Here is a 115,343-nt window from a genome sequence, read left to right as displayed (position 1 = left end):
ACTGCAATTAATAGAAATCGCAAATATTAGAAACGAAGTGAGAGGCAAGTCAGCCCACCATCCATTTTTTTAAATTCACTGGTATCAAGTTGAATAATTGGCATCCCCAGCTTTTCAATTTGCGCCAACGTATAAGGATAACCTTGTGGTGTAATCAACGTATCATTGATCCACAACGTATTACCGGCGTAAGACTCATCTTCAGGAATAACAATGGTATTAAACGTAGAAAACGCAGGATGGTGCTGATAATCCTCTGTCAGCAACAAAGTGTTACGCCCTACATAGTTAACAATCGACTTCAAGTGTAACCCTGCACTCACTGCTATTGGCGTTACCCGATAGCCATAGCGCTCGACGGCTGCGGTAAATTCGCTAATCCCTACTTCATCAGTGCGTGAGGTCAGGCCGATAAAAAATTGTTTGTCCACCAACAGCACATCGCCGCCATCAAGATGGCCTTGGTTGCTCATCCGAAAGACTGGACGGTCGGTAAATAGCGGCTCGATAGTCTCCACTTCGCCTTGGCGGCTGGGTGCCCCAGGATGGGTTATCACCGCCAGTTCCGGCATGACGACAGCGGTATCCTCAACAAAATGCGCATCGGGGAATGCCGGTGCTGCCGGTAAAATAGTCACTTTCAGACCCAGACGAAGCAAGGTATCAACATAGGCCAAAAACTGGTGACCCGTCACTGTAATATCTGGGGCACCCAATTGGGACGTGGTCTGGCCGCTACCGCAGGTAGCTGCTGGGAGTCTGGCAATGGCTTGAGTAAAGTGCATAGGCAAGTCTCTTGATTGAGTGTTACAAAAGTGTTGATCTGATTATTAAACAGATACCGTTACCAATCAGGTTGAATCAGTTATCACTGCCATACATTTACGCTGTATATGACTCCCTGCGCGACTTATTCAGTCGTCAGATGAAAAGCATAATGACCATTCGCTGTGTTGAGTGCCCATTATCTACGCCCATCGTATAAATATGTGTATGCCCCGATTTTCTATGATAGTTTTTGCGAGGATAATTCCACCCCCCATTTTTCTTGCAAGGATCGCCCCATGGCCCCTATTTTTGCCCAAGTTGTCGTACTGAGTGCGATGCTCGGTCTATTGACAGCGTGTAATGATGTACAGACGCGGCCGCAGATTAATATCGAAGGTAAAACCATGGGGACCTTCTATAGCGTCAAAATCAGTGGAGAAATCGCACAAAGCCCGCAACAACTCCAGCAAGAGGTAGATGCACTGCTGGAACAGGCCAATGATGATATTTCTACCTATCGTAAAACGTCCGTACTTTCCCGGTTTAACCAATATCGGGGTACACAACCGCAGCCCATTCCCCAGGGGATGGCCGATATTATCTTACAGGCCCAACGTATTGGTCGTGATACTCAGGGCGCGATGAATATTACTGTCGGCCCGTTAGTTAATTTATGGGGGTTTGGCCCGGAAAAACAGCCGATTAACATACCCAGCCAAGCTCAGATAGACGGCGCGCTTAAGCAGGTAGGGTTACAACATCTGAAACTGATCAGTGATAACCACGGCGAATGGCTACAAAAAGATCTGCCTGATTTATATGTCGACTTGTCCACCATGGGGGAAGGCTATGGCGTTGATCAATTGGTTAATCTGATGATGCGAAAAGGGATTACTAACTATCTGGTCTCGGTTGGCGGTGCCGTTTCCACCCGTGGTGTTAACGGTCAGGGCCAACCCTGGCGGGTCGCGATTCAGCAACCAACGGATAAAGAAAATGCCGTGCAAGCGCTGGTTGATCTGCAAGGTTACAGTATCAGTACCTCTGGCAGTTATCGTAACTATTTTGAACTAAAGGGTCAGCGTTATTCTCATGTTTTAGACCCTGTAACCGGCAGACCAATAAACCATAAGTTGGTTTCGGCCACGGTGATTGCAACCAGTGCCCTGGAAGCCGATGGCTGGGATACCGGGCTGATGGTGCTGGGGACCGAAAAGGCGTTAAAACTGGCGGAAGAAAAAGGGCTGGCAGTGTATCTGATCACCAAAACTGACAAGGGTTTCAGTGCGGTGATGACGCCACAATTCAAGGCATTCTTGTTACCCAATCAGCATTAATTAATAACAGCGGCGGCTGTAGCCAAACTCAGTGCTAAACCGAGAGAACCCGCAGCCTCAACCCGTTTTAGCTATATACTATTTGATATAACTTATTGGGCAGTATCAGAGACAGGCAAGTTACCCTTCCTGTATCTGCGCGCATAGCGTGCTAGCGAACCGGAGGAAACTGAATGAAAAAGTTAATCATTGTGATGATTACACTCTTGCTGATTGCTTGTGCAAATACCGGTCATGTCGGCGTGAGTGGCGGGTCGGGCGGAGTATCCAGTATCAGCATTGGTACCGGTATTCGCCGATAAGACAGGTGTTTTCAGCCCCCTGCCTTATCGGTATTGGCTGTAAAATTGGCGGTCAGCTATCTGTTTTTCATGACAGGGGCGTCGTCGGCAAATCGCGCCGAAATAGCATCTCGTTCATAACCTTGCCGCTCGGTCAAAATGGTGTATAACTCTGGGCGGCGGCCATAGATCCAGCGCCGCCCAGTACTGAGTGGGATCAAAGAGAGATCCAGCTCGGCGCACACCATCATGTCGGCGGCTTCCCAGGTTTCATTAATGATGCGGCCATACGGGTCCAGTATCATCGCATTACCGGTGCGCACTTCATCATCATCTGCCCCAATACCATTACTGAACAGAATAAATAAACCATTATCATGTGCCCTGGCAGGTAACCAACGCATCAACCATTCCCGACCATTGATGCCACGAATCGCTGCCGTCATTTCTTCTTTTCGTTCAACACGTTGTTCCCATAGCTCCAGTGGAATGGGCTTCATGCCATAAGGGCTGCGGGAGTGAGTTCCACCGGTTTGATGTGGTGCCAATAATATATCCGCACCCAGTAAGGTGGTGGCGCGAACATTCTCCACCAAATTGTTATCCCAGCAGATAAGGATGCCCACTTTGACACCCCACGGTGTGTCAAAAACCGTGTAACAATCGCCGCTGCTAATGGCTGGATGCTCAAAAGCATGGAGTTTGCGATGAGTGTGAAAAGAGCCATCAGGCATGCAGGCAACATAAGCGTTATAGAGTCGCCCGTCATCTGCCCGTTCAATCAGGCCGACACCAATAAGCATTTGATATTTGATTGCTAGCGCACGAACCAAGGCGATTGATGGGCTATTTTCTATCGATTCCGCCAGCGCATTGACTTGCACCGCTGTCAACTTAGGGACATGCCAATATCCAGAGATACACATTTCTGGAAAGGCTAATATTTTAATGTTTTGCAGAGCTGCCTGCTCGATAAACTTCTCAATAACCAACAGATTATATTGTTTGTTATTGGCTTGATGCTGAAACTGCACTGTTGCTACTGTTATCAATTGTGATTCAGTCACATGATGCTCCAAGAGTTATCCGCCGCTGATTTTTATCATTGGCATTACAGCAGCCGTATTGATAACTTTATAATGAATTATTTTCCTTTATTGATTACCAATTGGAATGAAACGTGAATATTAAGTTGCTAAAGGCCTTTGTTATGCTGGCACAAAAAGGCAATTACAATGAAGCAGCGCAGGCGCTTTGTATCACGCAACCGGCTCTGTCCAAGCAGATTAACTTATTGGAATCAATGCTAAATATTCATCTGTTCTCACGCGGGCGGCATGGTGCGCAACTGACACCTTCCGGCCAACAGTTGCTGGCAGAGGCTGAGAAAGTGATTAATCAGGCTGATTTTTTTCTACAACATGCCGCCAGAGTGGCTAAAGGCATCGAAGGGTTTATATCGATAGGTTTTGGATTGTCGACTTTCTATACTGCCCCACACTGTATCGCGAGATTCAGGGAGCAGTTTCCTGCCGTTGCCATTACGTTGGAGGATATCCCCTCGGCCCAGCAATATGCGTTACTAACCCACGGTGAGCTGCAAATAGGATTTGTTCGAGTGCCGCCCAAAGCACCACTACATTTTCATCCCTTATTTGAAGATCGCCTGGTGCTGGTAACGCCGCAAGATAAGGCGCTAACACTCGACGCATGGTTAAAAAATCTGCCGTTACTGCGTTTATATACCGAACGTGGGCGCGGGCTAAATGCACAAATTGACCTGTTCTTACAGTCAAACCAACTCTACGCGCCAGCGATGCAAGAAGTTGAGGATATCCAGACCATACTCGCACTGGTGATTGCCGGTATCGGAGTGGCATTACTGCCGCAGAGTGTGGTGCATATCGCGCCCCCGACGATGAATGTTATCGCGCTCAGCGGCAATAACCTTAGTTGGCAAGTGGGTATCGCCTGGAATAATACTATTCCTGATTTGGTGCGGGATAATTTTATTAAAATGGTCATCGAACATAACCGGCAAAATATCGATTGATACTTTGCCGGTTTATTGCGTGATGAGATTAGCGGAACGGCGGCTCGTTAAAAGTACGCAGTTTGCGCGAATGCAGTTGATCACCCTCTGCGCGCAATAAATCTATTGCCCGAATACCAATCTGCAAATGCTCAGAAATAGCACCTTCATAGAAATGGTTAGCTTGCCCCGGCAACTTGATTTCGCCATGCAACGGTTTATCTGAAACACAGAGTAAGGTGCCATAAGGCACTCGGAAGCGATAACCTTGAGCCGCAATGGTGGCACTTTCCATATCAACGGCAACTGCACGGCTTAAGCTAAAACGCAGTGCTGAGGCAGAAAAACGCAGTTCCCAGTTGCGATCATCAGAGGTGACAACCGTCCCGGTGCGCAGCCGCTGTTTGACTTCAACGCCGGGCATACCACTCACCGCTTTGGTCGCGTCGTACAATGCCCGCTGAACCTCAGCGATACTTGGGATCGGGATATCGGGTGGCAGTACCGCATCCAGCACATGGTCATCACGCAGATAGGCATGCGCCAGCACATAATCGCCGATCGCCTGACTTTCACGCAACCCACCACAATGCCCAATCATCAACCATGCATGGGGCCGCAGCACCGCCAGATGGTCACAAATCGTTTTAGCATTGGATGGGCCGACGCCAATATTCACTAAAGTAATGCCATGACCCCCTTCTGCAATTAAGTGATATGCCGGCATCTGATGTTTTTTCCACGCTAGATCTGAGGTGGTCTTTTCAGGATCAGCATGTTCCGCCGTTATATAGCTACCTCCGGCGCAGGATAAGGCTTTATAAGGGCTGGCAGGATCGAGGATCTGCTCACAAGCCCAACTGACAAATTCATCAACATAGCGGCTGTAATTAGTAAAAAGGATATAAGGCTGAATATGTTCTGCGGGCGTGCCGGTGTAATGTTTTAGCCGCGCCAGTGAAAAATCAGTCCGCAAGGCATCGAAATGCGATAAAGGGAAGTCAGCCGTCGCCGTATCGATACCATCCGTAATGCCATCACCTATTTTTGCCAAATCCGTTGTTGGGAAGTGTTGAGCAAGGCCCGCCGTCATCGACCGATCAAGAATGAGGTCAGAACCGTCGATCACAAAAGGATATGGCATTTCTTGTTGTGACGGTGTCACTTCAAACACCGCGCCGTACTCACTTTCAAGCAAGGTCAGTTGCTCTGTTAGATAGTCGCGAAACAGTGTGGGTCTTGTAACAGTAGTACTGTATTGCCCGGTCCGGGAAAAACGCCCATAAGCGCGGGTACGTTGGCGGTCACGGAATCTTCCGTCCCAACTGACGCTGAGCTGCGGATATGAAAACAAGCCCTTAGCCCTTTCACCAACATCCGGCAGAGCGCCATCGCGAATAAAAGCGCTAATGGCATCACGCAATGCCGCAAGTGCTGACTCGTATAGCGTCTCAAGTCTATCAATCGCTTCGCTGGCTGATAGGTGAAGAGTATTTTGTGATTGATTCAAGAGATCTCCTTTCATTACGCATAAGGGCGATGCTTAGCTTACTCAATTAACCGGTGCAGAAATATAACAAAAGTACGGTTTTACTGCCCATCGACGTAATCTGCCTTGTAATGGACCAGGGCAAATAACCAAACACACATTTAGCCAAAACTGTTGTTCATCGAAAACAAGAGGACATTTTGCCACTTATTCCGGCGTTTGATTCCCCCTCACCAACACTAAAGTATAGGTTGTCGCAGATAACACATTATTTTCTGCCTTGGGTAACACTACAAAGGTCTCTTTTGCGTGGCAAAATCATTTTTACGCAGTGGCAGTTTGGACGATATTCTGGCGTTAGGCGAAAACGGGCAACCGGTTTATGCCTCTGCACGGCAGATAAGAGAGGCATTACGCCTTAAAAGACAACAACATATTGCTGACTGTCTGGCTATTCCTCAACTTAATGAGCGCGGCGACCGCATAGATTGGTATGCCCCCATTGAAGGTAAAGTGACCTCATGGCTGGCTGCCAGTACTGCTGAGCGTAAAGCCGCCGTCAAACAGTTGTCGGCGTGCCTGGCAAGTGCCAATGATTTGTGTCAGCGAGCGCAAAAATCAGATAACGCCGCACAGCGGCTATTTGGCGTGCTGTTGGCCAAAACGATGCAATTCCCTGATCAAAATCACGTTTATTTAGTCGCAGGCAAACCCGTACTGACCTTTTGGGGGTTCGTCAGCCCGGATAGCAAAACACGAACTGATCCACTCGATTGTCTGCGCCAGACTACTGAAGCTTACGAACCTATTGAACCGATTATCGCTACCATTGTGGCCCCAACGCCGCCGCCACCTGCTGCCGCTGTCGTTGAATTACCGCCTCAGAGCGAAACTACGTTAGCGCCCCCCCCGCCAGAGCCCGTTGCAGAGGTCACTCTGCCGCCAAAACCAATAAAAAAACCAGCACGTTGGCTACGATTTAGCTGGATGTTACCGGTGTTGGCGCTAATCATCGCCTTGATAGTGCAATTCAGTGGTGGAATGCCAGAAAATGCCGTAGCCACCCCGGATGTAAAGCCCACTGTCCTTGAAGATAAATCGGTCATTGAAGATAGAACTTTGTCAGTTAAAGAAGCGGCACCGGTCACCACTGCGCCTGTCGCTCAGATTACGCCGCCCGCCGCCGTGCCACAACTGCCGTTGAATCATGCCACCTTCGCCCCTGTATCCGCTATCGCTGAACCGACCGCCGTTACAGCACCGCCGACAGTTGAGAGTAAAAGTGCACTGATACTCCCTTCTGATGCCGTCAAAGTAGGGTCAACGGCGTTCCTTAATGGCAACTGGCGTGTCAGCCCGGAGATCAAAGCGGCCCAAACCGGTAAAGCACCTAGCCTGAAGTATCAAATTAAAAACGGTAAAGGTACGGTAAAAATCACCCATGGGGATAACGTTACTTGCCGCGCAAATATCACCGCTGGCGTAATGAAGTCAGGCAATTTGGTAATCAATAGCCGCTATAGGGCGCAGTGCAGTGATGGTTCAAAATATCAAATGCCTGAGATCGTCTGCAAACAAGGCGTGAGCGGGGTTGCAGATTGTAAAGGCCGTTACGATGCCAATACGACCCTTCCAATGACGATGAAGCGTGAGACTAAATAATATTATGCTGGCAACGATCACGGATTTAAAACAGAAAATTACGCTTATTCAGGACAGTGGCATCCAGTTTCTGGACTTCGCTTTAAAGCCACAATTCGATACCGAGCTGCCAAATAAATTTGTTCGCAAAAGCGCTAATGGCCCACTACTACGCCTGAATTACCATCCACATAATGGTAAATATTCGCTAATGGTACCCGGCTCAGCCCCAGAGATTGTTAAACCTGAATTTAGCATCCCATTGGAACAATCGCTGAAACTGCTGAACAAAATTTGGTTGCCACTGCCCTTCTTGCGTTTTAATCCGCCACGCACCTTTGTTAATGGGCCTGATAATTGGGCCAGAGTACAGATTTTAGTGTTAGATACGCCAGATCAAGATGGCAATACCTTACGTGTCACCATGGCATTTGATACCAAAGTCTATCCTGAAGGCCATGCTAATGAATATTTGGCACCTAATGAAAATGATGTCAAAACCGGATTAAGTTTCGCACTGGCCTACCATAATGAAGAATTGGCAGAATTCCTTGATTTAACCTGGGTTGATGGCTGGTTGCGGGAGGTTTTTGTCCAACAAGCATCAGAGCAGGAAGAACGCACCGAAAGGCATATCAGTGTGTCGCTGCGCGAATTCGAATATCAGGCGCACTATCTTAATTTACTGGAATTACTTGGCAGCCAAATTGGGGTGCCAGAAATCAAAATCAATACCAGCACCCTACAAGAACCTACCGTTAATGTTGATTTGATCCTCGATGTAGGCAACTCACATACCTGCGGTATCTTAGTAGAAGATCATGCTGATGAAAGTAATGGTCTGAAACAGACGTACGAATTACAAATTCGTGATTTGAGCGAGCCTCACTATCTGTATAACGAACTGTTTGAAAGCCGGATTGAATTTGCACAAGTTAAATTTGGTAAACAGAACTTTTCGGTAGAAAGTGGCCGTGATGATGCCTTTATCTGGCCCGCAGTTATCCGCGTTGGGCGTGAAGCCAGTCGCATGGCATTGCACCGTTTGGGCACCGAAGGCTCTACTGGCATTTCCAGCCCACGCCGCTATCTGTGGGATGAAGAGACCTATGCTGCGGGCTGGCGCTTCAATGAAACACAAACCACACTGGCACATGAACCGCTGGCTACTGCGTTGCCGTTGACCAATCTGGTCAATGATGACGGTCAACCGCTCTATACGGTGCCAGTAGATGAACGGCTCCCGGTATTTTCACCACATTATAGCCGCAGTTCATTGATGACATTTATGTTGTCGGAGCTATTGGCGCAAGCGCTGATGCAAATCAACAGCGCGGCACAACGTTTGAAAATGACCCATGCCAATGCCCCACGGCAATTACGCGCCATTATCCTAACGCTGCCTTCCGCCATGCCAAAACCGGAACGCGAGATATTCCGCCGCCGGATGAATGAAGCCATTGCCTTAGTTTGGAAATCCATGGGTTGGCATCCGGCTGATGATAACTTTGTGTCTGCGCAAGACCGGGCCAAAAGCCAGGTACCCGTACCAGAAGTACAGATGGAGTGGGATGAAGCGACCTGCGGTCAGATGGTTTATCTGTATAACGAGACACAAGTTAACTTTGGTGGCCGTACCGCAGCTTTCTTTGCCAGTATGGCGCGGCCCGATAAACAGCCTGAAGCGGGCGAAATTGCAGGGAAAACCTTACGTATCGCCTCTATCGATATTGGCGGTGGCACTACCGACCTGGCAATTACGCAATATTGGCTTGATGACGGTATTGGCAATAATGTCAAAATCAGTCCACGCCTGTTATTCCGTGAAGGGTTTAAAGTGGCTGGTGATGATATTTTGCTGGATGTTATTCAGCTCTATCTTTTACCTGCCCTTCAGGCTCGCCTTAAAAAAGCGGGTGTTACCAATACTGATGTCTTGATGGATAAATTATTCGGTAATGATGGCCGCATGGATGGGCAGTCAGCCCTACGCCAGCAAGCTACATTACAGATATTTATGCCCGCCGGCCGCGCTATTTTGGAAGCCTACGAAAACTTTGATCCCCTAGATGCCAGTGCTGAGATAGAAGCCAGTTTCGGTGAGTTATTACCCCAACTACCGACCCAGAAAATTCTTGATTACATTAACAGTGAAGTCCAGCGTGAACTGCCAGCGGATGCCGAATCATTTGATATTTTGCATGTCCCGTTGGTTTTAAAGCTGAGCAAATTGCACGGTGAGTTTTTATCTAACCGGATGAGTATTACGCAAAATCTGCGCTCACTGTCGGAAGTGGTTTCACTCTATTCTTGTGACGTGCTGTTATTGACGGGGCGCCCTTCGCGCTTCCCTGGGATTCAAGCGCTATTTCGCCATCTGCAACCTCTGCCTAACAATCGTATTCTCTCGCTGGATGGATATCACACCAGCGATTGGTATCCCTTTAACAAGCATGGTCGCATTGATAACCCCAAATCAACTGCCGCAGTGGGTGCGATGCTGTGTTTGCTGGCTCTCGACTTACGGCTGGCCGGTTTTTACTTTAAAGCGGGTGATTTCCAACCTTATTCGACCATTCGCTATCTCGGAATGTTAGACAGTAGCGATGCCCTGACTGATGAGAATGTCTACTATCGCGACATCGACTTAGATAGCAGCAATTTTGCTTTACCATCCGATGCTCATTTTCAGGTTAGAGGGTCGTTATGTCTTGGCTTTCGTCAGCTCGATAATGACCGTTGGCCTGCCTCGCCGCTTTATACCTTATCCATTGTGGATCAGGAACTGGCACGCAAAGTCGCGGGTGACAGCGTATTGCATGTCAGACTGAAATTAGCAAAAGGTGACAAGCAGAATGACGATGGTCAGGAACGGTTTGAGATAGCAGATGCCGTGTTGCAAGATGGTAGCCGTGTGCCATCCCATCACTTACGCCTCAAGCTGAACACATTAGCCAGCAATGGCTCAGGATCAACCCATTATTGGATTGATAGTGGGAGTGTATTTAGAAAATGAAATCATTAATCACCCAACCGCTTAACCGCCAGCTTCAGCAAGTCACGCAAGGCATTGATCAAACAATTGATTGGATTAGCAATGTGCGCCAACACGCCATTCGATTGGATATTGAGGCCGACCTTCTGGCTATCAAACTACGGCGCAATCGCAATAAAGCACGTCAATTAGCGGAAACGGCCCTAACGGGCATTAGCATCGGTTTTTTTGGGCAGTCATCTGCCGGGAAACAGCATCTGATATCAGCGCTGGCGGCTAATGAAAATGGCCGTTTGGAAACCACGCTAGGAGGGAAAACCCTCGATTTTTGGCAGCAAATAAAGCCGGGCTATCAGGCCAGCGGGCTGGTAACACGCTTTAGTCATCAAGCAGTTACCAATCATGAAAACCATCCGGTGCAGCTTTCTCTGCTCAGTGAAGTGGATATTGCTAAAATAGTTGCGGGTGCTTTCCTGCTTGATAATCATCAGGATACCCACCGCCAGGACACGCGTGAACACTCACTGGATGAACAGCATATTACTGATCACCTACAACAGCTTGTGATGCGCAAACAACCGCTCGCCATCGCAGGTATCAACAGTGATGATGTTATTGGGCTTTGGGATTATCTGGCTCGTCATGATGCACCGCGCCAAAGAAAGCTGGAAACCCATTTCTGGCCAGTGGCTATTGAACTGGCCCCCTACCTGAGCATCGAAGATCGCGCCCTCTTATTCTCATTGCTGTGGGCAGAGTTACGCCCGTTGACCGATGCTTACCGCCATTTCGCTTATACCTTGCAACATGTGGGCGGCGCGACTCAGGTGCTGTCACCACTGAGCGTATTAGTGGACGATACTCTGCTGCCCGCCAATGGCATTATGAATGTTGCAACACTCAATTCTCTGAACACGCCCGCAGATAGTCACATTCAAGTTATGCCATTAGTAGATGATAATGCGGGTGATTCAGTGACGTTGTCACTTGCCGAGTTAACATTCTTGGCGGTTGAGTTACATATCCCGTTGACCACTTCTGCGCGTAAAACTGCATTTGAATCCATCGATTTACTGGATTTTCCTGATTTTAATGAGCCATTCGACGCGCCAGAATGCCTTGAACACCCCCCATATCCGCAGGCCATTTTGCTATCTCAAGCTAAAAATGCCTATTTACTTGACCGCTACACGGATAAACAGCAGATAAACCTGCTGTTAGTCTGCAATGCGGCAGGTAAACGTTCAGAGGTCAAAACTGTTGGTAAGGCACTGGATTATTGGGTTAAACAAACACAGGGCGAAAATGCGCAGATCCGTTCCCGGCGGAATCCGGGGTTAATCTGGGCATTAACACCCTTTGATCAACGCGTCGTCTCAACACCTCAGTTGGTTGGTGCGAAAAATCACGACGAAGCAGTGCAACGCTATGTGGGTAATCCAGGTGATAGCTGGGGTTCCATGCTGGCATTGGATAAACGTGGCGTTGAACGGATGGTCACTTATCTGAGCCAGGAAATTTGTCGTGATATCAAAACAGAGCGGATAACCGAACAACTTCATGAGTTACAACGAGAATTGACCGATAATCTGCTTGCCGGTTGGTATCAGCCAGCAAACGGAGAATTACCGCAGAAACAGCGGATTGCTGAAACCTTGCTCAAAGCCCTACAAACCCGAACCGGTTTACACGGCGAGTTACTAGAGCGATTGCTCCCCTCCCGTGATGAGTTACGCTGCTTGTATCTACAGCAGCAAAGTCGTGCAACTGAATTGATCACCCCCGCAACCAATAACGAGCCTTTCAGTATTGGTATCGATATCGACTTATTCAGTGATCAACCCGCCTCACCAGTATTTCAAGCCACAGCAATGCCTGCGGCAAGCCATGATTATGAGACAGCCTATGCCGCTAGTGTGCAGCGTTACTGGATAAATCACCTGCGACTTCTGCCAGATAACGGCCCATTGATTGAATTGCTCGGTATCACCAAACCGACTATTGAGTTGTTGGTCGCAGAGCTTATTACCGCTAGCATCCGGCTGGATATTGCTGGGCAGTTAGTCACAATACTGGCAGACAGTGAGCAAGTTGGCCTGCACCGTGAAACAAAAGCCGACCGTCAGGTATCGCGCGCGTTGACCGTATTGGGCGATTTCGTTGCCTGGCTTGGTTTCTTACAAATCGAGGAAAGTCAGCGCCCTGATAGCCGAATTAATCGGGGATATAAAATTTTTGCCCAACCCCCTACATCAGCTTCGCCGTTGGGGGCATCGCAGCGATTAACTAAATTGGCACTGACCCCGACTAATAATACAGCATTTTATATTTATGATTGGTTAGTTGGCTTAGGTGAAATGATTATTCACAACGAGGGCTATTCTGCCGGCAGTGAAATAAACTTGCAGCATCGTGAACAGTTAGCGGCAATATTTTCGCTGATTAACCCGCAATTCCGGCCGTAAACCATCAATATCAGTGGCTGCTATTCCCCTTTAAATCAGCGGAATAGCAACCACCGCCATATTAAATTCAACCCATTGATTTTGAATCACTATCACTGACAGGTAATGCCCTAAGTACCACAATGCCGGGGGTTTTCTTCACATATTCCAAAAAAGGTGAGTCAACGACTTTATTATTCCCTCTCATTGATGATGCATTACGGAACATCGCGCCTTTCACGGTTCGGATAAATATCCCAGTATGAGTGACATCTAAACCTGAAATTGGGGTATAAATACCGATATAATCGCCATTTTTTAACCCTGCCACCACCGTAGCATCAATAAACTCTGCCGGAATATAAACAACATTACGTTCAATAACACTCAACTCGGGGATAAACTCGCCCCCCTCTTTTTTCTGGTTCAGATTCTTGAGAACAGTGCGGGCATGAGTACTTATTTGTGCAGTAACATCTTGTGCGTTTAAAGGGGTTCGCTGTGACCAGTCAGTAAAAAAATGTTTTCTGTGCAGGTAGCTGACATCCGCATCAGCATATCTTGTTCTGATAACTTGCTGCACAAACTCCGCCTTGCTTCCTGATTTTCGCAAGGCTTCAACATAATCCAGGTAGGTGAAACAGTCCAATCCACGGAAATCGATCACTAGCTGTTCTGGTTGCGTTGGCGAACCAATGAGTACATTTGCCTCATAAGGTGTACCTAAAAACTCAGCAGATATATTCGCAATAGCATCATTCACATTACTATAAGATCCTGTTTCTACCTTACTTTCTATAATACGGGTAATACGATTTGCGGTGTAATTATCGATACTAACCGTTTCATAAGGGGTTTGTTTCGCACCACATCCCGCGATAACTGCAATGAGAACTAAAGATAACGATTTATGCATAAGTCCCTTCTATGCCTTATCAAGCGGCTATTCCATACACACCCAAGATTTGTTACTTTAATGTTTAAATTTTAAACAAGGTATCAACAAGAGCAGATTAGCTTGTGCTGATTGGTATTCTGCGTGCTGGCAACCCAGGCGATATGATAAAAACCTCACCTTGCTAAAATGCCATCTACACTTTTAACAATTACCTTATTTTTCAAAATTTTAAACAAGAAAAGATTTGGTTACAGCTCATCTGCATGCCAATAGCACTGTGATCAATCTCAGATTTTTGCATTCTTATCATTCTGTTATCTTGTGCCTTTTGGCAAATCGTGTTTATCTTTTAAGGCTTATTACACTTATTGATGAGATACCTCGTGAACTATTCCACTGCCACTTTCAGTCTACAAAACACTGCGTATGTTAACGCAGTCGTAGTCGTTCGCGTGCTAGTGGTGGTGGTGGTCGGCAGCGCGCCGTAACGGGTACCGAATCCAAAAAGATTCCCAAACCCCGCCGGCGCCAGCCGAGCGGGGTTTCTTTTTTGCCCCACTCTGTTACCGCCGGCCCTGATGAAGGATATAACCATGCGTTATACAGGCGCCCAATTAATAGTTCGTTTGCTGGAGCAGCAAGGCATTACCACGATCGCAGGCATTCCCGGTGGCGCAGCGTTACCGCTGTATGATGCTCTGGGGCAAAGTGACATTATTCGCCATGTACTGGCGCGACACGAGCAAGGTGCTGGCTTTATGGCCCAAGGCATGGCCCGTGCCACAGGCCAAACCGCAGTCTGCTTAGCGTCCAGCGGCCCAGGGGCAACCAACCTGGTCACGGCAATTGCCGATGCCAAACTTGACTCAATTCCACTGGTTTGTATTACAGGTCAGGTTTCCTCCTCAATGATTGGCACCGATGCTTTTCAAGAGGTTGATACCTATGGCATGTCGATTCCTATCACCAAACATAATTATTTGGTTCGTGATATCAGCGAATTGCCTCGGGTGATCCCTGCGGCCTTTCGCATTGCCCAGTCTGGCCGGCCTGGGCCGGTATGGATTGATATTCCTAAAGATGTACAAACAGCAGAGATTGAGCTTGAGAGCTTGCCACTACCGGGCGTTGCCGATGAACCTTGCCCAATAGACCCACAGGCTATCGCGCAAGCAGCACAAATGATCAACAGTGCAGTACGGCCAGTACTCTACCTGGGTGGCGGCATCATCAGTTCACAGGCGCATCAGCAGGCAATACAACTGGCTGAACAGGCAGGTCTGCCAACCACCATGACATTAATGGCACTGGGTGCCATGCCCGTTGACCATCCATTATCCTTAGGGATGTTGGGAATGCATGCGGCACGCTCAACCAATTTGATCATGCAACAAGCCGACTTATTGATCGTACTTGGGGCGAGATTTGATGATCGTGCTATCGGAAAAGCAGAACAATTCTGCCCTGACGCCAGCATCATTCATATCGATATTGACCCTGCTGAATTAGGCAAAATTCGCCGCCCACACTTGGCGATGAATGCCGATATTAAGCAGGTATTAACCCACCTGTTGCCTTTAGTTGAAACACGTTCACGCAGCGAATGGCGCTCAACTGTCAGTGATATGCAGCGTGAGTTTCCGTTCAATCAACCCAATAGCACCAACCCGCTATGCCACTATGGTTTGATTCGCGCCGCGGCCGAAGCACTGGATGATGACACCATCATTACCACTGATGTGGGCCAACACCAGATGTGGGTTGCGCAGGCTTATCCATTGCATCGCCCGCGACAGTGGCTAACATCTGGCGGGCTGGGCACCATGGGATTTGGCCTGCCCGCAGCCATTGGGGCCGCACTGGCGAAGCCAGAGGCAAAAGTAGTGTGCTTTTCTGGCGATGGCAGCCTGATGATGAATATTCAGGAAATGGCGACGGCAGCTGAAGAACAACTGAACGTTAAGATTATTTTGATGAATAACCAATCATTAGGTTTAGTCCATCAGCAGCAGGAACTGTTCTTTGGTAAACGTATTTTTGCCGCCGACTACCCCTATCGCACGAACTTCATTCATATCGCGGAAGGATTTGGTTTCTCCACATGTGATCTGAACACGGCCAGCGACCCTTATGCGGCCTTGCATAAAGCCTTAAACCAACCAGGCCCAGTATTGATTCACGCACTGATTGATGTGGATGAAAAAGTGTATCCCATGGTGCCACCGGGCGCGGCAAATATCGATATGATTGGAGGGGAGTAATATGACGACTCAACAAATGGCAGTACAACCAGCATCAAACCTATCGGCTTCTGCGCAGGTGACTCTATTGCTAACGGTGCGCAACCACCCAGGCGTGATGTCCCATATCTGCGGGCTATTTGCCAGGCGCGCATTTAACGTCGAGGGAATTTTGTGTATGCCGTTGGCTGGCGGTGACGAAAGTCGCATTTGGCTGCAAGTCTTAGATGATCAGCGGCTGCTCCAAATGATAAGCCAATTGGAGAAACTGGAGGATGTGCTTCAAGTGCGCCGCTTCGGGCCTGAAATGCCTATCTTTAGCCAGGTAGAAGACTTGGTTGCCAATCAACGCTGACAGTCGTTGTAAACCCGTACTTCCGCTAACCGGCGGCAGTGCGGGCTAGCTGCATTTTAGGCTGGATTAACAGCAAATAAGGTTTCAATCTCAATATTTATCTCAGGTGAGAATAAACTTTTAACTTCAACCAAAGAGCTGGCTGGTAAGTTTTCACCATAAAATTGATACATCACATCACGTAAGGTACTTAGTTGGGAAATATCTGTCACAAAAAGCGTTATCTTAATAAGATCAGCGAAACTGCTATTTTCAGCCTGTGCAATATTAGCGATTTGATGAAAAATCTCCGTAGCCTGCTCGGCCATGCTTTTTCCTTGGGCTGCAGTACCGAACGCCGTCATACCTGAAATATAGAGTAATCCATTGTGTTGCACGCTGTGAACGTAAGCCCCCACTGGGTTAGCAATATGAGAATAGTTTTTACGAAGTAACGTCATATTTTAAATTCCTCTATAAAATTATTGAAAATAAAATCTTGCCCCACCCCGATGTCACCAGTATTCCATTAAAACTAAAACAATCAAGCATTGTAACTAATATAGAAGCATAAGTAACAGGCTGTTATCAATAATATATTGTTAACGGCCTTTTAAAATAAGATAGAGGGTTAATTACGCCAATAGTAATTTCTGTAATTCTGCCAGCGAACTGACTTGGTAGCGAGGCGCAATATTATCATCCGGCACACTGCCGTGCATATTAAGCCAGCAAGTATCGATACCTGCATTAATGCCGCCCTGAATATCTGAATGCAGATTGTCACCAACCATTAGAATATGTTCTTTGGCCGGGTTATTCATTAAATTGAAAGCATGCTCAAATATGGCAACATCCGGTTTAGCCACCCCGACTTGTTCAGAAATGATCAGCGGAGAAAAGACATTTTTCAGGCCGGTACGTTCCAAACGTATCGTTTGTAGCTCAGTAAAACCATTGGTAATAATGCCCATATTCACTTTACCACTCAAGGCATCAACCAACTCACGGGCACCCGGTAGTAGTGAACAGATATCCGCCATGGCGACTAAAAACTCACTGTTCAACCGGCTAGCTGCCACACCCAGTTTCTCTGCCCACATCTCAAAACGGGTGTTTTGTAATTCGCTGGCGGATATTTTCCCATCTTGATAATCAACCCACAATGGTTTATTAACCAATTGATAATAGTCGAAATCCTGCACGGAAAAATCCACGTTAAAGCGAGAAAACATCAGCTTTAATCCCTGATACGCATCAAAGTGAAATAATGTCTCATCCGCATCGAACAGTATCCATTGGTATTTCATTACTGATATCTCTCTGACATTTTTAGGCGCGCTATGGTAGCGACTATTCGCGTTCAGCTCAAGTTACACCGCGCCTATGCTTGGCTAATCATATTAGTAGTGCTGCTGATATATCACGGTTTATTGCAATAATTTCTTCGCCGGTGATCAACGGTGCATCAAACGCCGATAATACCTTGCGGTTTATTTCAATCAGCGCATCTTCAATTTTGATTTCCATATCTAACGCTATTTCGGTTAACTTCACCTTTTCCCAAGCATCACGTGAAATCAATAACTTCAAGAAGGTTGCGATACTATCAGGCAAACTGGCCGTAATTGCCGCCATTGATTGCGGATTAATCTCTTCCTGAACCGCCGCATCGACGGTTTCAGTAACAAACAGATTCTCAAGCAACGCCACTAATCTCTGGCTTTCATTTTTTAACAGATTAATGCGGTCAGTATCATTAATAACTTCAGCGGTCTGAGACGGCAGACTCAGCGTCATAGGTGTTGCCCGACTATCAAGATCGCTATAAACCAATTTGCTGTCTAAGGCAAAACGCTTATATACCCGTTCAAGAAATTTCACTTCTGGCGGTGTAATGGTTCCCTCCACTTGAATCAAATGTGCCAAGAAGCGAGCAATAGCCCGCCGATTATCCAGCGAGAGCGGTTCAAGGTTATTTTTCAATGCCAGCAGGGTATTGCTTTTCCTGATACCGGGTTGGAGATAGGCTTTCAGCCGCATACGTTGACCGGGGCTAAGATAACCCCAGGCATCAATATGCCGGGTCAATATCATGGATTCTGGCTCACCAATACGCCCATCGATCATCACCGCTGCACAAGCCAACTCCACCGCAAGCATAGTCACGCGGTACTCAGCAAAAGTTGCAGATTCAGCAACCATTGATTCAATAGGGAACAGTGCTACGGTATCTTGCAACACCGGTGTGCGGTTATCAGCACTGACATCAGGTTCAATACCCACTTGCAGAGAGGCGAGTGCAAAAGTTAATGCCATAACATGACTGCGAGATAAACGCTCTAACGGCTTGGTGCCACAGGCCGTGCTCAGCCGGAGAAAAAGTTCATCCAGCGTGACCATCAGCAACCCATAACCGACCCTCGTTTTAATACTCTCTAACTCGGTTTTTAATGCCTCTGACCACAACGGCGACGGCAGCAAGAGTTGTCCTTCCAGTGACATTTTTTTCTTTGGATTGACACTGGCAAAACGGTTATAGATGTCTAGATCATGCTGGCAAGATTCAAATATTGGTCTCAGTTTATCCCGGTGCGCTTTACACACAGCGACATTTGGCAGGTCTCCCATCTGCTGAAAGAACTCCTGCCCCATTAGGCCCGCAGAAGCAGGACGATAAAATATCAATAACTTGGTTCTATTGACGGGTAATAAAAATCCGTTTCCATACTGTTCACGATAACGCTGTTGAAAAAGTGAGGCGAAGATATCAGCACAATGCGCCATCGAAATATTCTGATTTATCGCCGGGTCAGCCTCGCCCCAGGCAAGCGCCCAGGCGGCGGGTAAAGGCTGCTGGTCAACAGCTAATTGCCCTAAACCAACCAGTAGCGCCAGTGGTAGCTCTGTCGATGCCTCGCGCGTTAAGGGCGGTGGAGAGAGATAGAGTTTCTCTTCTATATTCACTCGGGATATATAAACCAACAAATTCTGCGCATAATGATTAAATGCGTTATTTTTCCCATAAATATTTAGTAGGCGATTAATTTCTTCTTCAAGAATAGGAAGTTCTTTTTTCGCTACCGGGTCGATAGCGGCATCGATCAAAATCCGATGTTCCAAACCGTAAAAGAATAAGAAAACATAACCAATATGCACAAGAGGTGATTTACGTCCATCAGCGAGCCACTGTAAATAGGCCCTTCTCGCTTGTGGCGAACATGTCGAGTAATCAGGCGCATTATCAATCAGTGGCAGGGAGATATCTATTTCTTGTTCAGCAACATCCATCGATGGGTTAATAAATGCAGGTTCCGCACCGGTACGATTACTTTTGTATTTATTACCAATGTAAACCATGCCGTCGGGTAAATTTATTCCAGCCACAACCGCCAGCTCACCAGGACGTAACCAGGATGCGCGGGCCAAAGATCCTCGGGAGGTTTCGGTTTTTTTGGCTTTATCAACCGATGGGGGCTGATTCACACTGCTACCTTCAGGGGTATGTTCGGGTTCGAGCTGCGACGGGGTAATAGGATAATCGCCAAGATCAGGTATCGCTGCGGTTTTCTGCATATCGGCGTTAATAGGTAAAGAGACATGGCGCTTCGCCCCTTTAAGATTTTGCCATACAAAATACATGCATAAAATAGCCGCACTCAGTGCAATCCACACTTCTCTTGGGATACCTGTCATCAGCCCTAAAACGACTATCAGTAGGATAACCCAGCCGGTACCGGTAGATTTTCTCTTCGCCACGATGGTTTATCTGCCTCTATCTTAAAATAGTAATTTTTATTCTGCCCTTAATGGCAACTTTTAATAATTAATTCTTTTTTTACGCGTTTTTCACACAAATAAACCACGATAAAAAACTGTATAGAAAACCTACAAATTAAACTTAAGTGCAATTTATAGGTGAAATAATAAGTCAGTATTTTAATTTAATGCATCTGCCCAGTATAAAAACAGGCCAAAATGCGCAATAAATCAATTATGCCAGTTGATTATGCATTCAGCTAGCAAAGACTATGCAACCATTGGATAAACTCCACCGCTTTAGGTTTGTCCAGGGTTCGCTTGGGGTAAATTAAATAATAGGGTTTGGTAACGGGTAATTTATGTTCAGATAATTGAATTAAACTCCCCTCATCTAATTCTTTTTTAATCAAATGTTGTTGGCCCAGTAAAATACCGTTCCCCGCAACTGCCGAATCAATCGCCATGGAGGTTAAATTGTAGGTTGGCCCCCGATTAGGGAGACACTCATCCAGCTTTGCCGACAGCAACCATTCATGCCAATCCGGTAAGAACTGCCCTTCTTTGCCCCAATCAACATGTATCATCGGGTAGATAATGTTGTGCTTACCATCCAACCACGGGGCGGTTAATAAGTGTGGACTCGCAACCGGAAAAACCCAATCCTGAAATAGTATTTCTTTCTCTTGCTGGGGATAATGTTCATCACCAAAAGCCAGATAGAAATCTGCCGCAGTACGATTGAAATCAACCACCCCGTGAGTAGCATGAATCCGAATATCCACATCAGGATATTGGGCTAACCACTGCTTGAGATGTGGATTAAGCCATCGGCTAGCCAAGGCGGGCAGTGCTGAGATATTTAATGATATATTGTCTTTATCCCGCGCCATACTCTGTTGTGCCATGCGTAATGTTTCAAATGCCTGCTGTACATAAGCTAAATAGGCACTACCTTGCGGGGTCAGTTCAACGCCTGACTTCGAGCGGGCAAATAATTGAATCCCCAGATGTTGTTCTAACTGACGTATTTGCTGGCTAACAGCCGCTGGGGTTAACGATAGTCGCGCAGCCGCGCTGGCCAGACTGCCAGTATTTGCGGCTGTTTCAAATGCGAGAATGGCTGTTAACGTTGGCAAACGGACAGCCTTTAAACTATTCATAACAACCTCCCTTATCCATAACACATTATCTTGATACCGATAGCCAAACTTAACCTAACAGTAACGTTTTATTGTTATTCCAGTTACAAGTAATCCTATACAGTTAGGAATAGAAACCAAGCAACATTTAGCACTACTGGGAGGATACATGCAGAAGCTCGCCGAAATTATTAATATGGAAGCCAATCCAATCAACGATGCCATGTTCATAGCACAGTGCAAGAATACGTTAGAAACATGCGGTGCCTTGGTGCTATCAAACTTCTTGCAGCCCCATGCCCTGAGAAGTATCAAACAAGAAGGCGTCAGTCATCAACATCGCGCTTACTATGCGGCTAATCAGCATAACGTTTACCTGACCAAAGCAGATTCTGCCTTTTCTACCGATCACCCTCGCAACCGCTTGGTTACTTCTTCAAAGGGTTGTATTACCGACGAAGAAATCCCCACTGATTCAGCACTGCGAACCTTGTATAACGCGCAAAATTTCCAAGATTTCTTGTGTGCTGTATTGGATGAAGAACAACTCTACCCCTACGCCGATTCACTCTCTTCAATTAACTTACACTATGCCAGTCAAGGCCAAGAGTTAGGTTGGCATTTTGATAACTCGTCATTCGCCATCACCTTATTAGTACAAAAACCACACGCTGGCGGCGTTTTTGAATATATCGAAGAGATGCGCGATGCCGATAAAGGTGAGATGAATTACTCTGGCGTGGAACGGCTATTAAACCAGCAGATCACACCCAAAACATTGCAAATTGAACCTGGGGATTTAGTGTTATTTCGTGGAAGAAATGCTATTCACCGTGTCACGCCGACACAGGGGGATATTACGCGAATGCTAGTGGTATTAGCCTATAACGCCCAGCCCGATATTGCGTTATCCGAAACAGCCAGAATGACTTTTTATGGCCGTATTTAGTTTTCAGTAATTTTGTTTTTACTTAACTGCCCTGCGGGCGTCCTTGCCCGCCAATAACATACTAATTCCCTGCCAGCATACAGTATTAAACCACCCCAGTGGTTACGCTAAAATGGCGACTCTCTCCAGGAGATAACATCAGTAAAGTGCCCTTCTCTTTTGCTGCCAAATACCCTTCCGGGCGGCAAGTTGCGGGTAAAATAAATGCAGCCACTTTCTGATCACCATTATGTAAAATCCAGCGAGTAGCATAATTAAACTGTGCAGTGGAAAATCGAGTCACAAAACGATGCCCTTGTGGTGACAACATAAAGAACTCCGCATTATCAACATATTGCGCAAGATTATCGGCAAAGAATACAATCTCCGGATCGTAAAACTCCGCTTCATTTAAATCGGTTAACCCTTGGGTTCTTTCCCGTAATTGCTGGGTGTAGTGCAGCCATTGCGGTGTAGGGTGAACATGCGCCGGAACTGTCTCACGCAATTTCAGCGCGGACCCTGGCAAGTTTTGACGGAAAGTGGCTCCAGGGATATAGGTGTAATTCATATGGCACATATACTGCAAAGGCATCGGCATACTGGATAAGTTAGTCACATTCATCTCAATATCGAACTGTGCACTAGCGGCCCTGAGCCTGACCAGCGGTTGCGCGCAATAATGATCACCAAACCCTTTTACATATTCCACACTGCCTGTGACGGCAAGTGTCTCACCATCAATAAGGAGCCAAGCGTGGTCCATTTCAGCACAAGGCATTTCACCGTGTAATACATGGTCGTCCTCAGGTGATGGGCAACCATTACGGCGTAAACCTGAGTGGAAAGCAAAACAACCGTAGGTATCGACAATGTTTTCGCCACGCTTAGGCTGAGAAAACATGTTCTCCATTTTCAGGTTGTGCCCATCAAATTCCGCATCCCAAATCATTTGGCCGTAATAAGGTAAAACGGTCACATACCCACGGGAGTTAACAATTTTCAGCGCTTCAATACCTGAGGCATATTTAAAACTGATGACAGTAAAATCACTGCTGCTGTAAATTTCTTGCTCTTGACGACTAAACTGTTCACGGATTAGCGTTATTTTGGCGGTCATTTATTGTTTCTCCCGGTTCAATTAGGACTCATTATTTGCCAATGTTGCCGCACTTGTTCGTTGTTTATTGCGCAGTTCACCCCAAAAATAGAAACCAACATAGGCAAAGCACAATAATGAGACAACGAAAGCATGTTGCATTGATCCAAGATGATCAGACACAAACCCTTGTAATGCCGGAACCACTGCGGCCCCTACTATCGACATCACAATAATGGCCCCAGCCACTTCGGTATATTTGTTGTCCACTGTATCCAGGGTGCCAGCATAGATAGTCGCCCAGCATGGTCCAAATAAGACGCTGACAAATACCGCTGCATATACCGCAGTAAAATTGGGCACGGTTACGACATAAAAAAGCGTTAGTGCACCTAAAATAGAATAGGCAATTAACACTTTTTCAGCTTTAAATCGTGTCATCAGGAAGTTGGCCACAAACTTACCAATAAAGAAGCAAATAAAACTGTAAATCATGAAGTTCGATGCATCTCGCTCATTAGATGCGCCCAGGTTTAAGGCCAGACGGATCGTAAAAGACCATACTGCGACTTGCATACCCACATAGAGGAACTGCGCCGCAATTCCTTTTTTAAAACGACTGTTCCCTGCCAAATATTTCAAGGTTTCTTTTAATGACGGTGAAACTACTTTTTTACCGCTATCACCTTGTGGTTTGCAATGAGGGTAACGAGTAATAACAAATAACAGCATCACCAGCAGCAGAACAAAAATCAGATACTTATAAGGCTCCAATGTATGTTCTAACATCGTAAGACGAAAAGCATGAATCTGCTCTGGCGTCATCGAGGCCATTTGATTGTGTAAACTATCACCTTCCTGAAACACCAGGTACTTGCCGAGGACTATCCCCATCAATGCGCCGATCGGGTAGAAAGTTTGGCTGATATTAAGCCGTAAAGTAGCATAGTCTTTATGACCGATCATGGAGCTGTAAGTGTTAGCCGCAGTTTCAAGAAAACTTAAACCAATGGCAATGGCAAAAATAGCGGCCAGAAACATAGTATATGTTGCCATATGAGATGCTGGATAAAACAACATACATCCGACAATATAAAGTGTTAACCCGATTAATATAGCAACTTTGTAGCTGCTTTTTTTGATAACCAAAGAGGCTGGAATAGCAATCAGAAAATAACCGCCGTAAAAGGCGCTTTGTACTAATGCGCTGGCAAAATCACTAAGCGCAAATACGCTTTTGAATTGAGTAATTAAAATATCATTCAGACTGGCTGCACATCCCCAAAGCGGGAATAAGCAGGAAAGCAAAATAAATTGGAATAATGGTGTTTTATTTAAATAGCCATCTGGCAGTTGAACGGTATTAATACGCATTTTATTTTCCTTGGTGTAGGGTCTTTAAAAAATCAATAAATTGCGGCGCATCAGGATAAGAACGTTGAGTTCCTTTTCCGGTGACACTATAGGCTGCAAAAGCAGAAGCCATTTTCATCGCTTTTAATATATTACCGTGCTGGACATATTCATGAGCAAAACAGCCAATGAAAGCATCACCTGCGCCGCTGGTGTCAATGGCATGTACGCTAACCGGCGGTACATGATCAATGTGCTCACCGTGCATCCATAATGAGCCGCGATGCCCCAACGTAATAATCAGGTTATGTAAGCCTTTATCCAATAAGCTGCGCCCCGCACGGTAAATGTTATCCAAACTATCAACCGGCATCCCAGTCAGAATCGCCAACTCAGTTTCATTCGGCATAAAAAACTCGCACTGACATGCATAACCGATATCCAGAGCTTTAGATGCGGGCGCTGGATTAAGAATGACTTTAATCTGGTGCTGGCGGGCAAAGTCGATGGCGGCATAGACAGTTTCCAGCGGGATTTCGAGTTGCAGAATAATCAATTGGCAAGCTTTGAGAGCATCAGCAGCAGCTTCTACATCAGCAGGTAGTAAATGATTGTTAGCACCCTTGATAATCAGAATTCGGTTTTGTGATGATTTATCTACGAAAATCGGGGCCACACCGCTCGAGGACCCCGCAACAGATTTTACGTATTGAGTATCAACCCCCGCTTTTTGCAGATTTCTTATGGTATTTTCGGCAAAAAGATCATCACCGACCCGAGTAACCATCATCACATTGGCACCTAACTTAGCTGCGGCAACAGCTTGATTGGCCCCCTTACCCCCACAACCAATTTCAAAGTTTGGCGCTTCTAACGTTTCCCCGATTTGCGGCATTTCATCAATATAAGTGATCAAATCAACCATGTTGGAACCAATCACAGCAATATCCATTATTAACTCCTTTATTCTAATTTTTACCACTCAATGTTATTGCAATAACATTATCAGGTGACAAATGTTATGTGTGTGACAAAGATCTCAGCAATGAAAGTGTGCCGCGCTTGAAACAGGCAGTTTATTACGATCAATGAATGTTATTATTATAACAATTGGTAAGCAGTGATAATGTGAATCAGTCATATTTGAAGAAGGGAAATAATCGCGAGGGGAGCAGAAACTAAAAATCCCAGCCATCACGGCACCGGGATTATTCAGTAAATTGTGGTGTAACAAGTGTGTCGTAGCAAACCTTAACTTATTTAATCGCCATCGCATCACGCATGGTAAAGAACAAATCAGTTTGGTCTGTTAGACCAACCACATTTGCCGCATGTGGTCCGTAAGCTGCTATACGCAATTGCGAGCCAGTGTGCCCCTGAGAATCATCCTCAGAGTTGCCGTAGCTTATAGCCATAACAGCACCATCTTTCGTGGTTAACGCTTGTGTTAAACCTGGCGCTTTAGCATCTGCTTCAATAATTTGACTGGAATGCGCGTGGTCTGCTGTCACAATAACCAAGGTATTACCGTCTGCTCGAGCAAACTCGAGTGCTTTTTGTACTGCCTCATCCAAATCGACAGTTTCACCGAACTGACCACAAGGGTTCGCCGCATGATCTTGTTTATCAATGGATGCGCCTTCAACCTGTAAGAAGAAGCCTTTTTCGTTATTTTTCAGTAAATCAATCGCTTTTTCGGTCATCACTGCCAAGGTCGGAATATCTTTAGTACGCTCGGCATTATTTTCACAGACTACTGGCGGCTTATCCAAATTGCCATGATAAGACGCTTTCGGCCCCTGCCAACGTACTGGCATGTTACCTGGGCTAAATAACCCTAATAGCGGTTTTTGTTGGTCAGCCTGCTTTATTGCATTCAGATCATCAAGATTTTCGACAATAACATAGCCTCGCGCCAGGGCTTGTTCACGCAGAGATCTGTCTTTCCATTCACCAGCTTTAGCCACCTGGCTAAATGATTTAGCGCCACCACCCAATGTGACATCCGCCCGCCCAGTAATCATTTGCTCGGTAATGGATCCGCGCCCACCATTTTCCAGCGCATTGCTGCCACATTTCTCGCTGGTTTCCTCTGGCCCATAGCATTTTCGCCCAGTAACATGAGCAAACTGTGCCGCAGGAGTGGCATCTTGTAGTTCAGCCGTTGAGACGTTACCTGTTGCTTTACCGGCTTTTTTCGCCAATTCCAACAAGGTGACGTGATCTTTTCCGAACACATCAACACCCAGTGCGCCATTATACGTTTTTACACCTGAAGACCAGGCTGTTGCGGAGGCTGCTGAGTCAGTCACGTAATCCGGTTTTTGTGTTTTCTTATCTAATGAATAGTGCGTGTATTGCCCTGTCAGTGGCAAAGCATCAATTCCTTTAAAGAAACCACCGGCTCCCATGGCATAGTTACGTGCTGAGGTGATTTCTGAGTCCCCCATACCATCGCCAATCAGTAAAATGACATTTTTTACTGTTTTGTTGGACAGCGAGTCACGAAGAGCCTGTGTCTGATCATTAGTCAAACGCCGTGCCCCACCAAATTGAGTGATATCACCTTGGGCGCTACGGTCATAGAGACCAGTGGCGGCGGCGATAGCATTCGGTGTAAACCATGAGCTGGTGAGTATCAGGGTGGATAACGCTATGCCGGACAAAGTGGATACGCGGTTTTGCATCGGTATAATTCCTTGTTGTAAAACAGTAATACAATTTGTATTGATTGGTTACAACGGATACTAGAACAGGCGAATGACGCTTTTATGACAAGCGCGATTAATTATTATTTCTGCCGATGCAGGTGCTCCCCGACGTTTCCACGCGATCGCCTTTGGGCTAAATCAGGCCACCATTGGCGCGTAAAACTTGACCATTAATCCAGCCACCATCTTTGCCAACCAGAAAAGCGACGGCGGCTGCTATATCCTCCGGTGTTCCTAATCTTTCTAGTGGTGCCATTTTCGCCATTCGTTCAATTAATTCGGGTGATTTACCATCAAGGAAGAGAGAGGTTGCCGTCGGCCCAGGAGCAACAGCATTAACGGTGATATTACGCCCCCGCAACTCTTTCGCCAGAATTGCAGTCATGGTTTCAACCGCGGCTTTGGTTGCAGCATAAACACCGTATTTTTCCAGTTTCAGCCCGACGACACTGGTTGAAAAGTTTACAATGCGGCCACCGTCTTTCAACCGTTTTGCCGCTTCACGCATCCCGTTAAAGCTCCCTTTCAGATTAATAGCAATCTGGCGGTCAAAGTGTTCATCATCACTGTCAGCAATAGCGCTGAGAGATAAAATTCCAGCATTGTTAACCAAGACATCAACCCCGCCAAACGCAGCTTCTGCTTGAGAAAATAACTGTGCTACCGCGGCAGCATCACTGATATCCCCCTTCGCACTCACTGCATTTCCGCCAGCTTGTTGAATTTTGCGCACCAGTGTTTCGGCCTCAATGTCACTCCGCGCATAATTGATTAGGACGGTATAACCCTCCTGTGCCAAACGTTCAGCAATGGCTGCGCCAATACCCCTTGATGCCCCTGTTACAATGGCAACCTGCCCCGTTGTATTCACCATGATATTCTCCTAAACGTGTAGTTATCGTTTGCGATCATGTATTGATCGCTATTCAGCCAGTGGCGCAGGTTATGTTCAACAGCCCACAAACAGAGAATGCCACTTTTACCATTTCGGATAATCATCTATTATTCGTTTATACTATCCGAATAAAGCGAACAATAAAGTGGACAGAATTGATGCAATGCGAGTATTTATCAGGGTAGCGGAACAGCGCAGTTTTACCCAAACCGCCCAAGATTTAAATCTACCGCGATCTACAGTGACAGATGCCATAAAACAACTCGAAAAGCGTTTAAATGTGCGTTTATTGCAGCGAACTACCCGACATGTTAGCCCTACATTGGATGGTGAAGCATACTACCAGCGCTGTTTACGCATTATTGCTGATATTGAAGATGCTGAAATGGCTTTTGCCAATGCCAAGCCTCGTGGCTTGCTACGAATTGATGTACAAGGCACGTTAGCCCGCCATTTTGTCTTACCACAACTACCTAATTTTATTGATCAATACCCTGATATTGAGCTATTTATCAGTGAAGGTGACCGCTTGGTCGACCTTATTCGAGAAGGTATTGACGGGGTGCTACGTGTAGGCAATTTACAAGACAGCGATATGGTCGCCCGCCGAGTAGCGCTGTTACCACAAGTCACCTGTGCTGCACCGCAATACTTACAACGACAGGGTATCCCCCTTGAGTTGGACCAGTTATCGGGGCACCAAATGGTGGGTTTTCGTTCTAGCGCAACCGGCAGCTTAATGCCATTGGAATTTGGTACTGACACCCCATTTAATACCAATAAAATATGGCGAACTAACGAAACGCCTAGCGCCGAGGTGACAATCGAAAAGTCATATCCGCCATCAACCGCGTATTCACATACTAAAACTCAGCAAGTAAAATTACCGACTGTTCTGTCAGTCAGTGGCGCTGAAAGTTTTGTAGCCGCCGCCCGCCTTGGATTAGGTATTATCCAAGTGCCTCGTTATCATATCGAGTCTGACTTAACCGCTGGCACGTTGATTGAGATACTGCCGAAATATGCACCGCCGCCGATGCCAGTCTCTTTCCTGTATCCCCATAACCGCCAGCTTTCCCCACGAGTGCGTATTTTCAGTGACTGGTTAAGCCAATTATTTCTTGCCAGCACAATAAAGTGATAATACGCAGGGACGCTGAATCAGTGTTGCCAAGGTAGGCAGCCGCGCCAACCAGCACGGCCGCCACCTATTATTGTGCTTTTTCCACCGACTGATAGATATCGATATCAAAGTAGCCATCAGTCATGCCGTCATTAAGGTAAACCTCATAGCACGCACCTTCTGCTGGACGATAACCACTTTGTGGCAGATGCTGGTTATACAATTCGCTCCAGGCTTTCGCGTAATCATCATCTGTTACTCTAGTGTGATACACCGCATACAAACCGCCGGGAATCACTTGCAGTTGTAGTTGATCACTGAGTTCTACGGGCAATACATAATCGTCTGCGACAGACAAGGAGACGTCAGCCCGTAACTCCGCAGGAGGATTGGTTTCTGGATTGTCCCAGTAAAGAGCTAACCACTCTTTTCCAGGGATTTGGTGCTGGGCATAGAGTGAAGAAAGTTGGTTAAAGCCTTGCGGGATAGTCTCATGATAAGGGCCGACGACCCGAATACTGATTAATTGCTGCGGTTGCTTTTCTACAATCTTAAATGTCATATCGCTACCTCGACTTTATGGTTTCAAGAAAGATGAAGTGACCAAAAATACGATCTTACGCCACAACTGTACATTTATACAGTATATCGAGATTTTATGACATTCGGTTAATTTTCAACCTTGATTTGTGAAGAGCTTCGCAAAAAATCATCCGCTTGATCAAGTTGATGATGGCTGAAAACGGTTATTCCATGTCGGCGTAATAACGCAGTAGTGACTCCCTGCCCCGTGCGCTGGGTGCCGCTAAAATGGCCATCATAGATGCGGCTGCTACCGCAAGAGGGACTCCCTTCGGTCAAAATTGCCACTGTGCAACAGTGCTTTTGCGCCAACTCCAGCGCCTGATAAGCCCCTTGCAGAAACTCCCGGCTAACATCATTACCCCACTGCTCCATCACCCGCGCCTGCCCTTGCAACACTGCCTCGCCGTTACCTTGCTGGATTTCGGCTGGCGGACGCGGTACCGGCATACCTGCAGATAATTCAGGGCAAACAAGGACCAGTCTCCCCTCATCCTGCCAGCGTTGAATAATTTCATCGCTAACAGACAGGGCACTGCCGTTATAACGCACCGGTTTCCCCATTAAACAGGCACTGATCAGAATGCGCGCAGGTTTTGATTCCACGTAATTATCAACCTTAATATTATCAGTGAATAAAAAATGATGATTATGTTGATAATAACTAATTAATAGTTGTAGGTCATGAAGCTGCATTGATAATTGGTGCAGAGCACATAGTTTTCATGCAAATAGATGCCATCACAACTTACTTTGAATAATTCAATGTTTCTAATACCTGCGGCAACAGTCGCGCCAGGCGGCTTGCCCATAGCGCCTGCCCCGTTTGATGTGTAATAAGATCCTGACGAATCTCGATGCCCACATAAGGTAATTGCCGCTGTTCTGCGTGGAAGGGTAACGTGAAATCAGTTGCATCCGTCATGGCATAAGGTTCGTTAATCCCGACGTGCAGGTCGCCTTCTTGCTGTAAAAACGAAACCAGTTGCAAGGCAAATTCAGGATTACGATGAAACAAGGTACCAATTTGCCAAGGGCGCGCGATGTTTTTAAATGACGGTGTAAAACTGTGCATGGAGATGATTACACTGATCTGACCGTTATCACGGCGTTGATTTAAGGTTTGGGTAATCAAATCATGATACGGCTGGAATATCTCACCTCGGCGCGCTTCAGCTTCTGCTACGGTGACACCAATATTGCGCGGGATCCGCGTATGTTCCGAAATTTCAGGGATAGAACTGGCAATTCCCGGTGTCCGGTTACAATCAATCACCAATCGCGAATACTGCTGATGGATCAAGGTCGCATCCAGATATTGGCTAAGTAACCGTGCCGTTGCCAATGAGCCAATATCCCAACCAATATGGCGGTCAATTTCTCCTGGAGCTAACCCCAAATCACCGAGTTGACTCGGTATACGTTGACCCGCATGGTCAGCCAATAAGATAAATGGTGATTGGCTGTGTGGGCGCTCGATAGCGGCCGAAGGAGGGTCGTCATCACGTAATAAAGGATACAAGGCGATATTTGACATGAATTTAGTCCCTGGCATGAAGTGGTTATCGTAAGTATCAGTCGTCACAACAGTTAATACTCACAATCAAGAGCTTTCGTAATCAATAAGCTATCATCGTAGCCGCTAATCTCTGGCTCGCCCACCCCGAATTTATACCTAAATTTTCTGGGTTATGCGATTATCGCCTCAATAGGTATCTTTTGATGTCATATTCCATGCAATAATTATCGGCGGAACTGTTTACAGCCAACGGCAGCAACATAGCGGAGACTTATGGAAACGTTTTTTATTGATCGGATGGCAACCCCACAAGGTGAACTGTTACTGATTGCAGACGAAGAAAACCGGCTACGTGCCATTGATTGGACCGACCATTACGCGCGTCTGATGAAGTTGCTACGCAACCATTATGGCGCGGATGCATTTACATTGGTTGAAAAAAATAATCCTGGTGGGCTGAGTGACACCATGCAACGCTATTTTGCGGGTGATCTGAGCATTATTGATAATTTACCCGTTAAAACTGCTGGGACTGATTTTCAGTGTCAAGTCTGGCAAGAACTGCGTAAAATCCCTTGTGGTGAAACGATTACCTATGGTGAGTTAGCAAAACGAATCAACCGCCCTACCGCGTCGCGGGCTGTGGGGATGGCGAATGGACTGAACCCAATATCTATTGTTGTCCCCTGCCATCGCGTTATTGGACAACAAGGTGCACTGACCGGATATGCCGGTGGAGTGGAGCGAAAACGCTGGTTATTAATACATGAGGGCTATCTTTTAGCACGCTAACTATTCTTGCTCTTATCAGACGCAAGAAAAGATGTTAAAATTGACGCATATCAATATTAATGGGAATACCCTATGATCCCGGAAAAACGCGTAATCCGACGTATCCAGTCTGGTGGTTGTGCAATTCACTGTCAGGATTGCAGTATCAGCCAGCTCTGTATTCCTTTTACCTTAAATGAAAACGAGCTGGATCAGCTCGACAATATCATTGAAAGGAAAAAACCTATTCAGAAAGGACAGGCGCTGTTTAAAGCAGGTGATGAGCTCAAATCCCTGTATGCCATCCGTTCCGGGACCATTAAAAGTTACACCATTACTGAAGAGGGTGATGAGCAAATCACCGGTTTCCATCTGGCGGGCGACTTGGTCGGTTTTGACGCTATCAGTAATTTACAACATCCGAGTTTCGCACAAGCTCTGGAAACCTCCATGGTTTGTGAAATACCATTTGATACACTGGATGATTTATCAGGAAAAATGCCAAACCTGCGCCAGCAGATGATGCGCCTGATGAGTGGTGAGATCAAAGGCGATCAAGACATGATTTTGCTACTGTCGAAGAAGAATGCAGAAGAGCGCCTGGCCGCCTTCATCTATAATCTGTCTCGTCGTTTTGCTCAGCGTGGTTTCTCTCCACGGGAGTTCCGCCTGACGATGACCCGTGGTGACATTGGCAACTATTTAGGTCTGACAGTTGAAACCATTAGCCGTTTGCTAGGCCGTTTTCAGAAAAGCGATATTCTGAGTGTGAAAGGTAAGTACATCACTATTGAGAATACCGAGGCGCTAGGTCAACTCGCTGGTAATCCAAGACCAAGCCTGTAATCTAATCCAAAATACCCGGCGACTTGAAAGTTGGCGGGTATATTTATTGGTCTCGCCCTCTCTCCCACCTATCCTGTTTTCCTTTCATGGTTTACTCTTTAACTAACATACTGTTAATTCACGGTTGTAAGGAGACTCTATGGCAAAGTATCAGAATATTCTGGTTGCTATTGACCCCAATCAGGATGATCAACCTGCATTAAGGCGTGCAGTTTACCTTGTGCAGCGCAATGGCGGCACAATCAAAGCATTTTTGGCTATTTATGATCTGTCATATGATATGACTACCCTGCTGTCGCCCGATGAGCGCACCGCAATGCGTAAAGGGGTTATCAGCCAACGGTCCGCATGGATAAGCGAGCAGTGCCGGTTTTACCTTGATGCGGGTATCCCAATTGAAATCAAAGTGGTGTGGCATAATCGGCCTTATGAAGCCATCATTCAGGAAGTCCTGAACGCCAAGCACGATTTGTTATTAAAGATGGCACATCAGCATGATCGTCTTGAGTCCATTATCTTTACGCCAACGGACTGGCATTTATTGCGTAAATGCCCGTGCCCGGTCTGGATGGTTAAAGACCAACCCTGGCCAGAAGGTGCCACAGCGCTGGTGGCAGTTAACCTTTCAAGTGAAGACCCACTTCATGACCCACTCAATCTGCGACTGGTCAAAGAGACCAGAGAGTTAGCTGAGAATGTTAATCAAACTCCGGTACATCTGATCAGCGCCTATCCGGTAACACCGATTAATATCGCCATTGAATTGCCTGATTTTGACCCGAGTGTCTATAACGATGCCATTCGTGGTCAGCACTTGGTTGCGATGAAAGCATTGCGCCAACAGTTTGGCATTGATGAAAAATTCACCCATGTTGAAAAGGGCCTACCTGAAGAGGTTATTCCTGATTTGGCTGAACACTTGCGGGCTGGGGTGGTTGTTCTGGGTACTTTGGGGCGTACTGGGCTATCTGCCGCCTTTATTGGTAACACCACAGAACATGTGATCGACCATCTTAAATGTGACTTACTGGCCATTAAACCAGAAGGATTTACCTGTCCGATAGAAGGCAATGAAGATCTGGAAGAAATTGGATAACCCCTCCGGCGGCATCCATTGATTAAACCAAAAAGAAGGGCCACCGCATAGGTGGCCCTTGATCTGATTCGTTATAACAAATTACAACGCGCGTAAAATTGCTTCTACGCTGTCTTTGGCATCCCCAAACAACATTTGGGTATTTTCTTTAAAGAACAATGGGTTTTGCACGCCAGCATAGCCGGTATTCATTGAACGTTTAAAGGCAATAACACTTTGCGCTTTCCACACTTCCAACACCGGCATACCTGCAATCGGACTACGCGGGTCTTCAAGTGCGGCTGGGTTAACCGTATCATTGGCACCAATCACCAACACGACATCAGTGCTTGGGAAATCATCATTGATCTCATCCATTTCCAACACTACGTCATAAGGAACTTTGGCTTCAGCCAATAACACGTTCATATGGCCTGGCAAACGCCCTGCAACCGGGTGAATACCAAAGCGCACTTTGATGCCCCGCGCTTGCAGTTTGGCAGTAATCTCAGCGACTGGATATTGTGCCTGTGCTACCGCCATACCATAGCCTGGAGTGATGATAACTGAGCTGGAGTTTTTTAACAGATCAGCCACTTCTTCTGCTGTAGTTTCACGGTATTCGCCCATTTCTTCCGCATTACCGGTAGAAGAACCATCAGTACCAAAACCACCGGCGATCACACTGATAAACGAGCGGTTCATCGCTTTACACATGATGTAAGACAGAATAGCACCGGAAGAACCAACCAAGGCACCCGTTACAATCAGCAGGTCATTGCTCAACATGAAGCCTGCGGCGGCAGCGGCCCAACCAGAGTAGGAGTTCAGCATTGAGACCACAACCGGCATGTCAGCACCACCGATTGACGCGACCAAGTGCCAGCCAAAGCCCAGAGCAATCACTGTCATCAATAACAACGCGACCACTTGTAAACCAACGCTATCTGTTTTGACGAACATTATCATCAGCAGGAATGATACAACCAGCGCCACCAGATTCAACTTATGGCGTTGTGGCAACATCAGTGGCTTGGATGAGATAATCCCGCGTAATTTACCAAAGGCAACGATAGAACCAGTGAATGTTACTGCCCCGATAAAGATACCCAAGAATACTTCGGTCAGATGGATATTCACCATCACCGCGTCCATCACCACCGGGCCGTGGTCCAGATAGCTGTTAAAGCCAACCAGAACGGCTGCCAGGCCGACGAAACTGTGCAAGATAGCGACCAGTTCTGGCATTTCAGTCATTTCGACTTTTTTCGCCAGATAGATACCAATAGCACCACCAATTACCATGGCAATGATAATCCAGGCAACATTACCTGAATCCGGCCCAAGGATGGTGGCGATAAGCGCGATGGCCATACCGGTCACACCGAAAGTGTTACCTTGTTTGGATGTTTCGTGGCGCGACAGCCCAGCCAAACTGAAAATAAATAAAATCGCAGCAACTATGTACGCAGCTGTAACGAGACCACTAGACATCAGTTACCCCTATATTTTTGTGTGACATTATTTTTATACCCGCCGAGTTTTTATACCACTCAGTTTTTACGGAACATTTTCAACATGCGTTGGGTGACCGTGAAGCCGCCAAAAATGTTGATACTGGCAATCAGTACGGCAATAAAGGATAAGAAACTCACCCAACCGCCATGACCAATCTGCAATAATGCGCCGACAACGATAATGCCTGAAATTGCGTTAGTGACTGACATTAAAGGTGTATGTAGCGCATGGCTGACGTTCCACACCACGTAGTAACCCACCACGCACGCCAGTGCAAAAACCGTAAAGTGAGATAAAAACTCTTTCGGAGCAACATTTGCCAACCAGCCAAACAACACAATAGCCAGAGCCATAATGATGTATTTTGGCCATGGTGAACTAGGCTTAGCATCTTCTTTCACAATAGGTTCAGCTTTAGCCGCCTGAGGTTGTGCTGATACCTGAATCGGCGGCGCTGGCCACGTTATTTCACCGGTTTTGACCACGGTAACACCGCGAATCACGGTATCTTCGAAATCAATATCTATCTCACCATTTTTCTCTTTGCAGAGTAATTTCAGTAAGTTAACCAGGTTAGTTCCGTAAAGCTGGGATGACTGGGTCGGCAAACGGCTTGGTAGGTCGGTATAACCGATGATTTTTACGCCATTCTCTGTCACGGTCACTTGATCGGCAACGGTCAGTTCACAGTTACCACCGGTCTGCGCGGCCAGGTCAACAATCACACTGCCTGACTTCATTGATGCCACCATCTCTTTGGTGATCAGCCGTGGAGCAGGTTTACCCGGAATCAGTGCCGTCGTAACAATGATGTCCACTTCAGCGGCTTGAGCGGCAAACAACGCCATTTCAGCTTTGATAAAAGCTTCGGACATCACTTTGGCGTAGCCGTCACCACTGCCTGCTTCTTCCTCAAAATCCAACTCGAGGAACTCAGCACCCATACTCTGGACCTGTTCTTTTACTTCTGGGCGGGTGTCGAAAGCACGCACGATAGCACCCATACTCCCTGCCGCCCCAATGGCTGCCAAACCTGCAACCCCGGCCCCGATAATCACAACCTTCGCCGGTGGAACTTTACCCGCAGCCGTAATTTGCCCAGTGAAGAAGCGACCAAATTCATGGGCAGCTTCAACAATGGCACGATAACCGGCAATATTTGCCATTGAACTGAGAGCATCCATAGATTGTGCACGGGATATACGCGGCACTGAATCCATGGCCAATACTGTTACCTGACGCTCAGCTAACTTTTGTAGCAATTCAGGGTTCTGTGCTGGCCAGATAAAGCTGGCCAACGTACTCCCGGCACGCATCAGGGGGATTTCTTCCTCAAGGGGCGCATTCACTTTGAGGATAAGATCGGATTGCCACACATCGGTGGTATCCGTAATAGTGGCACCCGCTTCTTGGTACGCCGCATCATCGAAACTGGCTAAGTGGCCAGCTCCGCTTTCAATCGCCACGGTGAAGCCTAATTTCAGCAGTTGTTCCACCGTTTTCGGCGTTGCTGCAACACGGGCTTCATTGGCCAACCGCTCTTTTGGTACACCAATACGCATAATGTTCCCTTTTACCTGTCTTTGATGATGAGTATTGCCATATCCATCTTATTCGGTGTTGTTGGAGCGTTAGCGACTCACATTCACCCGAATTAGGGATGTGGGATTCGTTTCCTTGCTGCTTACCTGCAACACCCATTAATTTGGGCATGCTTCAGTTCTCTTTGGTCACTGACAAACCTGCTTTGCTACAGCTCCTTATAACCTACTGAAAATGTGACTGATGATCCATATCTGTGTGCGCTTCTGGTGCAGTTTTTGCACTAAAACTGGCAGGCGGAAAGAACTCTGTATAATTCACTACAAAAATAATATTTACCAGAGGCTTGTCCTGCAACTTTGCACCAAAATAACAAGTCGAGCAATAATGAGACAGCCCAGCAATGGCGCGGCATCAGGTTAGCAAAATGTAAATAATCAGCACTTATGACGTTAAAGCAATTATTCGTAAAGCTTATCCCTATTATTGCTGTAAAGTGGCGACGGGCTAATCTTCAGAATTGATATACTAAGACATATAAATTGCTGAGACACCCACCATTATTACATGTAATAATCATCTGCCATTCTGTTACACATCAATTGTTCCGCACGTATCAACGTTAATGCGCAAGGCGAAAGGATTTTTTATGAAGCTGAAATACACGATCATCGCATCGGCATTGCTATCACTCACCGCGCTTTCTGCTGCACAAGCGGCAAAAGAACTCGCACCAGAGCAAGCAGCAGCCATTAAGCCATTTGATCGCATTACTATTACTGGCCGATTTAATGCAATCAATGAGGCAGCGGATGCGGTATCGCGCCGAGCTGACAAATTGGGCGCAGACTCTTTCTATATTCAGGATATCAACAGCAACAATAATGGCGGCAACTGGCGTGTAACGGCCGATGTTTATCATAAAGATGCACCGGAAGTGAGCAAAGAAACCCAGTATCGCGTCTTTAATGATGTTAAAGAATTGCCAAAAGCAGAAGCCTATGCGCTTCAACCTTATGATACCGTTTCTGTTAGTGGCTTCTTCCGTAGCCAGCCTGATATCAACGATGCCATTTCAAAGGCAGCAAAAGAGAAAGGGGCTTACTCCTTCTTTATCGTGCGTCAGGTTGATGCAAACCAAGGTGGCAACCAGTTTGTGACGGCATATGTTTATAAAGCAGATGCGGCAAAACGTGTTGTTCAAAGCCCGGATGTTATTCCAGCCGATTCTGACGCTGGCCGTGCAGCACTGGCTGCCGGTGGCGCTGCTGCTGCCAACGTCGAAATCCCAGGAGTTGCCTCTTCAGGTACGCCAAGTGCTGATGTGGGCCGTTTCTTCGAAACGCAATCATCAACCGGTAAACGTTACACTGTCACCCTGAATGATGGTACTCAAATTCAGGAACTGAACAACACGACTGCCGCACAGATGGTGCCGTTTGATTCTATTACCTTTAGCGGTCACTACAACAGCATGACTGACGTATCTCATGAAGTCGCTAAACGTGCTGCGGCAAAAGGTGCGAAGTATTACCATGTGACTCGCCAGTGGCAGAACCAAAGTGGTGGTAACCTGAGTGTTAGCGCTGACTTGTTCAAATAAGTTTGCGTGAATTTTGTTACTGTAAGGGCAGCTACATGCTGCCTTTTTTATGTGTCTGCTGTTGTCCTACTTCTTATTGATACGGATTGAATAATTTTTTGTCCAAATCGCATAACCAATCATTGCATGATCGCGCCCCACTCCGTAAAATCTCCCGAAAATTTTGGGGCTATTATCTGTCAGCTATCGATAAGTTTGCCTCATATAATGCTGCTTACAAGTCAGTAACCATTCATTAATACTATCAAAACCAGGATCCATAATTGGAAAAAAAACTCGGCCTGACTGCGCTAACCGCGCTGGTCCTTAGCTCAATGCTGGGAGCGGGTGTGTTCAGCCTGCCGCAAAACATGGCGGAAGTTGCCAGCCCTGCGGCACTGCTTATCGGCTGGAGTATTACCGGCGTGGGGATCATCTTCCTGGCGTTTGCCATGCTGTTACTGACGCGCTTGCGCCCTGATCTCGATGGTGGAATATTCACCTATGCCAAAGAAGGCTTTGGTGATCTTATCGGTTTTTTCTCAGCCTGGGGTTACTGGCTGTGCGCCGTTATAGCTAATGTCTCTTACTTAGTAATTGTTTTTGCTGCATTAAGCTTCTTTACTGATAAATCAGGTCACATTATCTTCGGTGAAGGTAATACCTGGCAGGCATTGCTGGGAGCCACCCTCCTGCTGTGGTTGGTGCATGCACTGGTTCTGCGTGGCGTTCAAACCGCCGCCAGTATTAACCTGGCCGCCACGTTAGCAAAACTGTTACCTATCGGTGGCTTTATTGTGTTAGCCGGTCTGGCATTTAGCCTTGATACTTTCAGTTTTGATTTTAGTGGCGTAGCGCTGCATACCCCGGTTTGGCAGCAAGTTAAAGACACCATGCTGATAACGCTCTGGGTCTTTATTGGTGTCGAAGGTGCCGTAGTTGTGTCGGCCCGTGCACGCAATAAAAAAGATGTGGGTCGGGCAACGATGTTAGCCGTGCTGTCTGCTCTGTGCGTTTATTTGTTAATTACCCTATTGTCTCTTGGCGTAGTGCCCCGTGCCGAGTTAGCCGGTATGCGTAATCCGTCGATGGCTGGAATTATGGTCGAGATGATTGGCCCTTGGGGTGAAGTCATCATTGCCACGGGGCTTATTATTTCGGTGTGTGGTGCTTATCTTAGCTGGACCATTATGGCTGCTGAAGTGCCGATGGTTGCAGCCAGGCACGGAGCATTCCCCAAAATATTCCGCCATCAGAATAAAAATAATGCGCCAGCACAATCACTATGGTTAACCAATTGTGCGGTTCAAGTGGCTCTGATTCTGATTTGGCTGACGGGCAGTAACTACAATACCTTGCTGACAATCGCATCAGAAATGATTCTGGTACCCTACTTTCTGGTGGGAGCCTTCTTATTTAAAATTGCCTTAAAACGTCACGATTGGCGTTTGATTATTGCTGCCAGTGGCGCGTGTTTGTATGGTTTGTGGCTAATTTATGCCGCCGGGCTGGTGTATTTACTGTTATCTGTTTTGTTATATGCCCCTGGACTATTGGTGTTTATTTATGCACGTAAAGGGCATGAGGGACTGAAATTACTGAATACAGTGGAACGGTCAGCTATCTGCTTGGTACTGATTGCAACCATTCCGGCCACCTGGATTGCTATGCACTAAACCCGAGTTTGGCTAAATGAAAGGTACAGCAAAGTGAAGGTCTCAAATGGGCTGGCTGCCTTAGCTCAGTTTGCCCGTTTGAGTATGACCTAAAGAAAGTTATGGCGTAGAGATAACTATTTACTTGCCGTTTCCGCCAAATCCACGGATAGACACTCCCCTTGCTGGCTTAATTTTATTGATTCCGGCAATTTTTGCTTAATCTCGCCGAGTTGACTGGTTTCCAAAGGGTAAGGCAACTGGATATCCAATAGGGCAATGCCCTGTTGTTCTGCTAGCCGAATCAAGCGAACGATATTGGTTTGATCGCTAAGCTGGGTAGATAGTACCTGTAAGGCCAATGCATTAAGCCGCTCTTGCGGCGTTTTTTCCATTTCCGTCTGCGATTTTACCACCATGCCAAATATGGGCATAACACCATAAATCGCCTCAATAAAACTCCAACGCTTTTTGCATGATGCGGCTAAAAATACCGTGTAATCGAAGCAGACCTTTTCACTGTGCGCTGGCACACCGATGTGTTCGCCACTCATCCCTCAGTCCTCAGCTGATCGATACAGCTATTCATTAATCGTAAGTATTGATATATAAACGATAGGCGCAACAAAATAGAGATGACGATATAATCACTTTTATTAATATAATGAAATGATTTGCCAGTTGTCTAGCAATCAGTCATCAGCATTTATGCTTAACAGACTAAGTAACATGCATAGTATTGCTGCCAACAGCGCGCTATGCTGAATTCCGGCACCTTTATAAACTGAAAAACATGACCAAAATTGTTTTTGTGGAAGACGACGCAGAAGTCGGAAAATTGATTGCTGCCTATCTGGGTAAGCATGATATCGATGTGTTGGTAGAACCTCGTGGCGATACAGCCCAAGCGGTTATTGAACAACAACAACCGGACTTGGTATTACTTGATATCATGTTGCCAGGAAAAGATGGTATGACACTGTGCCGTGATTTGCGCCCCGTTTATGAGGGGCCGATTGTACTGCTGACCTCGCTGGACAGTGATATGAACCATATTCTGTCGCTTGAAATGGGGGCAAACGACTATATCCTCAAAACCACGCCACCTGCTGTACTGTTGGCGCGCCTACGGTTACATCTGCGTCAGCATAATCTGCAACAAAACAAAGAGACCATTAGCCCGCCCCATACCGGCCATAATGCGATCCATTTCGGCTTGCTGTGTATTGATCCAGTAAACCGCCAAGTCAATCTTAGCGATGAAGAGATAACGTTATCCACGTCAGATTTTGATTTGTTATGGGAGTTAGCTACCCATGCAGGAATAATAATGGATCGTGAAGCGTTGCTGAAAAATTTACGTGGTGTCAGCTATGACGGCATGGACCGCAGTATAGATGTTGCCATATCGCGTTTACGCCGCAAACTCTATGACAATGCTATCGAACCATTTCGTATCAAAACCGTGCGTAATAAAGGCTATTTGTTCGCCCCAAATGCCTGGGAGTCAGTGCATCAATGAGGAAACTATTCATTCAATTTTTCTTATTACTGTTCGTCTGTTTTATGGTGATGGCCATGTTGGTCGGCTTAGTTTACAAAGTCACCGCAGAGCGTGCCGGTCGACAGTCATTAGATGACCTGATGAAAAGTTCGCTTTCATTGATGCGCAGTGAATTACGAGAAATCCCTCTGAAGGATTGGAATAAAACCATTGCCACACTGGATTTAAACCTTTCCTTTCAGTTGCATATAGAGCCTCTTGATAAACGTGATCTCGGTGAGCGTTTGAATAAACGCCTACGGGCGGGTGAAATTATTGCCTTAGATGATGAATATACTTTCCTGCAACGTATCCCTCGTAGTCACTACGCTCTTGCTGTCGGCCCAGTCCCCTATTTGTTTTATTTGCATCAAATGCGCCTGCTCGACTTGGCCTTATTAATCTTAATTGGTCTGTCTTTGGCGCTGCCAGTATTCTTGTGGATGCGCCCGCACTGGAAAGATCTATTAAAATTGGAGAATGCGGCTCAACGACTGGGGGCTGGCTACCTTGACGAGCGAACGCATTTTGATCCTACCTCCAGTTTGAACCGTTTAGGTGTGGCGTTTAATCAAATGGCTGACAATATCAATACGCTGATTGTTAGCAAGAAACTGCTCATAGATGGTATTGCGCATGAACTTCGCACCCCACTCGTGCGTTTACGATATCGTTTAGCGATGAGTGACAACCTGACAGAAAGTGAGCAATTAGCTTTAAATCATGATATTGGCCAGTTAGAAGCACTTATTGATGAGTTACTGACCTACGCTCGGCTGGATCGCCCGCAGGTTTCCCTTAATCTGGAACCTATCGACTTACCCGCCTGGCTAACAACAAAAGTCGCGGATATACGCTTAATTCATAGTGAACGGGAAATCGAACTGGATATCCCCCACCGTGGTGACTTTGGCGCTGTCGACCTGCGCCTGATGGAGCGAGTATTAGATAATCTGGTTAATAACGCGCTACGTTATTCCACTAAACGACTACGTATTGGATTATGGTTTGACGGTGACAACGCTTGCCTGCAAGTTGAAGATGATGGCCCTGGCATTCCTCTGGAAGAGCGTGCACGGGTTTTCGAGCCTTTTGTGCGCCTGGATCCCAGCCGCGATCGCGCAACGGGAGGCTGTGGCCTGGGTCTGGCGATTGTACACTCCATCGCTCTGGCTTATCAGGGCAATATTTCCGTTGATGCCAGTTCATTAGGCGGTGCCAGTTTCCGTTTCTGTTGGCCGGTACAAAATCCTTACTCACTGTCCGTTGATCAAGATTAAACACTAACTTTCACTCTGGAGTGTTTTATGTCCACCGCTTACCAGCACCTGCGTTCTACATTCACCCGCCTGGCTCGTTTCGAGCACCTGTCGGCTATCGCCGGATGGGATATGCAGACCATGATGCCAGCAAAAGGCAACCTTGCCCGCTCAGAAGCTATGGCGGAGCTAAATGTCTTACAACACCAGATATTAACGGCCAAACAGGTTGGCGAATGGCTGATGCTCGCCGAGCAAGAAACGTTAGATAGCGTTGAACAGGCAAACTTACGCGAAATGCGCCGTCATTATGACAATGCAGTCCTGCTGCCAGAAGCATTGGTTGAAGCCAAGTCGTTGGCTGGAGCCAAATGTGAGCATGCCTGGCGGCAACAGCGCATCGCTAATGATTGGCATGGCTTTGCAGAAAATCTGCGCGAAGTGGTCAAACTTAGTCGCGAAGAAGCGTCAATCCGCGCTCAGGCCGCAGGTACCTCTGGTTATGATGCATTGCTTAACCTCTACGAACCAGGGACTAATAGTGCTGATTTGGATCGGATATTTGGTGATCTTAAGCAATGGCTACCTGCACTATTACAAAAAGTGACTGCTAAACAAGCTAATGAAAACTGCCTGCTCCCACAGGGCCCTTTTGACGTGGAAAAACAGCGTCAGCTTGGATTACAAGTGATGAAAGTACTCGGTTTTGACTTTGACGGCGGGCGGGTTGATGTAAGTGTGCACCCATTTTGCGGCGGTGTTCCTCAAGATGTGCGAATTACTACCCGTTATAACGAGCAAGAGTTTCTCAGTTCATTAATGGGTATTGTGCATGAAACAGGCCATGCCCGTTATGAGCAAAACCTACCACGAGAATGGTTAGGGCAGCCCATATCCCATGCAAGATCAACTGCCATTCATGAGTCGCAAAGCTTACTATTTGAAATGCAATTAGCGCGCAGTGATGAATTTTTACAAGTGATCCGCCCACTGGTCGTACACCAATTTGGTGAACAACCTGCATTTGCAGAACACAATTTCATAGCTCTCAATCAGCGGGTTAAAACTGGCTTTATTCGAGTTGATGCCGATGAAGTGAGCTATCCTGCCCATGTTATATTGCGTTATGAAATCGAAAAAGCGTTAATCAGTGGTGAAATCGAAGTAGATGATATCCCTGCGTTGTGGAATGAGAAAATGCAGCAATACCTCGGTATTAACACCGAAGGCAATTACCGTAACGGATGTATGCAAGATATCCATTGGACCGATGGGGCTTTTGGCTATTTCCCAACGTATACCTTGGGTGCAATGTATGCAGCTCAACTGTTCCAAACTGCCCGTGATGTTATTCCAGACCTGGATAAGAGTATCGCAAATGGTGATCTCAGTACCCTCTTCACCTGGTTACAACAGAATATCTGGCAGCATGGTAGCCGTTACTCAACAGCAGAATTAATTACCAAAGCTACCGGTGAAACACTTAACCCACGCTACTTCCGCCAACATTTAGAACGCCGCTATTTGTAATTTGTGGCACTTGATTATTACCCGCGATGCTGGAACCTAATGGCGGTCACATGACTAATATAGGTTCTACTGCTACGCCTAACCTTTAATTAGGGTTGGGCGTAGCTCTCACTGGTTAACTCACATATCGCCTTACATTCAAACGACACTGGTGCTACATAATACGATGGTTTTATTAAAGACAACACACTGTATGTTGTAACTAAAATGTGCAAATTAGCATACTCGTCACACTAAATTATTGGTGTTGTACAATCGGTTACAAGCCGAAACCAATGACTCACGGAAGCCATTAAATATTTCCTCTACTCTCATTATAACGACCCAACGGGGCCGATATACAAACAGAACACTGAGGAATAAATTATGAAAACAGTATTAGCTCTGATTGTTGCTGCAACCTTGGGTATATCGTCTGTAGCAATGGCAGCAGATACCGTAGCGCCACCTGCAGCTCCAGCGGTTACAGCTCCGGCAGCGCATAGTGCACCGGCTAAAACCATGCACCATAAGAAAGCCAAAAAAACCGATTCGATGAAAAAAATGGATAAAACAGCCCCAGTGCAAAAAGCACAGGCCGCCAAAAAACATCATAAAAAAGCAGCACACAGTAAATCTGCACCAGCAGTAATGCCAGTGACCAAATAGCAGCAGCATTTAACTGGTGGAAGCTGAAGCTGGCTCTTCACGATTAACCTGCAACAGCGATTCACTCGACACCCGGTTTACCGGGTGTTTTCTATCAGGAGTGCTGATAATGCTGCGACGCTATTTATTTGAAGTCATTTTAACCATATTTGTTATTTGTGGTCTGATCACACTATTTTTTTATTTATAGTACCAACGGCCTATGCCGCTCTGAAATTATCGAAAAATCAATTACTGACAACACATGAAACAACTTATTATGTCTATAGTTAGCGATAGTGGAGCCATGATTAATAATTTAATCGATAGGCCTCAGGTGTGTTAATGGATGACCTTTGGTCAGTAAATAAAGGCAAGGCTAATCATTTATGCGTTTATCTTCATTACTATTATTGAGTCTGTTGCCGCTTTCTATTTCAGCAGCATTAGCCCTTCCCCCCACTGACAAACCGGATGATGAAATCAGCATTGCGGATCAAACCACGTTGTTTTTCGGGAAAGATGACCGCACAGCGCTGACAAATAGCACTGGCTGGCCATGGCAAGCTATTGGGCAAGTTGAAACAGCCAGTGGCAACCTTTGTACCGCAACGTTAATTTCCCCGCGACTGGCACTTACTGCTGGCCATTGTGTCCTTACTCCTCCGGGGAAGATTGATCGCGCTGTTGCCTTGCGATTTATTTCCCATGATAGCCATTGGAAGTACCAAATTACTCACTTGGAAACCCTGGTTGATGCAAAATTAGGTAAAAAACTCAAACCTGATGGCGATGGCTGGATTGTTCCGCCTGCCGCCGCCGCTTATGATTTTGCACTCATTCGATTAACTAACACAAAGCCTATTCCGATTAAGCCGTTACCCCTGTGGGATGGAACATCGAGTGAGTTGACGCAAGCGCTTAAGTCGGTTAATCGTAAAATAACTCAAGCAGGCTACCCGCTAGATCATCTTGAAACCCTATACAGCCATGAAGACTGTCTGGTTACAGGATGGGCACAGCAGGGCGTGCTCTCACACCAGTGCGATACCTTGCCAGGAGACAGTGGATCACCGCTGCTACTAAAGAATGGCGACGAGTGGTCTTTAATTGCGATTCAAAGTTCCGCCCCCGCCGCCAAAGACCGTTATCTTGCTGATAACCGCGCCTTAGCGGTAACAGCTATTAGAGAACGGTTAAAAGCGCTCGCTAAAAATGCGACAAAGTGATCATATTATTCAGTAATACTCTGGTTGAGGCCCAGAGATCGCTACTATTCCTTACTAACGCAATGAGGCTTTTGGTTAAATTTGAAAACAAAAGTCCCACCTAATGCTGCGGCGTAACGACTCAGCGTAGTGAGGTTGGGTGAAATGATGCCTTTCTCCATCCGGCAAATATTCTGTTTTTTCAACCCTGCCCGCTGCGCCACTTCCTCTTGTGTTAAATTGCATTGTTGGCGAGCAGCTTTCAGCTCAGTCATCATGGCGTCGCGAATTTGCAAGTCTGTGTAGGCTTCGTTGACCTGAGGATGATTTAAAGCACTCGCTTTAACCTCAGCGAAAGAAATAATATCGAAATCATCTTGTTTTTTCATGGCTGCAATCTCCGTTTGAGTTCCTTCATACGCTGATAAGCCAACATCAGTGTCCGTCTTGGGATTTTTTGTGTCTTCTTTTGTAAAATATGAATGATGTAAACCTGCTGACCTACGTGGTAAAAGAAAAAACCACGCCCGATCCCCTCTTTTGCACTAACCCGTAGCTCCTTTAGCCCGCGCCCGATATCTCGCACCTCTGGCTCCCGCAACTCATGACCATAAGCCTCTAACTCATCCATGGCTTTAATCAGAGCAGCCTGAATACCTACAGGTAATTTAAACAACTCGCGCTGTGCCAACCTCAACAAACTAATCTGATACATAAGCAATCCCTGCGCTGGAAAAACTCTATCAAACTCACCAAAAGTAATCAAATATGGTGACCCTAAATCAGACAAACTTTGACCAAGTAGCCTGATTTGTCAGTACAGATATAGCGGGAGTTCAAGATAGGAGGCAATAACACCGCAGCCGTGCAACCCAGTTAATTTGCAATCCTCGAGAGGCTTCGCATCAACATCAGCATGTTTCATCTATTACATAGTTAGCATGCCGATAAAAATAGATAAATCATAAAGATAATGAATTTATAGCGGTATATAAGAAGGGACAGAGTCAGTAAGAAACTCCGCAGCTAAATCAATAATATTTAGCGTGCGGAGGAATTTTAATCGCTAATCAGGCGGAAAGCTGTTCGATAGTTTGTAGGATACGCTTGTCAGAAATAGGGTAAGCCGTTCCCAATTGCTGGGCAAATAAGCTCACACGCAGCTCTTCAATCATCCAACGAACTTCTTTAACCTCTTCATCTTGCTGGCGTTTTGGCGGTAATTTATTCAGCCATTGCTGCCACATTTGCTGGACGTGTTCTATTCGGAGCATTTGTGCTCGATCACGATGAGGGTCTATCGCGAGTTTTTCCAATCGGCGCTCAATCGCTTGTAAATAACGTAAGGTATCAGGCAAACGTTTCCAACCATTATTGGTCACGAAACCGCGATATATGAGGCCGCCAAGCTGGGCTTTAATATCCGAAAGAGCTAATGCCATTGAGATATCTATTCGCCCTTTCAATCGCTTATTAATACTGAATACTGTCGTCAGGATTTGTTCAACTTGCTTGGCAATCTCAACCACCGTGTCATTTAGCTCAGCACGAACCTTTTCCTGTAGTTGGGCGAACGCCGTCTCTTGCCATGCGGGGCCGCCATACTGCGCAACCAGCTTATCCACACCACAAGCAATGCAGTCATCAATCAGGTCCAACACTTTGCCATAAGGATTGAAATAGAGCCCGAGCTTGGATTTGTTCGGCAATTTTTCATGTAAGTACTTTATAGGGGATGGGATATTCAATAATAATAAACGCCTTGTCCCCTGCCACATGGCTTGTTGTTGCTGAGATTCTGTATCGAACAAGCGGATCGCAACACTGTCTTTTTCATCCACCAGCGCCGGATATGCTTTGACTTCATAGCCACCACGACGTTGCTCATAGCACACCGGTAGATCACCGAAACTCCAGATATGTAAGTCAGTTTGTTCAATACCGTCGTCAGCAACAGCGGATAGCGTTTCCTGAACTTTCTCTTGTAGCTGTAGCTTCAAGGCGGCAAGGTCTTTACCTTCACGCAGAATGCGGTTTTTATCATCAAGCACGCGGAAGGTGATTTTAAGGTGATCAGGAACTTGATCCCATTGCCAACTATCACGTGACACTGTCACACCCGTCATGCGCCGCAGTTCACGCTCTAAGGCATCGAGCAGCCCCATCTCCATCGGGGTAACTCTGGCCAGAAACGCCTCGGCATAATTGGGCGCAGGGACAAAATTACGCCGCACCGGTTTAGGCAAAGACTTGATCAGTGCTATCACTAATTCACGCCGAATCCCCGGTATCTGCCAATCAAAACCCTGCTCTTGAATCTGATTAAGGATAGGTAATGGAATATGTACGGTCACGCCATCAGCATCAGTGCCAGGCTCAAATTGGTAAGAAAGCCGTAACTTAAGAGCCCCCTGATACCAAAAGTTGGGGTAGTCGAGTGGGTTAACTTTGTTAGCACCATCTTTGATAAGCATGGTTTTTTCAAAGTTCAGCAACTCTGGCTGTGTCTGGCTGGTTTTCTTCCACCAGTTATCAAAATGGCGCGCTGAGATAACATCACGACCAATTCGCTGGTCATAGAAATTAAACAGTGTCTCATCATCCACCAGAATATCGCGCCGACGTGACTTATGTTCCAGCTCTTCAACTTCAGCCAATAATTTGAGATTGGCGCGGAAAAAGGCGTGGCGCGTTTGCCAATCCCCCTCCACCAAGCCATGGCGAATAAATAGCTCACGGCATAGCGGCGGATCAATCGGGCCGTAATTGATTTTGCGCTCAGCAACTATGGGTAAACCGAATAGGGTGACTTTCTCGCTGGCCATCACCGCACCCTGCGCTTTCTCCCAATGCGGATCACTATAATGGTGTTTCACCAAATGCTGTGCCAAGGGTTCGATCCATTCCGGCTCGATGCGGGCAGCAATACGGCCCCATAAGCGGCTGGTTTCGACCAACTCAGCCACCATGCTCCATTTCGGCGGTTTTTTAAATAAGCCGGAACCGGGGAAGATAGCAAACCTTGCATTCCGCGCACCGGTATACTCTTGCTTTTCAACATCTTTTTGGCCGATATGAGATAACAAACCGGTCAATATCGCGGTATGCACGCTACGGTAGTCAGCTACAACACTATTTACCGGAATACCCAGTTCTTTTACCACCTGACGCAGTTGCGTGTAGATATCCTGCCATTCGCGCACGCGCAGATAGTTGAGAAAGTCACTGCGGCACAGTTTACGAAATTGTGCTGATGACAACTCTTTTTGCTGCTCTTTCAGATAATCCCATAAGTTAACAAACGCCAGGAAATCAGAGTCCTTATCTGCAAAACGGCGATGTTTTTCGTCGGAAGCCTGCTGCTTATCCATTGGACGTTCACGCGGGTCCTGAATCGACAACGCCGACGTAATGATCATCAGTTCGCGGACACTGCCACTTTTCTGTGCTTCCAGCACCATCCGTGCCAGCCGAGGATCAACGGGCAATTGCGCTAATTGCCGCCCCAGCGGAGTCAGTTGTTGATGACCATTCTCGGCGGTTTGTATCGCCCCCAACTCTTCCAGTAACCGAACACCATCTTGGATATTGCGTTTATCTGGTGCTTCCACAAACGGGAAAGCCGCAATATCACCCAGACCGAGTGAGGTCATTTGCAGAATGACGGAGGCCAGGTTGGTACGTAGAATTTCCGGGTCGGTAAACTCTGGGCGGGAGAGAAAGTCCTGTTCAGAATAAAGGCGGATACAGATACCATCTGACACGCGGCCACAACGGCCTTTACGCTGATTAGCTGACGCCTGAGACACCGGCTCGATCGGTAAGCGCTGCACCTTGGTACGAAAGCTATAACGGCTGATGCGAGCTGTGCCGGGATCAATCACATACTTAATGCCTGGCACTGTGAGCGAGGTTTCGGCCACGTTAGTTGCCAATACAATTCGCCGCCCATGATGCGACTGGAACACCCTATTCTGCTCACTGTTTGATAAGCGGGCATAGAGTGGTAGCACTTCCGTATGGGGCAAATTTTGCTTCATCAATGCATCAGCGGTGTCACGAATTTCACGCTCACCACTCATAAAGATCAGAATATCACCAGGGCTTTCTCGCCCTAACTCATCAACCGCATCAAAAATAGCCTGTAGCTGGTCACGGTCAACATCATCAGCATCATCCACAATTGGCCGATAGCGAACGTCCACCGGATAGGTACGGCCAGAAACCTCGATAATAGGGGCATTATTGAAATGCTGGGAGAAACGCTGCGGATCAATGGTTGCCGAGGTAATAATGACTTTCAGATCAGGGCGTTTTGGCAATAATTCACGTAAATAACCCAAGATGAAATCAATGTTCAGGCTACGTTCATGGGCTTCATCGATAATCAACGTGTCATATTGCATCAACAGCCGATCTTGCTGAATTTCAGCCAGCAAGATCCCATCGGTCATCAACTTAACCAGTGTGTTTTCACCCACTTGATCGTTAAAACGGACTTTATAGCCGACGCAACCGCCAAGAGAGGTATCCAGTTCATCCGCAATACGGTTTGCGACAGTGCGCGCAGCCAGACGACGCGGCTGGGTATGGCCGATCACCCCTTTCACGCCCCGCCCCAATTCCAGGCAAATTTTCGGTAACTGGGTGGTTTTACCGGAACCGGTTTCACCGGCGACGATCACCACCTGATGGTCACGAATAGCGTTGTAGATATCTTGCTTTTTCTGGCTGACCGGCAAGTTTTCAGGATAACTGATCGCCGGACAAGCGGCTCGACGGCGAATAACCCGCTGCATGGCGGTTGCTATGTCAGCCTCAAGCTCGTGGGTGATCGCTTCTATAGCCTCTGGATTATTAATTTTTCGTGCGCCTTGCAGCCGACGCCGCAGACGTTGTTGGTCACGGAGCATCAACTCACCGAGTTGGGTGGATAATGCTGCGAGCGAAGATTTCACGTTCTGTGTTCCTTGTTACGATGCGGCTGCAACCTACGGTGTCAGCCCAATGATTTTATGCTATGAATTTGATTGGCCGATATTTTTTATTAATCGATATCAATTTTTAACCTGCCAACACACCCATCTTCGACACCCAATAGATGAATGAGCCATAGCTTTTATTAGATAAACCCTTACCTGATATGGTAACACAGCCTCGGATTACGCAGTAACCCAGCGAAAATTTCCTATCTATTTATCATCGTTCAATTAAATCGAACAAAGAACGCAAAATATTGCGCTATCACTAATAGGAAAATATTAATAAAGTGTATCTCATTGAAAGGGCGAACCGCCTAAGTCTCTGTTACCTGTTAAGGAATTACGATGAGCAAAGTACTGGTCCTGAAATCAAGCATTCTGGCAACTTATTCACAGTCCAACCAATTAGCTGACTTTTTTGTCGAGCAATGGCAAGCAGCCCACGCTGGCGACGAAATCACCGTACGTGACTTGGCCGCTCAACCGGTTCCTGTGTTAGATGGTGAACTGGTGGGTGCTTTGCGCCCTTCAGACGCAGCGTTAACACCGCGCCAACAAGAGGCTTTGGCACTGTCTGACGAGCTGATTGCTGAACTGCAAGCCAATGACGTGATAGTTATGGCTGCACCAATGTACAACTTCAATATCCCGACTCAGTTAAAAAACTATTTTGACCTGATTGCCCGTGCTGGCGTGACTTTCCGCTACACAGAGAAAGGCCCGGAAGGTTTGGTAACCGGTAAACGTGCCATTATTCTGACCAGCCGTGGGGGCATTCATAAAGACACCCCAACGGATCTGGTGGTGCCTTACCTGCGTCTGTTCCTGGGCTTTATCGGCATTACCGATGTTGAATTCGTGTTTGCAGAAGGTATTGCTTATGGTCCTGAAGTGGCGACCAAAGCACAAGCTGATGCCAAAGAGTTACTGGCTCAGGTTGTTAGTGCTTAATTGATGATTTCGCGCTGACATGGGTGTCTCCGTCAATGTGCGACTTAAAATAACCTTGTATTACCCTCGTTTTACCCAGTAGTGTCATTAGTTACTTGCGCGCCTTTGGGCGCGCTTTTCTCTTTGTGATTGCGCCAGTAACACCACCGCCCTCCCTTCATCCGTACCAAACCATTACCACAACAATTAGCGCTGCATCCACTGGCCATTAATACCGCGCACATATTCACCGGCCGCCGCCCGGTTAACTAACTTCTGCCCTGCCAGTTTGGCAACATCCTCGGTTGAAATGTGGTTTTTCTGCGCCACTTCCTGATACTTCTCTGTTCTGGCGATATTGATTTGCTCTACCAACGCCAGCGTCTCAGGATCTTTTTTAACCGGAGCCAAATAACCACTGAGGGTTTCACCAACCCGCCCTTGCTGCTTTGCCTGCTCCAATGTCAGGGCAAAAGCCATGGAACTGAATAGCAAACTGCTGCTCAATATCGCCCACCCCAACATCGCTCGAATCAGCCTTAGCCTGCCACCAATCCAGCCTGAATTTTGCTTTTTCATCGTGGCTCCTTAGAATAGATTGGATTGATTTTTGAGCAAACTTTCCACATCTTTATCAACTTTTATCTGGATTTCATGCTCAATCTTGACGTTCATATTGATAGTGATCGGTTTTTCCGGTGTCGCTACCTCAAGGCGTAAACAGCCACTGAGCATCAAAATACCCAACGCTATTGCTACACGTTCCCCTGTCAAGATCTTCATTCCTTCGTCCTCGCCGGTATTACTGTTGGTTGTAGAGAAAGCGTCTGTTGTAGCCACTCTTGTAAGTTGTCACCAAAACGCAGGCTGCGCCAGAGTTGGAACACATTTTCCTGATGCTGATAATTCAATACTATCTCACGCTTTGAGTTTTTTTGCGTATTCACACCATGAATCTTCGAGTGTAATGTCAATTGGCCCAAATTATCCAAATCCACTTTGGCATAAGATTGATAAATCTCCATATAACGTAGCCAGTCAATCGCAGCACCAGCGGCAACATTACTATCGCCTATTGAATTGGCCAGATCTTGATCGAGGCGCAGCGTTACCTTGCCATCGTTAGCAATCCAACCATTACGTACCAACCACTGTGGGTTATTAAGATAGAGTGGTAATTCCCCGTTGACCTTCCCCGACATGGCAAACTGTTTCGGTTGTAGCACGGTAAATAGCTCACTCAAGTCGATAGCGGTTAACTTCAGCACGGCGGCATCGTGTTGCGGCAAGCGCAAAGCAGACAAACTCAGATGGCCGTTAAGAATGTCCATGCCAACGTTACTCAAGGTTAACGGTGCATCATCAGAATAGGGGTAAGTACCTTGTAAATCAGCGGTGATATTTTGCATTTCAAATAGGTTGCTTATTGAGGCAATACGCAACATCACCGGGTCTTTCGCACCCAACTGCCAGTGGTGATTCTGCAAGCGATACGACATGACGAAATCTAATCCGCTCATCTCTCCATCTTTGAGCCACATCCCGCCATTCTTCACCACCCAGTGACCGCCGGCAGTAAAGCCTTGCTCCCTGGCTGCCGAAAAGGCGGCCTGAGCATACAGCTCCCCGTCACGCAGTTTGATGCCTAACTCTGATGCGATAAGCGGTTGGAACACGGTTAACGATTGTTTCGGCCACCAGCCCTCACCCCGTAGCCGTTCGCCATCCCAGCGGCCGCCTAGCGAGATCGGCCCGATAGCCTGCGCCTGCAATTGCCCCTGCCACAGGAAGCTGTTCGGTTCCCGGCCATTGAGTTGCAAAGATAATTCAGCCGGAGGTAGATAACCGCCCCCGTCGCTGAACGATACTTTTTTCGCCCCCAGCGAAAAACCGGCAATAAAGGCTGGGTGATGGTTATCCCGCTGCCAGGTGAGTGGCTTCAACAATGTCAGTCTTGGTGCCTCAACCTTAACCAGGCCATATTGCAACCGATCAAAACCAGTCGAGAGCTGGTCAACGGTGATTAATGTATCGCGCCAACTCCCCTTACCCCCCATATCCCAGCGAGCAGCCAGTGGCGGCAGGTGGCCATTGCCCCAGTAGCGCCATTGCCAATAACCTTTGTCCGGCCAAAATTCTTGCGCCTGACCATCCAGATGCAGATTAACATTCCCCCAATAACTGTCTTGTGCATCAACGATGGCTTGTAGACGCCCGCTGACACCGGCAGCCGTTACTTTGACACCAGCCAATGGCCAACGGGCGTCTCTTATCCGCAATTCAGGCGTCACATTGCCATGCGCGCGCAGTAAAGCCCCTGGGTGCAATACCCAGGTAGGGTTCAACACTGAGCCACTGAGTACTCCTGGAATGGTAGCGTTGAGTATCATACTCTCCAGATTGGCCTGCCCACTGAGCTGGAACTTCAAATCGCTGTTTATCATGCTCAGATTACCCGGCCCGAGAGTCAATACCGCATTCCCCTTACCACTCTGCCCAGAGGTAAGCACGTTAATCCGCGCGTCAACCGAGGTCTGATCCAACCCTTGGTCCCAGTCATGTAACGTCAGGTTTATACCGCCACTTAATGGTTGCTGGCCGTACGGCCATTGCCATTGACCGTTAACTATCTGAACTTGGTTTATTGCGGCGCGCCATGGCAACCGCGCAAGAGGTGTTTCGTCATCACGCTCAGTGAGCGTCAACATCCCTTGCTGCTGTTGCCAGCTTAAGTTTAAAAGAAGTGGCTTAGACAGATAACCGGTGGTTAGCATCCCCTGTAATTCGCCCTGTTCCGGCCAATCATCTAGCGACAGAGGAATTTTGATTTTGCCACTGAGTTCAAAAGGCTGCGGCGCGCCCGGTACCGCGATAGAGAATTGATGCAAACTCAGTTGCTGGTCCTGATCAAGTGTCGCCGCAAAGCTCAGTTGCGGCCCCTGATAACGCAACTCTTGAATCAATTTATGTTGATCGGGCGAAGTAAGTGTCAGTTTACCGGCATATTGCTGCCAGGGCGTAATCTGCAAATTGCTGATATCCAAGTCCAGCACCGACATCTGCTGCTGCCAGTATGCTAAATTCGGTGGTGCGCTGTCGCCATTAGCCGGTAATTTGCTCAAACAGGCGGTATCCAACGCAACATTACTGGCCGCAACTTGCCAGCGCCCCTGATGATAGCCGACACTCAATTGACTCATATTGGCAAGCAGGCAGTCTTGCGCCAAATAGCGCAATTGCGTGATACGCAGTGCGCCGTCACGCCACACCGGTGGCGTAGCTAGCGTTATCTGGCTCCCCACAGGTAGCCAATACTGTGCCACTTTTGGTAACCACTGTGGCAGGGTTTTCCATAATGCCATCAGAGAGATTGCGCTGATTAATAACAACCAACCCACTATTTTTGCGCATTTAGCCATGACTCGCCTTGTTTTATCCCCAACCAGACTTACGGTGTGCTTTAATCAAATCACTGCAAGATACCATAATAGATAACGCGCCCTTGCAACACAGACCAAACTGCTGCCATTGAACGTTGGAATAAAAACCTTACCTCTTTGGCATTAGAAAGTGACAAGTGCTCTATTTAACTTATTACTGTGGCAAATTGTATGATTTATTCAAATCTGTTAGATTGATCACAATATTTTAGCGGAGATATCGCGATGAAATTAGCCGTTTACAGTACTAAACAGTATGACCGTAAATACCTCGAATTGGTCAACAAAGATTTTGGCTTTGAATTAGAGTTTTTCGATTTTCTGTTAACGCCAAAAACAGCAAAAATGGCTGCTGGCTGTGATGCGGTCTGTCTTTTCGTCAACGATGATGGTTGCCGTGCGACATTGGAAGAGCTGAAAAATGTCGGTGTCGAGATTCTGGCATTGCGTTGCGCTGGTTTTAATAATGTGGATCTGGAGGCGGCGAAAGAACTGGGCATTCAGGTCGTTCGTGTCCCCGCCTATTCACCTGAGGCTGTCGCTGAACATGCCGTAGGTATGATGATGAGCCTTAACCGCCGAATTCATCGTGCCTACCAGCGTACCCGTGATGCTAACTTCTCACTGGAAGGGCTGATTGGCTTCAACATGCATAACCGCACTGCGGGAATTATCGGTACCGGTAAAATTGGTGTAGCAACCATGCGCATTTTGAAAGGCTTTGGTATGCGTTTGCTCGCTTTTGACCCTTATCCAAGTGCGCAAGCTCTGGAACTGGGCGCTGAATATGTCGATCTTAAAACGCTGTATGCTGAATCTGATGTTATTTCGCTGCATTGCCCGATGACACCGGAAAATCATCACCTGCTTAATAAACAATCCTTTGATCAAATGAAGAATGGCGTAATGATCATCAATACCAGTCGTGGTGGTTTGATTGATTCTACTGCAGCTATTGATGCGCTAAAACAGCAAAAGATAGGTTCGCTCGGCATGGATGTTTACGAAAATGAACGTGACCTGTTCTTTGAAGACAAATCTAACGACGTGATTCAGGATGACGTTTTCCGCCGTTTATCTTCTTGTCATAACGTGTTATTTACCGGCCATCAGGCGTTTCTGACCGAAGAGGCGCTGACCAGTATTTCGGCCACCACCATGCAGAATATTGCCCAATTGAAAAAGGGTGAACCCTGCCCAAATATTATTACCGCCTAATTATTTATACGTGAGTAACAAGCGGCAGCATGAGATACCCAATAGATTTCGAGATGCAGGCAGGCGGCGAACAAGAGTAGCCAGACACACCTGCAAACTTGAAAGACGGCGGGTATCAGCGTGCCGGGCAAGCACCGCGCATCAACGCCCACTCTTCACAACGTTTGCCATCGGGCAACTGGCACATCCCCACACTGCCGCCATTAAGTTGCTTGGCAATAGTTAATACTCCGCCAGCATTGGCACAATTGACTGCCGCCGGATTGGCCATATTGAGATTATGATGGACACTGGCACTGGTGGCTTGTTGCACGGGTTCATAGGCATCAGCGTTATTTAAAGCTGTAGCTGTTGGGTCATTGCTGCTACAGGCGGCTAAAAAGAGCACAGCGCCACCTACAAATATTGATAATACTTTCATTCTTCTGCTCCGGTATGAGAAAGGCATAAATCTATTGTTTAATGCAATTCCGTCTACGCTAATTGGCTTATATAATATCTGTTATAATTAAAACACAACATAAATAAGCGCAAATGTGGTAATTAAATTTAGCCTGGTACAGGGTGAATAGCCGAATTATCAAGGTAGTTTGCTGTTAAAAATTTGACGAAATAACCAAACCTAGACTAATTAGATAGAGAATCAGATACCTACGATTTGGACAAAATAAAACGGGAATAACGATGATCACTGATTTACTGCTACGAATAGCCCTTGCCGGATTGCTGGGTGGGTTAATAGGTATTGAACGTCAATTGCGGTCAAAAGAAGCAGGATTGCGTACTCATATCTTGGTTGGCATTGGCAGCGCCATGTTTATGATTGTTTCAAAATACGGTTTCGAGGATTTACTGACGCTGGAGCACGTCAGTTTTGACCCCAGTCGAGTCGCGGCACAAGTTGTCAGCGGGATGGGGTTCCTGGGAGCCGGGACCATCATGATTCAAAAGCAGATGGTTAAAGGCCTGACAACCGCAGCCGGGATGTGGGTAACAGCGGCTATCGGTTTGGTGATAGGTAGCGGCCTGTATGAGATTGGCATCTATGGCACGCTGATGACATTGGTGGTGCTGGAGATCTTCCGCCAACTGAGTAACCGCCTGCTTGGTCAGCACCATTATGTCTCTATCAAGCTATTACCCGAGAGTGTACCGCTTATTCTGGTCGCGCTGCAAAAACTGCGACTGCGGCCAATTAACCTGTCAGTAGTACAAAAACGTGATGAGGCGGATACCGATTGTGAACTGACCATGGAAGTGACATTGTCACCGAGAAAAAACCTTGATCAGTTTTATGAAACATTATTGGCTATCGATGGCATACATCAATTAGACATTAAATAGCGCCAAAGAGCGCTAGCCTACGTTTCAGTGTGTTACCGACCATCCCCATTAGCGTGTTATCTCGCCCCACCACGATAACGCGCTAATAGGTGCGTTCTCCCTATACACATGATTAATGCATGGGTGTCTTGGACAGCAGATTAATCACCATAACACCCGCAATGATCAGCGTCATCCCGGCAATTGCCGCCCAATCAAGCTTTTGCTGATACATAAAAGTGGCGGCGACCGACACTAATACAATGCCCAACCCTGACCAGATGGCGTAAGCAATACCCAATGGCATAGTTTTAACAACCTGCGAAAGTCCCCAAAATGCAATACCGTAGCCAATCACCACCACAATCGAGGGTACCAATCGGGTAAACCCATCAGATGCTTTCAACATCGTGGTGGCAACCACTTCGGCAACAATTGCCATCATTAAATACATGAAACCGCTCATCATCATTTTCTCATTTCAGTATTGGGTCGACATTATGCCCGTCCCATATTAAATGTTCATTAAATCTAATTCAGTTTCACAATTATTTTACAAAAGCACAAATAGGTACTGCGTCGCCAAGCGATATCTGAGCAGCACAATAAATAGTTTTCTAATTGTAATAATTATTATCCAAATAGCATTTATATAGCGTTGCCTGCACTACTTTACTTATTTCCTGCATTTTAACTGAAAGCGCCCCCTCTCCAGCCACACAAATTCGATAACTGACAAAAATGCACTCTGCTAGAATTTCAGTATTAGTTCAAATAATTCGTTAACCGTCAGAGACACCCACTACTACTTTGGTCTCTGCGTGACAAGCAATGTGAAGGTATAAATTAATGATTACTACTGACGGTAACAGTGCAGTAGCTTCTGTGGCCTATCGCGCCAGTGAAGTTATCGCCATCTACCCTATTACGCCAAGTTCCACCATGGCAGAACTTGCTGATGCATGGTCTGGGGATGGTAAAGTTAATATTTGGGGAGATGTTCCTCGCGTGGTTGAAATGCAGTCAGAAGGCGGAGCCATTGCCACCGTCCATGGCGCACTGCAAACTGGCGCGCTGTCGACCTCCTTTACCTCTTCGCAGGGATTGCTGTTGATGATCCCCACGTTGTATAAGTTAGCGGGTGAACTGACCCCTTTCGTGCTACATGTTGCAGCCCGAACCATTGCGACTCATGCCTTATCCATCTTTGGCGATCACTCCGATGTTATGGCCGTGCGCCAGACCGGTTGTGCCATGCTCTGCGCCAGCAGTGTGCAAGAAGCACAAGATTTCGCCCTGATTTCACAAGTAGCGACACTCAATAGCCGCATTCCATTTATTCATTTCTTTGATGGTTTCCGCACCTCACATGAAATCAATAAAATTGTGCCACTCAGTGATGACACGCTACGCCAATTACTGCCGCAAAAAGGGATAGATGACCACCGCAGCCGGGCGCTCTCACCGGATCATCCGGTAGTACGCGGTACTTCAGCCAATCCTGATACTTACTTCCAGTCGCGTGAAGCCACCAACCCTTGGTATAACAATACTTATCAGCATGTTGCTGATGCTATGGCGGCTTTTGCCGTGGCTACGGGGCGCGAATATAAACCATTTGAATATTACGGTCATCCACAGGCAGAGCGTGTCATTGTCTTGATGGGTTCCGCTATCGGCACCTGCGAAGAAGTGATTGATACCTTATTAACGCGTGGCGAAAAAGTGGGTGTGTTGAAAGTGCGTTTATACCGTCCTTTCTCTGCGATGCATCTGTTGAGTGTCTTACCCCAATCAGTAACAAAAATAGCCGTGTTGGATCGCACCAAAGAACCGGGGGCGCTGGCTGAGCCACTCTATCTTGATGTAATGACCGCATTGGCAGAAGCCTATAGCCGTGGCGAGCGCGCCACATTGCCAAAAGTGATTGGTGGCCGCTATGGTTTATCTTCCAAGGAATTCAGCCCCGATTGCGCTCTGGCCATTTTCAAAGAGTTGACATTGGACCTGCCTCGCCCACGTTTCACTGTAGGGATTTTTGATGATGTCACCGGCCTGTCATTACCATTGACTGACGAGAAAATCGAGCAACGCGCCACTCTGGAGGCACTGTTCTATGGCCTGGGCAGTGATGGCTCAGTCTCTGCCACTAAAAACAACATCAAAATAATCGGCAACAGCACCTCGCTGTATGCACAGGGTTATTTTGTTTATGACTCGAAAAAAGCAGGCGGTCTAACCGTTTCACACTTGCGCATCAGTGAAACCCCGATCAATTCCGCCTATCTGGTTAGCCATGCCGATTTTGTCGGTTGCCACCAGTTGCAGTTTATTGATACCTACCAAATGGCCGAACGACTGAAACCCGGCGGTATTTTCCTGATTAATACCCCCTTCAGTGCAGATGAAATGTGGCCTCGCCTGCCACAGGAAGTGCAAGCCGTGCTGCATCAACGCCATGCACGGCTGTTTGTGATTAATGCGGCTAAAATCGCCCGTGAATGCAAACTTGGCGCCCGTATTAATACCGTAATGCAGATGGCGTTCTTCTATTTGACACAGATTTTACCTACCGCCATGGCGCAAGAGCAGTTGCGGGCAGCGATTGACCGCAGTTACAGCAATAAAGGGCCAGAAATTGTCACGCGCAACTGGCAGGCACTGGATGCAACTCTGGATGCATTGGTTGAAATCCCACTACAACCGATTAATGAAAGCAGCCCGATGCGCCCACCGATCGTCTCCGATCAAGCACCCGATTTTGTCAAAACTGTGACCGCAACCATGTTAGCTGGTTTGGGTGACGCGCTACCGGTGTCGGCCTTCCCGCCTGATGGAACCTGGCCTGTGGGTACAACCCAGTGGGAAAAACGCAATATTGCAGAAAATATTCCTATCTGGCAGCCTGACCTATGTACCCAGTGCAACCACTGTGTTGCGGCCTGCCCACACTCAGCAATCCGTGCCAAAGTGGTACAGCCAGAGGCGATGTCGGGTGCACCAGACAGCCTGCAATCGCTCGATGTCAAAGCCCGTGATATGCGTGGGCAGAAGTATGTGTTGCAAGTTGCGCCTGAAGATTGCACCGGATGCAACCTGTGCTATGAGGTCTGTCCGGCCAAAGATCGCCAGAATCCTGAAGTCAAAGCCATAAACATGCAACCACGGCTGGAACATCTGGTGGAAGAAAAAACGCACTATGACTTCTTCCTCAAATTACCGGAAATCGATAAAGCCCAAATGGAACGTATTGATATCCGTACGTCACAATTGATTTCCCCACTGTTTGAATACTCTGGAGCCTGTTCGGGTTGTGGTGAGACACCGTATATTAAATTATTGACCCAGTTATATGGCGATCGTCTGTTAATTGCCAACGCCACCGGATGCTCATCAATCTATGGCGGCAATCTGCCTACCACGCCTTATACCACCAACGCCGATGGCCGTGGGCCGGCGTGGGCTAACTCACTGTTCGAAGATAATGCCGAGTTCGGCCTGGGCTTTCGCCTGACTGTCGATCAGCATCGTCAGCGGGTGACCCGCTTAATCAACCAACTGGCACCACAGTTGCCGCAAGAGCTGGTTGAGCAGTTAATACATCAGGATGCCACGCCAGAAGTACGCCGTGAGCAAGTCACCCAATTGCGTCAGCTACTGCGTGACATTCCGGGTAATGATGCTCAACAATTGGCAACCGATGCAGATTATCTGGTCGACAAATCCATCTGGTTGATTGGTGGGGACGGCTGGGCATATGACATCGGTTTTGGTGGGCTTGACCATGTGCTGAGCCTGACAGAAAACATCAATGTGCTGGTGCTCGATACCCAGTGTTACTCCAACACCGGCGGCCAACAATCCAAAGCGACCCCGCTCGGAGCGGTGACTAAATTCGGTGAGCATGGCAAACGTAAGGCGCGCAAAGACTTAGGCGTCAGTATGATGATGTATGGCCATGTTTATGTCGCACAGATTTCGCTGGGTGCGCAGCTCAATCAAACGGTGAAGGCTATTCAAGAAGCGGAAGCTTATCCTGGCCCATCGTTGATTATCGCTTACAGCCCGTGTGAGGAGCACGGGTATGATTTGGCCTACAGCCATGATCAGATGAAACAATTAACCACCACCGGTTTCTGGCCACTATACCGCTTTGACCCGCGCCGTACAGACGAGGGAAAAGCGGCTTTGGCATTGGACTCCCGCCCGCCAAGCAGTGACCTGACCACCACGCTGCTCAATGAGCAACGCTTCCGTCGGCTCAATACCCAAGAGCCTGAAGTGGCTGCACAGTTATACGCAGCGGCAGAGAAAGACTTGAAAAAACGCTACGATTTCCTGAGCTTGCTGGCAGGGAAAACAGAAAAAACAGTGTCTGAGGAGTAAATTTACTCAGCATCGACATCGTTTATCCGCAGGATAACAACGCCTCAATCGGGGCGTTGTACTGCGGTTTTTTATTTTGGGAGTCCCTTATTCCATAATTTTCTCGCACGGCTATACCCCCATAAATCAATGGGGGAGTAGCCGAATAGGTTTAAGGTGATATTACCGCGTTAGCTTAATAGATAAATAAAATCAGAGATTGGTTACATCTATATACAGGGAGTTATCAATATTCGTCGAGGAAACCGTTGCTTCACTAAAAGCATACTCTTCCCTATCCCCTTCACGATCCAGGGGTAGATTGACGAAATCAAAAAGATTGCGATCCGCTAACTGGCTTGGGCTTACATTTTGCATTGATTTAAATACACTTTCCACCCGGCCTGGTTCTTTCTTATCCCATTCGCCTAACATTGCTTTAATTGCCTGGCGCTGCAAATTCTCCTGCGAACCACACAGATTACAGGGAATTATTGGAAAAGTTTTATACTCAGAATATTTAATCAGGTCTTTTTCACGGCAATACGCCAGCGGCCTGATAACGATATTACGCCCATCGTCAGAGCGTAATTTAGGCGGCATTGCTTTCATCCGCGCGCCATGGAAAATATTCAAAAATAACGTTTCAACAATGTCATCCATATGATGACCGAGAGCAATTTTTGTTGCACCAATCTTCTCGGCAAATGAATACAATGTTCCTCTACGTAACCGAGAACATAATCCGCAGGTTGTTTTACCCTCAGGTATTTTCTCTTTAACAACCGAATAAGTATCCTTATCCACAATGTAATAAGGGATATTCAGACTTTCAAGATACGCCGGCAGAATGTGTTCAGGAAAACCGGGTTGCTTTTGATCTAAATTTACCGCGATAACTTCAAACTTTATTGGTGCAACCTTCTGAAGGCCGAGTAGGATATCCAACATTGCAAACGAGTCTTTCCCACCACTCATACAGGCCATTACAACATCATTATCTTCAATCATGTTGTAATCAGTGATGGCGTTGCCAACATTTCTCCGAATGCGCTTCTGGAGTTTATTGAACTCAAGGGTTTCTTTTCTTGTATCTTCTTGATTCATAAATGCTTATCAGGTCTCTAATGGCGTTCAGAGCAACTAATTCCGAGTGACAAAGTAAAGCGTTATTATACGTAAGTTTATGCCGCCATGAAACAGTAGAAATGAAGCTGAGCCTGGGCACGTTTTGTGGGGGTTAAATACTTCACTAAAAAATGCATAAAAAAATGCCGATGTTGAGACAACATCGGCATCGTAACAATTATGTGCTATGCAGTAATTCAAAATAAAAGTATTACAAATATGGAGCGCAACGCCCATCGCTTGACGTTACATTCACCTGCAAAATAATAATGCCTGAGTCATTACCGTCAAATCTTGATATGGCTCAATTTTGCAGTGATTAACCCCATTTCTGGCACACTCTTTTACGCGTCTGCCAATTTGCCATTAGAGCCATTTACTGTGTTTTAACCACCAGGCAACACCTAACACCAAAGCCACTAACATCATACAGAATGTCGCAAAACCAAAAGAATAGGTATTACCAGGGATCCCTCCGAGGTTGACACCAAATAAACCGGTCAAAAAAGTGGTGGGTAAAAATACCATCGCCAGAAGCGACATGGTATAAGTCCGCCGGTTCATTGCATCAGCCATTAATGAACTAATTTCATCAGACAGCACCGCTGTACGTGCGATGCTTGAATCTAAATCCTCTAATCCACGGCCCAGGCGTTCTGAGATTTCCTGCATCCGACGCCGATCATCATCATTCATCCACGGCAAACGCTCGCTGGCCAATCGAGAGAATACATCGCGCTGCGGTGCCATATAGCGGCGTAACACAATTAACTGTTTGCGTAACAATGCCATTTGCCCGCGCTGAGGAATTTTCTGTTCCAGTAAATCATCTTCCAGATCGATAATTTTATCGTGTAAGTCCTCGATAAACTCATTGGTATGGTCGGTCAGACCATCGACAATCTCCACCAGCCAATTGCCACTGTCTGTCGGGCCAGTACCGCTTTGCAAATCATTAAGCACATCGTCAATGGAGTAAACTTTACGATGGCGAGTTGAGACGATCAATTTGTCTGTTATATAAACCCGAATTGTCACTAACTGATCTGGGCGGGCATTGTTGTTAAAGTTAATACCGCGCAGGGTTATCATCGTGCCATCACCCAACCGGGTCACCTTTGGTCTTACACTCTCCCCAGCCAGACCATCACGGACCACTTCAGGCAGTAATGGTGTATTTTGCAACCAGGCCGCACTTTGCGGATAGGTGTAATCCAAATGCAACCAGCAAGGCTGCTCCGCTGTGGCGACAGCATCAATACTTATTGACGTCACTCCGCCTTTGCCATCGAGCTGATAGGCATAAACTGCATCAGAAACTTGAAGTGCTTTTCCTTCGACGACATCCACAACAACACCCTCTATTTCGGAATTTATCATGCAATTTAGCTCAGTGTAGCGCTAGCAACCTGATCTTTAAAGGTGATGTACCAGGATAGCACCTGGCAAGCCATTACATAGCCACCTGCGACTCAGGAAACGTAAAATTAAAATGACCAAAACAGTTAAATATAAAGTTACCCAATAGATTTAGTTATCTCATTACTATTTGATTATGAAATAAAAAGCCGCCAATTAGCACTGGCGGCCCAACGGCCATAAATATACCCGTTTTAATGCTTGATGATATACATCGTCTGGCTGTATGCCACGTCCTCAGGGTTAGTGATTGGATAACCTTTCACCCACGGTTTAATTAATCGACCATTAGTAAATTGATATATAGGTGCAATAGGTACCTGCTCGGCAATAATCTGTTCAGCCTTATTATAGTCTTCACTCAGTGCTTTAGCATTGGTCTGCTTACCCGCTTCATTGAGTAAATTATCATAATCTACACTATTAAATTTCGCGATATTCCCGCTGTGCGTAGATGTCAGCAGTGACAGGAAGGTAGATGGTTCATTATAATCACCGACCCATGACGCACGAACCACATCAAAATTACCGGTGTTACGGCTGTCAATGTATGTTTTCCATTCCTGGTTAATCATTTTGACATCTACGCCCAATGTTTTCTTCCACATAGAAGCAATAGCAATGGCTAATTTCTGATTATTATCAGAGGTATTATACAAGAGTGATAATGTTAACGGCTTATCAGGCCCATAGCCCGCAGCATGAAGCAATGCTTTGGCTTGTGCGTTCAATTCATCTTGATCTTGCTGCTGCAATAAATTGGCAACCGGATGGTAGCCGGCAGTAACATCAGGGGTAAAGTGGTACGCTGGTTTCTCCCCAGTACCCAATACCTTTTCAGCAATTATTTTACGATCTATCGCATAAGATAATGCTTTACGTACGCGAATATCATTAGTTGGTGCGCGTTGCGTATTAAAAGCATAATAATAGGTACCTAGCTGATCGGGCGTATAAACTTGGTCAGGAATATCTTTTAACAACTTCTGATATAAATTCTTTGGAAAGGACTCGGTAATATCAATATCACCCGCTTGATAACGTTTAGTGGCATTTGCTTCCTGATTAATTGGAATAAACGTCACCTTAGTCAGCACCGTATGCGCATGGTCCCAATAATACTCATTAGGCACCAAGACCAATTTCTCATTAACGACTCTATCTTGTAATTTAAATGCGCCGTTGCCAACCAAATTACCGATTTTAGTCCAGTCATTGCCATATTTTTCAACAACAGATTGGGGAACCGGGAATAGACTAAAGTTCGCCGTTAAACTTGGGAAATAAGGTACGGGTTTACTGAGTTTGACTTTTAAGGTGTGATTATTAATAGCACTCACCCCTAGCATATCGGCTGGCATTTTCCCCGCAATAATCTGCTGTGCATTCTCCATCCCCGCTAATTCAGCGAACCAGGCAAAAGGAGATAAACTTTTAGGGTCAACCAATCGACGCCAACTGTAAACAAAGTCCTGCGCAGTGACCGGTGCGCCGTTAGACCATTTAGCGTCTTTACGTAAGGTAAATATATAGGTTTGGTTATCTGCTGTTTGCCAGCTTAGCGCAACACCCGGAATTATTTGGCCCCGAGCATCCTGATTGACTAACCCCTCAAACAGGTCACGCGCGACCTGAGCCTCGATTAGCCCCACGGCTTTCATCGGATCAAGGGAAGCAGGCTCATCTTTAATATGCCGAACGATTTCTTGTTTTTCAGCCAGTATGGTACCCGCAGGGACATCAGCGGCATTTGCCGCGCCCAGCGCAGTGCCAACTAATGCGGCACACAATGCATAACGGAAATAGCGCATAATCGATAACCTTATCGTTGTTGTCCATATTAGCGAAAGCAGACTCTGGCTGCTCATAACGTTAATGACCCGCAGCGCTTGCCGACATACGGTATGCAGGCAATATTCAGCCCTGACCTTGGGTTTATCGTGCTCATAAATTTAGCGCATCATTATTTCTAGATCTATTTATTTAAAGTAAATCAAACAGTAAAGCGTCAACATCAACTCAACATGTTGTAGATATAAACTAGCAGATTAAACCCTATACTGACGACGATAAAATATAGCTCACGGCGGCAGCATCAAAAGTAAACTGCATTCAACAATACAATCAACAACTGACGTTAGCTTTTATGGTTCGCTTAACCATTGCCACCGAATCAAAAATAACTTATTGATTCAAAGAAATAATATTAGATGTTATGTTGAGGGTATTATGAATATGTTCAGGATAACAGAGAACATTATGACTCAATATCGGCCTCGTTCAGCACGAGGGAACCTGCTCACCCCAGGCCAATGCTACGGTCAATCGCTGTTAGGTGCACCGCTGCTTTACTTCCCTGCCCCCACATCTTCGGTTAACACCGGGTTGATTATCGCCGGCACCCATGGCGATGAAAGTGCGGCCATTGTTGCCCTTTCCTGCGCGTTACGCACTATTGCCCCGGAACAACAGCGCCATCATGTGATATTGGCAGTGAACCCGGATGGTTGCCAATTAGGGTTACGTGCTAATGCCAATGGTGTTGACCTTAATCGCAATTTCCCGGCAAAAAACTGGCAGCCAGGCGAGACGGTTTATCGCTGGAACAGTGCCGCTGATGCGCGTGATGTACGGTTATTGACGGGCGAACACGCAGGCTCAGAGCCGGAAACGCAGGCTTTATGCGCCTTAATTGAGCAACTTGCTCCACGTTGGGTCGTCTCATTCCATGAGCCGCTGGCTTGCATTGAAGACCCCGATAACTCCGCACTAGGATCACGCCTGGCAGCCAATTTCGCCTTGCCACTCGTTAGCAGTGTCGGTTACGCCACACCGGGGTCATTTGGTAGCTGGTGCGCTGATCGCAACTTGCCGTGTATCACCGCAGAATTACCGCCAATTTCCGCCGATGCGGCCAGTGAATGTTATCTGGCTGCATTGGTGGATTTACTCACGTTGGCGGATTAAACCGATAAATCGATCGCCCCTGTTGAGAAGTGCAACCCACCCTCAATATCCTGTTCCAACCATGTCGGGCCATCGAGATCAACAAACCGTGCCCCCGGTGCCAGCGGCAATGCCGCACGTATTGCGCGGGAAGTACACAACATGCAACCGAGCATAATGGCGAATCCCAGTGATTTTGCCTGCTCGGCTAGCAACAGCGCTTCGGTTAACCCCCCACTCTTGTCCAGTTTAATGTTTACCATGTCATAGCGGCCAACCAGACCGGCTAAATCCGCCCGCGTATGGCAGCTCTCATCAGCACAAATCGGCAACGGATGAATAAAATTCTGCAAACTGTCATCCTCACCGGCGGGCAGTGGTTGTTCCAACATTGCCACCCCTAAATCAGCCAATAACTGGCAGCGGGCGACCAACCCTTCAGTTTGCCAGGACTCATTGGCATCAACGATTAAGGTCACTTCCGGTGCGGCACTGCGGATCGCGACCAATCGCTCAGCAATGAGATGGTCATCAAGTTTTATTTTCAACAACCTGGCGCCAAGATGTGCCAATGCACTGGCACTGTAGGCCATTGCTTCCGGGGTGCCAATACTGACCGTTTGGGCCATAGAAATAGAGGAAATAGCCGTTGTCTGGCTCATATGCCACAAACTTTGCTGGCTCTGTAAACATTCCAACTGCCACAGTGCGCAATCCACCGCATTCCTGGCGGCCCCAGCGGGTAATAGTGGCTGTAAATCCTGCCGTGAAATACCATTTTCTATGGCATTAACAACCGAGGCGAGCTGTGCCATCACCGATGCTTCACTTTCGCCATAATGTGGATATGGTGTACATTCACCGTAAGCAAGAGTGCCGTTTTCCTCAATCTCGACCACCACTACTTTGGCTTCTGTACGGCTACCACGGGAAATAACAAACGCGGAATGTAAAGGCCATGCCTCAGGGTAGAAACGCATTATTCTCAATTATGGCTCCTTGGCAGAATTCGGGCTTTGGCATCAGGCGTTAGAACCTAACGTAAGTAAAATCTCAATTATTTAGCAAATTTCTCATATCCAAGCCGCCATTGTTACCTTAAACTGAACTTCGTGTTACACATCTGTAAAAGGGATCAAATAATGACACAGACCGTACATTTTCAAGGCAATCCAGTCACTGTTGCAGGTCAACTGCCACAAGCTGGCGATAAAGCAAAAGACTTTACTTTGGTTGCGAAAGATTTATCTGATGTTGCCCTGAGCAACTTCGTTGGCAAACGTAAAGTCCTGAATATCTTCCCTAGTATTGATACCGGCGTTTGTGCCGCATCGGTACGTAAATTCAATCAACTGGCTGGCGAACTTGAGAACACTGTTGTTCTTTGTATCTCCTCTGACCTGCCATTTGCCCAATCACGCTTTTGCGGTGCTGAAGGCCTGAGCAACGTAATTACCTTATCAACGCTGCGTGGCGCTGATTTCAAACAAGCTTACGGTGTGGCCATTACTGAAGGCCCGTTGGCCGGTTTGACCGCGCGTGCGGTGGTGGTTCTGGATGGTAACGATAACGTTATCTACAGTGAGCTGGTTAATGAAATCACCACTGAACCAAACTATGATGCCGCGTTGGCAGCACTGAAGTAACCCGTTAAGTTTCGGTTAACTCAACCGGAGCATTAACTCAAAACGGCTGGCCCATTTGGGTACAGCCGTTTTTCATTACAAACCGTTTTATAGCAATGAATTGCTGTGTTGCTTACTCTTCTTCGCTTTCATCACTGACTGGCCGTTTGCTACTTAAACCATATTCGCGCAACTTGTTGGCAATCGCGGTGTGAGAGACACCAAGGCGCTTAGCCAATTTACGGGTACTGGGATAATTACGATAAAGGCGCGTCAACACTGAGCGCTCAAAGCGTTTGCTGATGTCATCAAGCGAACCATCAAGCACTTCATCACCTAGCACGGCTTCAACTTCAAACTCCGGCAGGATAATGTCCTGTGGCCGCAGTTCGAAACCATCCAATTGGGTCAGGGCGCGATAAATGGCATTTTTCAACTGTCGCACATTACCGGGCCACCCATAATTAGTCAGAAAACTGCTCAGCTCAGGTGCCAACTTCGGCCGAGGCACGCCTTGTTCGTCCGAGAAGCGGGCAACGAACAATTCGGTCAGTGGCATGATATCAGCCTGACGTTCACGCAATGGTGGCAAGGTGATAGTGAGCACATTAAGGCGATAATAGAGATCCTCGCGGAATTCGCCGCGCTGAACCAACTCCACCAGATTCTTTTGGGTGGCGCAAATAACCCGAACATCAACATGCACTTCATGTTCTTCCCCGACACGGCGGAAGGTGCCATCGTTTAGGAATCGCAACAGTTTGATTTGCATGCGCGGCGACATTTCGCCGATTTCATCCAGTAGCACCGAGCCACCATTCGCCTGCTCAAAGAAGCCTTTTTTACCTTCGATAGCATTCGGGTAAGCCCCGGCCGCATAGCCGAATAGCTCGCTTTCTACCACATCGTCCGGCATTGACGCACAATTAAGGCCAAGGAAAGGCATTTTCCCGCGCGGGCTACGCAAGTGACAGGCGTGTGCCAAGAGATCTTTACCGGTACCGGTATCACCGACCAATAGCAAGGGAGCATCCAGCATCGCCAACTTACGGGCTTGCTCAAGCACTTGGCGCATCTTAACGCTGGTGGCAACAATCTGTTTAAACTCAGTATCATCGTTGACCGACAAGATTTGCAGTTGTTTGCCCATGCGTGCTGTGGATTTTAACATCACCACCGCACCCACTGTTTGGTTCTGCTGATCTTCGTCTTCAAGTTCAATGGGGGTGACCTCCATCAGGTAATCCTGATTGTTGATCAACACCCGTTCGGTATGAGGTGCGGTTGCCCCCTCTTCAAACCAACGGGCAAAGTTGTATCCCCCGAGTAAACTGCCCGCAGTTTTGTGGCGAATACGCTCCTCATGAAGGGAGAAAAGCTCACGGGCCGCAGGGTTGGCTAACTCAAGATTACCTCTTAAATCAATGGAGAATACCGGTTCTGGCATGGATTCAAGTAGCGCCCGTAGCGAGCGGTGCTCACGCTCAGAAGGCATAAAGGAGACGGTACGAACATCAGTGACCCCCTCGATGCGCCGAATATCCATCATTAGGGCACTGAATACACTGAAATCCAGTTGGGAAAAGTTCAGGTAAATACGGCCTATTGGATCAATTTCGATCCCCCGTAAATCAATGCTGCGTAAAACCAAGAGATCAAGTAACTCTCTGGTGAGACCGATTCGGTCTTCACAAAAAACTTCCAAACGCATCAGTATCGACCTTATATATGGCAGGTGCGGAGTCTCTGCCTATGATAATACCCTGTCCCCCCTTACTGATGAAGCAGTCTGTCAGCAAAAGTTGACAGGAATCGGGTTTTTACTGATTTTTTTCCTGGCCGATGCCATCAAGATAAGATTTTCCGCGTCTGCACACCCAAGATATAGCGGGTTATTATTATTTTAATGAATAATTTAGAATAATATAACGACTAACAGTATCAGCCCCTCGTCAAGGTGAGGTGACACTTTGCATTACATCGGCCAAGTGGCTATAGTATAGGTAGCCACATGACCGAGGAGGTTACATGAGAGCTTATCAACCTACCCCCACAACGAAAGCAGGGGCACTCTGGCGAGAAATTGGTTTGCCAGCCAGCCGTGGCACGGTATTAGTCGACAGCATCAAGCTGGGTTTTTCTGTCGATGTCATCGACAGTATCCATCTTTGGGCCTCTATGCCTAAATCTGAAATATTGCGCGCTACCGGTATTCCCAGCCGTAGCCTGACCCGCCGACGTACCCATGATGGCCGTTTTACACCAGAAGAGAGTGAGCGAATCGCGCGCTTCGTGCGGGTAATGGATGCCGCAGTTGACCTCTTCGGTGGTGATAAAGGCAAAGCTATCGTCTGGATGTCGACACCCATTAAGGGGCTTGGGCACCGCAGTCCTGACTCACTGCTGGAGACCGAAACCGGCGCGTTAGAAATCTGCGATTTAATTGGGCGGCTGGAACACGGTGTATTTTCATAGCTGAGTGCCCGGAAGGATAAAAGTGATATAGGGAAGGTGACATGGATAAGTACTCAATCACGCGCAACCAGACAGGGCAATACTTATGATGCTTTATCGCATCGTGATGCGCCGCTACCTGGCTTCAACCTGGACCGGTTATGGCGCTGAAATCTATGGTGGGCGCTGGAATCATAAAGGCCACGCCGCCATCTATTTAGCCAGTAGTGTGTCACTGGCGATGCTGGAAACACTGGTACATATTCAAGACAGCTCAACACTCAGCGAGTTTGAGTTATTCCAGATTGAGATTGATGACAGCAATATCATGCTGTTACAACCACAGGATTGGCCACTGGACTGGCGCAATGACCCCGCGCCTGCGGCTACGATGGATATCGGCACAGAATGGCTGGAATCAGAATCATCAATTGGATTGCTGGTCCCATCCACACTGGTGCCTTCAGAACATAATATGCTGGTCAATCCGCGCCACAAAGATTTTCAGGCCTGCTTGAGTACCGCCAAAGCACTCTCCTTTGCCTTCGATCCCCGATTGAAATAGTGGGCCGGCACTGAAACTTAACCCGTTACGGATTGGCTTTGTCTTTTTTGGGCAACGCATTTTTCAGTTGGCTAATCAACTGACGGCGGAAGTCTCCCAGCTTAGGTTTATCACCATCCAACCACGGGAGCGGGCGGCATAGCTCCATAGCTTTGATACCCAGTCGCGCTGTCAGTAGCCCCGCCCCAATCCCTTGCGCCGCACGAGTGGATAAACGCGCGGCCAAGTCTTGTGATAGCCAGTCCATACCCACTTCGCGTACCAATTCGGAAGCTCCGGCAAAGGCAATGTTCAGTAACACTAAGCGGAATAACCGAATGCGGCTGAAATATCCCAACTCGATACCATACAGAGCGGCAATACGATTAATCAGACGAATATTACGCCAGGCGATAAAAGCCATATCCACCAGCGCCAGAGGGCTGACCGCAATCATTAATGCGGATTCGGCAGCGTAGCGGCTAATTTCTGCCCGTGCCTGGTTATCCAGTGCCGGCTGCACCAGTTTGGCATATAATTCAACTACTTCACGATCGTTATGCGTCTCATGCGAGGACGCCTGCCAACGTTGCAGTGCCGGATGCCCTTGATCCAGTCCGGCCTGACGCGCCAGTTTTTCACAAAAGGCGCGCCCTTGCCCGATACCGTGACTCACCAAGAGTTCACGTGCGATATCCCGCTCTTCGGCCCGCTGGCGTAAACGGTATAAGCGCCGCCACTCCGTCAACACCGAGCCAATACCGGCCACGACAATCAGCCCACCGGCGGTCGTTGCTCCCAACGCAATCCAATCCTGCTGCTGCCAAGCCTGATTAACCCATTGCACTGACTGAGCAATCACACTGGCGCCAAAGAGTGCCAGTCCGGCTGTCACCATTTTGCGCCACAGACTGCGTTTAGGTTTCAGCGCAGCATTCACCAGCCCTTCCACCCGCCCCTCTTCATCTTCAGCATCGAGTTCAGGTGCCGCAGGATAGAAGTTCTCTGCGGTTTGTTGATCAAAAGCCTGTGCTGCTTTTAATACTGGTTCATCAAGGGGCTGCAAAGGTTGTTCAAAATCTATCCGTGGTTTCAACGGCTCACTCATCGCAACTTATCTCCCAATAAGAACTCCATCACTGCATCCAGCCGAATATGGGGCAATGGGCTATCAACATTCACCGCTTGTGGACGAAATTCATCGAAATGAAAACCCTGCTGCTGCCAAAATGCCGGGCCAGGCAAACGCGCTGGGACATCCCCTGGGAATACCGTCAGCGGTACACCATCCAGCAAACGATGACCACGCAATGCCGGGATTTTTTGCCCCTGATGTTCAACCATGCCACTTTCTGTCGCCTGTACCGATGCCAACCCTACGCAATCCATGCTGATCCCTTCAAAAGCGGCATTTTGCCAGGCCTCCTGCACCAATTGCTGGAGTAACGACACCAGGTTTGCGTGTTGATCTGCCGTCACGTGATCCGCTTTAGTTGCCGCAAACATCAGCTTATCGATACACGGCGAGAATAAGCGGCGGAATAACGTGCGTTTCCCGTAATGAAAACTTTGCATTAATTGTGTCAAAGCCAGGCGCATATCATTAAATGCCTGCGGCCCGCTGTTCAAGGGTTGCAGGCAATCCACCAGCACAATTTGCCGATCAAATCGGACAAAATGCTCTTTATAAAAACCTTTCACAACCGAGTTACAGTAGTAGTTAAAACGGGTACGTAGCATGCCCAAATTGGAGTGTTTATCCGCCTGAGCCAGTCGCGATTCACTCAGTTCATTCACCTCCGGCCACGGGAAAAACTGTAATGCAGGTGCACCGGCCATATCCCCAGGCAGGACAAACCGCCCCGGTTGAATGAAATGCAAGCCTTCATTCTTACAGCGAATAAGATAATCGGTATAGGCCTGCGCGATAGCCGCTAGCTGGTTTTCGTCTGCGGGTGCCAACGGATCACACTGCTGACATAATGCCAGCCACGGTTTGGCCCACTGTGCGCGATCCCCTTGTAGCAAGCCAGCCATCTGGCGAGACCAGCTTAAATAGTCCTGTTCCAACATAGGCAGGTCCAGTAACCATTCACCGGGATAATCGACGATTTCCAAATAAAGTGTCGATGTCTCTTTAAAATGGCGCAAAAGCGAATCACCAGATCGAAAACGCAGTGCTAAGCGTATTTCACTGACACCACGGGTTGGGGTTGGCCAGTTTGGCGGAGTGCCATATAACGACGCCAGCCCTTCATCATAGGTAAAACGTTGAATACCCAAATCGCGCTGCGGTACCCGCTTTACGCCCAGTAGCCGATCTTCGCGCACAACAGAAAACAGCGGCATACGCGCACCGCTGTGGACATGAAGTAACTGATTCACTAACGAAGTGATAAAGGCGGTTTTCCCGCTGCGGCTCAAGCCGGTTACTGCTAAGCGGAGATGGCGATCCATCCCTCGATTAACCAAAGACGTGATCTCATTTTGCAGTCGTTTCATGCTTCTCCTTGGCAAATTGGCCCGCTGCTACCTGCATTGCACGTTTTAACATCGGTTCCAGTAGCATCAGCAGCAACCAACGCAGGGGCTTACGGCTCACACTCTTTACTATTAAGCCCGCAGCACCGGCCGGTCCATAGGTCAATGCGACAGTAAACATCATTTTAACCAGCGTTGTTAATACTACACCTGCGCGTGAACGGGTGGGATCATTGTTCATCTTTTGCCCTCTGGCAGGCCATATTGATAAATAACAACATCTCTTGATCTATGGGCAACCGCCCAGGGATCAATCATTGTCTGGTAGCACTATAACTGTCTGTTAACCCTACAACTGACGAAAACGGCTCTGGACACCGAAAGTCTCAGAGGTGACATAGCGCTCTACCTGACGCAAGCGCTGCTCACCAGCCCCCAACTCAAATTCTAGCTGATCCAGAAGCTGGCGGGGCGTGGCTTCATGCTGGTCACTAAAACTGGCTGCGGGTGCCGGTTCCAACATAAAAGTCAGTACGATATAAGCCGCGATAGTGAAAACAAACAAACCAAAGAACAGAGATAACACCACCATCACCCGAATCAATCGCACCGGAATATCAAAATAGTGGGCCAGACCGGCACATACGCCCTTAATCATGCCCTCTTCCGGTACCCGATACAGCTTTTTGCCACTCAACATCGTATTTTTAAAAACATCGCCCATTATGACTGTCTCCAGTTCGGATGTTGTGCATCAAGAATTTCTTCTAATGTCTGAATACGTTCGCGCATCCGGCGAGCATCATCAGTTAACTGTGATAAGCGCTGCATATCCTGATGGCTAAGCTGAGCGCCACTTTGCTGGCGATTGCTGTAATGCAGCCATAACCAGATAGGTGCGACAAACAGCACAAAAATGGTCAGTGGTATGGCAAGAAACAGGATACTCATTCGTTCCCCTTAATCATCTGGCGGGTATTCGCATTTTAATTATGGCAGGCCGCTTTATTCCCAACGGCCTGCCCGGTATATATTCGCTACTAACGCGATGAGTCAGCGTAAAAGTCATGGCTTACGGCCGTGGACCAACTCCCTTACTCGGCCGAATTCATTTTCGCTTTCAGCGCGGCCAACTGGTTACTGATTTCATCATCGGCTTTCAGTTCGGCAAATTGGCTTTCCAGCGACTTTTGTTTGCCGATCCCCACAGTTTCAGCCTCAGCTTCCATATGATCAATACGGCGCTCAAATTGCTCAAAACGCGCCATAGCTTCGTCGAGTTTTCCGCTATCGAGTTGGCGGCGCACATCACGAGATGACGCAGCCGCCTGATGGCGCAAGGTCAGCGCCTGCTGTCTGGCACGGGTTTCGGTTAACTTACTTTCCAACTCGCTAATTTCATGTTTCATACGGCTCAGTGTTTCTTCCACTGTGGCCACTTCGCGGGTCAGTGTATCAATCAATGCAGCAACTTTTTGTTTTTCAATCAGTGCCGCGCGGGCTAAATCTTCTTTATCTTTACGCAGAGCCAGCTCGGCTTTCTCCTGCCACTCTTGCTGCTGACTTTCGCTGTGATCGATACGGCGCAACAACTGTTTTTTCTCCGCTAATGCTCGAGCGGATGTTGAGCGAATCTCTACCAGAGTATCTTCCATTTCCTGAATCATCAGGCGCACTAATTTTTGCGGGTCTTCTGCTTTATCCAGCAATGTATTGATGTTGGCATTCACGATATCGGCAAAGCGTGAAAAAATACCCATAATTTATATCCTCTTTGACTTAATGGCTTTCTGAAATAGTGGCGTCTGATTGCACCCATTCGCCTAACTCTGTTGGAATAACTATTATCAAGAGTCGTGCCAACTTTTTATGCGTTTTAATAAGTTGAAAAGTAACAAAAAAATATTTTATGCTTAAATTAAGATAGAATGTAAAGTGAGTATTTTAACCAACTATTGGCGAATTTCATCATGAGCGAGCAATTAGAAAACCTGTTAGGCGAAGCAAACTCTTTTGTTGAAGTGCTGGAACAAGTTTCCGGGCTGGCAAAGTTGAATAAGCCGGTATTGGTGATTGGTGAACGGGGCACCGGTAAGGAGCTGATTGCGCACCGGTTACATTATTTATCAAACCGTTGGCAAGGGCCGTTCATCTCACTTAACTGTGCCGCGTTGAATGAAAACTTACTCGACTCAGAATTGTTTGGTCATGAAGCGGGGGCGTTTACCGGTGCGCAGAAGCGCCATTTAGGGCGTTTTGAACGCGCGGATGGGGGTACGCTCTTTTTGGATGAACTGGCAACAGCACCTATGTTAGTACAGGAAAAATTACTGCGTGTGATTGAGTATGGTCATCTGGAGCGCGTTGGCGGCAGTCAGCCGTTGCAAGTGGATGTCCGGCTGGTTTGTGCTACCAATGACAATTTACCCGCTTTAGCGCAGGCAGGTAAATTCCGCGCCGATCTGCTGGACAGGCTCGCCTTTGATGTAGTGCAACTACCACCGTTACGTGAACGTCAGCAAGATATCATGTTACTCGCTGAACACTTTGCCATCCAGATGTGCCGAGAGTTAGGTTTACCGCTGTTTCCGGGCTTCACCTCTGCAGCAAAAGCGCAATTACTGCAATACCGCTGGCCGGGCAATGTCCGTGAGTTAAAAAATGTGGTTGAGCGCTCAGTCTATCGCCATGGCAGCAGCAGTCAGCCACTGGATAATATTATTATTAATCCTTTTGCTACACGGCCAAGCACAGATAATCAGGTTTCCAATAACACCGATGCAACGACTGACGAATTATCTCCCCTGCTGCCAGCGTTACCCGTCGATCTTAAACTGTGGTTGCATAACAGTGAACATCAGATGCTCAAATTAGCCTTAGAACAAGCACGTTTTAATCAACGTAGGGCGGCGGGTTTATTAGGATTAACCTATCATCAGTTACGTGGCATGCTAAAAAAACATGCAATATTAACAAATGACAATGATCAGGAATAACTACCCTATTCAGGCCCGATCAGGTTTATATGAATATACAGACCTGATCGGCATTTAATTAACACCTTCCAATCCTCGTAGATATTTATCCTTTACACAAGCATTTATTGGCATGCCAATTAAATAAGCAGCTTGTGCAAAACTGGATAAACCCAGCGAAGAATTGCCATTAATTCTATCCTCAGCAATAGTGCCATACCACCCCCCCTCTATTTTTACGCCAATAGCATTAAACGTACTATTGGTTGATTCCGATGGCCGCCACATTATACTGGCATTGTAACCTTGTATTGACTTATTATATATCATAGTGCCACTGTCTTTTTCACACTGTTTTTTCATTTCAGTTTCCGAGAATGCAGCACTATGAAATAAAACAGAAAGCAAAAGCATCAATTTAATATACAGTCTCATTGTAGACATCCTATATTCAAAGAAGGATAACAAACTTAAACATTCCCTTTGTTTTGATATTATTCAAAGCCAGAGTCCGTTTAAACTCAGAGTGTTCCATTGCCAAGCCAAAACAGGCTCTGATCATCGGTCTAATACCTGATCTTAACATCCAAATACGTGCTAACCTTAAGGTCGGCCTGGTAAAGTAAGCGCTGTCATACGGTTGATTATTCGCAGTAGAACGCGTTTGTCTAAACCGCGGGTTAAGTAATGGTCCATTAGTGTGGACACTACCCCGAAATAGATAATATTGCGTTACTGTAGCTATTTGAGCAGGTTCTATTCTTCGATGCGCCATCCATTCTGATAAATGAGCGGTGTAACGAAGAATCCGCAGAATTTCACCATGAAGTTCAAACCCATGGCGTAATAATAAGTAATCCAGTGTTTGTTCAGCACTATACATATTATCTGTCGCCCTAATCTGATAAATATTGACTTGAGTATTGGTTTCTCCTCGTTCATCCATATGCTGTAGAACGCGCTCAGCATATTCGTAAGCAAATAGTCTATTGGATGTTGTAGAAATAAATGCACTATCGCCATAATCACTTTCAGCACTACGACAACTTCTACCACTCAGATGCTCAATAATATCATCATTAGTGCCAGATGAATAAAAACCGTTATCAAATATCTCACCATAATCTCGCGTATCAACACGCCAAAGGATATCTGGTGGTTTAGCCCAACCCTTGAAATTAATCACACAAAAAATAAAAAGTGAAATTATTACACTGAATTTGATCATAATATCCTCGGTAATAGATACAAATGTAATGCATTATTAATTCATCCATGAATGAATATAGCAATTATAATATTTAAGTCGTAGTCCAAAAAATCTGACTACATACATGATAAATATAATTACCACTTAGAATGGCATCATAATTGCTCTTCAATACTCAGAAGTTACGAGAGAAAATCAAAGACGACAGGCAAAAAAAAAGCCAGCACCCGAGCTGGCTTAAAAAACACTGGAAGCAATGTGAGCAATGTCGTGCTTTCCTGTCTAAAGCCAGAAGCTATTGGCCTTATCCTGAAGAGCAAAATGATGATAATGGTTCTCAATAGCACTTGCAAACACTTTGTTGAGAATTTTTCTCATTCCCATACTAATTCTGATGGAATTATGTTCACTTACCGAGTCAAATATGGCTACCACAGACAATTGCCCTCACAACTTCCTACCGTATAAACAACAATTTGCTGTTTATTCACCTCAATTGCTGCAACAACCAGCAGACGGTGCAGTTGTTTTGCTCAATGGATTGGGAGGCGTGTCAGATTACGGTACACTATGAGTATTGCTTACTTACTGCGAAGCGTTTATGCGTGTTTTACTTATTTGGTTGCTGTCGTTGTCTTGCCTTGCGACATCAGCGCTGGCGCAACCCGCCCCAGCGCCCCAGCCCGATCAACCGCTGCCGGATATCCGCCAACGCGGTTTCGTCTATTGTGTCAGCGGGATACTAAATACCTTTAACCCGCAAATGGCCAGTAGCGGGTTAACTATCGATACTCTGGCAGCACAACTTTATGATCGCCTGCTGGACGTTGACCCTTATACCTACCGTTTAATTCCTGAATTAGCTGAAAGTTGGCAAGTGCTGGATAACGGTGCCACGTATCGTTTTCATTTACGAAAAGACGTTCCCTTCCAGACCACCCATTGGTTTACCCCAACCCGGATGATGAACGCAGATGATGTGATATTCAGCTTTCAGCGGGTATTTGACTCACAGCACCCCTATCATAATGTTAATGGTGGCGAGTATCCCTACTTCGACAGTTTGCAATTTGCTGACTCAGTGCAAAGTGTCAAAAAACTGGATGACTATACAGTTGAGTTTAAGCTGAAAGCGCCCGATGCCTCATTCCTCTGGCATCTGGCTACCCATTATGCCCCGGTACTTTCTGCCGAATATGCCGATGTGCTGGCCCAAAAAGGCCGCCAGGAACAGATCGATCGGGAACCTGTCGGGACTGGTCCCTTCTTGTTGAACGAATATCGCTCTGGGCAATATATTCGTTTGTTCCGTAACAGTAACTATTGGAAAGGCTTACCACGCATGCCTCAGGTGGTCATTGACTTAGGCGTGGGGGGAACCGGGCGTTTATCCAAATTATTGACCGGCGAATGTGATGTGTTGGCCTATCCGGCTGCTAGCCAGTTATCTATCTTACGTGATGACCCGCGCCTGCGCCTGACACTGCGCCCAGGGATGAATGTGGCCTATCTGGCGTTCAATACCCGTAAACCGCCGCTCAACGATCAGCGGGTGCGGCAGGCGATTGCATTATCGATTAACAACCAACGATTGATGCAGTCAATCTATTACGGCACGGCTGAAACCGCAGCGTCTATTTTACCCCGCGCATCATGGGCTTATGACAATCAGGCTCAAGTAACCGAATATAATCCAGAAAAAGCTAAAGATATTTTAAAACAGCTTGGCCTGACTAAATTGCAACTCAATCTATGGGTACCAACTGCCTCGCAATCTTATAACCCCAGCCCATTAAAGACAGCAGAACTGATTCAGGCTGATTTGGCCCAGGTGGGGATTACGGTCAATATCGTGCCGGTCGAAGGCCGATTCCAAGAGGCACGGCTGATGGAGATGAACCATGATCTGACGCTGACGGGTTGGTCGACAGACAGTAATGACCCGGACAGTTTCTTCCGCCCACTATTAAGCTGTGCGGCAATCCGTTCGCAAACAAACTATGCTCATTGGTGTGATCCGGCGTTTGATGAACTGCTGCAAAAAGCATTACGTTCACAGCAATTATCCGCGCGTATTGAATATTATCAGCAAGCCCAGCGTATTTTAGAGCAACAATTGCCACTGTTGCCATTAGCATCTTCATTACGGTTGCAGGCATACCGTTATGACATTAAAGGTTTGGTATTAAGCCCGTTTGGCAATTCTTCTTTTGCTGGCGTGTTCCGCGAGAGCGATGAGGGCAAAAAACCATGATTATCTTTACGTTACGGCGCTTATTACTGTTAGTGATAACATTATTTATGTTGTCACTGGTCAGTTTTAGTCTGAGCTATTTTACCCCTCATGCACCGTTAAATGGTGCATCCTTGCCTGATGCTTACCGCTTCTATTTTAGTAGCTTACTTCAGTGGGATTTTGGGGTTTCTAGCATCAATGGTCAGCCAATTAGTGAGCAATTGCGTGAAGCCTTCCCTGCCACCATGGAATTATGTGTGCTGGCCTTTACACTGGCGTTATTTGTCGGCATTCCGTTGGGCATTATTGCCGGTGTAATGCGTGGTAAATGGGCTGATATCGCCATCAGTTCTATCGCATTACTCGGTTTCTCAATTCCTGTTTTCTGGTTGGCACTGTTGCTGATGCTGTTCTTTTCGCTGCATTTAGGTTGGTTGCCAGTTTCTGGTCGGTTTGACCTGTTATATCAGGTCAAACCGGTCACTGGTCTGGCTCTGGTCGATGCATGGCTATCCCCCTCACCGTATCGCAAAGAGATGATGCTCAGTGCTGTGCAGCATATGATCCTACCCATCACCGCACTGGCGGTGGCCCCAACGACCGAAGTCATTCGTCTGATGCGCACCAGTACCGATGATGTTATCGGGCAAAACTACATTAAAGCGGCGGCCACTCGCGGCTTATCGCGTTTTACCATTATTCGCCGTCATGTGTTGCATAATGCCTTGCCCCCGATCATTCCGAAACTGGGGCTACAGTTCTCCACCATGCTGACGTTAGCGATGATAACCGAAGTGGTATTTAACTGGCCGGGGTTGGGCCGTTGGCTGATTAACGCCATTCGCCAGCAAGATTACGCTGCGATTTCTGCAGGTGTGATGGTGGTTGGGTCGTTGGTTATCGTCATTAATGTCCTGTCAGATATTCTGGGCGCAATGATGACACCGTTAAAGCATAAGGAATGGTATGCCCTTCGATAATGTCTACCGTGAGAAGAAAATGCCCAGTCCGCTGCTGTATACCTGGCGGCTTTTCTATGGCGATGCCTTGGCAATGGTGGGCTTCTACGGCGTCCTCGCCCTATTAGTGCTTTGTGTGTTGGGCAATACACTTGCCCCCTATGCCCTTGACCAACAGTTTTTGGGCTACCAACTGCTCCCGCCCTCTTGGTCACGCTATGGCAACGTTTCGTTCTTCCTTGGCACTGATGATCTTGGCCGCGATATTTTAAGCCGATTATTGGCAGGAACCGCATCGACTTATGGTTCTGCGCTGTTGGTAACCCTTGCTGCGGCGCTGTGTGGCGTGGTGCTCGGTGTATTTGCCGGTATCACTCACGGCTTTCGTTCCGCTATTCTTAATCATGTGCTGGATACCCTGCTCTCTATCCCGTCTCTGCTGCTGGCCATCATTGTGGTCGCCTTTGTCGGGCCGAGTTTAGAACATGCCATGTTCGCCGTTTGGCTGGCACTGTTACCTCGAATGGTACGAACCATTTATAGCGCCGTACATGATGAGTTGGATAAAGAATATGTTATTGCCGCCCGTTTAGACGGCGCGTCCACCCCTCATATTCTGGCTTATGCTATTTTCCCCAATATTGCGGCTGTGCTGGTCACTGAATTTACCCGTGCGCTGTCAATGGCAATCCTGGATATTGCCGCATTGGGCTTTTTGGATTTAGGTGCGCAATTGCCCTCACCGGAGTGGGGTGCGATGTTGGGGGACTCACTTGATTTAGTCTATGTCGCCCCGTGGACCGTGATGTTGCCGGGTGGCGCAATTTTAGTCAGCGTACTGCTGGTTAACCTGTTGGGCGATGGCATGCGCCGGGCAATTAATTCGGGGGTGGAATAATGCCGTTACTTGATATTCGTAACCTCACCATTGAATTTATGACCTCTGAAGGGATGGTCAAAGCGGTTGATCGCATCAGTATTACCCTGACTGAGGGTGAAGTCCGTGGCCTGGTGGGTGAGTCAGGTTCTGGTAAGAGTTTAATCGCCAAAGCTATCTGTGGCGTCAGTAAAGATAACTGGCGTATTACCGCTGACCGTTTTCGCTTTGACGATATCGATCTGTTGCAATTGACGCCACGCGAACGACGTAAGGTGATCGGCCATAATATCTCGATGATTTTTCAGGAACCGCAGTCCTGTTTGGATCCCTCAGAAAGTATTGGTCAGCAATTGATACAAGCGATACCGGGCTGGACGTATAAAGGGCGCTGGTGGCAGCGTTTTCATTGGCGCAAACGGCGGGCAATAGAATTACTGCACCGTGTGGGGATTAAAGATCACTCAGATATTATGCGCAGTTATCCCTATGAACTGACCGAAGGCGAATGCCAAAAGGTGATGATTGCTATTGCACTGGCAAATCAACCTCGGTTGCTCATTGCCGATGAACCCACCAATGCCATGGAGCCCACGACTCAGGCACAAATTTTCCGTCTGCTGGCGCGACTTAATCAGAATAACAACACCACTATTTTGTTAATAAGCCATGACTTGCAGATGATGAGCAAATGGGCAAATCGGGTTAATGTGCTCTATTGCGGCCAAACAGTGGAAAGTGCCGTTTGCGAAGACCTGCTGGCCGCGCCCCACCACCCTTATACTCAGGCGCTGATCCGTGCAATGCCTGATTTTGGCCGCTCTCTGCCACATAAAAGTCGCTTAAATACGTTGCCTGGCGCTATTCCATCACTGGAGCACTTGCCCGTTGGCTGTCGCCTTGGGCCTCGCTGCCCTTATGCGCAGAAAACCTGTATTGAAACACCGCGCTTGCGGCTGGTAAAAAACCACGCCTTTGCCTGCCACTTCCCGTTAAATCTGGAGGAACAATAATGGCAGAGACTCTGCTCGAAGTCCGTAATCTGAGTAAAACCTTCCGCTACCGTACTGGGCTATTTCGCCGTCAGCATGTGGAAGCGGTTAAATCGGTCAGTTTTACTTTACGCGAAGGCCAGACACTGGCGGTTATTGGCGAGAACGGTTCAGGTAAATCCACCTTGGCAAAAATGCTATCGGGTATGATTGAACCAACTGATGGCGAATTGCTGATTGACGATCATCGCCTGTCCTACGGTGATTATGCTTATCGCAGCCAGCGTATTCGTATGATCTTTCAGGATCCGAGCACCTCGCTTAACCCTCGTCAACGCATCGGCCAACTGTTGGATGCACCACTGAAGTTGAACACGGATTTAGACGCAGTGGCTCGTGAGCAACGTATCTATCAGACGTTGCGGCAGGTGGGATTACTACCTGATCATGCTAACTATTATCCGCATATGTTGGCGTCCGGCCAAAAGCAGCGTATCGCACTGGCACGCGCACTTATCCTGCAACCTAAAGTGATTGTTGCCGATGAAGCCCTGGCGTCTTTAGATATGTCCATGCGCTCACAGATTATTAATCTGATGCTGGAATTACAGGAAAAGCATGGCATATCTTATATTTATGTCACCCAGCACTTAGGCATGATGAAACATATCAGCGATCAAGTGATTGTGATGCATGAAGGGGAAGTGGTGGAGCGTGGCAGCACGGCCGAGGTGTTGGCATCCCCGCTGCATGATCTGACTAAGCGCCTGATTTCTAGCCACTTTGGTGAGGCTTTAACTGCTGATGCCTGGCGGCGGGACTCAGGCCATTTCTAAGCGGATTTTCTGCCCGGTAATTTCCCTCACGATACCCCACTCCGCGCTCATTTCAGCGCGGATTTTCCTGCTTCTTTAGTCATTAATTCGCTAACGTAACAACATTTTTGTTATATATAATAATATGTTATTACTTTTTGTTATGGATTATGGTTTAACATTATTTTATCTCGCAAACTCAATCAGCAATGATATCCACTGTGTACATTCCATAAAACAACAGGATATCTTGCCGATGTTGATACCGACTACCTTGCCATGCTCCCGGTCCGATACCGCACTACCCACCCTTGTCGCTGATTCGCTCCCGGTTTATAGCCAAATGATGCTTAAAACCTCGTTATCGTTAACCTGGGCGCGTTGCTGCCCCTAACGGAGGTCATCATGGTGCAATTTCGACAACAGGATCATGCCCATTGGTATCATGAAACTCAACGCAGCGGTAACCCAGAGATCTATGCCGCCCCCGTCACCGACGAGCACTACAGTGCTAATGGTTGTAATAATGACAATCTGCTAAATAGAGATAACATTGTTGTACGGGATATATTTTTGCTCGGTTTAGCTGACACAATTCCCGCCGGATTAGATGGCCCCTTACGCCAGCATGCGGCTATTCTCTCCGCCTCAGATGCGATGTATCAGGCACTTTTCCCGCTCACTGTCGAGATAGACCGAGACAATACATTTTCGTTATATGACCGCTTAAGTAGTGCACTGACCGTGGCTCAGGTTACTGGCGTTCAGCGGTTATGTAGCCACTATGCCACCCGACTAACCCCTCTTTCCAGCCCGGACGCATCGCGGGAAAGTAATATGCGGCTGACACAAATAACCCAATATGCCCGTCAACTGGCCAGCCAACCGACATTAATTGATAAACATGCTTTGCAACAGTTAGCGGATGTGGGGTTAACCGATGCAGACATTATCGTTTTATCGCAGATTATTGGTTTTGTTGGTTATCAAGCCCGAGTGGTGGCGGCTCTTTCTGCGTTAGCAGGATATCCGACGGTAATACTGCCCGGTTTCCCGCGCATGGAAGATGCTCCCGCAGGCTTGATAGCGCCATCTGTGGCGCAATGGCGAGGTTGGTTACCCTCAAAGGCAACCAATGGGGCCATTTCATCTGAGCCATCGGCAGATGAAGCAGAGATAACCCTCAGTGCGTTGCTGCAACATCATCAACAAAGCCTGATCGCTTATAGCAGCATTATCACCCGGCAACATCGCCCTCAACAACCTGATTGGCTGGCATTGGTCGCGTTGGTGACGGCTCGCATCAATGGTAGCCGCTACTGTCTGGCCATCAACAAACACCAATTGCAACAAGTCAGCCATAATGCCTTGTTGATTGAGGCACTTGAGTTGGGGATTGAGAATGCTTTAGCGACTCAATCTGATGACCCAACTACTCACCCACTTATCTATGCTGTAGCCGAGCTGACCCGTGCACCGGAACGCTTTAGCCATCAACATATCAGCCCACTGCTGGCCTTGGGTGTCAGTAATCAGCAGATAGTGCGTATCATCTTCGACACCGCCGCAGCCGGATGGACCAACCGGTTAAGACAAACGCTGGGGCAAGCCGTTTGATACTCGTCAGCAACTGCGGATTGCAGCGTTTTAGTGGGTCGCCAACCACGTTTTAGCAACATCAAAAAAGTGCTGGGCCAGCGGTGTTACGCGCTCTGGTTCAGCCACTACGACAGCGGCATGCCGACTCATCTTCCCAATATCCACCGGCCGCCGTTGCAGGTCGGGTGACATATCCTCAAGTAGACTCCCTTGTGGGAACAAGCCACAGCCTAAACCGACAAAGATGCCTTGTAATAACTGAAAGATAGACGTGCTTTCCAGCCGCACATGCAGCGACAAACCGGCCTCACGAAAACTGTTATCCAGATAACGGCGGAAGTAACGGCTGGGTTCAGCCAGGCAGAGCGGCAGTTGTGCCACATGGGTCAGTGTCAGTGGCTCAGTCCCCGTCAAATTGGGGAAATGTTCGGGGTGAAACACCACGTCAATGCCCCCGTCAACCAGCGGTTGCACCTGAAAATGCAACTCACTCAAGGTGGTCAATTCAAAAAAACCAATGCCCACATCGACCGAGTGACCGGTTAAAGCCTCTAGCAATTGATCAGCACTTAACACTGAAACGCGGTAATCCAGATGAGGATAGCGTTCACTGGCACTTTTAAGTAAAAGCGCCAACGAGATACTGCATTGTGGTACGACACCAATACGCAGTGTGCCGTTTAAACCATGTTTAAGGGATTCAACCTCTAACTTTAGCCCTTGATAGACAGAGACAATCTCTCTGGCCCAGGCCAATACGCGCTCACCTTCGGCGGTAAATCCTTCGAAATTATTGCCCCGATTTATCAGTGCCACCCCCAGTTCTCGCTCCAGGTTTTTCAGGCGCATCGACAATGTTGGTTGGCTGACAAAGCTGGCTTCCGCCGCACGACCAAAATGACGCTCACGCTCCAGATTACAAAGATAGACCAGTTGTTTGATATCCATACAGATACTCAGATTTTCATGATTTTATCCAGTATATCATCGCCCCTCAGCGGCGTGTTTTGCCATGGAGGCCTTTTTCGAGCGAAAAATTTACACAGCTATCCGATCCAGATCTCATTTCATCTCTCAACCAAGGTATTTCACTGATTAACATTTGAGCGCATTTTGGATAGTTTCGGGTTATTCATAATAAGCACAATATTGACTTGGTTATTCATTAACAACCAATCAGATTAACTGCAAATGACAAAAATAGCAGAATATATCACTAAACAAAATCAGCTCAGCTTTTAATCAAAACAAAAGTTTGCCAAACAGCGAAAACATAAACGTTAATACTGCATAACATTTGCAACATGGTTGCATTGCCCTGCCAGAGATATATGTAACAGATTATTACAAAACCCTTGTCTCGTTGACAAAGATAGTGAACATTAACCGCCGCTAAACATCTTATAACAACGCAAAAGGATGCCAATTCGCGCATTCACTTTTGTCTCTCCCGCCATTTATGGTCGGTAGTGAAAAACAGAGGTCCCCGTGTCAACAGCAAACAACAGTCAACAACCACCCAATAGTGAGCAACCTGAAAGCATCAGTATGAATGCGTTCAAGCAACCGAAAGCGTTTTACCTGATCTTCTCTATAGAGCTTTGGGAGCGCTTTGGTTATTACGGCCTGCAAGGGATCATGGCCGTCTATCTGGTAAAAATGCTCGGAATGAGCGAAGCCGATTCCATCACCTTGTTCTCATCCTTCAGTGCACTGGTCTATGGCTTTGTGGCCATCGGTGGCTGGTTAGGCGATAAAGTGCTCGGTGCTAAACGTGTTATTGTGCTCGGCGCATTAACGCTGGCTGTCGGTTATGCCATGATTGCTTATTCCGGTCATGATATTTTCTGGGTCTATCTGGGTATGGCGACCATTGCGGTCGGTAATGGTTTGTTCAAAGCCAACCCATCTTCTCTGCTGTCAACATGCTATAACAAAGATGATCCGCGTTTGGACGGTGCATTCACCATGTACTATATGTCCGTCAATATCGGTTCATTCTTCTCTATGCTGGCAACCCCATGGTTAGCCGCGAAATATGGCTGGAGCGTCGCATTCTCACTGAGCGTAGTGGGTATGTTGATTACGCTGGTGAACTTCTGGTTCTGCCGTAAATGGGTGAAAAACCAAGGTTCTAAACCTGACTTTGCGCCACTACAAGTTAAAAAACTGCTGATGGTGCTGGTGGGTGTGGTTGCACTGGTCACGCTGTCGAGTTGGTTGCTGCATAACCAGATAGTTGCACGTTGGGCGTTGGCGTTGGTATCTCTGGGTATCATCTGTATCTTTGCCAAAGAGACCTTCTCTCTGCATGGCACTGCCCGCCGCCGAATGATTGTTGCATTCTTACTGATGCTGGAAGCGGTGGTGTTCTTTGTACTGTATAGCCAAATGCCAACGTCGCTGAACTTCTTTGCTATCCATAACGTGGAACATTCAATCTTTGGTATTACCTTCGAACCTGAACAATATCAGGCGCTGAACCCGTTCTGGATCATGGTAGCCAGCCCAATACTGGCGGCTATCTATAATAAGATGGGTGACCGCCTGCCAATGCCACACAAGTTTGCGTTCGGTATGGTGCTCTGCTCAGCGGCCTTCCTGGTGCTACCATGGGGTGCCAGCTTCGCCAACGAACATGGCATTGTGTCCGTTAACTGGTTGATCCTGAGCTACGCATTGCAAAGTATCGGTGAGTTGATGATTTCGGGCCTGGGTCTGGCGATGGTTGCGCAGTTGGTACCTCAGCGCTTGATGGGCTTCATCATGGGTTCATGGTTCCTGACGACGGCAGCGGCGGCCCTCATTGCCGGTAAAGTGGCAGCATTAACCGCTGTGCCAAGTGATATTACTGATGCCCATGCATCACTGGCAATCTATAGCCATGTATTTATGCAAATTGGCATTGTCACTGCCATTATCGCAGTATTGATGATGCTCACTGCACCAAAACTGTATCGCATGACTCTCGCGCCAACAGAGAGTAATAAAGCGACCCCAGTAACCGCCGCATAATTGCCCGGCAGGATAAAGCACGCGTTCTGGGCGCTTTATCCTGCCAACTCCCACGTAAAACTCAGGCAGCCTGTCGTTTGGATACAATAAGTCCTAAATTCAATACTTATTTATCAGACCATACAGCCAACTGATAACCATCCGGGTCGGTAAAGTGAAAACGTCGCCCACCAGGGAAAGCAAAGGTAGCCAGCACAATGGTAGCCCCTGCCTCTGTTAACCGTTTTTGCGTCTGTTCAAGATCATCAGCATACAGAATGATTAACGGCCCGCCATTGGGCTGAACGTCACTCAGGGTGGTGAAGCCGCCGGTCAGTCGGCCATCGGTAAACTCACAATATCCTGGGCCATAGTCAGTAAAGCGCCAATTGAATACCTTGCCATAGAAATCCTTCGAGCGAGCAATATCACTGACGGCAAATTCTATGTTGTCGATTCTACTATCATTTCCCTGAATACCCATAAACGGCTCCTGTTTAAAATACCTGATTAATTCACTGATTCATCTTAAACATTTACTGAGATGATGAATATCACTCGCCTTATCAGTGATAACTTCATCACATTATTTGTGAGCAAAAAATAAACTATACTGATAACAGACCGCACAGCGTTAACCCCATTTTGAGCGATATCAGAATGAAACCCGTCTGTTATTTGCGGTCAATAACCGGCAAGGAGGTGATTTATGATAAACCATGTCTGGGGGCTTCTGACCCACCCTAGTCAGGAATTGCAGCAAATTAAACGCGAGGGAGAAAGTGTCCGCCATCTGTATGCCCACCACGTTTTGTTAATGGCTGCTATTCCCGTGATTTGTGCGTTTATCGGCACTACGCAAGTGGGCTGGAACTTTGGCGATGGTCAGGTCATAAAGCTGGCTCCCCTTACCGCTATCTATTCTGCCATCATTTTCTATGTTCTGATTTTGGCCGCCGTCGCACTCATGGGCCGAGTAATTTATTGGATGGCCCGCCGCTATGAGAGCCGGCCCAGTTGGCAAAGTTGTACCCTGTTCGCCGGTTATGCCGCAACGCCAATGTTTTTAGCTGGCGTTGTCGCCCTCTACCCGATTATCTGGTTGTGCTTACTGGTTGGAATCATTGCACTCTGCTATGCCGGCTACCTGATGTATCTGGGGATCCCCACTTTCTTAAATATTGACCGACAAGAAGGTTTTATCTTCTCAGGTTCCACCTTTGCCATCGGCGTGTTGGTATTAGAATTACTCCTTGGTCTTACGGTACTGTTGTGGGGTTACGGTTCACGGCTATTGTGACTCCCAAACCGCCTCTTGTTTACACCGCTCGCTGTAGCAGTTACGCCGAGCGGTGGCTGTACTGCATTGGATCTCGCTTGACTAATGCCGCTATCAGGCTTTTATAGTGATTAATGTCGTCCAGATCGCAATCTCTTACATCCACACGCAGGATAAGGTTGTACACTGAGTAAGACTGATGCAAACAAGGCGAAAAAAATGAAAAGGCTGACATTAAAAGAAATGACCGAAAGTGAGCAACGTGACGTCAAAACGCAACTCGACAGAGCCAGAATAAATTTAGGAAGGGCTTTAACCAACTCAGAACAAAATAAAGTAAGAGAAGAAGCAATAGATAAAATCATGAACGCTCGGGAACAAGTCGCCAAGTTAACCCGCGTAGAAAGAAAAACCAAAAAAACCGCACCAAGCACCACCACTTTTAGCTGGTCCGCATCGATCAGCACTCGTCCACCACGGTAACTGATTTCCACTGCCTAGTAATAATTGGCAGGGATTACCTACAGCGGTGGATACTCACTGCTGTAGGACAACATTCTATTTCTATTTTTATTTTGTAACTGATTTTATTTCCCGCACAATTATATTACACCGCTAGCTGTATTTTTCCCTCGTCTGCCTTAGGATTAAGGAAGCTTTTTTCTTTCAGTGCTTGATTAAGGAGTTTGTGATGAAATTGTTCTATAAACCCGGTGCCTGCTCTCTGTCTCCACATATCGTATTACGTGAAGCGGGGTTAGACTTCAGTATTGAAAGTGTCGATCTGGCGACCAAGATAACTGAGACGGGTGAAGACTATTTAAGCATCAATCCAAAAGGACAGGTCCCCGCGTTGGTACTGGATGATGGCAGCCTGCTCACTGAGGGTGTTGCTATCGTGCAATATCTGGCTGATCTTGTGCCTGATCGCCACCTGATTGCCCCGGCAGGAACCCTTTCCCGCTATCATGCCATTGAATGGTTAAACTTCGTTGCGACTGAATTGCATAAGGGCTTCAGCCCACTGTTTAACCCAAAAACACCAGATGAATATAAAGTGATCGCCCGTGAGCGGTTGGATAAACAATTCAGTTATGTAGACAGCGTATTAGCACAACATGATTATCTATTAGGTAAGAAATTCAGCGTAGCTGATGCCTATTTATTTACTGTCACTCGCTGGGCTAATGCCCTGAAACTTGATATTACGCAGCGCAGTAATTTGGATAAATATATGGCACGCGTGGCTGAACGGCCAGCTGTTAAAGCCGCGTTAGCAGCAGAAGACGTTAAGAAATAAGCTAGTTGATTAATTAGAGTGCCCCTGCATTAAGGGGCACTGTATAGCAGGGGTTATAACTTGATGGCAGAGAATTTACTGACAGGGTTAACAATTCCATCCTGAGCGGCCACAACCTGAAGTTCATACTCCCCCATCGCCTGCGTTTTCAGCATCACTTCATAGACTGCGGCAGTAACATGTTCCAATGCCTTATCCAGTACTTCACCTTTCAGCAGGTTCACCAGCAATAAACCACTGGTTAAATCACCGACACCAACCGGTTGGCGGGTACCAAAGTCCACCAGCGGGCGGCTGATATGCCATGCTTCATCCGCCGTAACTAATAACATTTCAAAGCAGTCAGCATGATACCCGGCGCGGCTTAGGTGCTTCACTAACACAACTTTTGGCCCTTGCGCACAAAGCTCACGAGCAACCTTAACGGCCTGTTCGACATTTTCAACCCGCACACCACTAAGCTGCTCCAGTTCAAGCAGGTTCGGCGCAATGATATCGCTGGCAGGTAAGGCTTCTTTACAAAAGAACTCAGCGACCCCAGGAGCGACGATACAACCTTTCTCTGGATGCCCCATGACGGGATCACAAAAATACCAGGCATTAGGGTTAGCTTGTTTTACGCGCGCAACCGCCGCCAGAATATGGCTACCTTGCTCAGGTGAACCAATATAACCGCTTAATACCGCATCACAATCTTTCAACCGATCGATATCGGCAATGCCTTGTACAATCTCAGTCAAATGGTTGGCAGGCATCACACAACCGGTCCAGTGACCGTATTGCGTATGGTTCGAAAACTGGACAGTATTCAATGGCCAAACATTGACCCCCATTCGGCGCATAGGAAATTCAGCAGCACTATTACCCGCATGGCCAAAAACAACGTGAGACTGAATCGAAAGTATATTTTTCATTGGAACGGCCTAAAGTTAAGGGCACCCATGCCCACTTTGTAATACAGTGCTGACCGGAATAAAGCATCAGCTAACAAAACATTAGCCAAAAAATAAGGGACATTTCTGCCCCTTATTTTATTTCATTCTTACAACCAGCTAATCAGGCAATAATGTTTTTTGCCACGACGCAATAAGGTATAGCGCCCAAACAGACGATCAGCATCGGTAAAGGTGTATTCTGGGTCTGCTTGCTTTTCACCATTAATGGCGACAGCATTAGAACCAATCATAGTACGCGCCTGCCCACGAGAAGGAACCAGCTCAGCATTAACCAATGCCTGTTGTAAATCAGCATCGCGACTCAGTTCAATTGTTGGCATGCCATCTTGTGCCAACTGGGCAAAGTCAGCTTCGGTCATCTCATTTAGATCACCGGAGAATAAGCTGGCAGTAATACGTTTTGCAGCAGCAAGGCCTTCTGCACCATGTACCATCCCAGTGACATTTTCGGCCAGAACGTATTGCGCCCGTGGCGCTTTACCACTATTTTTATCTTCGTCTTCCAGCGCGTTAATCTCTTCCATGCTCATGAAAGTAAAGAATTTCAGGAAGCGATAAACATCGGCATCTGCGGTATTAATCCAGAACTGGTAGAATTTATAAGGGCTGGTTTTCTTCGGATCCAGCCATACCGCGCCACCTTCGGTTTTACCAAATTTAGTACCGTCGGCTTTGGTAATTAATGGCACGGTCAGGCCATAAACTTGCTGCTGATGGAGGCGACGTGTTAAATCAATACCCGAGGTAATATTACCCCATTGATCAGAGCCGCCGATTTGCAGAGCCACACCGTGAGCTTTATTCAGGCAAGCGAAGTCATAAGCCTGTAGCAGGTTATATGAAAACTCAGTAAACGAAATACCGCTGTCATCGCGATTGAGGCGCTGTTTAACGGCTTCTTTATTGATCATCTGATTAACAGAGAAGTGCTTGCCAATATCCCGCAGGAAGGTCAGCACATTCATACCACCAAACCAATCGTAGTTGTTGGCCGCAATAGCACTGTTTTCACCACAATCAAAATCAAGGAATGGCGAAACCTGCCGGCGGATTTTCTCAACCCATTCGTTCACCGTATCTTCAGTATTCAGCTTGCGTTCGCTGGCTTTGAAACTTGGATCACCAATCATACCGGTAGCGCCACCGACCAGCGCCACGGGGCGATGCCCTGCCAGTTGGAAACGCTTCAGGCATAACAACGGAACCAGATGACCCAAATGCAAGCTGTCTGCGGTAGGATCGAAACCGCAATACAGTGAAATTGGCCCTTGCGCCAGTCTCTCTGCTAACGCGTCTTCATCCGTAACCTGGGCAACGAGGCCCCGCTCTTGCAATTGTTTAATCAGGTTGCTGCTGGTCATCAACGACTCCATTGTTTTTCACAAAAATTGTCTTTTACAAAAAATTATCTTTTACGAGGAAAAGAGGATTTATACCCAAAGAACATGGCGTTTCAGCCAGGCAGCAAGCGAATAAATCCCGATGAGCTTATCAAATAAGAAATAAGCGATTCGGGTGAAAAATCTGCTTGCAGTGGCCTCGCAGATGCGAGGCTCAGGGGTGGGCTGAGTAGCGAAAATAGCAAACACCCCTGCGGCTTCAAGTACGAAGGGTATAGAATAAAGCGCCCGTCACACGAGCGCTAGGCTTAACCACAATTATTTCATCGTTCTCAAGGGGCTAAACGGTCAATTTTCCATGCATCTGCTTGCCGTTGATAAATAAAACGGTCATGCAAGCGATGCTCTCCGCCCTGCCAGAACTCAACAGAATCAAATTTAACGCGGAATCCCCCCCAGAAACTGGGCAATGGCACGTCACCATGCTGGAACTTTTGCTTTAACTCGAGGAACTTACTTTCTAACACACCACGGGCAGAAATACGCGATGATTGCTGGGAGACCCAGGCACCAATCTGGCTATCTTTCGGGCGGGAACTGAAATACTTCAGCACTTCAAGGGTTGAAAGCCGCTCTGCGGTACCGAGGAAGATGACTTGCCGGTCTAACATATGCCAGGGAAATAACAGGCTGATATGTGGATTTTCCGCCAGTTGCTGCGCTTTTCGGCTACCTAAATTGGTATAGAACACCATGCCCTGATCATCATAATGCTTCAGTAGCACAATGCGCTGATAAGGTTGACCGCTGGCATCCACCGTTGCCACACACATTGCCGTCGGGTCAGGCAACCGAGCCTCACAGGCTTGTTTTAACCAACGCTCAAATAAATCCAGCGGGTTCTCGGTTAAATCACTGCGACGCAAACCGCCGCGAATATATTCGCGACGCAAATCTGCAACATCAAATTCATTTTTGTCAGTCATATAAGCTCTGTAACGCGCAGGAAAGCAGTGATCATTATTCTGCCCTCGCAGCGCAAGAATCACAATCACTCAGAGCGGACAACAGCCTGATTACTTGATCAAAACACAGTCATTGATAATGACTTTTTCATCACGCTCAACAAAAGCACTATTTCCTTTCGACCAGAAGTTATAATGGCCGTCGCTATATTTAGTACCGGAAGCCGCACGCACCTGAGGTAAGGTCAACTGTTTGCCATCTAACACCAAATTGACTTTATCTTGTCGGTTGTCCTGCATAACCGTCAGACGGGTGGTACCACACTGATAATGCAGCGTTTCACTTTTGGGCTGAACCAGACTGCATCCTGCCAACATCAATACTGCTGTTACGCCAAATACTGAAGTTGCAACAAATAAATGTTTCATTGTGTCGTCCTCGTTGATGGAATAAGGCACCGTACCCTATGGCAGCTTAACACCCTCAGCGTGACGATACAGGATAGACTGCTCCTAAAATGGTTTCGCAACTGGCTCCGGTCACTGATGGCAAATTACCCGGTTTACCTGACAACGTCCGAAATGCCAGCCAGGCAAACGCCAGTGCTTCCATATCATCGCCACTCACGCCAAAATCATCAGTCACACACACCTCCGTCCCCGGTAACAAGGTTGACATCCGTGACATCACCAAAGGGTTACGCGCCCCGCCGCCACACACCAGCAGCCGCTCACAGCCCCCCGCTAACTGAACCTGCTCAGCGATTGATACCGCGGTTAACTCAGCCAACGTTGCCTGAATATCTTCCGCTTTCAGCCCCGGCACTTTAGCCAGTTGTTTATCCAACCACCCGGCATTGAAATATTCGCGCCCGGTACTTTTCGGCGCTGGCTTGGCGAAATAGGGATCACTGAACATCAGCTCAAGTAGCGGCTGATTAACCTGCCCCGACAATGCCCAGCACGCATCTTTATCATAAGGTAAGGCACGGTTACGCCAGATCCAGGCATCCATCAACATATTCCCCGGCCCGGTATCAAACCCCCGCACCGGCAAATCGGGTAACAGCATAGATAAATTAGCAATGCCACCAATGTTAAGAATCATGCGCCGTTCTGTAGCATGGGCTAACAATGCATGATGGAACGCAGGTACCAAAGGCGCACCCTGCCCGCCATAAGCCATATCACGGCGGCGGAAATCCCCAACAGTAGCAATTTTTGTCAGTGCAGCAATGCGGTTGTTATCACCTAATTGCATTGTAAACGCCGGTTCACCGAGCGGTTCATGCCACACAGTCTGCCCGTGGCAACCGATGGCAGTAATGTCCTGTGCGCTAAGGCCTTCTTTCGCCAGTAACCCCTGCACCGCTTGTGCAAACAAGATACCCAATTGGGCATCAAGCTTACCCACTGCGGACAAGGTCGTAGTCTGGCCCTGACACATGCCGAGGATATCTTTTTTCAACTGTAACGGCATTGGATGACTATAGCTGGCCTGCTGGGCCACCATGCGCTCATCAATGGCAGCTAATACGACATCAACCCCATCCAGGCTGGTTCCTGACATCACTCCAATAAAACGGCCTGATTTCATAGCAATGACCTTATTCCCCATTAAAGGACAACATAGCAATAAGACTTTCCGCGAGCCAAGTCAGAATAAAAAATTAACACCCTGAAAAGATATACTTTTTTAAGTGTATACCGCTATAGGAGCCTGTCCTAAACTCGGTTTTTTATTTGTAGGAAAGGTCACATAAAAGTCGCTACTACTTACATTTTAATTTATCGCAACGATAATTCTTACTTTAAGAAAATTAAACTGCCGTTTAATATTGGTTGAAGTATAAAACGCTAAGCTTCGTACCCATTGATGACGGTCGAAAAATTAAGCAGATAGTTAAAAATAAGTAAGTAGTGAAATAAACATTTGGGTAAGCCATACTTTGTACAAATACCGGCCCGGAGCAAATACGGGCCATCAATGGACTGGATTGGGATATCCCTGGCATACTGAACCGTAATGCGGTTGTGCATCTTTAATAGGAGTTTTTATGATCAAGCCACTAATCGCCGTTGCTATTGCTGCGGTTACTCTGACAGGTTGTGCCAATAATAGCACCCTGTCTGGTGATGTATTCAGCGCATCTGAAGCCCGACAAGTGCAAACCGTGACTTACGGTACCTTACTGTCAGTACGCCCAGTAACTATTCAGGGTGGCGATGAGAACAATGTTATGGGTGCCATTGGCGGGGCTGTCTTGGGTGGTTTCCTTGGGAATACTGTTGGCGGTGGTACCGGTCGTAGTCTGGCGACAGCCGCAGGTGCGGTTGCTGGTGGTATGGCGGGGCAAGGTGTTCAGGGCGCAATGAACCGTACCGACGGCGTACAACTTGAAGTCCGTAAAGATGACGGTACAACCATCCTGGTGGTGCAAAAACAAGGCCCAACCCGCTTTAGTGTCGGCCAGCGTGTAATGCTAGCCAGCAACGGCAGCACAGTGACTGTTAGCCCACGTTAATAACGCTGCACTTATTGTTTTTATGTAAAAGCCAGAGTTCGTAATGAACTCTGGCTTTTTATTACTACAAATGTCTTTCTGCTGTGAATAGAGTCGTAAATCTTTATTATTACTTGCTTTGTAATTGGATAATATTTCTCTCAAGCTTATCAATCAGACCCGACAGTAATTCAATCTCGTCTGTTGAAATCCCCCCAAGAATTTCTTTGCGGGTGGAACATATGACTCCATCAACCTGCTCTATTATCGGTGAAGACTGCTCCGTCAGTTTTATCCTCTTCGCACGGCGATCATTTGCGCAGGTATGCCGTGTGATTAACCCTTTCTCCTCCAGTTGATCTAAGGTTCTAACCAATGATGGTTGTTCGATACCAATCGCTTTTGCCAGTTGAATTTGTGACTGTTCTGGCGGTAGACGATTAATGTTATGCAAGGTAACCCAATGCGTTTGAGTCAACTCCAGCGGCTTCAACCGATGGTCGATAAGTGCGCGCCAAACGCGAACTAATCGTGCTAAATCAGATCCTAATGTCGATTCCAATTGCCCCTCCTTTTAATTAGCGTGCTAGCATAACTCCCAGAGTCCCGTCTATTTTGGGTAATTAACATTAAAAACACAAATGTATATATACCGTCGATGCTAGGGTAATAGCAATAAATACGGCGAATAGTTTAGAAAAAATGATGTTTTTGCTAAAAATACCTATAAAGGATTAACCTTATGTATGTATCAGTGTTACCCGTAAATACACCGCTTACAGACTTGGTTTTAGGTGCCTCAATCTATTTTCCACCGCTGTTTAAGGCCGTTATGCTAGGTTTGGTGTTTTGGCTATTGATCCATCATGTCCTACGGAATTGGATCTACTCTGGTGACATCTGGCATCCAATATTAATGGATCTATCAATTTTTGTCATTGCGGTCAGCGTTTCTTTATGGATATTAGCCAGTTGGTAAATTGATATGAATCATCAGTCTCTTAAATATTTCTCCTCTGTCATTATATTCGCTCTCGCACTTTGTGCTGGGTGGTGGATGTGGAACTATTACATGCAATCACCCTGGACCCGCGATGGTAAAGTTCGGGCTGAATTGGTCAGCATTACCCCAGAAGTGTCGGGCCGACTGGTTCAAATAGTAGTTCATGATAACCAGTTGGTAAGCTCGGGTAACTTATTATTTGTGATTGACCCACAGCCCTATCAACTGGCATTGGATAACGCCCAAGCCGCTTTGGTCAAGGCACAGGCTGATTTGGCCAAAGCGAATCATGAAGCAGAACGCCGCCGTAATTTACCCAAAAATATTATTTCTGGTGAAGATCTCGACATTGCTAACTTAACTGCAGATAGCATGAAAGCGGCCTATCAGGGAGCGCTGGTGAATGTCGAGCAAGCAAAATGGAACCTCAGTAAGACCCGTATTTATGCCCCTACTAATGGCTATATAACCAACTTACAAACACGGGTGGGCAACTATGCAACCGCGGGCATTCCATTAGTCGCGCTAATAGATACCCATTCATTCTATGTAATGGGTTATTTCGAAGAAACCAAGCTGAAACATATTAGAGAAGGTAATGAAGCCAAAATCGTCTTGTACAATGGCAACATTCCTTTACGCGGTGTGGTAGAGAGTATTGGTCGCGCTATTTATGATCAAAGCGTTGATAGTAGCACCGACTTATTGGTGGATGTAAAACCTAATGTTCCTTGGGTACGGCTGGCACAACGGGTGCCGGTGAGAATCAAACTGTTAGATGTCCCGGCGGATGTCACGCTTATTGCGGGCACTACCTGTACGATTTCACTGGTTGACTAAGTGATGCGCATCTCCTTTCCCTTGTGGCAACAAACCCCGTGGGGTAAAGCTAATGCCGGTCAGTGGCGCTATGCGTTGCGTAACTCACTGGCAATGTGCTTATCCCTGTGGATTGCCTTTGCGTTGAATTTAGATGAGCCGTACTGGGCGATGACCTCCGCAGCGGTGGTGAGTTTCCCCACCGTCGGCGGTGTCATCAGCAAGAGTATTGGCCGGATCATCGGTAGCTTACTGGGGGCGGCGGCATCAGTGATAATTACCGGCCATTGCCTGAATGACCCCTGGCTGTTTACCTTGGTAATCGCCGCTTGGATTGGTTGGTGTACTTTTGTCTCCAACCACTATCAAAACAATGTTTCTTATGCATTTGCGTTAGCCGGTTATACCACTGCTATTATTGCCTTTTCGACAGTCAACACCGCGGGCACACAACAGATTTTTGATATTGCGCAGGCCCGAGTCTGCGAAGTGATTACGGGGATTTTGTGTGGTGGCCTGATGATGATGCTGCTGCCGAGCACGTCCGACGGCGAAGCGCTACTGACCTCACTGCGCCGCATGCAGTCCCGCTTACTGGAACATGCCGAGTTATTGTGGCAAACCGATCATAACCCACAACTGCGCGCATCACATGAAGGATTGATTGGCCAGATTCTGACCATGAATTTATTGCGGATCCAAGCGTTTTGGAGCCATTATCGTTTGCGGCGACAAAATAATGTATTGAATTTTATTTTGCATCGTCAATTGCGTATAACCAGCGTGATTACCAGCCTACGGCGCATGTTAGTTAACTGGCCAACTCCGCCAGAAAATCTGATGCCAGTACTATCACAGTTGCTCCAGGCACTACAGCAGCCCGATTGCGATAAATATCAGTTAGCCAAAATACTGCAACAAATCGCCCCACACGATGAATTTGACTATCGGCACCGTGCCTTTTGGTTACGATTACAGCATTTTTGTTGGTTATATTTGCAAGTCAATCGCTGGCTGGCTCAGTTAGATAAAGAACCCACCACCGGCCTCCAGCCACCACCGTCGGTAACCGCACTGGCTCGCCATACCGATAGCTATGAGGCGGCTTATAACGGGCTGCGCACCTTCGTGTGTATTGTTATCGGCTGCGCATTTTGGATAAATACGCAGTGGAGTTCTGGCAGTGCTGCTCTGGCATTGGCGGCAGTGAGTTGCGTGCTTTACTCCGCAACTCCATCACCAACAGACAGCATTGCTACACTAATGAAAGCCATTGTTTTGCTTTCTATCGGCTGCTTTATTCTTAAATTTGGCGTGATGGTGCAAATTGATGATTTCTGGCAGTTTGCGGTGCTGCTCTTCCCCATTTTACTCACCATGCAAATGATGAAGCTACAGCATCCAACTTATGCTTCATTGTGGGGCCAATTAATTGTATTTATGGGTTCTTTCCTGAGTGTGACCAACCCGCCAAGCTATGATTATCAAGAGTTCCTTAATGACAATATTGGTAAATTAGTCGGTGTAATGTTAGCAGGTGTTGCGTTTCAGCTATTGCGCCCCAGTTCTGACAAACGCAAAAGTCGACGTATCATTCGGATGCTACGGCGTGATTTTATTGACCAAATCAGTAGCCATCCGCAGCAAAGTCAGAATCAATTTGAATCACTGATTTACCATCGCGTTAGCCAACTCAATCTCAGTAAAGATCAGGCTGCTCGCCTGTGGCTGCTGCGTTGGGGGATGGTATTGCTCAATTGCAGCCACGTGGTCTGGCAATTACGTGATTGGCAAACCACCTCTGCGCCATTATCAGCGGTGCGAGATGTTTGTATTCACTGCCTGAAGGGGTGTATGACCGAAAAAGGTGTGCAACCCCAATCGTTGCTCGCGACGTTACAGGAGTTACAGCGGATGAGTGCGATTTTGGCTCAATACCCCGATGCTTCTGGGCGGGAACTGGCAGGGCTGATTTGGCGATTATATTGCTCACTGACACAACTGCAATTGGCACCACCTGCCGAGGAAAACAAAACTGCGCCAGCCTGAGCTTTGCTGGCGCAAAGATAAGGCTTAAGGCACGTCGTACCCCAATGCGGCACGGCGAATGCGGAACCACTGCTGGCGTGTCATCGTTAAGGAGAGCGATGCCCATGCGGTTTTAACCCGTTCTATCTTGCCAGAACCAATAATCGGTAACGGTGCCGACGGCAAACGTAGAACCCAGGCATAAACCACTTGTTCAATGCTTGCAGCACCAATTTCATCGGCTACCGCCTGCAACTCATCACGTAACACCTGGAACTCTGGATCACTGAACAACCTACCGCCCCCAAGACAAGACCACGCCATAGGTTTGATGCGCAGTTGTTGGCAGGCATCGAGCGTACCATCGACAATAGCTGGCTGGTGCAGCGGCGAAATTTCTACCTGATTCGTGACCAGCGAGAACGGCAGACGCGATTGAAGTAAACTGAATTGCGCGGGGGTAAAGTTTGAAACACCGAAGTGTTTTACTTTGCCACTTTGGTGCAGTTGAGTGAAGGCTTCTGCCACCTCATCGGCATCCATCAACGGATCTGGGCGGTGAATCAGCAACAAATCAAGATAGTCAGTATGCAAATGGGCCAATGACTGCTCAGCACTGGTAATGATATGTGAACTATCGGTGATGTAGTGCCCCAACGCATGTTCTGGTTTAGCCGTGGTGGCAATACCACATTTGCTCACCAACTCCAGTTGATCACGCAAGGACGGTTTAAGGCGCAATGCTTGCCCGAACGCCTGTTCACACTGATAACCGCCATAAATGTCAGCATGATCTGCCGTGGTAATACCCAATTCAATATGCTGTTCGATAAAGACCAACAATTGTTCAGGCGACATGCCCCATTCCATCAGCCGCCAATAACCGCAAATCATACGTGAAAATTCAGGTCCAAGCGGAGCCAGTTGGCTACGTGTATCCATTATTAGCTACCTCATCTGTTTATCTGCCTATAAGCATACACAACCGACGGCAAGGTTAAATCCTCCCTGAACCATCAATTAAAGGCCAAACGGGGGCTTAGCGCTAAAATAGCCAGAAATGTCAAAGTTTGAGACAAGGTTGCGGTGAATTAGAACAAGGATGGTTGTTCCGGTAATGGCTCATCCGGTTGTTTATTGCCACGCTGCAAACGCAGTAGCCGTTGGCGACATAAACGCAGTACATCCCGTTTTTGCGGATCACTCATTTTCATCCAATTAAAGCGCTCATCCCTGCTACGCAGGCAACCACGGCAAAAGCCACGGTCATCTGTTTGGCAGATACCACGGCACGGGCTAGGAATGTCGAAAAACTCAAGTTGCTGAGACACTGTGCCTCCTGCGGCTGATACTTTAATTGAAGACTGCTTCACCACGGCTGGCAAGCTCAATTTGTTTACTGTTGTAAAAATCCTCCGTCAACGCTGGCCGCGCCCATTAACGGCTAAGGTTATCTTAAGTTTCATTCGATACCATTCAGGTAATTAGTGAACCGTAGGATTCCATTTTCACAATGAATGTTCGACATAAGTTACAGTGTAACGGACTGAGTTTTATTCTGGCCAGCGCATTCTTTTTCACCTTGGCACATAACGCATTATTTATTGCAAAAGCCTGGTCGCTGATCCATTTTGACAGCAGTGACAGCTATCTCTTCGCCGCAACAATTCCGGTGGTGATCTTCTGTGCACTGAACATCATATTTAGTCTGTTAGCAGTGCCTTTACTGCATAAGCCCATCATTATTTTCTTTCTATTGGGCAGCGCAGCAGCAAACTATTTTATGTTCAGTTATGGTGCCGTCATTGACGCCAACATGATGCAAAATGCCTTTGAAACCAACTCGCAGGAGGCCACCGCTCTCTTTACTCCCCGTATGGCGCTTTGGCTGCTGGTAGCGGGTATCATTCCTGCCATTGTGGTCTGCTTTGTCCGTATTCGGGTCACCCGCCCATGGTGGTATATGTTGGGGCTACGTGCAGCAAATATTTTGGTATCTGCCGTTGTTATTCTGTTGGTCGCCACACTATTTTATAAAGATTACGCATCGTTGATTCGGAATAACAAAAGTATCGTTAAAATGTTAACCCCATCAAACTTTGTCAGTGGCAGTTTTCAATTCGCCAAACACAAATATTTTACCAGTAATATGCCACTGGTCACCCTTGGTGAAGATGCCCATAAAGGCCCATTAATTAGCGGACAACCAAAGAAAACGCTGGTCATTTTGGTGGTAGGTGAAACCGCCCGCGCAGAAAATTTCTCTTTGGGTGGTTATGGGCGAGAAACCAACCCGCGCCTGAAAAAACAAGATGTTACCTATTTCAGTAAAGCATCATCTTGCGGAACTGAAACTGCGGTTTCAGTGCCATGTATGTTTTCGAATATGGCACGCGAAAATTATGATGCTACCCTTGCCAGCCACCAAGAGGGCTTAATGGATATTCTTGCCCATGCGGGTTTGAATGTTTTATGGCGCGAAAATGATGGTGGTTGTAAAGGTGCCTGCGATCGTATTCCACATCAGGATGTTACCCAGCTGCAACTCGCCACTGATTGTGAGAACGGGGTCTGCTTAGATAACGCATTACTGTATAAGTTAGATAATTATATCAATGGGCTACAAGGTGACGGCGTTATCGTCTTACACCAAATGGGCAGTCACGGACCGGCTTATTATCGCCGTTCAACGCCAGAGATACGTAAATTTTCTCCTACCTGTAATAGCAACCAAATTCAGGATTGCAGCCCGCAGGAATTGGTCAATACCTACGATAACTCTATTCTTTATACCGATGCGATGCTGGATAGCACCATTAAGTTGTTGCAACAACACAGTAATAACTTTAACACCGCGCTGGTCTATCTCTCTGACCACGGTGAGTCATTAGGCGAAAATGGTATGTATTTGCATGGTACCCCTTATATGTTCGCCCCCAGCCAGCAGACACATATACCATTCTTAATGTGGTTATCTCCTGAATATACAAAAAGCTTTAGCATTGACCGTCAGTGTTTATCTGCCAGTGCACAACATGATGAAATATCGCAAGATAATCTTTTCCATACCTTATTAGGCATGATGAATGTTCAAACCACTGAATATCAGTCAGCGCTAGATTTACTACAGAAATGCCGAAACCAGGGCGAAAGAATCAGTCAAAAAAGTCCGTAAAGAGTTGATACCTGAAAGTGACCTTGATGCCAGCGATCCCCTCCGCTGGCATTTTTTTCTTGACCTAGACCGATTGGTCTATTACGTTCTTCGACATGAACAAAATACAGCACGCGCACATAGACACTCGTGAACATCTGTTAGCAACCGGTGAGAACCTTAGCCTGCGTCTTGGCTTTAATGGTATGGGTCTCAGCCTGTTACTGACCACGGCGGGCATACCTAAAGGTTCGTTTTATCACTATTTCCGTTCGAAGGAAGTTTTTGGTGAGGCGATGCTACAGCGTTACTTTGATAGTTACGACGCTGAAATGGAAAGCCTGCTAACCCATTCGCAAGGTGATATGCGCCATCATCTGCTGCACTATTTTGCTCAAGCTATTGCTAACTATTGTGGCAGTGAATGCCACAATGCTTGTCTGGCGGTTAAACTCTCAGCAGAGGTAAGTGACTTATCCGAACCCATGCGACATGCGTTGGATATTGGCACAGCCCGTGTGATTGGTCGTTTGCAAGATGCCATTGAAGCCGGTATTGCCGAAGGCTCACTGCGCATTACGCTCTCACCGGCGGCAACGGCTGAAACACTGTATGCCTTGTGGCTCGGTGCTTCACTGCGGGCGAAGGTGAAACGATCGGTTGCTCCGCTGACCTGTGCGCTAGAAAGTATCGAACTGATTCTACAACCAGCCCAATAATCCAATGATTCTGAATCTAACACTTTCGTTTGTCAGAATTTACCCAGCCGCTAGTCGACTGGTCTATTAATATAGGATGCACCATGAAGACTGCTAAACTGTTCTCCCCTTTGAAAGTTGGCGCGCTCACTTTGCCGAACCGTGTATTTATGGCTCCGTTGACTCGCTTGCGCAGCATTGAACCGGGTGATATTCCAACCCCTCTGATGGCTGAATATTATCGTCAACGGGCCAGCGCGGGTTTGATTGTTACCGAAGCCACCCAGATTTCTTTCCAGGCGAAAGGCTATGCGGGTGCACCAGGGTTGCACACTCAGGAACAGTTAAACGCATGGAAAAAAATCACGCAGGCGGTGCATGACGAAGGTGGACATATTGCCGTGCAGTTATGGCATGTTGGCCGTATCTCACACAACACGTTACAACCGGGCCAGCAAGCCCCTGTGGCACCTTCGGCCATTGCCGCAGATACCCGCACCACGGTACGCGATGAAACAGGAGCCTGGGTCCGCGTTCCCTGCTCCACCCCGCGCGCGCTAGAAACAGAAGAGATCCCTGGCATCATTAATGATTTCCGTCAGGCAACGGCTAATGCTCGCGAGGCTGGCTTTGACTATATTGAACTGCATGCAGCCCACGGCTACCTGTTGCATCAATTTATGTCTCCGGCATCCAACCAACGTACCGACCAATACGGTGGCAGCATTGAAAACCGTACCCGTCTAACGCTGGAAGTGGTTGATGCCACGGTAGCCGAATGGGGCGCTGAACATATTGGTATCCGTATCTCACCATTGGGGCCATTCAATGGCTTGGATAATGGTGAAGATCAGGAAGAGGCGGCGCTGTATCTAATTGACGAGCTAAACAAACGTCATATTGCTTATCTGCACATCTCTGAGCCAGACTGGGCCGGCGGTAAACCTTATTCTGACGCATTCCGTGATGCCGTCCGCGCTCGCTTCCAAGGCGTTATTGTGGGTGCTGGTGCATACACCGCTGAAAAAGCAGAAGACTTGATAGAAAAAGGATTTATCGATGCAGTCGCCTTTGGCCGTAGCTATATTTCTAACCCAGACTTGGTGGCCCGCCTGCAACAACAGGCACCGTTGAATGAGCCAGATGGCGATACTTTCTATGGCGGTGGTGCGAAGGGTTATACCGACTACCCTACCCTGTAATTTGTCCGTAAATTAAATCATTAAATAACAGCCAGTTAGATTAACACTCTGACTGGCTGTTTTGTTTTTTGGCTGCACGTGGGATAACGCGAGAAAACGGCGCAATCGTATCCGGTACGGATGATTGTCCACAAGAGTGCTAGCGGGAGAATGCACTAAATAGATCTTCACATCATAGCCAAATATCAGAAGAGTGAAGGTAGTGAGCAGGATGATATTACTATATGATTATGAATCAGTTTTGATTTATAATGATTTTAAAACTTTAAACTGTTGATTACAAAGAGGTATTATGAAACGCTTACTCCATACCATGATCCGCGTTGGTGACCTGCAACGTTCTATCGATTTTTACACTAAGGTATTAGGGATGCGTTTACTGCGTACCAGCGAAAATACGGAGTATAAATACTCGCTGGCTTTTGTCGGTTATAGCGATGAAAGTGAAGGTTCAGTGATTGAGCTGACCTATAACTGGGATGTAAATAGTTACGATATGGGGACTGCATTTGGTCATCTGGCGCTCGGCGTGGATGATGTCGCCGCTACCTGCGACCAAATTCGTCAGGCGGGTGGTAATGTCACCCGTGAAGCTGGCCCGGTAAAAGGCGGTAATACCATTATTGCTTTTGTCGAAGATCCCGACGGCTATAAAATCGAGTTAATCGAGAATAAGAGCGCCGGACACGGCCTTGGCAACTGATTAGCATCAAGGCACCTAAGGTGCCTTTTTTCTCATCGCGATATCCCCCCTGCATCCCGCGCTAAAATTTGACATAATGCGCGCTGAATTCGATGAAGATAAGAAACTGATGGTAGATAAAAGTGACCTTAACGCCCTAAGTGGCCGTTTTCGTGGGTATTACCCCGTTGTAATTGATGTGGAAACCGCCGGTTTTAATGCGCAAACTGATGCATTATTAGAAATTGCTGCGGTAACCTTGCAGATGAACAAGGATGGTTGGTTACTGCCGGATGAAACGCTGCATTTCCATGTAGAGCCGTTTGAAGGCGCCAATCTGCAACCAGAAGCACTGGCATTTAATGGCATTGACCCAACCAACCCTTTGCGTGGTGCAGTGAGTGAGCATGATGCTTTACACGCCATTTTTAAAGCCGTACGTAAAGGGCTAAAAGATCAAGGCTGTAACCGGGCCATCATCGTGGCACACAACGCCAACTTTGATCACAGCTTCGTGATGGCTGCGGCTGAACGCGCCAGTTTGAAGCGTAACCCGTTCCACCCCTTTGCAACCTTTGATACTGCGGCGCTCAGTGGGTTGGTGTTGGGGCAAACCGTTCTGGCAAAAGCCTGTCTGACGGCAGGTATTCCGTTTGATAGCAGCCAGGCGCATTCCGCATTGTATGACACCATGCAAACGGCAAAATTATTCTGTGAACTGGTTAATCGCTGGAAGAAACTGGGTGGCTGGCCGATACCGGCTGGGGAATCCGAATAGCGCAGTGTTCATGAGCTAAGATTGTTCATGAGATAAAAGGCGACAATTTTACTTTCAAAAAAGGTGGCCCAAAGGCCACCTTTTTATTTTTCACTGAAAACACCCATGCCCTATTCTGCGGCAGGTTTTTCTTCTGATGAACGGTATTTGTCAGCGGTCTCTTTCAATAACTGCTGTAGTTCGCCACGCTGGTACATTTCCATCAGAATGTCACAACCGCCTACCAGTTCACCATCAACCCACAGTTGTGGGAAGGTTGGCCAGTTAGCATATTTTGGCAGTTCCGCACGGATATCCGGGTTTTGCAGGATATCAACATAAGCAAAGCGTTCGCCACAGGCAGACAGCGCCTGCACAGCCTGAGCGGAGAAACCGCAGTTTGGCAGCTTAGGTGAACCCTTCATATAAAGCAGGATTGGGTTTTCTGCTATCTGGCGCTGAATTTTATCAATCGTCGTCATTTCTTGCTTCCTCAAGCCCTATAGTGGCTACAACAATTACGCCTACTGGAATAGGCCCTTATTGCTCAATTTAATTATTACATCCGGCCTATTGTAGCGACTGTCACTACTGGAATAAAACGCCATCTTTTGCAGGGGCTTTACTCTATGGCCGAATGGTTATATTGTCAGCTACAAATATATGCATTTAGAATAACATTTTTGATCCCACTAATTCACTATTATCTTCTTTATGGGGCTCTTAAGAATACTTGCTGTTATGACTACAGTAATTAGCATGGCAAGTCAGTTACATGTGAATGGCACATCAGTAGATACCCGATTTGGCTCGTATTTATGCTAATCTGCGCAGGGAGTGAGAGTAACGCCCCCAGCAAATTCAAGTACGAAGGACATAACTCGTTGACGTATGGTTGATTTAAGGCCATTAGACGTGTGAAAAAACGGCAATTACTCATTCATTAATGTTTTCTCACAATATCGATTAAAATCATGTCGCTCTGCGCTTTTTTATATCGTGAGTTTCGGCAATACTGTGACTCTTCATATTCATCTTAGGGCAAGGTTGGTAGCGTTATTATGCGTTTAATATTTACGCTGTTTGTGCTGCTGTTTACCCAGCTATTTTTAAATTTGGCGCATGCGTCACCGCAGGCTCACGTCTCGGCTGAGCAGAAGAAAGGACAGGTCAGCCAGGCCAGCCCGGATGATCGTAAAAAGCGTAAAGCCGATAAAAGCAGCAAAAAAGTAAAAGTCGCCAACACTAAAACCACCTCGGGCAAAGTGACAACGGCTAAAACAGCGGCCAGCAACGATAAAAAGAAAATTGCTGCCAACGCCACTAAAACGATGAAGAAAAAAGCACAAGAAGTCAGTAAAACCACGACAAAAAAAACCAATATTAAAACCACAGCCAATAAAAAAGTGACCACAGTTAAAAAAACAGAAAAAGTCGCTTACGGCCGGCACAGAAATAAAACCCAAGGCAAAGCCGCTAGCGAATTAGTCGCTAATAGTAAAATTAAGCTCAGTCCGGCACATAAAAAACGCTATCAACACGCCAAGCAGACCGCGATGAGCAAACTAATGAAACAAGTTGGTAAACCTTATCGCTGGGGTGGCACCTCTCCTAATACCGGTTTTGATTGCAGCGGGCTTATCTATTACGCCTATAAAGACGTGATCAGAATAAAGATGCCACGCACGGCTAACGAGATGTATCACCTGCGTGACGCCGCCCCCGTAAAACGTGCTGAGTTGGAAAGCGGTGATTTAGTATTCTTCAATATTGCTAACCGTGGTGTCGCCGATCATGTGGGCGTCTATTTGGGTAACGGGAAGTTTATTCAGTCCCCGCGTACCGGCGAAGAAATTCGTATCAGCATGCTGGACAATGACTATTGGCAAGATCATTACGTTGGCGCACGCCGCGTGGTCACACCAAAAACCATCCGCTAAGACTTCAGTTTGCGCCCGGTAGCACCACCGGGTGCCTATAGCACAATAAGCCCCTTCACGTGTTAAACCCATTGTATGACTTTCACGCTATCGCTCATCAAACAGTGAGGTTATCTCTGTCATTCCTGATGAAAGTTGTTAAGATTAATACCCACAACAAAAATACAACAATTAAGCTTTAACCGCTCTTCGCCACATAGCTGCCAACGGCAATTGATGTGATTTGAGGAGCAAACACCCTGAGCAACCCCGAAAGGAGAGAGCTATGTCTTTTGAATTACCGGCATTACCTTATGCGCAAAATGCGCTAGAACCCCACATTTCAGCTGAAACACTGGAATACCATTACGGTAAGCATCACAACACCTATGTGGTTAACCTCAATAATCTGATTAAAGGCACGGAGTTTGCGGGTAAGACGTTGGAAGAGATTGTAAAAACCTCTAATGGTGGGGTATTTAACAATGCGGCCCAAGTCTGGAACCACACCTTCTACTGGCATTGCCTGTCACCTAATGGTGGTGGCGAACCTACGGGTAAGGTTGCCGATGCTATTAATCAGTCATTTGGTTCTTTTGCTGAATTTAAAGCACAGTTTACTGATGCGGCAGTAAAAAACTTTGGCGCTGGCTGGACCTGGCTGGTTAAAAAAGCAGATGGCACGCTGGCGATTGTCAGTACATCTAATGCAGCAACACCACTGACCACCACTGATAAACCGGTGTTAACTGTCGATGTGTGGGAACATGCTTACTACATTGATTACCGCAATGCGCGGCCAAAATACCTGGAGAACTTCTGGGCACTGGTTAACTGGTCTTTCGTTGAGAAAAATTTAGCCTGATACGGCGACAACAGACCGGTGCATTACTCGTAACAATAATTAAGGGCGGGTTTACCCGCCCTACTTATCACTTCACACCGGCAAGCGGCTCAATTAATTCATTACTGCCACGAAGCTAAAGACAATAATCATCGCCAGCGCACCAACAGTCGTAATCAGCGACATTTTCAGATTGGTATCCATAAAAACTCCTTAGCCGGTTAGTTTGTAGTAAGATAAAGGCACATAGTTAGTGTGTTAAATTATTTTCCCACAGTTCAGAAAAAAAATCTTGTGCTCATTACGCACTTTATAACTTTGATTACCCCTTTCACTTTTCCTCCAGATCAGACAAAATTCGCAGTTCATAACTGCATACCGACTAATAACGTCCAATAAATACTTTCAGACAACCCGCTGATTCAACTTCCCAGCCTAATATCGTGTTTGTGTCTGAGTGGTTTTCGAGTATTGCAGGCAAACGATTAACATAATACTTACCCTACTGTAACCGGTAAGCTTAGGAGTCATTCTTTTTATGGCAACGATTAAAGATGTGGCCAAACACGCGGGTGTGTCCACCACCACCGTTTCGCACGTTATCAACAAAACTCGTTTCGTCGCCGAAAACACGAAGGCTGCCGTGTGGGCTGCCATTAAAGAACTGCATTATTCGCCCAGCGCTGTGGCTCGCAGTTTGAAAGTCAATCACACCAAATCAATTGGTTTGCTGGCAACATCCAGTGAAGCACCTTATTTTGCTGAAGTGATTGAAGCCGTCGAAAACAGTTGTTACAGCAAGGGTTACACCCTGATTTTATGTAATTCTCATAATAATCTGGACAAACAAAAAGCCTATCTGGCGATGTTGGCGCAAAAACGTGTCGATGGGCTGCTGGTGATGTGTTCAGAATATCCTGAACAACTGCTAGGGATGTTAGAGGATTATCGTAATATCCCAATGGTCGTTATGGATTGGGGTACGGCTCGTGGCGATTTTACTGACTCTATTATTGATAACGCCTTTGAAGGTGGCTATTTGGCGGGCCGTTACCTGATTGAGCGCGGTCACCGTGACATTGGTGCTATCCCTGGTCAGTTAGCCCGTAATACCGGTGGTGGTCGCCATCAGGGCTTCCTGAAAGCGTTGGAAGAGGCCAATATCACACTGCGTGATGAATGGGTGGTGCAAGGGGATTTCGAGCCTGAATCCGGGTATAAAGCAATGCATCAAATTCTGACACAAAAGCATCGCCCAACAGCGGTATTCTGTGGCGGCGATATTATGGCCATGGGTGCAATATGTGCTGCTGATGAGTTGGGCCTACGGGTACCACAAGATATTTCGGTGATCGGCTATGATAATGTGCGTAATGCTCGCTATTTCTCGCCAGCACTGACCACGATTCACCAGCCAAAAGAGCGTTTGGGTGAAACCGCCTTTGCCATGTTACTTGATCGTATTGTCAGCAAACGTGAAGATCCGCAGACCATTGAGGTACATCCTAAACTGGTTGAGCGCCGTTCCGTTGCCGATGGCCCGTTCCGCGACTACCGCCGTTAATGCTCTTTCGCCGGTAGCATGCAACGCTACCGGTGCTAAGTTCGCGCAATCACCTCTTGCTCATTGAATGATAATTCACCGTCATCTTTCAGCCACTCAGCATTCAGCGTGACACTGTCACCCAAATACTCGAGTAGCCAGGCCAATGCGGGCGAGTGGTTGTTCTGCTGCCACGCCAAACAACATGGGCTATCGGGCAGCGGTTCTACCAACGTCAATGCCGCTAACTTCCCTTGTTCAATCAACGGCGATACCATGTGCGCTGGTACCATTCCAATGCATAACCCCGCACACAGGCAGTCGATTCCCGTTGCCCAGTCTGGAGCCACCAATCGCTGCTGGTTAGCTAAAGTCCAGGTGTCACGCTTAGGTAGGTTGCGGGCGGTATCCTCCAGACAGAGTGAGGGATAAGGCCGTAACTGATTATCACTAAGTGGCCCAGTTAACCGGGCTAAAGGGTGATCGATGCTCACCACACAATGCCAACTTAAAAAACCCATATCGCGAAAAACAAATCGCCCACCGACGGGGATCGCGCGGGTAGCACCTATGGCCATTTCCGCCTGCCCCTCCACCAGCGCATCCCACACACCGTTGAAGACTTCATAGCGTACCCGCAGCTCAATATCAGGAAAATGTCGATAAAAATCCAATACTAAGCGGCGACTACGCTGTGGCTTAACAATTTTATCTATCACTATATTTAACTGCCCACGCCAACCATTCGCCACTTGTTGGCATTGGCGGCGTGTGTTATTCATTTTTTTGATAACATCGCGAGCATCTTTAATAAAAACCACACCCGCTTCGGTTAATTCCACATCGCGATGACGCCGTTCAAACAGCGGGACGGCCAGCCACTCTTCCAACTGACGCACCGTGTAACTAATCGCAGACGGCACGCGGTGCAATTCTTGCGCAGCAGCACTGAAACTCCCGGTACGGGCTACTGCATCCACCACATCCAGTGAATATTCAGACCACATTGTTTTTCACCTTTTCCATCACAAATTTGCTATCAAAATTTTTAACAGCATGGCGCAAATATTAGCGTTTCACAACCGAATTTCTCATCGATAGAATGCCCACCGCAATTAATTTTCAGTAACAGAAGTTTTGCCTGCAAAAATTATAATTTAGCCAACGTCATTGGCGCGGCAACTAGCACCTCTGCGGTTCCAAGGACGAAGGATATAAAGAGAAATAAAGAATGAAAACGTCGTCTGGTTTTATGTTCTATCTGGCCGGTCTGAGTATGTTGGGTTATCTGGCCACCGACATGTATCTGCCCGCTTTTGGCGCAATGCAACAAGAGCTACAAGCATCTGCCGGCGCTATCAGCGCCAGTTTAAGTATCTTCCTCGCAGGGTTCGCAATCGCTCAGCTTATCTGGGGACCTGTATCGGATAAGTTAGGCCGCAAACCGGTTCTGCTAGCTGGTTTGGGATTATTTGCCCTCGGCTGTCTGGGGGTTTTGTGGGTTGAAAATGCGACACAATTACTCATCCTGCGCTTCATTCAGGCAGTGGGTGTGTGTTCTGCTGCCGTGAGTTGGCAGGCGTTAGTGGTAGATCGGTATCGCGACGGCAAGGCCAATCGGGTGTTCGCTACCATTATGCCGTTAGTGGCGCTCTCTCCTGCATTAGCCCCGCTGCTGGGAGCCTGGTTATTAAACCACTTCAGTTGGCGTGCAATTTTTGTCGTACTACTGGCCGTTACACTGCTGCTGCTGATCCCGACGGCACGATTGAGCGAACGCAAAAAAACTGCTCAGGATAATGCGACACGAATTAGCACCAAAATCAGTTTCTGGCAGTTGCTTAAGTCGGCAACATTCAGTGGCAACGTGATGATGTTTGCTGCCTGTAGTGCCGGTTTCTTTGCCTGGTTAACCGGTTCACCTTTTATTCTCGGTGATATGGGTTATAGCCCGAATGTCATCGGATTAAGTTATGTCCCCCAGACCCTGGCCTTCCTGTTAGGCGGGTTTGGTTGCCGCAGTGCTCTTGCCCGGATCAAGGGCAACACCTTGCTGCCGTGGCTGTTGGCAGGCTATGCGGTCAGCATGATTGCACTTTATCTGATAGCAAC

General features: G+C 47.2%; 106 protein-coding genes (1 of these 106 only partly in view). 53 read left to right on the top strand and 53 right to left on the bottom strand.

The window, feature by feature from the left end:
* Nucleotides 1-26 precede the first annotated feature (26 nt).
* Complete coding sequence (locus tag A6J67_RS14630; RefSeq protein WP_005184246.1) at nt 27-785, bottom strand: dimethylarginine dimethylaminohydrolase family protein; 759 nt, start codon at nt 783-785, stop codon at nt 27-29.
* Between the two features lie 279 nt (nt 786-1,064).
* Here A6J67_RS14630 and apbE point away from each other — a divergent pair, with 279 nt between their 5' ends.
* Nucleotides 1,065-2,105, top strand: coding sequence for an FAD:protein FMN transferase ApbE (gene apbE / locus A6J67_RS14625; protein ID WP_005184249.1), 1,041 nt, complete (start codon nt 1,065-1,067; stop codon nt 2,103-2,105).
* A 173-nt stretch (nt 2,106-2,278) separates the two neighbouring features.
* Nucleotides 2,279-2,407: a hypothetical protein gene (locus tag A6J67_RS23805; protein WP_005184252.1), complete on the top strand. Its 129-nt coding sequence runs from the start codon at nt 2,279-2,281 to the stop codon at nt 2,405-2,407.
* 56 nt (nt 2,408-2,463) lie between these two features.
* Here A6J67_RS23805 and A6J67_RS14620 read toward each other — a convergent pair whose 3' ends face one another.
* Nucleotides 2,464-3,453, bottom strand: coding sequence for a nitrilase family protein (locus tag A6J67_RS14620; protein ID WP_050088285.1), 990 nt, complete (start codon nt 3,451-3,453; stop codon nt 2,464-2,466).
* Nucleotides 3,454-3,566: 113 nt separating this feature from the next.
* Between A6J67_RS14620 and A6J67_RS14615 the strand changes: the two genes are divergently transcribed.
* A complete protein-coding gene (locus A6J67_RS14615) occupies nt 3,567-4,439 on the top strand; it encodes a LysR family transcriptional regulator (RefSeq protein ID WP_032906059.1) in 873 nt (290 codons plus the stop codon).
* Between the two features lie 28 nt (nt 4,440-4,467).
* Here the strand turns inward: A6J67_RS14615 and A6J67_RS14610 are convergent, their stop codons facing one another.
* Entirely contained in the window at nt 4,468-5,943 is a 1,476-nt protein-coding gene (locus A6J67_RS14610) for an AMP nucleosidase (protein ID WP_050073334.1), read from the bottom strand.
* A gap of 273 nt (nt 5,944-6,216) precedes the next feature.
* Here A6J67_RS14610 and A6J67_RS14605 point away from each other — a divergent pair, with 273 nt between their 5' ends.
* The 3 genes from A6J67_RS14605 to A6J67_RS14595 are packed head-to-tail and all read left to right on the top strand — an operon-like array spanning nt 6,217 to nt 13,008.
* The gene (locus tag A6J67_RS14605) at nt 6,217-7,569 is read left to right on the top strand and encodes an SrfA family protein (RefSeq protein WP_050296975.1); all 1,353 of its coding nucleotides are present in this window, start codon (nt 6,217-6,219) and stop codon (nt 7,567-7,569) included.
* Nucleotides 7,570-7,573: 4 nt separating this feature from the next.
* Entirely contained in the window at nt 7,574-10,564 is a 2,991-nt protein-coding gene (locus A6J67_RS14600) for a virulence factor SrfB (protein ID WP_050296976.1), read from the top strand.
* Entirely contained in the window at nt 10,561-13,008 is a 2,448-nt protein-coding gene (locus tag A6J67_RS14595; RefSeq protein ID WP_050296977.1) for a putative virulence factor, read from the top strand. Before A6J67_RS14600 ends, A6J67_RS14595 begins: the two co-directional genes overlap by 4 nt.
* 67 nt (nt 13,009-13,075) lie before the next feature.
* On the opposite strand, the gene A6J67_RS14590 is transcribed toward A6J67_RS14595, so the two are convergent.
* Nucleotides 13,076-13,903 carry a DUF1460 domain-containing protein gene (locus tag A6J67_RS14590; protein ID WP_050088293.1) on the bottom strand — a complete coding sequence of 276 codons (828 nt, stop codon included), beginning with the start codon at nt 13,901-13,903 and terminating at the stop codon, nt 13,076-13,078.
* 365 nt (nt 13,904-14,268) lie between these two features.
* Between A6J67_RS14590 and A6J67_RS14585 the strand changes: the two genes are divergently transcribed.
* The 3 genes from A6J67_RS14585 to ilvN all read left to right on the top strand — a co-directional run bounded on the left by A6J67_RS14585 (nt 14,269) and on the right by ilvN (nt 16,480).
* The gene (locus tag A6J67_RS14585; protein ID WP_226715415.1) at nt 14,269-14,373 is read left to right on the top strand and encodes an ilvB operon leader peptide IvbL; all 105 of its coding nucleotides are present in this window, start codon (nt 14,269-14,271) and stop codon (nt 14,371-14,373) included.
* 105 nt (nt 14,374-14,478) lie between these two features.
* Nucleotides 14,479-16,146, top strand: coding sequence for an acetolactate synthase large subunit (gene ilvB, locus A6J67_RS14580; protein ID WP_050073340.1), 1,668 nt, complete (start codon nt 14,479-14,481; stop codon nt 16,144-16,146).
* A 1-nt stretch (nt 16,147) separates the two neighbouring features.
* Entirely contained in the window at nt 16,148-16,480 is a 333-nt protein-coding gene (gene ilvN / locus A6J67_RS14575) for an acetolactate synthase small subunit (RefSeq protein WP_005184279.1), read from the top strand.
* Nucleotides 16,481-16,536: 56 nt separating this feature from the next.
* Here ilvN and A6J67_RS14570 read toward each other — a convergent pair whose 3' ends face one another.
* From A6J67_RS14570 to A6J67_RS14555, 4 genes are all read right to left on the bottom strand, one after another.
* Nucleotides 16,537-16,920 (bottom strand): RidA family protein, encoded by a 384-nt coding sequence (locus A6J67_RS14570; protein WP_050296979.1) that lies wholly within the window; start codon nt 16,918-16,920, stop codon nt 16,537-16,539.
* Nucleotides 16,921-17,094: 174 nt separating this feature from the next.
* Nucleotides 17,095-17,769, bottom strand: coding sequence for a pyrimidine 5'-nucleotidase (gene yjjG, locus A6J67_RS14565; RefSeq protein ID WP_005184285.1), 675 nt, complete (start codon nt 17,767-17,769; stop codon nt 17,095-17,097).
* Between the two features lie 88 nt (nt 17,770-17,857).
* Nucleotides 17,858-20,218 (bottom strand): TerB N-terminal domain-containing protein, encoded by a 2,361-nt coding sequence (locus A6J67_RS14560; protein WP_050073344.1) that lies wholly within the window; start codon nt 20,216-20,218, stop codon nt 17,858-17,860.
* Nucleotides 20,219-20,478: 260 nt separating this feature from the next.
* Nucleotides 20,479-21,381: a LysR substrate-binding domain-containing protein gene (locus A6J67_RS14555; protein WP_050073345.1), complete on the bottom strand. Its 903-nt coding sequence runs from the start codon at nt 21,379-21,381 to the stop codon at nt 20,479-20,481.
* A 148-nt stretch (nt 21,382-21,529) separates the two neighbouring features.
* Between A6J67_RS14555 and A6J67_RS14550 the strand changes: the two genes are divergently transcribed.
* Nucleotides 21,530-22,309, top strand: a complete 780-nt coding sequence (locus A6J67_RS14550; RefSeq protein ID WP_005184292.1) for a 2OG-Fe(II) oxygenase — start codon at nt 21,530-21,532, stop codon at nt 22,307-22,309.
* An 85-nt stretch (nt 22,310-22,394) separates the two neighbouring features.
* On the opposite strand, the gene A6J67_RS14545 is transcribed toward A6J67_RS14550, so the two are convergent.
* The 5 genes from A6J67_RS14545 to A6J67_RS14525 all read right to left on the bottom strand — a co-directional run bounded on the left by A6J67_RS14545 (nt 22,395) and on the right by A6J67_RS14525 (nt 28,325).
* Nucleotides 22,395-23,408 carry an aldose 1-epimerase family protein gene (locus A6J67_RS14545; protein WP_050073346.1) on the bottom strand — a complete coding sequence of 338 codons (1,014 nt, stop codon included), beginning with the start codon at nt 23,406-23,408 and terminating at the stop codon, nt 22,395-22,397.
* A gap of 21 nt (nt 23,409-23,429) precedes the next feature.
* Complete coding sequence (gene fucP / locus A6J67_RS14540) at nt 23,430-24,761, bottom strand: L-fucose:H+ symporter permease (protein WP_042569789.1); 1,332 nt, start codon at nt 24,759-24,761, stop codon at nt 23,430-23,432.
* Nucleotide 24,762: 1 nt separating this feature from the next.
* Nucleotides 24,763-25,692, bottom strand: coding sequence for a ribokinase (gene rbsK / locus A6J67_RS14535; protein WP_005184301.1), 930 nt, complete (start codon nt 25,690-25,692; stop codon nt 24,763-24,765).
* 304 nt (nt 25,693-25,996) lie between these two features.
* Nucleotides 25,997-27,427, bottom strand: a complete 1,431-nt coding sequence (gene phoA / locus A6J67_RS14530) for an alkaline phosphatase (RefSeq protein ID WP_042569790.1) — start codon at nt 27,425-27,427, stop codon at nt 25,997-25,999.
* 157 nt (nt 27,428-27,584) lie between these two features.
* Nucleotides 27,585-28,325 carry an SDR family oxidoreductase gene (locus A6J67_RS14525; protein ID WP_042569791.1) on the bottom strand — a complete coding sequence of 247 codons (741 nt, stop codon included), beginning with the start codon at nt 28,323-28,325 and terminating at the stop codon, nt 27,585-27,587.
* A gap of 166 nt (nt 28,326-28,491) precedes the next feature.
* Between A6J67_RS14525 and A6J67_RS14520 the strand changes: the two genes are divergently transcribed.
* The gene (locus A6J67_RS14520; RefSeq protein WP_050296982.1) at nt 28,492-29,487 is read left to right on the top strand and encodes a LysR family transcriptional regulator; all 996 of its coding nucleotides are present in this window, start codon (nt 28,492-28,494) and stop codon (nt 29,485-29,487) included.
* A 70-nt stretch (nt 29,488-29,557) separates the two neighbouring features.
* Here the strand turns inward: A6J67_RS14520 and sbmC are convergent, their stop codons facing one another.
* From sbmC to A6J67_RS14505, 3 genes are all read right to left on the bottom strand, one after another.
* Entirely contained in the window at nt 29,558-30,031 is a 474-nt protein-coding gene (sbmC, locus tag A6J67_RS14515) for a DNA gyrase inhibitor SbmC (protein WP_005184310.1), read from the bottom strand.
* A 107-nt stretch (nt 30,032-30,138) separates the two neighbouring features.
* Entirely contained in the window at nt 30,139-30,657 is a 519-nt protein-coding gene (locus A6J67_RS14510; RefSeq protein ID WP_042570167.1) for a DUF523 domain-containing protein, read from the bottom strand.
* Nucleotides 30,658-30,799: 142 nt separating this feature from the next.
* On the bottom strand, nt 30,800-31,588 hold the full coding sequence (locus tag A6J67_RS14505; protein ID WP_042569792.1) for an N-formylglutamate amidohydrolase: 789 nt from the start codon (nt 31,586-31,588) through the stop codon (nt 30,800-30,802).
* Between the two features lie 255 nt (nt 31,589-31,843).
* On the opposite strand from A6J67_RS14505, the gene ogt reads away from it, so the two are divergent.
* From ogt to uspE, 3 genes are all read left to right on the top strand, one after another.
* Complete coding sequence (gene ogt / locus A6J67_RS14500; RefSeq protein WP_050296984.1) at nt 31,844-32,362, top strand: methylated-DNA--[protein]-cysteine S-methyltransferase; 519 nt, start codon at nt 31,844-31,846, stop codon at nt 32,360-32,362.
* 72 nt (nt 32,363-32,434) lie between these two features.
* On the top strand, nt 32,435-33,187 hold the full coding sequence (locus tag A6J67_RS14495; RefSeq protein ID WP_005184317.1) for an FNR family transcription factor: 753 nt from the start codon (nt 32,435-32,437) through the stop codon (nt 33,185-33,187).
* A gap of 139 nt (nt 33,188-33,326) precedes the next feature.
* On the top strand, nt 33,327-34,283 hold the full coding sequence (gene uspE, locus A6J67_RS14490) for a universal stress protein UspE (protein WP_005184319.1): 957 nt from the start codon (nt 33,327-33,329) through the stop codon (nt 34,281-34,283).
* Nucleotides 34,284-34,364: 81 nt separating this feature from the next.
* Here uspE and pntB read toward each other — a convergent pair whose 3' ends face one another.
* Both pntB and pntA read right to left on the bottom strand, forming a co-directional pair.
* Nucleotides 34,365-35,756, bottom strand: coding sequence for a Re/Si-specific NAD(P)(+) transhydrogenase subunit beta (pntB, locus tag A6J67_RS14485; protein ID WP_032906064.1), 1,392 nt, complete (start codon nt 35,754-35,756; stop codon nt 34,365-34,367).
* Nucleotides 35,757-35,815: 59 nt separating this feature from the next.
* On the bottom strand, nt 35,816-37,342 hold the full coding sequence (pntA, locus tag A6J67_RS14480; protein WP_080608238.1) for a Re/Si-specific NAD(P)(+) transhydrogenase subunit alpha: 1,527 nt from the start codon (nt 37,340-37,342) through the stop codon (nt 35,816-35,818).
* A 629-nt stretch (nt 37,343-37,971) separates the two neighbouring features.
* Between pntA and ydgH the strand changes: the two genes are divergently transcribed.
* Both ydgH and A6J67_RS14465 read left to right on the top strand, forming a co-directional pair.
* Nucleotides 37,972-38,925, top strand: a complete 954-nt coding sequence (ydgH, locus tag A6J67_RS14470) for a DUF1471 family protein YdgH (protein WP_032906066.1) — start codon at nt 37,972-37,974, stop codon at nt 38,923-38,925.
* A 263-nt stretch (nt 38,926-39,188) separates the two neighbouring features.
* Complete coding sequence (locus A6J67_RS14465; RefSeq protein ID WP_005184329.1) at nt 39,189-40,580, top strand: amino acid permease; 1,392 nt, start codon at nt 39,189-39,191, stop codon at nt 40,578-40,580.
* A 116-nt stretch (nt 40,581-40,696) separates the two neighbouring features.
* Here the strand turns inward: A6J67_RS14465 and A6J67_RS14460 are convergent, their stop codons facing one another.
* Nucleotides 40,697-41,113 carry a hypothetical protein gene (locus tag A6J67_RS14460; RefSeq protein ID WP_005184334.1) on the bottom strand — a complete coding sequence of 139 codons (417 nt, stop codon included), beginning with the start codon at nt 41,111-41,113 and terminating at the stop codon, nt 40,697-40,699.
* Nucleotides 41,114-41,352: 239 nt separating this feature from the next.
* Here A6J67_RS14460 and rstA point away from each other — a divergent pair, with 239 nt between their 5' ends.
* From rstA to A6J67_RS14435, 5 genes are all read left to right on the top strand, one after another.
* On the top strand, nt 41,353-42,081 hold the full coding sequence (gene rstA, locus A6J67_RS14455; protein ID WP_042570168.1) for a two-component system response regulator RstA: 729 nt from the start codon (nt 41,353-41,355) through the stop codon (nt 42,079-42,081).
* Complete coding sequence (gene rstB, locus A6J67_RS14450) at nt 42,078-43,382, top strand: two-component system sensor histidine kinase RstB (protein ID WP_032906067.1); 1,305 nt, start codon at nt 42,078-42,080, stop codon at nt 43,380-43,382. Before rstA ends, rstB begins: the two co-directional genes overlap by 4 nt.
* A gap of 27 nt (nt 43,383-43,409) precedes the next feature.
* Nucleotides 43,410-44,891 (top strand): carboxypeptidase M32, encoded by a 1,482-nt coding sequence (locus A6J67_RS14445; RefSeq protein WP_005184343.1) that lies wholly within the window; start codon nt 43,410-43,412, stop codon nt 44,889-44,891.
* Nucleotides 44,892-45,257: 366 nt separating this feature from the next.
* Nucleotides 45,258-45,539, top strand: coding sequence for an acid resistance repetitive basic protein Asr (gene asr / locus A6J67_RS14440; RefSeq protein WP_005184347.1), 282 nt, complete (start codon nt 45,258-45,260; stop codon nt 45,537-45,539).
* 368 nt (nt 45,540-45,907) lie between these two features.
* Nucleotides 45,908-46,747 carry a trypsin-like serine peptidase gene (locus A6J67_RS14435; protein WP_042569794.1) on the top strand — a complete coding sequence of 280 codons (840 nt, stop codon included), beginning with the start codon at nt 45,908-45,910 and terminating at the stop codon, nt 46,745-46,747.
* 44 nt (nt 46,748-46,791) lie between these two features.
* Here the strand turns inward: A6J67_RS14435 and A6J67_RS14430 are convergent, their stop codons facing one another.
* From A6J67_RS14430 to hrpA, 3 genes are all read right to left on the bottom strand, one after another.
* Nucleotides 46,792-47,115 carry a helix-turn-helix domain-containing protein gene (locus A6J67_RS14430; RefSeq protein ID WP_032906068.1) on the bottom strand — a complete coding sequence of 108 codons (324 nt, stop codon included), beginning with the start codon at nt 47,113-47,115 and terminating at the stop codon, nt 46,792-46,794.
* Complete coding sequence (locus A6J67_RS14425; RefSeq protein WP_032906069.1) at nt 47,112-47,441, bottom strand: type II toxin-antitoxin system RelE/ParE family toxin; 330 nt, start codon at nt 47,439-47,441, stop codon at nt 47,112-47,114. Before A6J67_RS14425 ends, A6J67_RS14430 begins: the two co-directional genes overlap by 4 nt.
* A 355-nt stretch (nt 47,442-47,796) precedes the next feature.
* Nucleotides 47,797-51,684: an ATP-dependent RNA helicase HrpA gene (gene hrpA / locus A6J67_RS14420; RefSeq protein ID WP_073999920.1), complete on the bottom strand. Its 3,888-nt coding sequence runs from the start codon at nt 51,682-51,684 to the stop codon at nt 47,797-47,799.
* Nucleotides 51,685-52,053: 369 nt separating this feature from the next.
* Here hrpA and azoR point away from each other — a divergent pair, with 369 nt between their 5' ends.
* A complete protein-coding gene (gene azoR / locus A6J67_RS14415) occupies nt 52,054-52,659 on the top strand; it encodes an FMN-dependent NADH-azoreductase (protein WP_042569795.1) in 606 nt (201 codons plus the stop codon).
* 186 nt (nt 52,660-52,845) lie between these two features.
* Here azoR and A6J67_RS14410 read toward each other — a convergent pair whose 3' ends face one another.
* The 3 genes from A6J67_RS14410 to A6J67_RS14400 are packed head-to-tail and all read right to left on the bottom strand — an operon-like array spanning nt 52,846 to nt 56,057.
* The gene (locus A6J67_RS14410; RefSeq protein ID WP_032906070.1) at nt 52,846-53,217 is read right to left on the bottom strand and encodes a YdbL family protein; all 372 of its coding nucleotides are present in this window, start codon (nt 53,215-53,217) and stop codon (nt 52,846-52,848) included.
* 9 nt (nt 53,218-53,226) lie between these two features.
* Nucleotides 53,227-53,421: a YnbE family lipoprotein gene (locus A6J67_RS14405; protein WP_032906071.1), complete on the bottom strand. Its 195-nt coding sequence runs from the start codon at nt 53,419-53,421 to the stop codon at nt 53,227-53,229.
* A complete protein-coding gene (locus A6J67_RS14400) occupies nt 53,418-56,057 on the bottom strand; it encodes a YdbH family protein (RefSeq protein ID WP_080608237.1) in 2,640 nt (879 codons plus the stop codon). Before A6J67_RS14400 ends, A6J67_RS14405 begins: the two co-directional genes overlap by 4 nt.
* A 246-nt stretch (nt 56,058-56,303) precedes the next feature.
* Between A6J67_RS14400 and A6J67_RS14395 the strand changes: the two genes are divergently transcribed.
* Nucleotides 56,304-57,296, top strand: a complete 993-nt coding sequence (locus A6J67_RS14395) for a 2-hydroxyacid dehydrogenase (protein ID WP_005184374.1) — start codon at nt 56,304-56,306, stop codon at nt 57,294-57,296.
* Between the two features lie 115 nt (nt 57,297-57,411).
* On the opposite strand, the gene A6J67_RS14390 is transcribed toward A6J67_RS14395, so the two are convergent.
* A complete protein-coding gene (locus A6J67_RS14390; RefSeq protein WP_042569798.1) occupies nt 57,412-57,717 on the bottom strand; it encodes a DUF333 domain-containing protein in 306 nt (101 codons plus the stop codon).
* A gap of 263 nt (nt 57,718-57,980) precedes the next feature.
* Between A6J67_RS14390 and A6J67_RS14385 the strand changes: the two genes are divergently transcribed.
* Entirely contained in the window at nt 57,981-58,640 is a 660-nt protein-coding gene (locus A6J67_RS14385; RefSeq protein ID WP_050296986.1) for an MgtC/SapB family protein, read from the top strand.
* Between the two features lie 112 nt (nt 58,641-58,752).
* Here A6J67_RS14385 and A6J67_RS14380 read toward each other — a convergent pair whose 3' ends face one another.
* Nucleotides 58,753-59,085, bottom strand: a complete 333-nt coding sequence (locus tag A6J67_RS14380) for a DMT family transporter (protein ID WP_032906109.1) — start codon at nt 59,083-59,085, stop codon at nt 58,753-58,755.
* Between the two features lie 383 nt (nt 59,086-59,468).
* On the opposite strand from A6J67_RS14380, the gene nifJ reads away from it, so the two are divergent.
* Nucleotides 59,469-63,005 (top strand): pyruvate:ferredoxin (flavodoxin) oxidoreductase, encoded by a 3,537-nt coding sequence (nifJ, locus tag A6J67_RS14375; protein WP_050296988.1) that lies wholly within the window; start codon nt 59,469-59,471, stop codon nt 63,003-63,005.
* A gap of 192 nt (nt 63,006-63,197) precedes the next feature.
* Here the strand turns inward: nifJ and ttcA are convergent, their stop codons facing one another.
* From ttcA to A6J67_RS14360, 3 genes are all read right to left on the bottom strand, one after another.
* Nucleotides 63,198-64,091 carry a tRNA 2-thiocytidine(32) synthetase TtcA gene (ttcA, locus tag A6J67_RS14370; protein WP_005184390.1) on the bottom strand — a complete coding sequence of 298 codons (894 nt, stop codon included), beginning with the start codon at nt 64,089-64,091 and terminating at the stop codon, nt 63,198-63,200.
* A gap of 387 nt (nt 64,092-64,478) precedes the next feature.
* On the bottom strand, nt 64,479-65,462 hold the full coding sequence (gene zntB, locus A6J67_RS14365; protein WP_032906073.1) for a zinc transporter ZntB: 984 nt from the start codon (nt 65,460-65,462) through the stop codon (nt 64,479-64,481).
* 263 nt (nt 65,463-65,725) lie between these two features.
* The gene (locus A6J67_RS14360) at nt 65,726-67,342 is read right to left on the bottom strand and encodes a peptide ABC transporter substrate-binding protein (protein WP_050296991.1); all 1,617 of its coding nucleotides are present in this window, start codon (nt 67,340-67,342) and stop codon (nt 65,726-65,728) included.
* Between the two features lie 448 nt (nt 67,343-67,790).
* Between A6J67_RS14360 and mpaA the strand changes: the two genes are divergently transcribed.
* Nucleotides 67,791-68,498, top strand: a complete 708-nt coding sequence (mpaA, locus tag A6J67_RS14355; RefSeq protein ID WP_032906074.1) for a murein tripeptide amidase MpaA — start codon at nt 67,791-67,793, stop codon at nt 68,496-68,498.
* On the opposite strand, the gene ycjG is transcribed toward mpaA, so the two are convergent.
* Entirely contained in the window at nt 68,495-69,466 is a 972-nt protein-coding gene (gene ycjG, locus A6J67_RS14350) for an L-Ala-D/L-Glu epimerase (protein ID WP_042569804.1), read from the bottom strand. The two genes, mpaA and ycjG, sit on opposite strands and share 4 nt — an antisense overlap.
* A 153-nt stretch (nt 69,467-69,619) precedes the next feature.
* Here ycjG and tpx point away from each other — a divergent pair, with 153 nt between their 5' ends.
* Nucleotides 69,620-70,123 (top strand): thiol peroxidase, encoded by a 504-nt coding sequence (tpx, locus tag A6J67_RS14345; RefSeq protein ID WP_005184397.1) that lies wholly within the window; start codon nt 69,620-69,622, stop codon nt 70,121-70,123.
* Between the two features lie 112 nt (nt 70,124-70,235).
* Here tpx and tyrR read toward each other — a convergent pair whose 3' ends face one another.
* The gene (gene tyrR, locus A6J67_RS14340; protein WP_042569805.1) at nt 70,236-71,813 is read right to left on the bottom strand and encodes a transcriptional regulator TyrR; all 1,578 of its coding nucleotides are present in this window, start codon (nt 71,811-71,813) and stop codon (nt 70,236-70,238) included.
* 317 nt (nt 71,814-72,130) lie between these two features.
* Between tyrR and A6J67_RS14335 the strand changes: the two genes are divergently transcribed.
* Both A6J67_RS14335 and A6J67_RS14330 read left to right on the top strand, forming a co-directional pair.
* Entirely contained in the window at nt 72,131-72,577 is a 447-nt protein-coding gene (locus tag A6J67_RS14335; protein WP_005184401.1) for a DUF2384 domain-containing protein, read from the top strand.
* A gap of 85 nt (nt 72,578-72,662) precedes the next feature.
* On the top strand, nt 72,663-73,121 hold the full coding sequence (locus A6J67_RS14330) for an RES family NAD+ phosphorylase (RefSeq protein ID WP_005184404.1): 459 nt from the start codon (nt 72,663-72,665) through the stop codon (nt 73,119-73,121).
* Between the two features lie 25 nt (nt 73,122-73,146).
* Here the strand turns inward: A6J67_RS14330 and A6J67_RS14325 are convergent, their stop codons facing one another.
* The 6 genes from A6J67_RS14325 to pspA all read right to left on the bottom strand — a co-directional run bounded on the left by A6J67_RS14325 (nt 73,147) and on the right by pspA (nt 77,341).
* Complete coding sequence (locus A6J67_RS14325) at nt 73,147-74,208, bottom strand: YcjF family protein (protein ID WP_050296992.1); 1,062 nt, start codon at nt 74,206-74,208, stop codon at nt 73,147-73,149.
* Nucleotides 74,205-75,602 (bottom strand): YcjX family protein, encoded by a 1,398-nt coding sequence (locus A6J67_RS14320; RefSeq protein WP_032906079.1) that lies wholly within the window; start codon nt 75,600-75,602, stop codon nt 74,205-74,207. The genes A6J67_RS14325 and A6J67_RS14320 overlap by 4 nt, the downstream gene beginning before the upstream one ends.
* The gene (gene pspD, locus A6J67_RS14315) at nt 75,583-75,822 is read right to left on the bottom strand and encodes a phage shock protein PspD (RefSeq protein WP_050073360.1); all 240 of its coding nucleotides are present in this window, start codon (nt 75,820-75,822) and stop codon (nt 75,583-75,585) included. The genes A6J67_RS14320 and pspD overlap by 20 nt, the downstream gene beginning before the upstream one ends.
* A 108-nt stretch (nt 75,823-75,930) precedes the next feature.
* A complete protein-coding gene (gene pspC / locus A6J67_RS14310; RefSeq protein ID WP_005184415.1) occupies nt 75,931-76,305 on the bottom strand; it encodes an envelope stress response membrane protein PspC in 375 nt (124 codons plus the stop codon).
* Entirely contained in the window at nt 76,305-76,532 is a 228-nt protein-coding gene (gene pspB / locus A6J67_RS14305) for an envelope stress response membrane protein PspB (RefSeq protein ID WP_032906081.1), read from the bottom strand. The genes pspC and pspB overlap by 1 nt, the downstream gene beginning before the upstream one ends.
* Nucleotides 76,533-76,675: 143 nt before the next feature.
* On the bottom strand, nt 76,676-77,341 hold the full coding sequence (gene pspA, locus A6J67_RS14300) for a phage shock protein PspA (RefSeq protein WP_005184417.1): 666 nt from the start codon (nt 77,339-77,341) through the stop codon (nt 76,676-76,678).
* A 210-nt stretch (nt 77,342-77,551) separates the two neighbouring features.
* Between pspA and pspF the strand changes: the two genes are divergently transcribed.
* Nucleotides 77,552-78,577 (top strand): phage shock protein operon transcriptional activator, encoded by a 1,026-nt coding sequence (gene pspF / locus A6J67_RS14295; RefSeq protein ID WP_042569807.1) that lies wholly within the window; start codon nt 77,552-77,554, stop codon nt 78,575-78,577.
* A 54-nt stretch (nt 78,578-78,631) separates the two neighbouring features.
* On the opposite strand, the gene ytxB is transcribed toward pspF, so the two are convergent.
* Both ytxB and ytxA read right to left on the bottom strand, forming a co-directional pair.
* Entirely contained in the window at nt 78,632-78,979 is a 348-nt protein-coding gene (gene ytxB, locus A6J67_RS14290) for a putative AB5 enterotoxin binding subunit YtxB (protein ID WP_042570169.1), read from the bottom strand.
* A gap of 28 nt (nt 78,980-79,007) precedes the next feature.
* A complete protein-coding gene (ytxA, locus tag A6J67_RS14285; protein WP_042569808.1) occupies nt 79,008-79,784 on the bottom strand; it encodes a putative AB5 enterotoxin ADP-ribosylating subunit YtxA in 777 nt (258 codons plus the stop codon).
* A 583-nt stretch (nt 79,785-80,367) separates the two neighbouring features.
* On the opposite strand from ytxA, the gene sapA reads away from it, so the two are divergent.
* The 6 genes from sapA to A6J67_RS14245 all read left to right on the top strand — a co-directional run bounded on the left by sapA (nt 80,368) and on the right by A6J67_RS14245 (nt 87,262).
* Nucleotides 80,368-82,020 (top strand): ABC transporter substrate-binding protein SapA, encoded by a 1,653-nt coding sequence (sapA, locus tag A6J67_RS14275; protein ID WP_005184427.1) that lies wholly within the window; start codon nt 80,368-80,370, stop codon nt 82,018-82,020.
* Nucleotides 82,017-82,982, top strand: a complete 966-nt coding sequence (sapB, locus tag A6J67_RS14270) for a putrescine export ABC transporter permease SapB (protein ID WP_042569809.1) — start codon at nt 82,017-82,019, stop codon at nt 82,980-82,982. The genes sapA and sapB overlap by 4 nt, the downstream gene beginning before the upstream one ends.
* The gene (sapC, locus tag A6J67_RS14265; RefSeq protein WP_032906085.1) at nt 82,969-83,859 is read left to right on the top strand and encodes a putrescine export ABC transporter permease SapC; all 891 of its coding nucleotides are present in this window, start codon (nt 82,969-82,971) and stop codon (nt 83,857-83,859) included. Before sapB ends, sapC begins: the two co-directional genes overlap by 14 nt.
* Nucleotides 83,859-84,851: a putrescine export ABC transporter ATP-binding protein SapD gene (gene sapD / locus A6J67_RS14260; RefSeq protein WP_050073363.1), complete on the top strand. Its 993-nt coding sequence runs from the start codon at nt 83,859-83,861 to the stop codon at nt 84,849-84,851. The genes sapC and sapD overlap by 1 nt, the downstream gene beginning before the upstream one ends.
* Complete coding sequence (gene sapF, locus A6J67_RS14255) at nt 84,851-85,666, top strand: putrescine export ABC transporter ATP-binding protein SapF (RefSeq protein WP_032906086.1); 816 nt, start codon at nt 84,851-84,853, stop codon at nt 85,664-85,666. The genes sapD and sapF overlap by 1 nt, the downstream gene beginning before the upstream one ends.
* Before the next feature lie 384 nt (nt 85,667-86,050).
* Nucleotides 86,051-87,262, top strand: a complete 1,212-nt coding sequence (locus A6J67_RS14245; RefSeq protein ID WP_050073364.1) for a CMD domain-containing protein — start codon at nt 86,051-86,053, stop codon at nt 87,260-87,262.
* A 30-nt stretch (nt 87,263-87,292) separates the two neighbouring features.
* Here A6J67_RS14245 and A6J67_RS14240 read toward each other — a convergent pair whose 3' ends face one another.
* Nucleotides 87,293-88,192 carry a LysR family transcriptional regulator gene (locus A6J67_RS14240; protein WP_042569811.1) on the bottom strand — a complete coding sequence of 300 codons (900 nt, stop codon included), beginning with the start codon at nt 88,190-88,192 and terminating at the stop codon, nt 87,293-87,295.
* Between the two features lie 540 nt (nt 88,193-88,732).
* Between A6J67_RS14240 and dtpA the strand changes: the two genes are divergently transcribed.
* Complete coding sequence (dtpA, locus tag A6J67_RS14235) at nt 88,733-90,259, top strand: dipeptide/tripeptide permease DtpA (RefSeq protein ID WP_042569812.1); 1,527 nt, start codon at nt 88,733-88,735, stop codon at nt 90,257-90,259.
* A gap of 106 nt (nt 90,260-90,365) precedes the next feature.
* On the opposite strand, the gene A6J67_RS14230 is transcribed toward dtpA, so the two are convergent.
* A complete protein-coding gene (locus tag A6J67_RS14230; RefSeq protein WP_005184453.1) occupies nt 90,366-90,722 on the bottom strand; it encodes a VOC family protein in 357 nt (118 codons plus the stop codon).
* A gap of 225 nt (nt 90,723-90,947) precedes the next feature.
* On the opposite strand from A6J67_RS14230, the gene A6J67_RS14225 reads away from it, so the two are divergent.
* From A6J67_RS14225 to gstA, 3 genes are all read left to right on the top strand, one after another.
* Nucleotides 90,948-91,538, top strand: coding sequence for a Yip1 family protein (locus A6J67_RS14225; RefSeq protein ID WP_005184456.1), 591 nt, complete (start codon nt 90,948-90,950; stop codon nt 91,536-91,538).
* 198 nt (nt 91,539-91,736) lie between these two features.
* On the top strand, nt 91,737-92,000 hold the full coding sequence (locus A6J67_RS14220) for a DUF3811 domain-containing protein (protein WP_005184457.1): 264 nt from the start codon (nt 91,737-91,739) through the stop codon (nt 91,998-92,000).
* A 208-nt stretch (nt 92,001-92,208) separates the two neighbouring features.
* Nucleotides 92,209-92,817 (top strand): glutathione transferase GstA, encoded by a 609-nt coding sequence (gene gstA, locus A6J67_RS14215; RefSeq protein ID WP_005184459.1) that lies wholly within the window; start codon nt 92,209-92,211, stop codon nt 92,815-92,817.
* A gap of 53 nt (nt 92,818-92,870) precedes the next feature.
* Here the strand turns inward: gstA and pdxY are convergent, their stop codons facing one another.
* The 5 genes from pdxY to anmK form a co-directional block, all read right to left on the bottom strand.
* The gene (pdxY, locus tag A6J67_RS14210) at nt 92,871-93,731 is read right to left on the bottom strand and encodes a pyridoxal kinase PdxY (RefSeq protein ID WP_005184461.1); all 861 of its coding nucleotides are present in this window, start codon (nt 93,729-93,731) and stop codon (nt 92,871-92,873) included.
* A 128-nt stretch (nt 93,732-93,859) separates the two neighbouring features.
* Nucleotides 93,860-95,134 carry a tyrosine--tRNA ligase gene (gene tyrS, locus A6J67_RS14205; protein WP_032906088.1) on the bottom strand — a complete coding sequence of 425 codons (1,275 nt, stop codon included), beginning with the start codon at nt 95,132-95,134 and terminating at the stop codon, nt 93,860-93,862.
* 311 nt (nt 95,135-95,445) lie between these two features.
* Nucleotides 95,446-96,099 (bottom strand): pyridoxamine 5'-phosphate oxidase, encoded by a 654-nt coding sequence (gene pdxH, locus A6J67_RS14200; protein ID WP_005184465.1) that lies wholly within the window; start codon nt 96,097-96,099, stop codon nt 95,446-95,448.
* A gap of 90 nt (nt 96,100-96,189) precedes the next feature.
* Nucleotides 96,190-96,507 carry an MliC family protein gene (locus A6J67_RS14195; protein WP_050296993.1) on the bottom strand — a complete coding sequence of 106 codons (318 nt, stop codon included), beginning with the start codon at nt 96,505-96,507 and terminating at the stop codon, nt 96,190-96,192.
* A 55-nt stretch (nt 96,508-96,562) separates the two neighbouring features.
* Nucleotides 96,563-97,675, bottom strand: a complete 1,113-nt coding sequence (anmK, locus tag A6J67_RS14190) for an anhydro-N-acetylmuramic acid kinase (RefSeq protein ID WP_005184467.1) — start codon at nt 97,673-97,675, stop codon at nt 96,563-96,565.
* A gap of 460 nt (nt 97,676-98,135) precedes the next feature.
* Between anmK and A6J67_RS14185 the strand changes: the two genes are divergently transcribed.
* Complete coding sequence (locus tag A6J67_RS14185) at nt 98,136-98,603, top strand: glycine zipper 2TM domain-containing protein (protein ID WP_005184468.1); 468 nt, start codon at nt 98,136-98,138, stop codon at nt 98,601-98,603.
* A 109-nt stretch (nt 98,604-98,712) separates the two neighbouring features.
* Here the strand turns inward: A6J67_RS14185 and rovA are convergent, their stop codons facing one another.
* Entirely contained in the window at nt 98,713-99,144 is a 432-nt protein-coding gene (gene rovA / locus A6J67_RS14180; protein ID WP_032906089.1) for a virulence master transcriptional regulator RovA, read from the bottom strand.
* 180 nt (nt 99,145-99,324) lie between these two features.
* Between rovA and A6J67_RS14175 the strand changes: the two genes are divergently transcribed.
* From A6J67_RS14175 to A6J67_RS14165, 3 genes are read left to right on the top strand one after another with little or no spacing between them, the layout of a single operon-like run.
* Entirely contained in the window at nt 99,325-99,561 is a 237-nt protein-coding gene (locus A6J67_RS14175) for a DUF1656 domain-containing protein (RefSeq protein WP_032906090.1), read from the top strand.
* Between the two features lie 6 nt (nt 99,562-99,567).
* Complete coding sequence (locus A6J67_RS14170; RefSeq protein WP_032906091.1) at nt 99,568-100,425, top strand: HlyD family secretion protein; 858 nt, start codon at nt 99,568-99,570, stop codon at nt 100,423-100,425.
* 3 nt (nt 100,426-100,428) lie between these two features.
* Entirely contained in the window at nt 100,429-102,453 is a 2,025-nt protein-coding gene (locus A6J67_RS14165; protein WP_050297004.1) for an FUSC family protein, read from the top strand.
* A gap of 24 nt (nt 102,454-102,477) precedes the next feature.
* Here A6J67_RS14165 and A6J67_RS14160 read toward each other — a convergent pair whose 3' ends face one another.
* Together A6J67_RS14160 and A6J67_RS14155 are read right to left on the bottom strand one after the other, a co-directional pair.
* Nucleotides 102,478-103,374, bottom strand: a complete 897-nt coding sequence (locus A6J67_RS14160; protein ID WP_042569815.1) for an aldo/keto reductase — start codon at nt 103,372-103,374, stop codon at nt 102,478-102,480.
* A 149-nt stretch (nt 103,375-103,523) separates the two neighbouring features.
* A complete protein-coding gene (locus A6J67_RS14155; RefSeq protein WP_005184473.1) occupies nt 103,524-103,763 on the bottom strand; it encodes a DUF1289 domain-containing protein in 240 nt (79 codons plus the stop codon).
* 182 nt (nt 103,764-103,945) lie between these two features.
* Between A6J67_RS14155 and eptA the strand changes: the two genes are divergently transcribed.
* From eptA to rnt, 5 genes are all read left to right on the top strand, one after another.
* A complete protein-coding gene (gene eptA / locus A6J67_RS14150) occupies nt 103,946-105,607 on the top strand; it encodes a phosphoethanolamine transferase EptA (RefSeq protein WP_050296994.1) in 1,662 nt (553 codons plus the stop codon).
* Between the two features lie 95 nt (nt 105,608-105,702).
* Nucleotides 105,703-106,305 carry a TetR/AcrR family transcriptional regulator gene (locus A6J67_RS14145; RefSeq protein ID WP_005184476.1) on the top strand — a complete coding sequence of 201 codons (603 nt, stop codon included), beginning with the start codon at nt 105,703-105,705 and terminating at the stop codon, nt 106,303-106,305.
* Nucleotides 106,306-106,388: 83 nt separating this feature from the next.
* Nucleotides 106,389-107,486: an alkene reductase gene (locus tag A6J67_RS14140; RefSeq protein ID WP_005184477.1), complete on the top strand. Its 1,098-nt coding sequence runs from the start codon at nt 106,389-106,391 to the stop codon at nt 107,484-107,486.
* Nucleotides 107,487-107,778: 292 nt separating this feature from the next.
* Nucleotides 107,779-108,189, top strand: coding sequence for a lactoylglutathione lyase (gloA, locus tag A6J67_RS14135; RefSeq protein WP_005184478.1), 411 nt, complete (start codon nt 107,779-107,781; stop codon nt 108,187-108,189).
* A gap of 109 nt (nt 108,190-108,298) precedes the next feature.
* The gene (gene rnt / locus A6J67_RS14130) at nt 108,299-108,946 is read left to right on the top strand and encodes a ribonuclease T (protein ID WP_072088709.1); all 648 of its coding nucleotides are present in this window, start codon (nt 108,299-108,301) and stop codon (nt 108,944-108,946) included.
* A 110-nt stretch (nt 108,947-109,056) separates the two neighbouring features.
* On the opposite strand, the gene A6J67_RS14125 is transcribed toward rnt, so the two are convergent.
* Nucleotides 109,057-109,407, bottom strand: a complete 351-nt coding sequence (locus A6J67_RS14125; RefSeq protein ID WP_005184480.1) for a Grx4 family monothiol glutaredoxin — start codon at nt 109,405-109,407, stop codon at nt 109,057-109,059.
* A 579-nt stretch (nt 109,408-109,986) separates the two neighbouring features.
* On the opposite strand from A6J67_RS14125, the gene A6J67_RS14120 reads away from it, so the two are divergent.
* Complete coding sequence (locus A6J67_RS14120; protein WP_042569818.1) at nt 109,987-110,865, top strand: C40 family peptidase; 879 nt, start codon at nt 109,987-109,989, stop codon at nt 110,863-110,865.
* A 265-nt stretch (nt 110,866-111,130) separates the two neighbouring features.
* A complete protein-coding gene (gene sodB / locus A6J67_RS14115; RefSeq protein WP_005184483.1) occupies nt 111,131-111,709 on the top strand; it encodes a superoxide dismutase [Fe] in 579 nt (192 codons plus the stop codon).
* 93 nt (nt 111,710-111,802) lie between these two features.
* Here sodB and A6J67_RS14110 read toward each other — a convergent pair whose 3' ends face one another.
* Complete coding sequence (locus A6J67_RS14110; RefSeq protein WP_019079325.1) at nt 111,803-111,892, bottom strand: YnhF family membrane protein; 90 nt, start codon at nt 111,890-111,892, stop codon at nt 111,803-111,805.
* Between the two features lie 334 nt (nt 111,893-112,226).
* Between A6J67_RS14110 and purR the strand changes: the two genes are divergently transcribed.
* Nucleotides 112,227-113,252, top strand: coding sequence for an HTH-type transcriptional repressor PurR (gene purR, locus A6J67_RS14105; protein ID WP_005184484.1), 1,026 nt, complete (start codon nt 112,227-112,229; stop codon nt 113,250-113,252).
* A gap of 35 nt (nt 113,253-113,287) precedes the next feature.
* On the opposite strand, the gene punR is transcribed toward purR, so the two are convergent.
* Nucleotides 113,288-114,238: a DNA-binding transcriptional activator PunR gene (gene punR, locus A6J67_RS14100; protein WP_005184485.1), complete on the bottom strand. Its 951-nt coding sequence runs from the start codon at nt 114,236-114,238 to the stop codon at nt 113,288-113,290.
* A gap of 224 nt (nt 114,239-114,462) precedes the next feature.
* Between punR and punC the strand changes: the two genes are divergently transcribed.
* Nucleotides 114,463-115,343 carry the 5' portion of a purine nucleoside transporter PunC gene (gene punC / locus A6J67_RS14095; protein WP_005184486.1) on the top strand. It continues 361 nt past the right edge of the window, so only the first 881 of its 1,242 coding nucleotides appear in the window; the start codon lies at nt 114,463-114,465; its stop codon lies off the right edge, out of view.

It is taken from the genome of Yersinia sp. FDAARGOS_228 (genome assembly GCF_002073315.2).
GTDB classification, from domain to species: domain Bacteria; phylum Pseudomonadota; class Gammaproteobacteria; order Enterobacterales; family Enterobacteriaceae; genus Yersinia; species Yersinia intermedia.
The sequence above is the reverse complement of the archived record's forward strand: the minus strand, read 5'-3'. Positions and strand labels throughout refer to the sequence as shown.

Coding starts and splice junctions, on each gene's coding strand:
- A6J67_RS14630 (WP_005184246.1), bottom strand. CDS start 785: ATGCACTTTACTCAAGCCATTGCCAGACTCCCAGCAGCTACCTGCGGT.
- apbE (WP_005184249.1), top strand. CDS start 1,065: ATGGCCCCTATTTTTGCCCAAGTTGTCGTACTGAGTGCGATGCTCGGT.
- A6J67_RS23805 (WP_005184252.1), top strand. CDS start 2,279: ATGAAAAAGTTAATCATTGTGATGATTACACTCTTGCTGATTGCTTGT.
- A6J67_RS14610 (WP_050073334.1), bottom strand. CDS start 5,943: ATGAAAGGAGATCTCTTGAATCAATCACAAAATACTCTTCACCTATCA.
- A6J67_RS14600 (WP_050296976.1), top strand. CDS start 7,574: ATGCTGGCAACGATCACGGATTTAAAACAGAAAATTACGCTTATTCAG.
- A6J67_RS14595 (WP_050296977.1), top strand. CDS start 10,561: ATGAAATCATTAATCACCCAACCGCTTAACCGCCAGCTTCAGCAAGTC.
- A6J67_RS14590 (WP_050088293.1), bottom strand. CDS start 13,903: ATGCATAAATCGTTATCTTTAGTTCTCATTGCAGTTATCGCGGGATGT.
- ilvB (WP_050073340.1), top strand. CDS start 14,479: ATGCGTTATACAGGCGCCCAATTAATAGTTCGTTTGCTGGAGCAGCAA.
- ilvN (WP_005184279.1), top strand. CDS start 16,148: ATGACGACTCAACAAATGGCAGTACAACCAGCATCAAACCTATCGGCT.
- A6J67_RS14570 (WP_050296979.1), bottom strand. CDS start 16,920: ATGACGTTACTTCGTAAAAACTATTCTCATATTGCTAACCCAGTGGGG.
- yjjG (WP_005184285.1), bottom strand. CDS start 17,769: ATGAAATACCAATGGATACTGTTCGATGCGGATGAGACATTATTTCAC.
- A6J67_RS14555 (WP_050073345.1), bottom strand. CDS start 21,381: ATGAATAGTTTAAAGGCTGTCCGTTTGCCAACGTTAACAGCCATTCTC.
- A6J67_RS14550 (WP_005184292.1), top strand. CDS start 21,530: ATGCAGAAGCTCGCCGAAATTATTAATATGGAAGCCAATCCAATCAAC.
- A6J67_RS14545 (WP_050073346.1), bottom strand. CDS start 23,408: ATGACCGCCAAAATAACGCTAATCCGTGAACAGTTTAGTCGTCAAGAG.
- fucP (WP_042569789.1), bottom strand. CDS start 24,761: ATGCGTATTAATACCGTTCAACTGCCAGATGGCTATTTAAATAAAACA.
- rbsK (WP_005184301.1), bottom strand. CDS start 25,692: ATGGATATTGCTGTGATTGGTTCCAACATGGTTGATTTGATCACTTAT.
- phoA (WP_042569790.1), bottom strand. CDS start 27,427: ATGCAAAACCGCGTATCCACTTTGTCCGGCATAGCGTTATCCACCCTG.
- A6J67_RS14525 (WP_042569791.1), bottom strand. CDS start 28,325: ATGGTGAATACAACGGGGCAGGTTGCCATTGTAACAGGGGCATCAAGG.
- sbmC (WP_005184310.1), bottom strand. CDS start 30,031: ATGACATTTAAGATTGTAGAAAAGCAACCGCAGCAATTAATCAGTATT.
- A6J67_RS14505 (WP_042569792.1), bottom strand. CDS start 31,588: ATGTCAAATATCGCCTTGTATCCTTTATTACGTGATGACGACCCTCCT.
- ogt (WP_050296984.1), top strand. CDS start 31,844: ATGGAAACGTTTTTTATTGATCGGATGGCAACCCCACAAGGTGAACTG.
- A6J67_RS14495 (WP_005184317.1), top strand. CDS start 32,435: ATGATCCCGGAAAAACGCGTAATCCGACGTATCCAGTCTGGTGGTTGT.
- uspE (WP_005184319.1), top strand. CDS start 33,327: ATGGCAAAGTATCAGAATATTCTGGTTGCTATTGACCCCAATCAGGAT.
- pntB (WP_032906064.1), bottom strand. CDS start 35,756: ATGTCTAGTGGTCTCGTTACAGCTGCGTACATAGTTGCTGCGATTTTA.
- pntA (WP_080608238.1), bottom strand. CDS start 37,342: ATGCGTATTGGTGTACCAAAAGAGCGGTTGGCCAATGAAGCCCGTGTT.
- ydgH (WP_032906066.1), top strand. CDS start 37,972: ATGAAGCTGAAATACACGATCATCGCATCGGCATTGCTATCACTCACC.
- A6J67_RS14460 (WP_005184334.1), bottom strand. CDS start 41,113: ATGAGTGGCGAACACATCGGTGTGCCAGCGCACAGTGAAAAGGTCTGC.
- rstA (WP_042570168.1), top strand. CDS start 41,353: ATGACCAAAATTGTTTTTGTGGAAGACGACGCAGAAGTCGGAAAATTG.
- rstB (WP_032906067.1), top strand. CDS start 42,078: ATGAGGAAACTATTCATTCAATTTTTCTTATTACTGTTCGTCTGTTTT.
- A6J67_RS14445 (WP_005184343.1), top strand. CDS start 43,410: ATGTCCACCGCTTACCAGCACCTGCGTTCTACATTCACCCGCCTGGCT.
- asr (WP_005184347.1), top strand. CDS start 45,258: ATGAAAACAGTATTAGCTCTGATTGTTGCTGCAACCTTGGGTATATCG.
- A6J67_RS14435 (WP_042569794.1), top strand. CDS start 45,908: ATGCGTTTATCTTCATTACTATTATTGAGTCTGTTGCCGCTTTCTATT.
- A6J67_RS14430 (WP_032906068.1), bottom strand. CDS start 47,115: ATGAAAAAACAAGATGATTTCGATATTATTTCTTTCGCTGAGGTTAAA.
- A6J67_RS14425 (WP_032906069.1), bottom strand. CDS start 47,441: ATGTATCAGATTAGTTTGTTGAGGTTGGCACAGCGCGAGTTGTTTAAA.
- azoR (WP_042569795.1), top strand. CDS start 52,054: ATGAGCAAAGTACTGGTCCTGAAATCAAGCATTCTGGCAACTTATTCA.
- A6J67_RS14410 (WP_032906070.1), bottom strand. CDS start 53,217: ATGAAAAAGCAAAATTCAGGCTGGATTGGTGGCAGGCTAAGGCTGATT.
- A6J67_RS14405 (WP_032906071.1), bottom strand. CDS start 53,421: ATGAAGATCTTGACAGGGGAACGTGTAGCAATAGCGTTGGGTATTTTG.
- A6J67_RS14400 (WP_080608237.1), bottom strand. CDS start 56,057: ATGGCTAAATGCGCAAAAATAGTGGGTTGGTTGTTATTAATCAGCGCA.
- A6J67_RS14395 (WP_005184374.1), top strand. CDS start 56,304: ATGAAATTAGCCGTTTACAGTACTAAACAGTATGACCGTAAATACCTC.
- A6J67_RS14390 (WP_042569798.1), bottom strand. CDS start 57,717: ATGAAAGTATTATCAATATTTGTAGGTGGCGCTGTGCTCTTTTTAGCC.
- A6J67_RS14385 (WP_050296986.1), top strand. CDS start 57,981: ATGATCACTGATTTACTGCTACGAATAGCCCTTGCCGGATTGCTGGGT.
- A6J67_RS14380 (WP_032906109.1), bottom strand. CDS start 59,085: ATGAGCGGTTTCATGTATTTAATGATGGCAATTGTTGCCGAAGTGGTT.
- nifJ (WP_050296988.1), top strand. CDS start 59,469: ATGATTACTACTGACGGTAACAGTGCAGTAGCTTCTGTGGCCTATCGC.
- ttcA (WP_005184390.1), bottom strand. CDS start 64,091: ATGAATCAAGAAGATACAAGAAAAGAAACCCTTGAGTTCAATAAACTC.
- A6J67_RS14360 (WP_050296991.1), bottom strand. CDS start 67,342: ATGCGCTATTTCCGTTATGCATTGTGTGCCGCATTAGTTGGCACTGCG.
- mpaA (WP_032906074.1), top strand. CDS start 67,791: ATGACTCAATATCGGCCTCGTTCAGCACGAGGGAACCTGCTCACCCCA.
- tpx (WP_005184397.1), top strand. CDS start 69,620: ATGACACAGACCGTACATTTTCAAGGCAATCCAGTCACTGTTGCAGGT.
- tyrR (WP_042569805.1), bottom strand. CDS start 71,813: ATGCGTTTGGAAGTTTTTTGTGAAGACCGAATCGGTCTCACCAGAGAG.
- A6J67_RS14335 (WP_005184401.1), top strand. CDS start 72,131: ATGAGAGCTTATCAACCTACCCCCACAACGAAAGCAGGGGCACTCTGG.
- A6J67_RS14330 (WP_005184404.1), top strand. CDS start 72,663: ATGATGCTTTATCGCATCGTGATGCGCCGCTACCTGGCTTCAACCTGG.
- A6J67_RS14325 (WP_050296992.1), bottom strand. CDS start 74,208: ATGAGTGAGCCGTTGAAACCACGGATAGATTTTGAACAACCTTTGCAG.
- A6J67_RS14320 (WP_032906079.1), bottom strand. CDS start 75,602: ATGAAACGACTGCAAAATGAGATCACGTCTTTGGTTAATCGAGGGATG.
- pspD (WP_050073360.1), bottom strand. CDS start 75,822: ATGAACAATGATCCCACCCGTTCACGCGCAGGTGTAGTATTAACAACG.
- pspC (WP_005184415.1), bottom strand. CDS start 76,305: ATGGGCGATGTTTTTAAAAATACGATGTTGAGTGGCAAAAAGCTGTAT.
- pspB (WP_032906081.1), bottom strand. CDS start 76,532: ATGAGTATCCTGTTTCTTGCCATACCACTGACCATTTTTGTGCTGTTT.
- pspA (WP_005184417.1), bottom strand. CDS start 77,341: ATGGGTATTTTTTCACGCTTTGCCGATATCGTGAATGCCAACATCAAT.
- pspF (WP_042569807.1), top strand. CDS start 77,552: ATGAGCGAGCAATTAGAAAACCTGTTAGGCGAAGCAAACTCTTTTGTT.
- ytxA (WP_042569808.1), bottom strand. CDS start 79,784: ATGATCAAATTCAGTGTAATAATTTCACTTTTTATTTTTTGTGTGATT.
- sapA (WP_005184427.1), top strand. CDS start 80,368: ATGCGTGTTTTACTTATTTGGTTGCTGTCGTTGTCTTGCCTTGCGACA.
- sapB (WP_042569809.1), top strand. CDS start 82,017: ATGATTATCTTTACGTTACGGCGCTTATTACTGTTAGTGATAACATTA.
- sapC (WP_032906085.1), top strand. CDS start 82,969: ATGCCCTTCGATAATGTCTACCGTGAGAAGAAAATGCCCAGTCCGCTG.
- sapD (WP_050073363.1), top strand. CDS start 83,859: ATGCCGTTACTTGATATTCGTAACCTCACCATTGAATTTATGACCTCT.
- sapF (WP_032906086.1), top strand. CDS start 84,851: ATGGCAGAGACTCTGCTCGAAGTCCGTAATCTGAGTAAAACCTTCCGC.
- A6J67_RS14245 (WP_050073364.1), top strand. CDS start 86,051: ATGGTGCAATTTCGACAACAGGATCATGCCCATTGGTATCATGAAACT.
- A6J67_RS14240 (WP_042569811.1), bottom strand. CDS start 88,192: ATGGATATCAAACAACTGGTCTATCTTTGTAATCTGGAGCGTGAGCGT.
- A6J67_RS14230 (WP_005184453.1), bottom strand. CDS start 90,722: ATGGGTATTCAGGGAAATGATAGTAGAATCGACAACATAGAATTTGCC.
- A6J67_RS14225 (WP_005184456.1), top strand. CDS start 90,948: ATGATAAACCATGTCTGGGGGCTTCTGACCCACCCTAGTCAGGAATTG.
- A6J67_RS14220 (WP_005184457.1), top strand. CDS start 91,737: ATGAAAAGGCTGACATTAAAAGAAATGACCGAAAGTGAGCAACGTGAC.
- gstA (WP_005184459.1), top strand. CDS start 92,209: ATGAAATTGTTCTATAAACCCGGTGCCTGCTCTCTGTCTCCACATATC.
- pdxY (WP_005184461.1), bottom strand. CDS start 93,731: ATGAAAAATATACTTTCGATTCAGTCTCACGTTGTTTTTGGCCATGCG.
- tyrS (WP_032906088.1), bottom strand. CDS start 95,134: ATGACCAGCAGCAACCTGATTAAACAATTGCAAGAGCGGGGCCTCGTT.
- pdxH (WP_005184465.1), bottom strand. CDS start 96,099: ATGACTGACAAAAATGAATTTGATGTTGCAGATTTGCGTCGCGAATAT.
- A6J67_RS14195 (WP_050296993.1), bottom strand. CDS start 96,507: ATGAAACATTTATTTGTTGCAACTTCAGTATTTGGCGTAACAGCAGTA.
- anmK (WP_005184467.1), bottom strand. CDS start 97,675: ATGAAATCAGGCCGTTTTATTGGAGTGATGTCAGGAACCAGCCTGGAT.
- A6J67_RS14185 (WP_005184468.1), top strand. CDS start 98,136: ATGATCAAGCCACTAATCGCCGTTGCTATTGCTGCGGTTACTCTGACA.
- A6J67_RS14175 (WP_032906090.1), top strand. CDS start 99,325: ATGTATGTATCAGTGTTACCCGTAAATACACCGCTTACAGACTTGGTT.
- A6J67_RS14170 (WP_032906091.1), top strand. CDS start 99,568: ATGAATCATCAGTCTCTTAAATATTTCTCCTCTGTCATTATATTCGCT.
- A6J67_RS14165 (WP_050297004.1), top strand. CDS start 100,429: ATGCGCATCTCCTTTCCCTTGTGGCAACAAACCCCGTGGGGTAAAGCT.
- A6J67_RS14160 (WP_042569815.1), bottom strand. CDS start 103,374: ATGGATACACGTAGCCAACTGGCTCCGCTTGGACCTGAATTTTCACGT.
- eptA (WP_050296994.1), top strand. CDS start 103,946: ATGAATGTTCGACATAAGTTACAGTGTAACGGACTGAGTTTTATTCTG.
- A6J67_RS14145 (WP_005184476.1), top strand. CDS start 105,703: ATGAACAAAATACAGCACGCGCACATAGACACTCGTGAACATCTGTTA.
- A6J67_RS14140 (WP_005184477.1), top strand. CDS start 106,389: ATGAAGACTGCTAAACTGTTCTCCCCTTTGAAAGTTGGCGCGCTCACT.
- gloA (WP_005184478.1), top strand. CDS start 107,779: ATGAAACGCTTACTCCATACCATGATCCGCGTTGGTGACCTGCAACGT.
- rnt (WP_072088709.1), top strand. CDS start 108,299: ATGGTAGATAAAAGTGACCTTAACGCCCTAAGTGGCCGTTTTCGTGGG.
- A6J67_RS14125 (WP_005184480.1), bottom strand. CDS start 109,407: ATGACGACGATTGATAAAATTCAGCGCCAGATAGCAGAAAACCCAATC.
- A6J67_RS14120 (WP_042569818.1), top strand. CDS start 109,987: ATGCGTTTAATATTTACGCTGTTTGTGCTGCTGTTTACCCAGCTATTT.
- sodB (WP_005184483.1), top strand. CDS start 111,131: ATGTCTTTTGAATTACCGGCATTACCTTATGCGCAAAATGCGCTAGAA.
- A6J67_RS14110 (WP_019079325.1), bottom strand. CDS start 111,892: ATGGATACCAATCTGAAAATGTCGCTGATTACGACTGTTGGTGCGCTG.
- purR (WP_005184484.1), top strand. CDS start 112,227: ATGGCAACGATTAAAGATGTGGCCAAACACGCGGGTGTGTCCACCACC.
- punR (WP_005184485.1), bottom strand. CDS start 114,238: ATGTGGTCTGAATATTCACTGGATGTGGTGGATGCAGTAGCCCGTACC.